This window comes from Neobacillus sp. PVCKKU3 (assembly GCF_058323225.1).
This window is the reverse complement of record NZ_JBLVQN010000015.1, coordinates 1-115343: the sequence shown is the minus strand read 5'-3', so window position 1 is coordinate 115343 and position 115343 is coordinate 1. Positions and strand designations below refer to the sequence as shown.

The 115343-nt window shown below is 44.2% G+C and carries 106 protein-coding genes and 2 riboswitches (1 of these 108 running past the window's edge); of the genes, 13 read left to right on the top strand and 93 right to left on the bottom strand.

Annotated features, from left to right (window positions below):
* Together ACNQGS_RS12400 and ACNQGS_RS12395 are read left to right on the top strand one after the other, a co-directional pair.
* A protein-coding gene (locus tag ACNQGS_RS12400; protein WP_491487560.1) for a cell wall anchor protein crosses the window boundary here: on the top strand, window positions 1-535 show its 3' portion. It extends 176 nt beyond the left edge of the window; only the last 535 of its 711 coding nucleotides appear in the window; the start codon falls outside the window, past its left edge; its stop codon occupies window positions 533-535.
* 3 nt (window positions 536-538) lie between these two features.
* Entirely contained in the window at window positions 539-1174 is a 636-nt protein-coding gene (locus ACNQGS_RS12395; RefSeq protein ID WP_491487559.1) for a class D sortase, read from the top strand.
* Between the two features lie 64 nt (window positions 1175-1238).
* On the opposite strand, the gene pgaD is transcribed toward ACNQGS_RS12395, so the two are convergent.
* The 29 genes from pgaD to ACNQGS_RS12250 form a co-directional block, all read right to left on the bottom strand.
* Entirely contained in the window at window positions 1239-1607 is a 369-nt protein-coding gene (gene pgaD, locus ACNQGS_RS12390) for a poly-beta-1,6-N-acetyl-D-glucosamine biosynthesis protein PgaD (RefSeq protein ID WP_491487558.1), read from the bottom strand.
* A gap of 18 nt (window positions 1608-1625) precedes the next feature.
* Window positions 1626-2864, bottom strand: coding sequence for a poly-beta-1,6-N-acetyl-D-glucosamine synthase (gene pgaC, locus ACNQGS_RS12385; protein WP_491487557.1), 1239 nt, complete (start codon window positions 2862-2864; stop codon window positions 1626-1628).
* Between the two features lie 238 nt (window positions 2865-3102).
* Complete coding sequence (locus ACNQGS_RS12380; protein WP_491487556.1) at window positions 3103-3441, bottom strand: PilZ domain-containing protein; 339 nt, start codon at window positions 3439-3441, stop codon at window positions 3103-3105.
* A 163-nt stretch (window positions 3442-3604) separates the two neighbouring features.
* The gene (locus ACNQGS_RS12375; protein ID WP_491487555.1) at window positions 3605-4315 is read right to left on the bottom strand and encodes a FliA/WhiG family RNA polymerase sigma factor; all 711 of its coding nucleotides are present in this window, start codon (window positions 4313-4315) and stop codon (window positions 3605-3607) included.
* 30 nt (window positions 4316-4345) lie between these two features.
* Window positions 4346-5332: a MinD/ParA family protein gene (locus ACNQGS_RS12370; protein ID WP_491487554.1), complete on the bottom strand. Its 987-nt coding sequence runs from the start codon at window positions 5330-5332 to the stop codon at window positions 4346-4348.
* Window positions 5286-6428 carry a flagellar biosynthesis GTPase FlhF gene (gene flhF / locus ACNQGS_RS12365; protein WP_491487553.1) on the bottom strand — a complete coding sequence of 381 codons (1143 nt, stop codon included), beginning with the start codon at window positions 6426-6428 and terminating at the stop codon, window positions 5286-5288. The genes ACNQGS_RS12370 and flhF overlap by 47 nt, the downstream gene beginning before the upstream one ends.
* Complete coding sequence (gene flhA, locus ACNQGS_RS12360) at window positions 6428-8476, bottom strand: flagellar biosynthesis protein FlhA (RefSeq protein ID WP_491487552.1); 2049 nt, start codon at window positions 8474-8476, stop codon at window positions 6428-6430. The genes flhF and flhA overlap by 1 nt, the downstream gene beginning before the upstream one ends.
* Window positions 8477-8493: 17 nt before the next feature.
* Window positions 8494-9591, bottom strand: coding sequence for a flagellar biosynthesis protein FlhB (flhB, locus tag ACNQGS_RS12355; protein ID WP_491487550.1), 1098 nt, complete (start codon window positions 9589-9591; stop codon window positions 8494-8496).
* Entirely contained in the window at window positions 9588-10370 is a 783-nt protein-coding gene (gene fliR, locus ACNQGS_RS12350) for a flagellar biosynthetic protein FliR (protein WP_491487549.1), read from the bottom strand. Before fliR ends, flhB begins: the two co-directional genes overlap by 4 nt.
* Window positions 10371-10379: 9 nt before the next feature.
* Entirely contained in the window at window positions 10380-10649 is a 270-nt protein-coding gene (fliQ, locus tag ACNQGS_RS12345; protein ID WP_213117565.1) for a flagellar biosynthesis protein FliQ, read from the bottom strand.
* 78 nt (window positions 10650-10727) lie between these two features.
* Entirely contained in the window at window positions 10728-11480 is a 753-nt protein-coding gene (gene fliP, locus ACNQGS_RS12340; RefSeq protein ID WP_491487548.1) for a flagellar type III secretion system pore protein FliP, read from the bottom strand.
* 5 nt (window positions 11481-11485) lie between these two features.
* Window positions 11486-12118, bottom strand: a complete 633-nt coding sequence (locus ACNQGS_RS12335) for a flagellar biosynthetic protein FliO (protein ID WP_491487547.1) — start codon at window positions 12116-12118, stop codon at window positions 11486-11488.
* 2 nt (window positions 12119-12120) lie between these two features.
* Window positions 12121-12462, bottom strand: coding sequence for a flagellar motor switch protein FliN (gene fliN / locus ACNQGS_RS12330; protein ID WP_491487546.1), 342 nt, complete (start codon window positions 12460-12462; stop codon window positions 12121-12123).
* A 192-nt stretch (window positions 12463-12654) separates the two neighbouring features.
* A complete protein-coding gene (gene fliJ / locus ACNQGS_RS12325) occupies window positions 12655-13092 on the bottom strand; it encodes a flagellar export protein FliJ (RefSeq protein ID WP_491487545.1) in 438 nt (145 codons plus the stop codon).
* Entirely contained in the window at window positions 13089-14417 is a 1329-nt protein-coding gene (gene fliI, locus ACNQGS_RS12320) for a flagellar protein export ATPase FliI (RefSeq protein WP_491487544.1), read from the bottom strand. The genes fliJ and fliI overlap by 4 nt, the downstream gene beginning before the upstream one ends.
* Window positions 14418-14428: 11 nt before the next feature.
* The gene (locus tag ACNQGS_RS12315; protein WP_491487543.1) at window positions 14429-15211 is read right to left on the bottom strand and encodes a FliH/SctL family protein; all 783 of its coding nucleotides are present in this window, start codon (window positions 15209-15211) and stop codon (window positions 14429-14431) included.
* Window positions 15201-16199, bottom strand: coding sequence for a flagellar motor switch protein FliG (gene fliG / locus ACNQGS_RS12310; protein WP_378585906.1), 999 nt, complete (start codon window positions 16197-16199; stop codon window positions 15201-15203). The genes ACNQGS_RS12315 and fliG overlap by 11 nt, the downstream gene beginning before the upstream one ends.
* 1 nt (window position 16200) lies before the next feature.
* Window positions 16201-17814 (bottom strand): flagellar basal-body MS-ring/collar protein FliF, encoded by a 1614-nt coding sequence (fliF, locus tag ACNQGS_RS12305; protein ID WP_491487542.1) that lies wholly within the window; start codon window positions 17812-17814, stop codon window positions 16201-16203.
* Between the two features lie 138 nt (window positions 17815-17952).
* Window positions 17953-18252, bottom strand: coding sequence for a flagellar hook-basal body complex protein FliE (gene fliE / locus ACNQGS_RS12300; protein ID WP_491487541.1), 300 nt, complete (start codon window positions 18250-18252; stop codon window positions 17953-17955).
* Window positions 18253-18265: 13 nt separating this feature from the next.
* On the bottom strand, window positions 18266-18712 hold the full coding sequence (gene flgC, locus ACNQGS_RS12295; protein WP_491487540.1) for a flagellar basal body rod protein FlgC: 447 nt from the start codon (window positions 18710-18712) through the stop codon (window positions 18266-18268).
* Between the two features lie 10 nt (window positions 18713-18722).
* Window positions 18723-19112 (bottom strand): flagellar basal body rod protein FlgB, encoded by a 390-nt coding sequence (gene flgB, locus ACNQGS_RS12290; protein ID WP_491487539.1) that lies wholly within the window; start codon window positions 19110-19112, stop codon window positions 18723-18725.
* A gap of 102 nt (window positions 19113-19214) precedes the next feature.
* A riboswitch (cyclic di-GMP riboswitch) is annotated at window positions 19215-19302 on the bottom strand.
* 118 nt (window positions 19303-19420) lie between these two features.
* Window positions 19421-19798 (bottom strand): flagellar export chaperone FliS, encoded by a 378-nt coding sequence (gene fliS, locus ACNQGS_RS12285; protein WP_491487538.1) that lies wholly within the window; start codon window positions 19796-19798, stop codon window positions 19421-19423.
* Between the two features lie 17 nt (window positions 19799-19815).
* A complete protein-coding gene (fliT, locus tag ACNQGS_RS12280) occupies window positions 19816-20169 on the bottom strand; it encodes a flagellar protein FliT (RefSeq protein ID WP_491487537.1) in 354 nt (117 codons plus the stop codon).
* Window positions 20170-20172: 3 nt separating this feature from the next.
* Window positions 20173-21726: a flagellar filament capping protein FliD gene (gene fliD / locus ACNQGS_RS12275; protein WP_491487536.1), complete on the bottom strand. Its 1554-nt coding sequence runs from the start codon at window positions 21724-21726 to the stop codon at window positions 20173-20175.
* 273 nt (window positions 21727-21999) lie between these two features.
* Entirely contained in the window at window positions 22000-22371 is a 372-nt protein-coding gene (gene fliN, locus ACNQGS_RS12270; protein ID WP_491487535.1) for a flagellar motor switch protein FliN, read from the bottom strand.
* Between the two features lies 1 nt (window position 22372).
* Window positions 22373-23290, bottom strand: coding sequence for a flagellar motor switch protein FliM (fliM, locus tag ACNQGS_RS12265; protein WP_491487534.1), 918 nt, complete (start codon window positions 23288-23290; stop codon window positions 22373-22375).
* 78 nt (window positions 23291-23368) lie between these two features.
* Complete coding sequence (locus ACNQGS_RS12260; RefSeq protein WP_423799766.1) at window positions 23369-24187, bottom strand: flagellar hook-basal body complex protein; 819 nt, start codon at window positions 24185-24187, stop codon at window positions 23369-23371.
* 21 nt (window positions 24188-24208) lie between these two features.
* Window positions 24209-24634: a flagellar hook capping FlgD N-terminal domain-containing protein gene (locus ACNQGS_RS12255; RefSeq protein ID WP_491487533.1), complete on the bottom strand. Its 426-nt coding sequence runs from the start codon at window positions 24632-24634 to the stop codon at window positions 24209-24211.
* 15 nt (window positions 24635-24649) lie between these two features.
* Entirely contained in the window at window positions 24650-25765 is a 1116-nt protein-coding gene (locus ACNQGS_RS12250) for a flagellar hook-length control protein FliK (RefSeq protein ID WP_491487532.1), read from the bottom strand.
* Window positions 25766-25913: 148 nt separating this feature from the next.
* On the opposite strand from ACNQGS_RS12250, the gene ACNQGS_RS12245 reads away from it, so the two are divergent.
* Window positions 25914-26594, top strand: coding sequence for a glucosaminidase domain-containing protein (locus ACNQGS_RS12245; RefSeq protein WP_491487531.1), 681 nt, complete (start codon window positions 25914-25916; stop codon window positions 26592-26594).
* A 51-nt stretch (window positions 26595-26645) separates the two neighbouring features.
* Here the strand turns inward: ACNQGS_RS12245 and ACNQGS_RS12240 are convergent, their stop codons facing one another.
* The 6 genes from ACNQGS_RS12240 to flgM all read right to left on the bottom strand — a co-directional run bounded on the left by ACNQGS_RS12240 (window position 26646) and on the right by flgM (window position 35577).
* A complete protein-coding gene (locus ACNQGS_RS12240) occupies window positions 26646-30602 on the bottom strand; it encodes an OmpL47-type beta-barrel domain-containing protein (RefSeq protein ID WP_491487530.1) in 3957 nt (1318 codons plus the stop codon).
* A gap of 84 nt (window positions 30603-30686) precedes the next feature.
* A complete protein-coding gene (locus ACNQGS_RS12235; protein ID WP_491487529.1) occupies window positions 30687-32318 on the bottom strand; it encodes a flagellin N-terminal helical domain-containing protein in 1632 nt (543 codons plus the stop codon).
* Between the two features lie 177 nt (window positions 32319-32495).
* Window positions 32496-33383 carry a flagellar hook-associated protein FlgL gene (gene flgL / locus ACNQGS_RS12230; RefSeq protein WP_491487528.1) on the bottom strand — a complete coding sequence of 296 codons (888 nt, stop codon included), beginning with the start codon at window positions 33381-33383 and terminating at the stop codon, window positions 32496-32498.
* Between the two features lie 12 nt (window positions 33384-33395).
* On the bottom strand, window positions 33396-34841 hold the full coding sequence (gene flgK, locus ACNQGS_RS12225) for a flagellar hook-associated protein FlgK (protein ID WP_491487527.1): 1446 nt from the start codon (window positions 34839-34841) through the stop codon (window positions 33396-33398).
* 14 nt (window positions 34842-34855) lie between these two features.
* Window positions 34856-35317, bottom strand: a complete 462-nt coding sequence (locus tag ACNQGS_RS12220) for a flagellar protein FlgN (protein ID WP_491487526.1) — start codon at window positions 35315-35317, stop codon at window positions 34856-34858.
* Entirely contained in the window at window positions 35314-35577 is a 264-nt protein-coding gene (gene flgM, locus ACNQGS_RS12215; protein WP_491487525.1) for a flagellar biosynthesis anti-sigma factor FlgM, read from the bottom strand. Before flgM ends, ACNQGS_RS12220 begins: the two co-directional genes overlap by 4 nt.
* A gap of 189 nt (window positions 35578-35766) precedes the next feature.
* Here flgM and ACNQGS_RS12210 point away from each other — a divergent pair, with 189 nt between their 5' ends.
* The gene (locus ACNQGS_RS12210; protein WP_491487524.1) at window positions 35767-36216 is read left to right on the top strand and encodes a PilZ domain-containing protein; all 450 of its coding nucleotides are present in this window, start codon (window positions 35767-35769) and stop codon (window positions 36214-36216) included.
* Window positions 36217-36259: 43 nt separating this feature from the next.
* Here ACNQGS_RS12210 and ACNQGS_RS12205 read toward each other — a convergent pair whose 3' ends face one another.
* The 4 genes from ACNQGS_RS12205 to ACNQGS_RS12190 form a co-directional block, all read right to left on the bottom strand.
* Window positions 36260-37168, bottom strand: coding sequence for a flagellar hook-basal body protein (locus tag ACNQGS_RS12205; RefSeq protein WP_491487523.1), 909 nt, complete (start codon window positions 37166-37168; stop codon window positions 36260-36262).
* A gap of 351 nt (window positions 37169-37519) precedes the next feature.
* Complete coding sequence (locus tag ACNQGS_RS12200; RefSeq protein WP_491487522.1) at window positions 37520-38371, bottom strand: flagellar hook-basal body protein; 852 nt, start codon at window positions 38369-38371, stop codon at window positions 37520-37522.
* A 25-nt stretch (window positions 38372-38396) separates the two neighbouring features.
* On the bottom strand, window positions 38397-38801 hold the full coding sequence (locus tag ACNQGS_RS12195; protein ID WP_491487521.1) for a flagellar basal body-associated FliL family protein: 405 nt from the start codon (window positions 38799-38801) through the stop codon (window positions 38397-38399).
* A 25-nt stretch (window positions 38802-38826) separates the two neighbouring features.
* A complete protein-coding gene (locus tag ACNQGS_RS12190; protein ID WP_491487520.1) occupies window positions 38827-39267 on the bottom strand; it encodes a YaaR family protein in 441 nt (146 codons plus the stop codon).
* A gap of 103 nt (window positions 39268-39370) precedes the next feature.
* Between ACNQGS_RS12190 and motA the strand changes: the two genes are divergently transcribed.
* From motA to ACNQGS_RS12175, 3 genes are all read left to right on the top strand, one after another.
* A complete protein-coding gene (motA, locus tag ACNQGS_RS12185; RefSeq protein WP_491487519.1) occupies window positions 39371-40162 on the top strand; it encodes a flagellar motor stator protein MotA in 792 nt (263 codons plus the stop codon).
* A gap of 75 nt (window positions 40163-40237) precedes the next feature.
* Window positions 40238-40963, top strand: a complete 726-nt coding sequence (locus ACNQGS_RS12180; protein ID WP_491487518.1) for an OmpA family protein — start codon at window positions 40238-40240, stop codon at window positions 40961-40963.
* A gap of 80 nt (window positions 40964-41043) precedes the next feature.
* Window positions 41044-41139: riboswitch (cyclic di-GMP riboswitch) on the top strand.
* A 331-nt stretch (window positions 41140-41470) separates the two neighbouring features.
* Window positions 41471-42409 carry a DMT family transporter gene (locus ACNQGS_RS12175; RefSeq protein ID WP_464491691.1) on the top strand — a complete coding sequence of 313 codons (939 nt, stop codon included), beginning with the start codon at window positions 41471-41473 and terminating at the stop codon, window positions 42407-42409.
* Between the two features lie 315 nt (window positions 42410-42724).
* Here the strand turns inward: ACNQGS_RS12175 and ACNQGS_RS12170 are convergent, their stop codons facing one another.
* The 8 genes from ACNQGS_RS12170 to ACNQGS_RS12135 form a co-directional block, all read right to left on the bottom strand.
* Window positions 42725-43660 carry an aminopeptidase gene (locus tag ACNQGS_RS12170; protein ID WP_491487517.1) on the bottom strand — a complete coding sequence of 312 codons (936 nt, stop codon included), beginning with the start codon at window positions 43658-43660 and terminating at the stop codon, window positions 42725-42727.
* 15 nt (window positions 43661-43675) lie between these two features.
* A complete protein-coding gene (locus tag ACNQGS_RS12165) occupies window positions 43676-44437 on the bottom strand; it encodes an IclR family transcriptional regulator (protein WP_491487516.1) in 762 nt (253 codons plus the stop codon).
* Between the two features lie 198 nt (window positions 44438-44635).
* On the bottom strand, window positions 44636-45904 hold the full coding sequence (locus tag ACNQGS_RS12160; RefSeq protein ID WP_491487515.1) for a M20 family metallopeptidase: 1269 nt from the start codon (window positions 45902-45904) through the stop codon (window positions 44636-44638).
* Entirely contained in the window at window positions 45901-46851 is a 951-nt protein-coding gene (locus ACNQGS_RS12155) for a DUF1177 domain-containing protein (protein ID WP_491487514.1), read from the bottom strand. Before ACNQGS_RS12155 ends, ACNQGS_RS12160 begins: the two co-directional genes overlap by 4 nt.
* 124 nt (window positions 46852-46975) lie before the next feature.
* On the bottom strand, window positions 46976-47944 hold the full coding sequence (locus ACNQGS_RS12150; RefSeq protein ID WP_491487513.1) for an ABC transporter ATP-binding protein: 969 nt from the start codon (window positions 47942-47944) through the stop codon (window positions 46976-46978).
* The gene (locus tag ACNQGS_RS12145) at window positions 47937-48950 is read right to left on the bottom strand and encodes an ABC transporter ATP-binding protein (protein ID WP_491487512.1); all 1014 of its coding nucleotides are present in this window, start codon (window positions 48948-48950) and stop codon (window positions 47937-47939) included. Before ACNQGS_RS12145 ends, ACNQGS_RS12150 begins: the two co-directional genes overlap by 8 nt.
* 17 nt (window positions 48951-48967) lie before the next feature.
* Window positions 48968-49861, bottom strand: a complete 894-nt coding sequence (locus ACNQGS_RS12140) for an ABC transporter permease (protein WP_491487511.1) — start codon at window positions 49859-49861, stop codon at window positions 48968-48970.
* On the bottom strand, window positions 49861-50826 hold the full coding sequence (locus ACNQGS_RS12135; RefSeq protein ID WP_491487510.1) for an ABC transporter permease: 966 nt from the start codon (window positions 50824-50826) through the stop codon (window positions 49861-49863). The genes ACNQGS_RS12140 and ACNQGS_RS12135 overlap by 1 nt, the downstream gene beginning before the upstream one ends.
* Window positions 50827-51055: 229 nt before the next feature.
* Between ACNQGS_RS12135 and ACNQGS_RS12130 the strand changes: the two genes are divergently transcribed.
* The 4 genes from ACNQGS_RS12130 to ACNQGS_RS12115 all read left to right on the top strand — a co-directional run bounded on the left by ACNQGS_RS12130 (window position 51056) and on the right by ACNQGS_RS12115 (window position 55759).
* A complete protein-coding gene (locus ACNQGS_RS12130; RefSeq protein ID WP_491487509.1) occupies window positions 51056-52681 on the top strand; it encodes an ABC transporter substrate-binding protein in 1626 nt (541 codons plus the stop codon).
* 92 nt (window positions 52682-52773) lie between these two features.
* Window positions 52774-53871, top strand: a complete 1098-nt coding sequence (locus ACNQGS_RS12125; protein WP_491487508.1) for an amidohydrolase family protein — start codon at window positions 52774-52776, stop codon at window positions 53869-53871.
* On the top strand, window positions 53862-55022 hold the full coding sequence (locus tag ACNQGS_RS12120; protein ID WP_491487507.1) for an amidohydrolase family protein: 1161 nt from the start codon (window positions 53862-53864) through the stop codon (window positions 55020-55022). Before ACNQGS_RS12125 ends, ACNQGS_RS12120 begins: the two co-directional genes overlap by 10 nt.
* A 65-nt stretch (window positions 55023-55087) precedes the next feature.
* Window positions 55088-55759: an AroM family protein gene (locus ACNQGS_RS12115; protein WP_491487506.1), complete on the top strand. Its 672-nt coding sequence runs from the start codon at window positions 55088-55090 to the stop codon at window positions 55757-55759.
* Window positions 55760-56159: 400 nt separating this feature from the next.
* On the opposite strand, the gene ACNQGS_RS12110 is transcribed toward ACNQGS_RS12115, so the two are convergent.
* The 17 genes from ACNQGS_RS12110 to ACNQGS_RS12030 form a co-directional block, all read right to left on the bottom strand.
* Window positions 56160-56990 (bottom strand): sulfite exporter TauE/SafE family protein, encoded by an 831-nt coding sequence (locus ACNQGS_RS12110; RefSeq protein WP_491487505.1) that lies wholly within the window; start codon window positions 56988-56990, stop codon window positions 56160-56162.
* A 23-nt stretch (window positions 56991-57013) separates the two neighbouring features.
* Entirely contained in the window at window positions 57014-58270 is a 1257-nt protein-coding gene (locus tag ACNQGS_RS12105) for an anaerobic sulfatase maturase (RefSeq protein WP_491487504.1), read from the bottom strand.
* A gap of 40 nt (window positions 58271-58310) precedes the next feature.
* Window positions 58311-59819, bottom strand: coding sequence for a sulfatase family protein (locus ACNQGS_RS12100; protein WP_491487503.1), 1509 nt, complete (start codon window positions 59817-59819; stop codon window positions 58311-58313).
* A gap of 212 nt (window positions 59820-60031) precedes the next feature.
* The gene (locus ACNQGS_RS12095; RefSeq protein WP_491487502.1) at window positions 60032-62656 is read right to left on the bottom strand and encodes a polysaccharide lyase 8 family protein; all 2625 of its coding nucleotides are present in this window, start codon (window positions 62654-62656) and stop codon (window positions 60032-60034) included.
* A 68-nt stretch (window positions 62657-62724) separates the two neighbouring features.
* The gene (gene kduD / locus ACNQGS_RS12090) at window positions 62725-63501 is read right to left on the bottom strand and encodes a 2-dehydro-3-deoxy-D-gluconate 5-dehydrogenase KduD (protein ID WP_491487501.1); all 777 of its coding nucleotides are present in this window, start codon (window positions 63499-63501) and stop codon (window positions 62725-62727) included.
* Between the two features lie 101 nt (window positions 63502-63602).
* On the bottom strand, window positions 63603-64433 hold the full coding sequence (gene kduI / locus ACNQGS_RS12085) for a 5-dehydro-4-deoxy-D-glucuronate isomerase (protein ID WP_378586029.1): 831 nt from the start codon (window positions 64431-64433) through the stop codon (window positions 63603-63605).
* A gap of 154 nt (window positions 64434-64587) precedes the next feature.
* Complete coding sequence (locus tag ACNQGS_RS12080; protein ID WP_491487500.1) at window positions 64588-65601, bottom strand: PfkB family carbohydrate kinase; 1014 nt, start codon at window positions 65599-65601, stop codon at window positions 64588-64590.
* Window positions 65598-66251 (bottom strand): bifunctional 4-hydroxy-2-oxoglutarate aldolase/2-dehydro-3-deoxy-phosphogluconate aldolase, encoded by a 654-nt coding sequence (locus tag ACNQGS_RS12075; RefSeq protein WP_491487499.1) that lies wholly within the window; start codon window positions 66249-66251, stop codon window positions 65598-65600. The genes ACNQGS_RS12080 and ACNQGS_RS12075 overlap by 4 nt, the downstream gene beginning before the upstream one ends.
* 12 nt (window positions 66252-66263) lie before the next feature.
* Window positions 66264-68084 (bottom strand): alginate lyase family protein, encoded by a 1821-nt coding sequence (locus ACNQGS_RS12070; RefSeq protein WP_491487498.1) that lies wholly within the window; start codon window positions 68082-68084, stop codon window positions 66264-66266.
* A gap of 1 nt (window position 68085) precedes the next feature.
* Window positions 68086-68502 carry a PTS sugar transporter subunit IIA gene (locus ACNQGS_RS12065; RefSeq protein WP_491487497.1) on the bottom strand — a complete coding sequence of 139 codons (417 nt, stop codon included), beginning with the start codon at window positions 68500-68502 and terminating at the stop codon, window positions 68086-68088.
* Window positions 68503-68535: 33 nt separating this feature from the next.
* Window positions 68536-69147: a YesL family protein gene (locus ACNQGS_RS12060; protein ID WP_491487496.1), complete on the bottom strand. Its 612-nt coding sequence runs from the start codon at window positions 69145-69147 to the stop codon at window positions 68536-68538.
* A gap of 31 nt (window positions 69148-69178) precedes the next feature.
* Window positions 69179-70378, bottom strand: a complete 1200-nt coding sequence (locus ACNQGS_RS12055) for a glycoside hydrolase family 88 protein (protein ID WP_491487495.1) — start codon at window positions 70376-70378, stop codon at window positions 69179-69181.
* Window positions 70375-71808 carry a sulfatase family protein gene (locus ACNQGS_RS12050; protein WP_491487494.1) on the bottom strand — a complete coding sequence of 478 codons (1434 nt, stop codon included), beginning with the start codon at window positions 71806-71808 and terminating at the stop codon, window positions 70375-70377. Before ACNQGS_RS12050 ends, ACNQGS_RS12055 begins: the two co-directional genes overlap by 4 nt.
* Before the next feature lie 24 nt (window positions 71809-71832).
* Window positions 71833-75246 (bottom strand): polysaccharide lyase family 8 super-sandwich domain-containing protein, encoded by a 3414-nt coding sequence (locus ACNQGS_RS12045; RefSeq protein WP_491487493.1) that lies wholly within the window; start codon window positions 75244-75246, stop codon window positions 71833-71835.
* A 12-nt stretch (window positions 75247-75258) separates the two neighbouring features.
* Entirely contained in the window at window positions 75259-76131 is an 873-nt protein-coding gene (locus tag ACNQGS_RS12040; RefSeq protein WP_491487492.1) for a carbohydrate ABC transporter permease, read from the bottom strand.
* A gap of 38 nt (window positions 76132-76169) precedes the next feature.
* The gene (locus ACNQGS_RS12035; RefSeq protein WP_213144019.1) at window positions 76170-77069 is read right to left on the bottom strand and encodes a carbohydrate ABC transporter permease; all 900 of its coding nucleotides are present in this window, start codon (window positions 77067-77069) and stop codon (window positions 76170-76172) included.
* 76 nt (window positions 77070-77145) lie between these two features.
* Window positions 77146-78447 carry an ABC transporter substrate-binding protein gene (locus ACNQGS_RS12030; RefSeq protein WP_491487491.1) on the bottom strand — a complete coding sequence of 434 codons (1302 nt, stop codon included), beginning with the start codon at window positions 78445-78447 and terminating at the stop codon, window positions 77146-77148.
* A gap of 278 nt (window positions 78448-78725) precedes the next feature.
* Here ACNQGS_RS12030 and ACNQGS_RS12025 point away from each other — a divergent pair, with 278 nt between their 5' ends.
* Together ACNQGS_RS12025 and ACNQGS_RS12020 are read left to right on the top strand one after the other, a co-directional pair.
* Window positions 78726-80066 carry a sensor histidine kinase gene (locus ACNQGS_RS12025; protein WP_491487490.1) on the top strand — a complete coding sequence of 447 codons (1341 nt, stop codon included), beginning with the start codon at window positions 78726-78728 and terminating at the stop codon, window positions 80064-80066.
* A 32-nt stretch (window positions 80067-80098) separates the two neighbouring features.
* On the top strand, window positions 80099-80782 hold the full coding sequence (locus tag ACNQGS_RS12020; RefSeq protein WP_491487489.1) for a response regulator: 684 nt from the start codon (window positions 80099-80101) through the stop codon (window positions 80780-80782).
* A gap of 51 nt (window positions 80783-80833) precedes the next feature.
* On the opposite strand, the gene ACNQGS_RS12015 is transcribed toward ACNQGS_RS12020, so the two are convergent.
* The 29 genes from ACNQGS_RS12015 to ACNQGS_RS11875 form a co-directional block, all read right to left on the bottom strand.
* On the bottom strand, window positions 80834-84067 hold the full coding sequence (locus ACNQGS_RS12015) for a chondroitinase family polysaccharide lyase (protein ID WP_491487488.1): 3234 nt from the start codon (window positions 84065-84067) through the stop codon (window positions 80834-80836).
* 268 nt (window positions 84068-84335) lie between these two features.
* Window positions 84336-85754 (bottom strand): MFS transporter, encoded by a 1419-nt coding sequence (locus tag ACNQGS_RS12010; protein WP_491487487.1) that lies wholly within the window; start codon window positions 85752-85754, stop codon window positions 84336-84338.
* Window positions 85755-85837: 83 nt separating this feature from the next.
* Entirely contained in the window at window positions 85838-87310 is a 1473-nt protein-coding gene (locus ACNQGS_RS12005; RefSeq protein ID WP_491487486.1) for an aldehyde dehydrogenase family protein, read from the bottom strand.
* Between the two features lie 36 nt (window positions 87311-87346).
* Window positions 87347-88480 (bottom strand): acyl-CoA dehydrogenase family protein, encoded by a 1134-nt coding sequence (locus tag ACNQGS_RS12000; protein WP_491487485.1) that lies wholly within the window; start codon window positions 88478-88480, stop codon window positions 87347-87349.
* Window positions 88481-88501: 21 nt separating this feature from the next.
* Window positions 88502-89698, bottom strand: a complete 1197-nt coding sequence (locus ACNQGS_RS11995) for an acyl-CoA dehydrogenase family protein (protein ID WP_491487484.1) — start codon at window positions 89696-89698, stop codon at window positions 88502-88504.
* 39 nt (window positions 89699-89737) lie between these two features.
* Window positions 89738-90154 (bottom strand): Zn-ribbon domain-containing OB-fold protein, encoded by a 417-nt coding sequence (locus ACNQGS_RS11990; RefSeq protein WP_491487483.1) that lies wholly within the window; start codon window positions 90152-90154, stop codon window positions 89738-89740.
* 12 nt (window positions 90155-90166) lie between these two features.
* Window positions 90167-91330: a thiolase C-terminal domain-containing protein gene (locus ACNQGS_RS11985; protein WP_491487482.1), complete on the bottom strand. Its 1164-nt coding sequence runs from the start codon at window positions 91328-91330 to the stop codon at window positions 90167-90169.
* Window positions 91331-91351: 21 nt separating this feature from the next.
* Window positions 91352-91768 (bottom strand): MaoC/PaaZ C-terminal domain-containing protein, encoded by a 417-nt coding sequence (locus ACNQGS_RS11980; RefSeq protein WP_491487481.1) that lies wholly within the window; start codon window positions 91766-91768, stop codon window positions 91352-91354.
* 66 nt (window positions 91769-91834) lie between these two features.
* Window positions 91835-92284 (bottom strand): MaoC family dehydratase N-terminal domain-containing protein, encoded by a 450-nt coding sequence (locus ACNQGS_RS11975; RefSeq protein WP_491487480.1) that lies wholly within the window; start codon window positions 92282-92284, stop codon window positions 91835-91837.
* Between the two features lie 4 nt (window positions 92285-92288).
* The gene (locus ACNQGS_RS11970) at window positions 92289-94472 is read right to left on the bottom strand and encodes an acetate--CoA ligase family protein (protein WP_491487479.1); all 2184 of its coding nucleotides are present in this window, start codon (window positions 94470-94472) and stop codon (window positions 92289-92291) included.
* A gap of 296 nt (window positions 94473-94768) precedes the next feature.
* A complete protein-coding gene (locus ACNQGS_RS11965) occupies window positions 94769-96820 on the bottom strand; it encodes a helix-turn-helix domain-containing protein (protein WP_491487478.1) in 2052 nt (683 codons plus the stop codon).
* A gap of 273 nt (window positions 96821-97093) precedes the next feature.
* Complete coding sequence (locus ACNQGS_RS11960) at window positions 97094-97903, bottom strand: SDR family NAD(P)-dependent oxidoreductase (protein WP_423799812.1); 810 nt, start codon at window positions 97901-97903, stop codon at window positions 97094-97096.
* 43 nt (window positions 97904-97946) lie between these two features.
* Window positions 97947-98375: a MarR family winged helix-turn-helix transcriptional regulator gene (locus ACNQGS_RS11955; protein WP_423799813.1), complete on the bottom strand. Its 429-nt coding sequence runs from the start codon at window positions 98373-98375 to the stop codon at window positions 97947-97949.
* 9 nt (window positions 98376-98384) lie between these two features.
* Complete coding sequence (locus ACNQGS_RS11950) at window positions 98385-99143, bottom strand: SDR family NAD(P)-dependent oxidoreductase (RefSeq protein WP_491487477.1); 759 nt, start codon at window positions 99141-99143, stop codon at window positions 98385-98387.
* A 216-nt stretch (window positions 99144-99359) separates the two neighbouring features.
* Window positions 99360-100361, bottom strand: a complete 1002-nt coding sequence (lacD, locus tag ACNQGS_RS11945; protein WP_491487476.1) for a tagatose-bisphosphate aldolase — start codon at window positions 100359-100361, stop codon at window positions 99360-99362.
* A 12-nt stretch (window positions 100362-100373) separates the two neighbouring features.
* Complete coding sequence (gene lacC, locus ACNQGS_RS11940; RefSeq protein ID WP_491487475.1) at window positions 100374-101312, bottom strand: tagatose-6-phosphate kinase; 939 nt, start codon at window positions 101310-101312, stop codon at window positions 100374-100376.
* Window positions 101309-102487: an N-acetylglucosamine-6-phosphate deacetylase gene (gene nagA / locus ACNQGS_RS11935; RefSeq protein WP_491487474.1), complete on the bottom strand. Its 1179-nt coding sequence runs from the start codon at window positions 102485-102487 to the stop codon at window positions 101309-101311. The genes lacC and nagA overlap by 4 nt, the downstream gene beginning before the upstream one ends.
* Before the next feature lie 265 nt (window positions 102488-102752).
* Window positions 102753-103922 (bottom strand): SIS domain-containing protein, encoded by a 1170-nt coding sequence (locus ACNQGS_RS11930; RefSeq protein WP_491487473.1) that lies wholly within the window; start codon window positions 103920-103922, stop codon window positions 102753-102755.
* Between the two features lie 13 nt (window positions 103923-103935).
* Window positions 103936-104838: an ROK family protein gene (locus ACNQGS_RS11925; protein ID WP_491487472.1), complete on the bottom strand. Its 903-nt coding sequence runs from the start codon at window positions 104836-104838 to the stop codon at window positions 103936-103938.
* A 184-nt stretch (window positions 104839-105022) separates the two neighbouring features.
* Window positions 105023-105787 carry a carbohydrate ABC transporter permease gene (locus ACNQGS_RS11920; RefSeq protein WP_491487562.1) on the bottom strand — a complete coding sequence of 255 codons (765 nt, stop codon included), beginning with the start codon at window positions 105785-105787 and terminating at the stop codon, window positions 105023-105025.
* A gap of 83 nt (window positions 105788-105870) precedes the next feature.
* A complete protein-coding gene (locus ACNQGS_RS11915) occupies window positions 105871-106809 on the bottom strand; it encodes a carbohydrate ABC transporter permease (RefSeq protein WP_491487561.1) in 939 nt (312 codons plus the stop codon).
* A gap of 70 nt (window positions 106810-106879) precedes the next feature.
* Window positions 106880-108130 (bottom strand): ABC transporter substrate-binding protein, encoded by a 1251-nt coding sequence (locus ACNQGS_RS11910; protein ID WP_491487471.1) that lies wholly within the window; start codon window positions 108128-108130, stop codon window positions 106880-106882.
* A 255-nt stretch (window positions 108131-108385) separates the two neighbouring features.
* On the bottom strand, window positions 108386-109660 hold the full coding sequence (locus ACNQGS_RS11905) for a Gfo/Idh/MocA family protein (RefSeq protein ID WP_491487470.1): 1275 nt from the start codon (window positions 109658-109660) through the stop codon (window positions 108386-108388).
* 88 nt (window positions 109661-109748) lie between these two features.
* Entirely contained in the window at window positions 109749-110798 is a 1050-nt protein-coding gene (locus ACNQGS_RS11900; protein ID WP_491487469.1) for a LacI family DNA-binding transcriptional regulator, read from the bottom strand.
* Between the two features lie 212 nt (window positions 110799-111010).
* On the bottom strand, window positions 111011-111745 hold the full coding sequence (locus ACNQGS_RS11895; RefSeq protein WP_491487468.1) for a GntR family transcriptional regulator: 735 nt from the start codon (window positions 111743-111745) through the stop codon (window positions 111011-111013).
* Window positions 111746-111892: 147 nt separating this feature from the next.
* On the bottom strand, window positions 111893-112810 hold the full coding sequence (locus ACNQGS_RS11890; RefSeq protein WP_491487467.1) for a DMT family transporter: 918 nt from the start codon (window positions 112808-112810) through the stop codon (window positions 111893-111895).
* 151 nt (window positions 112811-112961) lie between these two features.
* A complete protein-coding gene (locus ACNQGS_RS11885) occupies window positions 112962-113729 on the bottom strand; it encodes an SDR family oxidoreductase (RefSeq protein WP_491487466.1) in 768 nt (255 codons plus the stop codon).
* A 397-nt stretch (window positions 113730-114126) separates the two neighbouring features.
* Window positions 114127-114513: an FxsA family protein gene (locus tag ACNQGS_RS11880; RefSeq protein ID WP_491487465.1), complete on the bottom strand. Its 387-nt coding sequence runs from the start codon at window positions 114511-114513 to the stop codon at window positions 114127-114129.
* Between the two features lie 22 nt (window positions 114514-114535).
* Window positions 114536-115039, bottom strand: coding sequence for an SRPBCC family protein (locus ACNQGS_RS11875; RefSeq protein ID WP_491487464.1), 504 nt, complete (start codon window positions 115037-115039; stop codon window positions 114536-114538).
* Window positions 115040-115343 lie beyond the last annotated feature (304 nt).

Sequence of the window (115343 nt, the reverse complement as noted above, 5' to 3'; positions counted from 1 at the left end):
TCTACAATCTGTTAATCTTACAGACAGCGAATTCAATGATATTGTGAAGAATGCTGAGGACGCGGCTGGAATCTTAAAAACTGTCTCTTCACCAGAACTTCTTAAAGATTCAGAACGCGCAACAATTGGCCGGCTATTTTTAGACAGCGCCCAAAAAGCTCATTTACAGGTGGCATTTGTTGATAAAAGCGGCAACGCCATTGACTTAAGCACTCTTAAGTTGGAAGATGCCAAGACATTGAATATTCAGGTTAAAGACGTGAACGGCAACCTTTTAGCCGTGATTGATCCAAAACTATCTGATTTCACTGCATCTGCTTTAAATACCAAGCTGACTGCACTGAAAACAGCGGTTGAAGCGAAAAAGAATCTTGAAGCATCTGGAAAGTTTGTTCCAATGCCGGCTTCACAATTACCAGAAACAGCTACAGATCTTCCACTTGGCATGGCGATTGGCGGTCTCTTAATTGTTTTAGGCGGAATTGCTTTTGTACCTGCTATGAGAACGATCCGCAGAATGGAGAGTCAAGCTTAAGCCATGAAACCTTCCAGGAAAAAAAAGAAAAATAGAGTGAAATGGATTTTACTTGGAATTCCCGCATTACTCATCATCGCAGGGGCAGCAACGATTGGATTTTTCGGCTGGGAAATGACAAAGGAAACGGCTCTATTAGCGAAAACCGTCATCAAGCCTTACAAGCCTGAGCAAAGCGCCAGGAAATTTAACACGGAGGCATGGCCAACCCTGCCGGAACCGGGCTCAAAATTAGGAGAACTATCCATTTCTTCTCTTAATTTAAGTTATCCTGTTGTTCAAGGAACACATGACAACGAGCTGAAAATGGGGGTTGGTCATATGGCGGGGAGTACGCTTCCTGGTCAGGGAGGCCACGTGATTTTAAGCGGCCACCGGGACACAGTTTTTAGAAAACTGGAAAACTTAAAGGTCGGGGATGACATTACCTTCACGACCCCATACGGCGATTTTATCTACGAAACGACCGAGTTTAAAATCGTCGACGCGGCAGATGAAACCATAGCGGTTCCAACCGATTACGAAACACTAACGTTAACGACGTGCTATCCATTTCATTTTATCGGAAACGCACCACAGCGCTTCATCGTTTTTACGAAACTGAAGACGAATCCACTTGTACAAAGTGCGCATTCATAAAGAAAAGGACCGTTACAGCATTGAACGGTCCTTTTCTCCAGTTTAACACTCTATGAAACTAAAATTAACGAACCTCAACATACTTATCATTTTGAACTCGTTCAATCTCTTCCTCTGTTAATTGAAAATAGGAAGCAATCTCATGATTACGGGTGGGCTGGGGAAAAGTCCTTCTTCTTAATGAACCATATTTCCGTTTATTATAGGTACTCCACCATAATAATGACAGCGTAATTAATCCACTGTACAAAATGGTAAAGTTCACAATAGCATTAGCATTAGTAATACTCAGGCGATAAAATCTTAAACTAAATTCTGATCCAAGATGGATCACAAAATAATAAAAAAATAATAAAAGAAAAAGCCAGCCAAAAATGGTTAATAGAATATCAAAGCACTTTCTTACTTTAGACCTATTTAAATGAATAATCATGGGCTTCTCCTTTCTTCTTTATAAGTGAAGTCCGCGATCTGGACTTTCCCAGGTAGCAAATTCACTTTTACTCTCTTTTAAAATTTTAATTCCTTTAGGCAGTGCCATGATCACTAACAATGCATTGATATGCCAATAAATAATCGGGTACCAAATACCCCACAACAAATAGGTTAAAATCCCTTTCTCGTACCTGCTTTCAATAAAGAGAGCAACCAGAAATTGCAGCAAACAAATAATGGAGAGATAATTTCCAATCCACATGATAGGAATTAAATTATTTTGATGAAAAATAGCTCGGTATAAAAAAATAAGAGCCGAAATAAACCAAATAACGGACCATAGGATACTTAACACTTGTTCAATATAGATTGGATAAAGCCTTCTCTGCCGCCAGTCTAAAAAGATGTCCCGATGACGCAAAATAACTTCAATCCCACCCTGTGTCCATCTCAGACGCTGTTTACATATTCCCTTGATTGTCTCGGGGACCAGCATCCAACAAAGTGCCCTTGGTTCATAGCGCACATCCCAAAACCTTCTTTGCAGCTTCCAGGTTACGCCTATATCATCAGTAATTAAATCGGTATCCCACATTCCAGAGTCCAACAATGCTTTTTTGCGAAAAACAACGAAAACACCGGACACGGTCATCACTTTCCCAATTATTCTTTGGGTTCTTTTAATCAACCCAATAATACTGGAATATTCAACTAGTTGAATTTTAGAAAGCAAGCTTGTCCGATTTCTGATTCGAGGATTACCGGTTACAGCACCGACCCTCTCACCATTATGCGGGGTGATAAAATGAGGGATAATATATCTTAGGGAATCCTTATCCAGGATGGCATCACTATCAATGGTTGCAATGAACTCCCCTTTCGAAGCTAGAACGCCCTGTTTTAAGGCATTAGCCTTTCCTTTATTGTCGACAACATTTACGACACGTAGTTTTGGATTCATATGCAATAATGATTTTAAAATTTCAAGTGTTCGATCTTTACTGCCATCATTGATGACGATTACCTCATAATGGGGATAATTCAAATGTGAAGCATAGTTTATGGTTTCTTCAATTGTTTTTTCCTCGTTATAAGCAGGGATTAATAAAGACACAAATGGTAATTCCTCATCACGATAATTTGGAAAATCCTGATTTCGCTCTTTTTTTACAAAATATATTAAACTGCCAATAATCCACACTACTCCCATAGCTAATGGATAATAAAATAGGAAAAGAACTAGTACTGTTTTCAACGTATCACGCCCTAATAGTAGGTAATATTTAATAGATATAGTACCATGGATATGGATAAAGACCCTTTCGTGTAGTTCTATCGACATGTTTCTACTTATTATTATAGAAAATTACCTATATAAGAGCAATTCACAACTTTCGACACTTTTCTACGCCATCTCTTATTTTTTATCAAGTTTAACGCAATAAAGCGCCGGGTTCCTGACCCGGCGCTTTATTGCGTTAATGGCGTGAGAGTTATGCCCCTAACAGTTTGTTCAGGTAGGAACGTGTGGTTTCAGGCGTGTTGAAGTGGACGCCGTATTGGTATAGCTCGTTTGACATTTCTTCTTTCCAGATGACAGTTCCCGGGAGGAGGATTTTGTCTTCTAATACATCTGAGTTAAGGGAGTAAATGACTTCTTGGTCATTCCTTAAGTGTAAGTTTGAAATAAATCTTAACCCTCCTGGGCCTACGTTCTCGACGATGACGATGACATTTTCCAAATTTGCTTCAACATTAATTAGAGTCAGTTCAGATTCCAACGGAAAATGGATGTTGACCCTGAAATCCTTCTCTTTCGTTTTTAAAGCCATTGTAACCTAATCCCCTTACTTACGATTTTTATATGAAATGAATAATACTATTAACGACCGTTTTTCATCCGGCGTTGAGTCTTTTATCCTATTTTTTATATAAAAATCGATGCATGGGGACGGTTCTTGTGCCTCACTGAGGCACAAGAACCGTCCCCATGCATCAGTTATACTCCTTTTCAAAAGCTAGTTTTAGCTTTTTTATGATTCTTAAGTGGATTTGGGAGATTCGCGATTTATGTAAGTCTAGGATTCTGCCAACTTCGCTCATGCTTAAGTTTTCTTCGTAAATAAGGGACAGGATTATTTTTTCCTTTTCTGGCAGCTCATCGATGAGGGAGGAGAGGATTTGGCTGCGCTCTTTCTCTTCGACCTGCTTTGCCTGGTCCACAACGGAATCATCGGAAAGAAAATCCCTTTTGAGAACAGTTTCCTCCCCGCTCTCGACCGGCTCATCCAAAGAGGTTTGTTTTTCAAAGGAGGCCTTTGTAAGGATATCCTTGCATTCTTTCTCGCTCATCTTTAGATATTCGCTGACTTCTTTTAGGGTTGGCTGCCTGAACAGCGTTTGTTCAAGTACTTCAAAGGCCTTCATGACTTCTTTCTCTTTTTTTCTTAACGTTCGCGACAGCGGGTCATTCCGGCGGAGACCGTCATAGATTTCGCCGCGAATCCGCTGGGTCGCATAGGTTTCAAACTTGATATTGTCACGCTGGCTGTATTTCCGGAAAGCATCTAATAGACCCATCATTCCAAACGAAACAAGCTCGTCTTCCTCAACATGGCGGGGCAGGCTTCTTTTCATAGCTTTGACGATTTTATAAACTAATGGCAGATAGCGATTAAATAACTCTTCTTCATGCTGCTGCTTCAACGGTACCTCCTCCTCTCCCCAAGATACTGTTTATTTTTTTACCACAAATTGAGACATCCTTTGGATAAACCCTTTGATTCCGGCGGCACCCTGGCATTTGCCTGCGTCTCCATGCAAATAAATATTTACCATGTCCTTCATCCACTTAGCCGCTTGGGACTTCGGATAGTTCAAGTAAAATGGCGTCTGCTCAAGAACGGATTGAAATACAAGGGAATCATTCGGCATAAACCCAAGAATCTCAATCTCTTTATTTAAAAATCGTTTCGTCACCGTCCGTACCCTGCCGGCAATCGCGATTCCTTCCTTGGAATTGGCGACACGGTTGACCACTAACCGAACGTTGAGACTTGCGTCCTGGTGATGCAGAATTTTAATCACTGAATAAGCGTCTGTAATGGCAGTAGGTTCCGGAGTGGTCACTAGGATAATTTCATCCGCCGCCAGATGGCAGCGCTGCGACTCCTTGGAAATGCCCGCTCCTGTATCAAACAGGATAATGTCGGCATACCCCTGCAGCTTTCCAAGTTCGGCAAATAAATAATCGGCATTATCATGGCTTAAATCCAAAATTTCCTCAAAACCGCTTCCGCCGGAAATCAGTTCTAGTCCGTTCGGGCCTTTTTCAAGGACATCCCAGATGCTTTTTTTCTCCTTCACCATATCGATGAGATGGTGCCTTGGGTTCATTCCCAGTAAAATTTCAAGATTCGCCATGCCAATATCGAAATCAATAAGGACCACCTTTTGTCCAGATTCGCTCAGACTGAGGGCAAAGTTCAATGCAAAATTAGATTTGCCGACCCCGCCCTTGCCGCTGGTGACGGATATGACCTTTGTTGCTTTTTCGTGTTGTGGAACTGCCTCTGTTATTGGTGTTATTTCGCGCCGGGCAAGAATTGCTGCTTCGGATGCTGCTCCACTACGGGCCTTTATCGCCGCTTCAGCAGCTGATTCCTGCTCCCTGCCATTAAAACGCTGATACAATTCTCTCAGTCTCTGCGCCTGATCCTGCACGTTCATCTACTCCCATTATCTTTTTCGCCATATATTGCGCCTCTGCCAGCATGATGTCCTCGGGAACCCCCTGACCCAAACAAAGGAAAGATAAAGGGTAGGGGTAGTGATAAACCAAATTTAAGGCCGCCCCGAAACAGGTGCTTTCATCCCACTTCGTCAGGATCACCTTATCGATTTGCAGCGATTTCATCTTTTCCACAATCTGCTTCATATCTTTCCACCTAGAGGTCATGCTGAGCACAAGATGATTTTCCTGCTTTGATGCATAGGAGAGAAGCTCATTCATTTCCTCGATATATTGCTTCTCCAGATAATTTCTGCCTGCTGAGTCCATAAAAATCATCTGGCAATGCTCTAGGCGCTCCATTGCAAGCTTCACGTGTTCTGGACTATCAGCGACCTCAATCGGCACATTTAAGATATTTGCGTAGGTCCGCAGCTGCTCCACTGCTGCAATCCGAAACGTATCTGCGGTTAAAAGGCCGACTTTTTTGCGCTGGTATAACACCTGCCTGGAAGCGAGCTTCGCAATCGTTGTAGTTTTGCCAACCCCTGTCGGGCCGATCAGCGTAATCATGTTGACCTCAGAATCCAACCCTTCCAATGCGATACCGTCCTGAAACAGTCCCGTTATGGCATCTTGGACCATTTCCCCCACTTGTTGTTCGGTTAGTTCCTCTAACGAAGAGGATTGTGTGATGATTTTCTTTTCAATAAAACGGATGACTTCCTCGTCAACCTCCTGCTCCTCTAACTTGGCAAGCCATTTCTGAAGCTTTTGGCCCGATTGTTTAGACTCCACAAGTGCTTCATTTTTCGAAAAATTCTCCAGCAGCTTCTCCACATTCTCCAACCGTTTCAGCACTTCCGATTCTTCCGCTAGCGGCTGTTTTGGCACCGGCAGCTCCTCAGCCTTCTTCTCTGCCACCTCCGAAGCCGCAATCACTTCTAACTGCTTTCGTTGAAAAAGACCGAAAAACCCGCCCGTTTTGATTTCCTTTGTGTTTAGAATGACGGCATTCTCGCCCAGCTCCTGGCGAATCAGCTGGATCGCCTGCGGCAGGGAATCGACTAGATATCTCTTAATCTTCATTAGGCAACCACTCCAGCATGTTGAAAATGAACGACACCAATATTTTGCACTTCAACATCAGATTCCAGCTCGTTAAACGATATAACGGGCATATCGGCATTAATCCGCTCGACAATTTGTTTGAGATACATCCGGATCGCCGGGGAAGTCAAGATGATTGGCTGAATTCCCACGTTAACCACCTGTTGTACAGTATCATTAATTGCATGAACAAGCTGCTGAATCGTTTGTGGGTCCAGCGTCAAATACACGCCTTGCTCCGTTTCCTGAACATTCTCGGAAATCACCTTTTCCACATTGGCATTCACCGTAATTACTTGAATCATTTTATTGACGGCCAATTGGCTGGTAATTTGCCGTGCGAGTCCTTGTCTCACATATTCGGCCAAATAGTCCGGATTTTTTGTGAAAACGGCCCAGTCGGCAAGCGTCTCAAGAATAACCGGCAGGTTCCGGATGGAGATTTTTTCTTTTAACAGCTTTTGCAAAACCTTTTGAACTTGCCCGACCGATAACAGCTGCGGGACCAATTCCTCCACCAAGGATGGGTAATGTTCCTTCGCCTTATCAAGCAACTGCTTTGTCTCTTCTCTTCCCAAAATTTCATGGGCATACCGCTTGATCGTTTCCGCAAGATGGGTAGTAATTACGGATAAAGCATCGACAACAGTAAATCCGAAAATTTCCGCCTTCTTCTTCATCTCTTCCTGAATCCACAGAGCTGGAAGCCCAAACGTCGGCTCGGTCGTTTCAATGCCCATAATGTCATGGTCCTCATCCTCCGGCGCCAGCATTAGGTAATGGTTTAGAAAAATTTCCCCTCTAGCAATCTCGTTTCCTTTTAATTTGATGACATATGCATTGGACTCCAAATTGACATTATCGCGAATCCGAATAATCGGAATGACCAGCCCCAATTCCAACGCGACCTGCTTACGAATCGCAATCACGCGATCCAAAATGTCCCCGCCCTGGGAGCTGTCGGCTAATGGAATCAATCCTAAGCCAAACTCAAATTCAAGTGAATCGACATGAAGAAGGTTAAGCACATTCTCCGGACTATTTTCTTCCACAGGAGGAGTATCACTGACCTCCTCCTGCGCTTCTTCCTCTTTTTCCTTCGCTTTTTGCATTTTATAAGCAGCAAACGCAAGCAAACCGGCAATGCTCCAGGTCAACAAGATGCCGATTGGCGTCACCAGTCCGAATAAAGCGATACAGCCGGCTACCACATAAATCAGCTTCGGATAAGCAAATAGCTGGCGGGTCAAGTCGTCGCCAAGGTTTCCATCAGAGGCTGCGCGGGTCACGATAATACCGGTTGCGGTTGAAATGAGCAGGGCCGGAATTTGGCTGACAAGACCGTCCCCGACAGAAAGCAGGGTAAATGTGCTTGCGGCCTGAGCAAAATCCATCCCCATCATCGTCATCCCGATGATGAAGCCACCAATAACGTTGATAAACAGAATAATGATACCGGCGATCGCATCGCCTTTGACGAATTTACTGGCACCGTCCATGGCCCCGTAGAAATCCGCTTCCTGCCCGACCTTTTCCCGTCTCGCCCGGGCATCCTTCTCGCTGATGAGTCCGGCGTTTAAATCGGCATCAATGCTCATCTGTTTTCCCGGCATTGCGTCCAAGGTAAAGCGCGCCGCTACCTCTGCGACCCTCTCGGAGCCTTTCGTAATAACGAGGAACTGGATAATAATCAGAATTAAAAAGATGATAAAACCGATCACAGGATTCCCGCCGATGACGAACTCCCCGAAGGTAGCCACAACTTGGCCTGCATGCCCATGTGACAAAATAGCCCTGGTTGTCGATACATTCAACGCCAAGCGAAAAAGAGTCGTGATTAGTAAGAGAGAAGGAAAAATAGAGAAATCTAAAGTCTCTTTGGTATTCATTCCTACTAATAAAATCGTGATCGATAACGAGATATTGATAATAAGCAAAATATCTAAGAGAAATGGCGGCAATGGAATGACCATCATAACGACAATCAGCAATACCGCAAGCAGCACAGAAATATCTTTAAATTTCATCTCTTCACCTTCTTTCTTCAGAATTTTCTTTTTAACCGATACACATAGGCGAGAATCTCCGCCACCGCTTTAAATAAGTCCTCCGGGATTTCCTCGCCGATTTCCACGTTTGCATATAACGCCCGCGCCAACGGCCTGTTCTCTGTCATGATAACGCCATTTTCTTTAGCGATGTCTTTAATTTTATGCGCCATGAAATCGACACCCTTGGCCACGACTATCGGGGCCGATGCTTTCGCAGCATCATAGGAAATCGCAATCGCATAATGAGTCGGGTTGGTGATGACGACATCCGCAGTTGGTACGTCTTGAATCATCCGATTCATCGACATCTCCCGCTGCAACTCTCTGATTTTCCCTTTTACTAACGGGTCCCCTTCACTCTTTTTATGCTCATCCTTGATTTCCTTGATCGACATTCGCAGCTTCTTTTCATGGTCATATTTTTGAAAAATAAAATCGGCCACTCCGATGACGACATATAAAATGGAAGTAATCAGCCCTAGTTTGATGATGAAGGTAAACAGAAAGGAAATCATTTGTGCGGCTCCCATTTGCGAAAGCTGCAGGATGGTTCCTATTTCTTTTTTTAAAAGCCTGTAGGAAACGCCACCAATCAAGGTGATTTTCAGGATATTTTTCAGCAGCTCCACCAACGAGCGCATCGAAAAAATGCGTTTCGCCCCTTCGACGGGGTTTAATTTTTTCAAATTGAATTTAAGGTTTTCCATTGTAAACAAAAAGCCGATTTGGATGTAGTTTGAAAATAACGCCGCTACGAACGAGACGAGCAACACCGGCAAGACGATTTTAAAACAAAGCATGGTCAGGTCTGCGAATAGCTTATGGATGCCAGCCGGTGACAGCTCTCCTATTAAATAGGAAGAAAAAAGTTCGCGGAACAGAAAAAGCAGCTGAGTCCCTAGATATTTTCCGTAAATAAGAAGAAATAAGAAAAAGGCAGCAAGCATCAAAGACGAAGAAAGCTCCATACTTTTGGCCACTTGACCTTTATTTCTCGCTTCCCTTCTTTTTTGCGGGGTCGCTTTTTCCGTTTTTTCCTCTGAGAAAAATTGCAAATCTATTGTCAGGTAAAATGAACCCTTGGCCTTCATGATGACGCCCCCATGATGCGAATCATCTGGCTGAGTGATTCCACCATTTCTGAAAACAACGTATTTAATAATAAGAAAAAGCTCGGCAATGCGATAAGCAGAACAAGAAAATGAACCCCTATTTTCACGGAAAATCCGACCACCATTAGATTGATTTGCGGGGACGTTTTCCCGATGATCCCTAACACCAAATCCACCAAAAATAACGTAAACACGATGGGCGCAGCCAGTAAAAAGGCAATCAAAAACGAGCTTTTGAAAGTTTCCAGCATAAACGTTGAGATTCTTCCGTCCGTAAAGGCAGGCACAAGCACATCAATCGGAATCCAGCGGTAGCTTTCCAATACTCCTTGAAGCAGTAAATGATGGCCATTCATCGATAGAAGGAACAGGGTCGCCAGCACATTTTTCAGCCTGCCCGTTAAGTTGGCATTGGTACCCGATTGCGGATCAAAGACCGCGCCCATTGAAAAGCCCGCCTGCAGGTCAATCAGGGTGCCTGCCAATTGGATGGCGTAAAAGAGAATCGATGCGATGAAGCCGAGTCCCAAACCTACTAAACTTTCTTTTATAAGCAGCACGATATAGCCGCCTGAAAAAGCCAGTGGTGCATGTAACGGTTCCACGGAAATGAATACAATGACGGCCATGAAAAACGACAGTCCAATCTTAAAGGGTGCCGGAATTGTTCTCATCATAAACACCGGTACAGTGATGAAAAAACAGCTAATCCGCGCCAAGATAAGCAGGAAGCCGGGAATTTGATTCAACCATTCCATGCTGCTGCACTACCCTGTAAAATGTGACAGATTGCCCAAGATATTTTGCGTAAAGTCCAATAGATGCTGGAGCATCCACGGACCGAACAGCAGCAACCCGACAAACACTGCGATGATTTTTGGAACAAACACTAGAGTTTGCTCCTGTATCTGGGTTACCGACTGAAAAATGCTGATGACAAGGCCGACCACCAACGCGATTCCTAAAACGGGTGCAGCAACTAATAGAGTGGTATAAACGCTTTGCCTGGATACTTCGAAGACCATTTCCGGTGTCATGATGATGAAAACCTCCGTTACTTGAGGGGGTCAGACCCCCGGTACTTTAATGCGGTGAACCAGCGGGGGTCTGACCCCCTAAAAGCTAGTAAGCAAGGATTTGACGATCAGATGCCAGCCGTCGACCAAGATGAATAACAGGATTTTAAATGGCAGTGAGATCAGGACGGGCGGGAGCATCATCATGCCCATCGCCATTAAAATACTGGAAACAATCATATCAATGATTAAAAAAGGCAGAAAGATCATGAAGCCCATTTGAAAGGCAGTTTTTAACTCGCTGATGGCGAACGCCGGCACTAGGACGTGCAAAGGAATATCCTGAATCGTTTTCGGTTTTTCCGATTTTGTATAATCCAAAAAGAGATTCAAATCCTTTTCTCTCGTTTGTTTTGCCATAAATTCCTTTAGCGGTTTGCTGGCGGTATCAAATGCCTGCTCCTGTGTGATTTTTCCATCCATCAACGGCTGCAAAGCATGCTGGTTGATATCCGAAAAAATCGGTCCCATCACAAACATCGTCAGAAACAGTGCCAGACCAACTATGACTTGATTGGGCGGCATTTGCTGCGTTCCCAAGGAGGTCCGGACAAATGACAGCACAATCACAATCCTCGTGAACGACGTCATCAGCAGCAAAATGGCCGGAGCCACCGAAAGAACCGTTAATAAGAGAATTATTTTAATCGACGAGTCCACTGCCTGGGGTTCGGATGATGTATTAATCCCAGGAATAGGGGAATTGAGAGCAGCAAAGCTGACATCTTGAAAAAGAAATAAGAAAATTGGTATGAAAATGAGAATTTTTTTTGCCAACTGAATCTCCGCCATTTTGTCTAGTCTTTTAGTTTGTTAATTGGAATACTCGTTTGGTTAACTTGATTGATTTGGGACAGCAGGGTTTGCTCCCAGTCTTCCGTCTGTTGGGATTGTTTCTCAGCCCCTTTTTTAAAAAACTTTCTAAGGTTAATGGGCTGATTTTTTTGCTCAGTCTGTTCTGCAAGTGATTGCATGATAAGATCCTGTTCCTCTCCCGGTTCAATTGTCTGAAGGAGACGGACCTCGTTTCCAATCCCTAAAATGTACAAGGTTTTGCCAATCATGACCATTTGCAGGGACTTGCTGCCGCCTAATGGGTATCCGCCCAGCGAATGGATGGGACCTTGCGAAAGAATCGGTTTCGATTTCGATTTTAAAAATTTCAAGCATAACAGCAGCAAAATGATGATGGCTGCAAACGATAAAATAAATTTGATAAAGGATGGGACAAGGGATGGCTGCTGCGGCATTGCGGCCGAAGGGTTCCCATGTGCGGTTTTAGTTTGCTTATCCTTGGAATAGGCATCATAAACGGTGCCGCTTCCTGCTCCGAACGCGACTTGATGACTATTAAATGAAAAAAAGAGGAACACCACTGCAAAGGCAAGGCTGATTTTTTTTAAAAAGGAAACAATCTGCAACGTAGCCACCTCTAATCGTGCATTCTTTCTTCACGTTCCTGCTTGGAAACGATATCGGTAATTCGGATGGCAAACTTCTCATCGACGACCACTACCTCGGCCTCAGCAACTGCGGATCCGTTAATCACGACATCCACATGTTCTCCGGCCAGCTTGTCTACCGGAATAATCACGCCTGGTTTAATCTTGAGGATGTCCTTCACCTTCATATGGGTCTTGCCTAGTTCAACGATGAGCTGTAGGTTTACATCTTCAATCGAATTTAATTCATTTCCTGCTCCGGAGGACTTTGCTTCATCAAAAAGAGGGGCAAATTGGACTGTTTTGATTTGTTTGATTTGTTTTTCGTTCATTTGGTTGCACTCCCTCTTGTTTCTTTCGTTGTTTAATAGAGCTGAAACTCTTAATAAGGATCTATTCGCATGTAAAATTTACACTCTATTGGCGAATTTCCGCTTTCTATTGGCGGATTGAACGGTTCTATTGGCGAATCATCGCTTTCTATTGGCGAATTTAACAGTTCTATTGGCGAATCCAAAAGTTGCTCACACTCTGTTGTGAAAATACCGAATAACCGCCATCTCATCTAACATATTTTGCTCGTCCCGTTTGACTTTCTCAGAATATTCATCAAAGGACTTTTCCCGCCAGGTTGACCAAACCTTTTCTTCCTGATTTTTCGATAGCAGCAGCTGGTTTTTCAGATTGAAATCCCTCGTCAAATCCGCTGCCTTTCTCTTAACCCGCTCGATTTGCTTGTCCAAGAAATAAAGGTATTGGTCTCTTTCCAGCATTTCCGTCACTCGAAGTGAAGTTTTTTGCTCGAAATCTCGTAAATAACTTTCTTTCCGTTCCACAAGCTCAAGCAGTTCCCCCTCGGCTACTTCCTTCTTTTTCCGTGCAACATTCATCTCATTTAGAGCCGATTCTTTTTCCTTTTCCTTCATATTTAATATCTTTTCAAACCGGAACTGAAAACTCATCTAGCCATTCCTCCAAATTGTTGAATCATCGCTGCAACCGCATCATCTAAATGAGAGGTTTCATTGACGCCCTGCTTCAAAAAGCTGTCTATCCAAACCTTGTACTTAATGGACAAATCAATTTCGGCATTCGTTCCTTGTTTATAGGCACCAATTTTAATTAGATCCTCTGCTTCTTTGTAAATAGCCATCTGCTGCTTCAGAATTTCCGCGCTCCGAAGATGCTCCGGGTCCCCGATATCCTTCATCACCCGGCTGACACTGTTTAGCACATTAATCGACGGGAAATGCCCCTGCTGCGCCAGCTTCCGGTCCAGCACAATATGTCCGTCCAAGATTCCTCTGGCCGTATCAGCAATCGGTTCATTCATGTCATCGCCATCCACCAGCACTGTGTAAAAAGCGGTAATTTCCCCGCGGGGTCCGGTTCCAGCGCGTTCCAAAAGCTTCGGCAGCATCGCAAAAACAGACGGAGTATATCCTTTTGTTGTCGGCGGTTCCCCGATAGCCAGCCCGATTTCCCGCTGCGCCATCGCATAACGGGTAACCGAGTCAAGCATCAAGTTGACACTTAAGCCCTGGTCCCGGAAAAATTCTGCAATCGTTGTGGCGATGATGGCGCCCTTTATTCTCACCAAGGCAGGCTGGTCACTCGTGGCCACAACCACGACTGATTTTTCCAAACCTTCCTTACCAAGGTCCCGTTCGATAAAATCAAGTACTTCCCGGCCGCGTTCGCCGATTAGGCCGATGACATTGACATCTGCACTGGTGTTCCGCGCAATCATCCCGAGTAACGTACTTTTTCCAACGCCGCTCCCGGCAAAAATGCCGACCCGCTGGCCTTTTCCAATTGTGAGCAATCCATCAATCGCGCGGACCCCGACACTCAAAGGCGTATGTATTCTCGGCCGCTTTAACGGATTTGGAGGATTATTGTTGGTGTCGACCTCGACCAAACCGGACGGAAGCGGACTTTCATCCATCGGCTTGCCTAAACCGTCCAACACCTTGCCCAATAATTCCATGCCCACTTTGACGGTAAGGGGCTTTCCGGTCGAGACCACCTCACAGCCGGGACCGATGGAAACAAGTTCACCCAAAGGCATCAGCAGAACTCGGTTACCTTTGAAACCGACTACCTCGGCTTCTAACGGCTTCTCCGAGGAAGAAGGATAAATAAGGCAGACATCGCCAAGTTTCACATCTGGTCCCTGGGATTCAATCGTCAAGCCGATGACCTGGGTGACTTTTCCATTAAACTTGATTGGGTTGATGGTCTGCAGCGTTTGCAGATATTTTTCAATTTTCAAGAGCTTGTTCATGCGAATCATCCCTAAATGTGATCTGCAGAAGCCTGTTCATACGTATCATCCCTCAGCGTTTTTAGCAGTGCCTGTTTGATTTCCTTCAGCTGGACATCAATCCGGGCATCGATGCTTCCGTATGATGTCCGGATGACACAGCCGCCTTCTTCAATGGAATGCTCCGGCAGGATTTTCACCTCTACCTGCCCTTCCACAGATTCGAGAATTTGATTGCGCTGGTTTTGTACAAACTCATAATCATCCGGGCTGACACAAATCGAAATCGACGATCGTTCGTTCGAATACAGTAAGCTCTGCTTAATCAGGTGCAGGAGCACCTCCGGGTTTGCGGCCAATTCTTTTTGGATTACCTTGGCCGCAGTTTGAATGGTTAAATCAATGACAAACGGCTCGGACTCCTTAATAATGGCCTTTTTCTCTTCATACGCTTTTTCGAGAACTTCCTGGGCCAGCTCGATTCTACCGGCATAGTCGTGATGAGCTTGCTGTAAGCCTTCTTCATAGCCCTGCTGGTATCCCTGCTGCTTGATTTCCTCCAGCTGTGCCATCACTTTTTCCCGTTCTAACAGCTTCCACTTCTCCAGCTCTTCGGCCGCTTGTTCTTTTTCCATTGCCGCCTTCATTTGGGCTTGGAGGACGATTTCCGCCGCCTGCTGTTCTGCTTCCTGCAGGACTTCCTCGGCGCTTTGGTCCGAATGTGGAAAATAAGAATCCTTCCCTTTATGTAAAGATAAGTATTTCGTTTCAATGACGGGCGAGATGAATGTAGCTTTAAAAAGATTAGATGACAATTTCCTCCACCCCTCGCTCTATGATGATGGAACCTTCTTCTTCGAGCCTGCGAATGATACGGACAATCCGTCCCTGCGCTTCCTCCGCTTCCTTTAAGCGGACAGGACGGTCGAATTGGCTTTGTTCCTCGAGCGCTTCGGCACGTCGTTTGGAGATATTTTTAAAAATAGCTTCTTTGAGGTCTTCGCTGGCAATTTTCAATGCCAAGTATAAGTCTTCACCGTCCACATCCCGTAAAATCCGTTGAATCGAATGATTGTCGAGTAAGGCGATATCTTCAAAGACGAACATTTTGCCTTTGATTTCTTCGGCGAGGCCCGCATTTTGCCTGCTCAACGATTCTAAAATATGTTTTTCCGTGCTTCGGTCCACCCCGGTCAGGATATTGACAATATTGTCAATCCCGTTATTGACTGAATAATCCTGCGAGGTCGTAGTGGACAGCTTTTCCTGCAGCACTTCCTCCACTTGTCTGACCACTTCAGGCGAAACTGTGTCCATCAAAGCAATTTTTGTGGCGATTTCCGCCTGCTTTTCCGGTGAAAAAGAAGACAGAATCGCTGAGGCCTTTTTCGGCTCCAAATAAGAAAGAACGAGTGCGATGGTTTGGGAATTTTCATATTGCAAAAGGTTGAGGATTTGAACTGGCTCCGCCTTTTGCGCAAAGTAAAAAGGCTTCTTTCGATTCTTTTCTGAGGAGCGGTTCAGCATCTCCTTCGCCTTTTCTTCGCCAAAGGAGAGTGCGAGTACATCCTTGGCAAAGTGCTCACCGCCTGTCGAAACGACCTTCCGCTCAGATGCCATTTGGTAAAATTCTCTGAGCACATCTTCCTTCACCTTGGCATCGATCCATTGAAGATGGGCAATCTCCTTTGTAATCAATTCCACTTCGTCTTCCTTCAGCTGTTTCAAAATCGCTGAAGACCCCTCTTTCCCCAAAGCAACCAAAAGGATCGCAACTTTTTGAATTCCCGTTAACTTCCGCATGTTATCCCTCCTTTTCTTCCTTTAACCAGTACCGTAACAGGTCGACAAATTCATCCGTATTTTTACCAGCCAATTGATTTAATTCGTTTTGCACTGATTCCTTTTTGTTAATGATAGGCTCAAATTCGGTCAGCTTTTTCATTTCTAAAAATTCTGAGGCTGACTCCATGTCCTCTTTCTTTCTCCTTCTAAGCAGGGCGGCGAGAATCAAACCACCGACTAAAAGGAGACCTAATGCTGCTGCTCCAATCCAGATATAATTCATATAAGTTTCCTTTTGACTTAAATCCGTCTTGGCAGGCGTCAAAACCTTTTTACCGGCAAATTCTCTTGGGAATACGGTGATGCGGTTGTTGATATCGGCATCCGTTAGCCCCTTATTGTCCTTAATCGCTGTCCGTACTACGTTGGCAATAATATTTCGGATATTATCCTGCGTATCCGCTGTTAAGGATGACGCATTTTTCGGATTCGGCGGTTCCACTCCGACGTTAATGGTCAAATCGTCAATCGTATACGGGCTTTCTACCATTTCCTTTGTAATCCGGTTGAATTCATAGTTGACGCGATTAACTTTTTCCTGGTAGTCATTTTTTCCGCCGCTGCCTTCAGCCGCATAGGCAGGCACATCGCCTTCACCGGTGCCGTCCACTCCGCTTGGAACGGCTCCCGATCCGCTGTAGGATTTCGTGACCTCTTCAACACTAACAGCCATTCCTTTATCGGAATCCGGAAGCGGTTCGACTAAATTCTGCTGCGTCCTCACCTGGTCGAAATTCAGCTTCACAAAGGTCTGGACCAGCACCTTATCCTGTCCGAGCATCGTGCCGAGCATCTGCTGGATGCTGCGCTGAATGTCCGCCTCTACCTTTTGCTTGATCTCTCGTTGGCTTTCATAGCTGTCTACCCCGGCAAAGGCATTATCGCCCGACTGCGGCAAAGACAGAAGCTGGCCATTTTCATCAGTGATGACGATGTTTTCTTCTGGCAGATTAGGAATACTCTTCGATGCTAGATGGTAAAGAGCTTTAATCTGTTGTTTTTCCAATTCGTAACCAGGCTCGAGATCAACAATAATCGATGCGCTCGCTTTCCCTTCCTCCTCCGGCCGAATAAACACGCTGTCCTTCGGAAGAGTAATCATGACCTCCGCATTTTTGACGCCGTTGATTTTCGTCATTAAATTGGCCAGCTGCCCTTGAATGACTTCCCTCTCGATGGCATCAAGCTCGCGGTCGGTTACGCCAAATTTCAAATCCTTTGTCTGCTCCGAAAAACTAATCGGACCGTTCTTTGGATACCCTTCTGCCGCCAGGTTGACGATCAGGTCTGCTGCCTGCTCTTTCGGAACGAGGATTTGTGTGCCATTATTGGACACTTCTATGTCCGTAACCCCCTGCTTTTCCAAGACGGCCTTAATCTCGCCAATTTCCTTTTGACTCAAGCTATTGGCATACAAAGGCACGAGGCTGGGCTTGGAAAAATAAAAAATACCAACGCTGAGAAGGGCCACTACTAAAATAAACGTACCAATATACAATGTTTTATTTTTCTTGCTCGCGTTTTTCCAAAACTGCGAGAGTTTTTCCTTGAAATCATTAAATTTCTGATTCATAAGCCCTCCGCTATGCTAGCCAAAAATCGGCTGCACCTTTAAAACCTGCATTCTTTACATGACTTCCTGATAAGGTGATGCACAAGAACCGTCCCTATGCCTCAGTGAAAAATGATGCACAAGAACCGTCCCCATGCCTCAAACTTGCATTCTCATGATTTCTTGGTAGGCTTCGACTACTTTGTCCCTTACTTGGGTTGTCAGCTGCAGGGCGATTTGTGCTTTTTGTGCAGCTATGGTGACGTCATGGATATTTTTTATTTCACCTGTGGCTATTTTTTCGGACATGTTTTCCGATTGGACAATTGTTTCATTTGCTTTCTGTAAGGCCTCGCTTAACGAGTTCGAAAAAGAGGTGCCTGACACGGAAGCGGGCTGTGCATTTTGAGTTTTTCCCACGATCGATGCTTGCGCCGGAAACAGCTGATCAATTCTCATTCTTTAACACTCCTTATCTGCCAATATCTAAGGCTTTCAGCGACATATTTTTTCCAACATTAAAGGCTGTGATGTTCGCTTCATAGGTACGGGAGGCTGTCATCAGATCGACCATTTCTTTTGTAATGTCCACGTTTGGCATCATCACGTAGCCTTCATTATTGGCATCGGGATGGGTCGGGTCATAAACCGGCCGAAACGGAGTCTTGTCTTCTACGATTCTTGTAACCTTGACCCCATTTGAATTCATTTCATTTTGCAAGAATTGGCTGAATGGGGTCCCTCCCGTCCCATTCGCTTGCACCTCGACCATCTTCCGCCGGTAAGGCATCCAGACCCCATCCACCAATTGGCCCCGGGTGGTCGTAGCATTGGCGATGTTGGAGGAGATTGTATCCATTTTTAAGCGCTGGGCAGTTAGGGCTGAAGAACTAATATTTAAGGGTTGGAACATCGACATTATGAATCACCTACCTGCTCTTAATTGCTGTTTTGAGTAAATTGAATTCTTCGCTTATCTGGTATGATAATGTTTGGTACCAAATCGAGTTTTTGGTCAACTCCGTCATCTCACTATCCATATCCACCCCATTGCCGCTATTTTGCATGATAGTAGGTTCCTGGGTCACCAAAGGCTTGCTTGAAGCAGCTATGCCGATTGGGATATGCTTGGCATTGGTTCTCTTCCCGTCAAAGCCAGCACCGGAAAGTTCTTGTTTTAAAATGTCTTCAAAAATAACCTTTTGGGGTTTATAGTTTGGGGTGTTCACATTGGCGATATTATTGGAAATGGCATTATGTCTTAACACAGAGGCATCTAAAGCACGTTGGACGAGATTAATATTTTGAAGCATCGACATGGATCAGCTCTCCTATCAAATATTCAGAATACTCAAATTTTAGTTTTTGGGACATAAAAAAGACCATTCCGAAGAATAGTCTAATAGGGTAAACTATGACTCTTCGGCAACTGGCTGGCGTAATCCCTTCGGATCCTTAGCCCCTATAGCTTTGCGTCGCTGGGTTTCCCCAGGTTTGCTATTATCGGATTGTATTTGTCGATTTTTGGAAATTATATTGTCGAATTTTTCCTACAAAAATAATAATACAATGGTTTTAGTAATCTGACAACAAAATTAATTAAAAAGGCCTACTTAACTTAAATTAGTTAAGCAGGCCGTACTATTTTCAGTGCTTCTTTCCAGGTATCCTGCAGTTCTGTTAACATTTTTTCCACTTCAACTAACAGTTGCTCTTCCTTTTTGATATTCGCCTCTATTAACTTTTCCTTCATGTAATCATAAAGTACTATGAAAGATTTTGAGATTTCGATATCCATATTCAGGGTAACCATTAATTCAGTGACAATTTTTTGAGCCCGCTGGATACGGTCATTAGCCCTTTGCCAGTCTTTTTTCTCCATTGCCATTCTGGCCTGAAGGATAAATTTAATCGCCCCGGTATATAACAAAAGGGGCAGCTCTTCTTTTTTCGCATATAGTACTTGATTATTTTCGTAGGATTGATAGGCATTATTCAGAGCCATCATCTCACACCTTTCCCTTATTTTCGCTTGTCGTAAAAAATTCCGCTTACCGCTGCCGCAGTTGGTTCCCCGTACTGCTGTTTGATTGTTTTCTCTTTTTGTAGAGAACCAATCGCCGCAAGAATCTTTTGCTTGGCCCTAGTTAATTTTTCCTGAAGCTTTCGTTCTAACGGGTGAATGCGCCGGAGCTCTTCCTTGATGGCTTCGCTCATGAGGATGGCGCCGTTACGTTGATCTAGCTCGTTTACTTTCTCAATGCACTGGTCTCGTTCTTGGAGCAGCTGTTCTATAAGTTCTACTTCATTCGTTTCTAGTAGATTGCTTGTCAGCTGATAGTAATCTTTTAAAAACTGCTCTTTTTGTTTCTCCATCGATTACATTCCACCACCCATTTGCTGCATCAGCCAGCTGCTTTGCGTATTCGATTTCTGGATGGCCTGCTCCATCGCCGTGAACTGCTTCCAGTAATAGCTTTCCTTTGTCTGCAGGCGTTTCTCCCAGGAATCAATTTGTTCATCCAGCCTCTTTAACGCTTTGGAAAGATAAGTGTCACTCGAATACCCAGCCGTTTTCGTAATATCCTTCATCGTTTCGTTGAGCTGGTCGTACAATCGCCAGGCGATACCGCTGTTTTGAAACTCATCGGCATTGTTAACTGTGTTGTTGGAGGAAGCCCCCATATCGTATTTTTTTGAAAAAAGCTGAGCGACTTGGTCTAGATTATTTTCCAGTGCAGCTTTTAATTTTATTTCATCGATGACGAGCTTGCCATTATCCCGGTAGTTAGTACTTGAGGTGATGCCGATTTCCGCCAGCGTATCGAAGTCACTGTGCATTATGGCAGGGTCCTTGTCACTGACTTTGGAATAGAGGATGGACCGCATTTTGTCGAGAGCGGAGGCAATCATCTGGTCATTTGAGAGTAGGCCGCTCTTTGCTTTTTCCTCCCACAGCTCGATTTCTTTGTCCTTCATATCCTTCTTTTGGTCATCTAATAGAGGGGTGTAATCCTTATAGCGCTTTTCGCCCAATTTGTCGTGAAGGGTTTTGATTGTTTCGTTGTATTTGTCAACAAAGCCTTTGATCGTGTCAAAAATCGCATCGACATCCGGTTTCTTCGTAATCGTGACATTGCTTCCGGCCGGCAGTTCGGTTTTTAGGTTAAACTGGATGCCGTCGTAAGTAAATTGGTTGCTTTTGATGGTGATTGTGGTTCCATTGATGGTGACCTCGCCTGGCGTTGATGGAACAGGTGAGGTACCGACGGCCCCGCTGGCGTTTCCTGCTGGGAAGTCATTCTGCTGGCTGCCCACCGTACCCGCTGCAATCTTAAGCACGTTTGAGCTATCGGATACATTGGCAATGCTGATACCCGTCTGGTCATCCTTTGAGGTAAAAATAATCGCGTTATCGCCGCTGGAATACGTGGCCGTCACCCCTGTTTTCGCGGATAAGGCATTGATTTTTGTAATCGAGCTTTGGATTGTATCCTGTGCAATAAGGCTGATAGGTTCGTTGTTTAGGGTAAAACTAAATCCCGATCCTAGTTCGGCTTTATCATTGGCTACTCCTGCCTGTGCGAATTTGACAGAGGAAGGCGTACCCGGCTGATAGAGTTTGGCAGAGGAAATCACGTATTCACTTCTGCTTGGGGTGCCTGTAAGTGAAGCATCGACCTTGGCGGCATCCGAGGACGACAACTTGCTTTTTTGAAAAGTGGACTCCAGCCTGAGCGCTTCCATCGAAGACCGCAAATCGAGAAATTTGGTATTCACATCACGGTACGCATCCATTTTCCATTCCGTCATCGTCTTATTTTGAATTACCTTGTTTAAGGGGATTTTTTCCGCGTTCATTAATTTGGTCACAAGCGCCTCAGTATCCATCCCCGACGCCAGACCGGATAAGCGAAAATCATTTGATATCATTTGGAAATCCTCCGTACCATCGTTTCATTGCTTTTAATAAAAATAACGGCAGGTTTTGGGGGAACGTTTAGTTCTTTTTGAAAACTTTGGGGAGTGGAGGGCCCGGATATAGGATTCGCGGATAAATTTTAGAATTCGCCGATATATTCGGAAATCCGCTGATATATTTAAAAATTCGCTGATATATTCGGAAATTCGCAGATATTGGTAAAAAATCCGCGGATATATTTAGAATACAGAAAAAAAGAAAGGCCGCGACAGCCTTTCTGGAGGTTAATTGATTGTTTTATTTAAAATTTCCGTAATTCGAATCCCAAAATAGTCATCAATCACGACAACTTCTCCCTTGGCAACAATTTTCCCGTTGATCAGGACATCGACCGGCTCGCCGGAGACACGGTCCAGTTCGATAATCGAGCCTTGTGTGAGTTCGAGAATTTCGTTAATTTTCTTTTTCGTCCGGCCCAGCTCCACAACCAGCTCCAACGAAATATCCATGAGCAAATCCAAATTAACGGAGTCGTCCGTTTCCTTCTTTTGCGGCTCATCCGGCAAGTCTTGAAAAATAAACGGCTTCGTTTCCTTTTCGGTATCACCTAATAGGGCTTCCAGTTCTTCTCTTGAAATTTTCCCCTCGTTACTCATCTTATTTTCCCTCTTTTTCTAAAACAGTTTCGATTTCTGCTGCCAGCCGTGTCTTCTTCACACCTGGTTTGACAAAGAATTTCACTTCTTTTCCGACCTTCGCCTTTAACGGTTCATCATACAACTGATTCAACTGGATGACATCCCCGGCGTTTAACGATAAAAACTCTTCAATCGAAATCTTCGAGCGCCCCAGTTCAACGCTTAACGGGATTTCCAGTTCTTCAATTTTGGACTTTAACATCTTGGATTCCTGCGTGCTTTTGGCGTGGCTTCGGGTCGAGAACAATTGATAGGATGATAGCTTTGGCAAAAACGGCTCCAAAATGATGTACGGAATGCAAATGTGCATTTTTTCCGTCACATCCCCGATTTTAATCGTAAAGGCAATCACAATCACGGTTTCATTCGGGATGGCGACCTGTAAAAACTGGGGATTCGTTTCTATCTCAATTACCTTCATATCGACGTTCATGAGGTCCTTCCACGATTTCCGTAAATTCTCTACAAAGCCCTCGAACAGCTTATGAAGAATTTTATTCTCAATTTGCGTTAACGTTGTTTTATCCTCGGAGGCTGCCGAAAGCTCCCGGCCGCCGAGCAGACGATTAAGGATGGCATACGCCATTTGGGGCTTTAACTCCATAATCATGCGCCCTTTTTCGGACGTTTCAAAAACGTTTAAAATTGTATAAGCCGGCAGTTCCTTGATGAATTCCTCGTAAAGCATTTGATTGACCGACACCACATCCACTTGCACGATCGTTCTTAATTGCGTCGAAATCGAGGAGGCCAGTTGATAAGCGAAATTATCATGGATTCTTGTTAGCACGCGAACCTGCTCCATCGATAAGCGGAGCGCTTTTTTAAAATCATAGACTTTGACGTCTTGGCTGTTTTGAATGATTTTTTCTTTCATTGCGTAGGTTCCACCACCATAAAATGATGCGAAGGGAAAGCAGTAATACTTTCCCTCCCTTATAAAAATTCGAAACTATTAACGCTTTAAATTTACTAATTCTTCCAAAATCGAATCGGACACAGTAATTACCTTCGCATTCGCCTGGAAACCGCGTTGCGCGGTGATCATTTCGGTAATCTCTTCGGATAGGTCAACATTCGACATTTCCAGCTGGCCGGAAACAATTTGCCCAGCATGGTTATCTGAACGCTTCGCAATTAGATTATCAATATTGGTTTCTGTATCGGAATTTCCTGTTAATTCATACAGGGAACCGCCCACTTTTTTCAAGCCGCCTGGATTGGAAACAACAACCGTACCTAAAGTGGCAATCTCATCGGCGGTGCCAGCAGGAGTGACCCCTTTAATAACCCCATTATAATCAATGGTATAGGAAACATAAACATCTGAATCAACTTGGATAGGATTTCCATCAGAATCTAGAACTTTATATCCTTGTGGATTCACGAGGTTGCCGGCGCCATCCCGGTCAAAGTTGCCGGCACGTGTTAAGTACTTTGCCCCGCTGTCGCTTTGCACCACGAAAAATCCGTCCCCATCCATGTATAAATCCGATGATAGATTCGTAGTCGTCGGACTTCCGGCCATGTGAATCGTATCAATCGACGCCGTTTTCACGCCTAACCCGATTTGCACCGGATTCGTTCCGCCCGACCCTCCGACCGGATCCGGTGATGAACTGCCGCGGACGGTTTGGCTTAACACATCCTGAAACATGATACGGCTTTTCTTATAACCAACCGTATTCACGTTGGCGATATTGTTACCAATGACATCTAATTTGTTTTGGAACGCCTTCATACCAGATACACTTGAATTTAAAGAACGAAGCATGTTACCTACCTCCAGAGTTTGTTAGTTTTGGTTTTTTGCAGAAATGATTGATTCGATCGGAATCTCTTGGTCATTTATTTTATAAAAAAATTGATTATCTTTTTTGATGACCCCATTAATGACACCGCTTGCCTGAAGACTTGTTTCGGTATCCAGCCAGGACGCTTCCTTGCTGATCATATGGGAATAGTAGCTGATATCTTTCGTGTTTGAGTTAGCGAATTGGGCAAAGGCCTGATTTAAGTTGGACATCTGTTCAAGGGTGCTAAATTGGGCCAGCTGGGAAATAAATTCCCGGTCCTCCATTGGCTGGGTCGGGTCCTGATTCCGCAATTGGGTAGTCAGCAGTTTCAGAAAAGCATCCTTGCCTAATGAATTTGTGGCTTGGTTTGTCTGTTTCGTACTGAGCGTATTCGAGAATGGTGTGGTTGTATTTACCGATGTCATGTTCTTCATCTCCTTTTATGCAAGAATATTTATCGTCGTATCGGACTCTCTATGCATATATGTGTCAATCGTGTTATGGCTTTGATAAAACTCATCACGATTCACTTTCTTTTTGGGCTGGCGCTGCTGCGATTGGTCCTGCTGCGACCGACTCTCCTGCTGGGAAAAATTATGTAACATTTGCCCGCTTTGCGCGACTTCGATTTTATCCACTTGAAAGCCTTGCTGCTGCAAGGAAGCCTTCAAAAGTGACATTTGCGAATCTAGCATTTCTTTTCCATGGGCGGTATCTGCCAGAAATTGCGCCGTTACCTGCCCCTTTTGAATGACAATTTTTATATCAATCTCCCCAAGGTGCTCCGGCGTCAGTGAAAATTTCGCTTCGATGATGTCAGAGCTCTTATGTAGAGTGGCATGGTTCTTTAATAAGCCTATCACCTCTGCTGCCAGTTGTTCCTTAGAAACCTTTGTTAGTTGGGTAGGTTCATTCTTAGCAGCTGGCTGGTCTGCACCTCCCGGGCGAGTTAGGGATTGAAAAATAACTTCTTTTCCGTCGAATTGCTGCTGTTTGAAATCAGAATCGGGTTCAAGTTTAGAAACAGGTAGATTTTTCTGTATCTCGACCGCATTCTCTGGCTGGTAAACTTGCTCCCGCACTAATTGGATTGGCTGTTGAAGCGGGTTCTGTACCTGAACTTTGTTTTGATTCGATTTAAGCTGCTCCTGAAATGACTTTATTAATTCTTGAGCTTGCTTCTGGCCCAATATTCCTTCTAGCTCAGTCTGCAACGCCGGCAATGCTTGCTTCCCTTCGTTTTGGGCTGCCTCCGCAATCGTCGTTTGAAGAGGAGCAAGTGCAGGATTCGTCTTTTCAAAAAATGAACTGATAAAAGCAAGTAAATCATCTCGAGTTTGTTGCTCGCTGTCTTGGTCCTGTTCCTGATTTGATGCGTCAGACTGCTCTAAGACCTGGTCAACCATCGAAATAAGATTCTGAGGTGAACCTGTCCCATTTTTCAATGCATTCAACAGCTCCATAAACGAACCTGGCTGTTGATTTTCCGGCTTACTGCTGCTAGTTTTATCTGATAATTTGTGGCTTGCGGAACTCATCGAAGTGGATGGAATCACAAATTATTCTCCTTTCCCGCGAAAGTAGTTTAATCATAAACAAAAAAATTTGTATTTTCTATCATTTAAATTTTTAAAAAAATAGAGTAATATATATTAAAAACGGTTATTGTTTCCAATTACCAAATTACTTACAGAGGTATAAATCATGAGTTACAGTCCAGTTTCTTCCGAATGGTTTAAAAACATGGCCCTGCTTTCGATTTCAAAAAGTCTTGCCGGTAAGAGCATCAACGCTGAAGCGAGCCTTTTTCCGACAGGTGATATTTTTACGAATTTGCTGCAGGCTGTTTTGAGTGGGCAAGACCAGCAAAATACGTATGTCCCTGAGAATTCGAGTGGGTCCTTTATTACGAACAACTCTCCTATTCTGAATGGGATGAAAGATTACTCACATTTACTTGATGATAATATGACATTAGGTTTTACTGATGTTTCAACTGATAAATTAAATAGTGCCCTTAAAGGCAAATTGAGCAATATGGGTGAATTTTTTGTTGAAGCAGGACGAAGATATAATATCAACCCTAATCTGCTGGCATCCATCGCCGTTCATGAATCTGGCAACGGCAAGTCCCATGCGGCCAATGTAAAAAATAATATCGCCGGCATGATGGGCAGAAATGGCCTGCGCCAATACGAATCCGTTGCGGACAGCATTGCTGACATGGCCCGAAACCTAAGGCAAAATTATTTAGACAAAGGCTACGACACGATTGCCAAAATCGGTGCCAAATACGCTCCCGTCGGTGCCGCCAACGACCCAACTGGGTTGAATAACAACTGGGTCAAGGGTGTAAACAACTTTTTCTATTCATTTACAGCGTAATCTATAAAGAGGCTGCCCCCTTTTTAGGCTTTGGGGCAGCCTCTTTTTTAATTATTTAATAACCTTTACAGTCGTGCTGCCAACAACTAGATAGCCGTCAACCATCGCACGGAATTCTAAAAATTCTTCTTTGTCATCCCAAACAAAATCTTCACGATTAAATTTGAATTGACCTTTTTTGGCTTGGTTTTCTAAGCCTTTGCTGTCGTTATTAGCTTGAACGCCATTCAGATTTGCTGTTGATAAATTAACATTTGCGAAGCTATATGGCTTCGGCAGTGACACCTGAACCGTGAACGCGCCTTTGTTGCCGTTCATGACTTTTGGTAGAACTTCAATCGTTGCCGGGATATAAACGGAAACCGTCTTTGTAACAGTCGTTTTTAGGCCGGCATTATCAACGGCAGTGATTTTAAGCGTATAAGTGCCCGGTTTATCAAGTGTAACTTTGCCAGTCGTATTCACTACACCATTGACTTCCACAGATGTCTCTTTTATGCCAGATAGATTGTCTGTTGTTTGGTAATTTAAGTCTAAGACTGTTCCAAGGGCATATTCCTTTTCAAAATCAGCTATAATCGTTGGTGCTGTTTTATCGATTTTAACCGCTGCTGTCTTCGTTTCTTCAACATTGCCTGCTTGATCGACGCTGTAGAAGGAAACCGTATGGAGGCCTTCGTTTGCAACAGAGAAACTAGTGCCCTCAGTGATTTCAGATCCATCGATAGAATAGTAGGTTGACTTGACGCCGCTTAGATTGTCGGTTGCAGTTAACCCTACATTCACTGTGTCTGTATACCATTTATCCTCAATATTGCTTACAGTTGTTGGAGCAGTTTTATCTGTTTTCACTTCAACCGTCTTACTATCCTCAACGTTTCCAGCATTATCCACGCTGTAGAAGGAAATTGTGTTGATTCCTTCTTGATCAAGAACAAAGCTAGTGCCTTCTGTAAAATCTGAGCCGTTGATTGAATAGTAGGTTGCTTTCACGCCGCTTAGGTCGTCGGTTGCTGTTAGCTCGACATTTACTCCGTCTGTGTACCACTTGTCCTCTACATTGCTTACTGTTGTTGGAGCGGTTTTATCCACCTTAACCTCAACAGTTTGTTTTTCCTCGACGTTACCTGCGTTATCCACGCTGTAGAAAGTAATCTTGTTCACGCCTTCTTTGTCGACCACAAAGCCTGTACCTTCTGTAAACTTAGAACCGTTGATAGAGTAATAGGTGGCCTTTACGCCGCTTAAATCATCGGTCGCTGTTAACTCTACATTCACAGTATCTGTGTACCACTTGTCCTCGACATTGCTTACTGTCGTTGGAGCGGTTTTATCCACTTTAACCTCGACTGTTTGTTTTTCCTCGATGTTTCCGGCATTGTCGACACTGTAATAAGTAACTGTGTTTACGCCTTCGTTATCGAGCACGAAATCAGTACCTTCGGTAAACTCAGATCCATTGATAGAGTAATAAGTAGCTTTTACGCCGCTTAAATCATCGGTCGCGGTAAGGGCGACATTCACTGCCTCTTTATACCATTTATCCTCAACATTACCCACTGTTGTTGGAGCGATTTTATCCACTTTAACTTCAATGGTTTGTTTTTCCTCAATATTTCCAGCGTTGTCCATACTGTAAAAAGTAATCTTGTTGACGCCTTCTTTATCGAGCACAATGCTGGTGCCTTCCTGGAAGTCGGAACCATTCACGGAATAGTAGGTAGAATGAACGCCTGATAGATTGTCAACTGCCGTTAATTCAATAGTGACACCCTGGTTGTACCAGTCGCCAGTTGTATTGGCAGTAGTTTCAGGTGCTGTTTTGTCGATTTTCACTTCGACTGTCCTTACTGCCTCAACGTTGCCCACATTGTCAACGCTGTAAAAAGAAACAGTGTGGACGCCTTCTGTTTCAAGAGGGAAGCTTGTTCCTTCCGTAAATTCAGAGCCGTCAACAGAATAATAGGTTGCTTGCACGCCGGACAGATTATCGGTCGCAGTTAGTTCGGCTTGTACGTCTTGGTTATACCAATAAGCACTAGTATTGATAACGGTCTGTGGTGCCTCTTTATCGACCTTTACCTCGACCGTTTTCACTTCCTCAACATTGCCGGCATTGTCCACGCTAAAGAAAGAGACTGTGTGGACACCTTCTTTATCAAGAACAGCGGAAGTACCTTCTACAAATTCTCCAAGATCAACAGAATAGAAGGTGGTTTTGACACCGCTTAGGTCATCTGTTGCAGTCAAGGTGACGCCGACATCATCTTTTGACCATTCTAAGTTGGTATCAGCGGTCGTTACAGGCGGTGTGACATCGGAAGGTTTATAGATGTCTACTGTAACGGTTGCGTAGTCGATAGATTCTGTGCCGTCTGCTGTTACTGGGACAATTTGGTACTCGTGTGTGCCTTGTTCTTCAGGAGTCGGCAAAGTGTAGTTTGGATCGGTTGTTGTGCCTACAAGGACACGTTCACCATTAACTTCCTTATAAATGTTATAGGATGCTGCATTTTCCACGGGTTCCCAAGTAAGGGTCAACGAGTCCTCTTTTATCTCTGGTTTGCTGGCTTCAGGTGCCGGTAAAACAGGTGCAATTGCCACCGAAACAATATTTGAAAAAGGAGATTGCCCGAAACGATCTGATTTTGCAACTACAGTATACTCGTGTTTACCTTGTTCTAAATTGGAAACATACCTCGAAAAATTTGGTGTTGTTTTGATTAATACCGGCTTGCCATCTTTTAGTTCATAAACATCATACTCTGTCGCATATTGAACATACCCCCATCTAATAATCGCACTATCGGATTTATCCATTTCGATAGTAGCCACGGGGGCATCTATATCTGGGAATATAACCGTGACGTTGTAAGTTTTTGGTGCTGATTCACCAAAACGATCACTAACAGAAACGATTTCAAACGTATAATCCCCTTCTGGAAGGTTAGAAAAATAATAGGAACGATCAGTTGTGGTAGTGATTAATACTTTTTCTCCATCTACAATTTGATAAAGATTATAACGATCTGCATAATCCGCAGTAGACCATAATAAATGAACATCATTTCCTTTGTAAAAATAAGCTGTTACCGTTCCCGGAGGAAGCATATTTGGATAAACAATAGGAACAATAGCTTGGCTACCTTCCTTTGATTCACCAAATCTTGTACTACTAGAAGTAACTTCATAAACATTTTCCCCATTTGCTACATTCGGGAAATAAGCACTTGTATTTGTTGTTGATAGTTGAAACTTTCTTTTCCCATCAATCAATTGATAGACATTATAAGAAGTTGCGTAAGTTGCATCTTTCCAGCGCAACTGAACATTATTGGCATCAGAAACATAGTACGTTAACTCGCCAGGTGGTTGCATTTCTGGAAAAATAACGTTAACAATCTGAGAACTGGCAGATGACTCTCCAAATTTATCATTATAAGACGTAACTTCATAAATATGTTCTCCAGCTGATACATTCGTGAAATATCTTGTTAATTGGGTGGTATTTGTAGCAAGTAATTTTCTTTCACCATTTATAACTTCATAAATTCGATAGTTAGTTGCGAATTCAACTTGGTTCCATTGCAACCTGACATCATTAACATTTTCAATACTTGAAGTAAATCCATTCGGCGGCTGCATATCAGGGAAATCAATTACAATATCTAAAATTGCTGAAAACTGAGATTCACCAGAAGGATTAACGGCTGTAACAGTATACGAGTGAGTACCTTCTGATAATCCTGGCAAATAGCGATTAAGATTAGAGGCTTGCCCAATTAAGACTTTTTCTTCACCTTTTATTTCATAAACTCGATAAGCACTTGCTCCAGTTACTGCATCCCATCTTAGCATGACATTATTAATACTACTTATGGAGTATCTGAAATTTGTCGGTGCTTGGAGATTGCTTGCTGCCAATACAGGAGCAAGCGGCGAAATGATTTGAAAAAGCATCATGATTAATACAACCAAAGAAAGCTTTTTCATTTCCGCATGCATCATACCTTTTCCTCCTTTACATCGTAGCTTAAAAAGAAGTCCCTTATTAAAAGAGACTTCTTTTAAGTTAGAAGAAATTAATAGTAATTATCCACGAAGAAGCTGTAATACTCCTTGAGGCTGTTGATTTGCCTGTGCAAGCATTGATTGTGCTGCTTGAGAAAGGATATTATTTTTCGTAAATTGCATCATTTCATTCGCCATATCTACATCTCTTAAACGAGATTCAGCAGCTGTTAAATTTTCAGAAGATGTACCAAGGCTGTTAATGGTGTGCTCTAAACGGTTTTGAATAGCTCCTAATTTAGAACGCTCAGTTGATACCGTGCTGATTGCCGTATCTAATACTTTAATTGCCTTTTCAGCACCAACCTCACTCATTAGTGAAATGTTTACACCGTCTTTTTTAAGACCTAAAGCAACTGAATCCATGGAATTAATACCAATTTCTAGAGTTTGTCCCTCGTTTGCCCCTACATGGATGGAAACCGTATTATTTGCGGAACCGACTGTGATAGTAGATGTACCGCCTTTAATATCATCTGTGAATGTCAATTGAAGATTTGAAACCTGGACAACTGAATTGGAACGCACTGCTATTCTACCATCTCCAGGACCATCACCTGCTGGTCCAACATCAACTTGGGCAATAAAGTCACCAGTATTTCCAGCAACCTGAATTTGTTGGAGTCCACCATTATGACCTTGAGTCATTTGTCCATTAAATGCAGTACGTTCAATTCCTTCTGATGACTTTGCTGAAATAGAAATGGAACTAATATCGTTAGCAGCACCGTCCTGACCCTTAATGACAAGGGAGTCTTTAGCAGTTTCACCAGTACCCGAAGAAGGCATATCAAGACCAAAAGCATCCCCGTCAGCTGTAAATAGTTTTCCCGCTGTATCGATTGCAACAGTATCAGCTCCTAAAGTATTTTTTATAGAAGCCGTAAGATCCGCTACTGTGCTTTCAGCTGTAACCACATATACAGAATTTTTTACTTCTCCGCCAACAACTGCAGAAAGAGTGATTTCATCTCCAACTTGTAGCCCGAAGTTACTCCCAGTCCCACCGTTCGTTCCAGAACCAAGATTTGTTAATTTCGTAGTATTCGATACTCCTTTTGCAGCTGTCGGATCGTTTACATCTAACAATTGTCCAGTTTGCCAAATGGAAGCAGTATCTTGAGTTAACGCACTTGTTGTTGTAACAGTTGTTGTTCCAGCAGCAGCAGTAGAAGAAGCAACAACACCTGTAACATCTCCATTTGTTGATTGAGCGAATTTAGCAGTTTTGGAAATATCACCATTTAAAATTTTGAAGCTGTTGAATTCAGTATTATTCGCAATACGATCAATTTCATCGATTAATTGGTTAACTTCAGTTTGGATATTTTGTTTATCTTGAGTTGTAGAAGTTCCGTTAGCCGCTTGGTTTGAAAGCTCTCGCACACGTTGCAGAATGCTATGTGTTTCATTCAATGCACCTTCAGCTGTCTGAATTAAAGAAATACCGTCTTGAGCATTTTTTTGAGCCTGGTCCAACCCACGAATCTGTGCTCTCATTTTTTCCGAGATTGCAAGACCAGTTGCATCGTCTGCCGCACGGTTAATACGTAAACCAGAAGATAATTTTTCTAAGTTCTTTGATGAAGCTGCTGAGTTTGCACTTAATTGATGATAAGCGTTAAGAGCAGAAATGTTATGGTTAATTCTCATCTCTTTTTTCCTCCTAGTGTTAGGTAAATTGGTTTATTGCCTTTCTACTATTCTTTAACGACATTTTTTGCGGAGTGGAGAGAGGATGGAGATTATTTTTTATTATTTTTTTACTAATTTGGGTAAATTTTTCGCAAAAAAAAGATGCCCCCTGCCCGGGAAACACCTCTAAAAATATTATCTTAAAAAATCCACCAGCGTAGGCTGAATCGCCTTCGCACCAGATGACAGTGCTGCGTTTAGAATCGTTTGCTGGTTGGTCAAATCGGTTATCACCTTCGCCATGTCGGCATCTTCATTTTTCGAAAGAATGCTCTTGGTGGTGATTTCCGTTTCATCCAAACGGTTCACCATCATTTCCAAACGGTTAACATTGGTCCCGACTACAGAACGATGCGCCAAAAGGTTGTTCAGCTGTTTATCTAGAGTGCCCATTAATTGTTCCGGATTGTTGCCCAGCTCCAGTTCGCCGGCAATTTTTTCAATAGTTTCGGATAAATTAAGTCCATCGGCTTGAAAATTAAAAATTTCCGTCCCGTTGACATTGACGTTCATATAGATGCCTTGGCCAACATTCCATGATAGGGAGTTCTGATTGGTATTCACAAACTTGCCATCCTGAAACGGGGCTGTATCGGTATCGGTTCCGGAAAATAAAAAGCGGTCGCCGATTTTCGCATTGGCGATATCGCCGATTTCACCGATGAGTTCCTTTAAACCTATGGCGATGGATTGTCTGGCTTCCTGGTTATTGACGCCATTTGCGCCTTGGACCGTCAACTCGCGCGCTTTTTGCATCACCTGCGTCAAGTCGTCCAAGGATTTATCCGTGGCCTCCAGCCAGTCCAGCCCGTCTTCAGCATTCCGTTTAAACTGTCCCGTTTCCACCAGCGCCGAGCGATAGGACATGATTTGAATTGATTTCACCGGATCATCTGAAGTCTTGTTGACCGCCTTGCCCGAAGCAATCTGCTCCTGATACTGACTCAAGGAGCGGTAATTCTGTTGAATATTCCGGATCATTTGCGTACTTAACATTTTTTGCGTAACACGCACTTTACTCACCTCCGCCTATGACTAAACCCCTACACGACCCGTTCCGTTTATTAATTTATCTAATACCTCGTCCATGACCGATATGTATCGCGATGCCGCATTATAGGATTGCTGGAACCGGACCATGTTTGTCATTTCTTCATCAATAGAAACGCCTGATACTGACTGACGGCGGTTTTCTGCCTGCTGCACTAACAAGTCTGCGTTATTTTCCATCTGCAGTGCCTCTTGCGTTTTAATGCCAATCTCTCCTGCCAACGTCCGGTAAAATTGATTCAAAGTAGTAGACTGATTGGAAAAAGAAAGAACCTTAAATTTTAAGTCATTTAACTGATTGGCGTTTTGCGCGTCCCCTGCGCTGGCCTCTTGGGCCGCCGCGATTTTATTCAAGGAAGCTGTAATCAGTGGGTTAACCATGATGTCGCCAGCTGTTGTTGGGGCGGAGCCATTTTTTGATACAAAAAACGGAATCTTCTCCAAAGCAGCGTTAGGATCGATTTTTCGATTATCGATATCATCCAGATTCATGGCATTGGTACCGGCATGAATGCTGTTTACTTCCGAACTGAATACTGTTACCATTTCATTGATTTTTTCCATATAAGAAGGAATATCCTTAGTTAAAGAATCCACCATGCCGGCCAGCTCGCCAGATTTCAAGGAAATGTTCTGCCCGTTCAGCAATGGCTGATTATTCGAGCTGTCATAGGATAATGTGCTGCTTTGGTCACCATTGACCAAATACTCTTGGCCTATAAAAATATCAACCATTCCGCCCGCCGCAGGCTTCACTTCAATGTCAGCCAATTTCGAAAGCTGGTCAATTATCAAATCGCGTTTGTCCATTAAATCGTTAGGCTCTTGTCCGGAAGCGACCATTTTTGCAATTTGCGTATTAAGTCCGCTGACCTGTTTGGACAAATTATTCACTTCGGTCATTTTCGTTGAGATGTTATTTTTTAAATCTTGGCTTAAATGATCGATAGAATTGGAGATTTGATTGAAACGGTCCGCCAGCGCGGTGCCGTTGGAAAGAACCACAGCGCGTGCTGATAAGCTATCCGGTTCCTTCGACAAATCCTCCCATGATTGCCAAAAGCGATCGAAGACCGCCTGCAGTCCATTATCGGAAGGTTCGTTTAAGGTCTGTTCGATTTTCGACAGGGTGTCCTGCTTTACATTCCAATAGCCGAGCTGCTCATTTTGCGTCCGGAACTGCCCGTCCAAAAAAGAATCCCGGATGCGGGTGATTTCTGTCGTATCCACGCCTGTTCCCAATTGATAAGGGCCTTTTCCCGCACTCATGGCCGGATAGGTAAGCGGATTGGAGGCTGCGGTGACGGCCTTTTGCCTGGTGTAACCCTCTGTATTAGCATTGGCGATATTGTGGCCGGTTACGCTGAGGGCTGTGGATGAAGCAAAAATGGCCCGCTTGCCGATTTCAATTCCATGAAATGTTGAACTCATCTCGCACCCTCCCCTTACACTTTTGCATCGAAAAAGCTTCTCGATGTGTTCGCCTGCATGTAATTTTTCGCCGAATAAGTCAGTGGCTGTTCTTGTTTTTGTGTAAATAATGACAGCATGCTGTTGATGTATTCTAATGAAGACTCTACTAGCTGGCGATTCAGTTCATGTTGCTTCTCTAATTCTTTTAATTTAGCTTTTAGTTCGGTTTGATAGGTTGAAAGATCCGCAGACGGATGGTCTGCGATTAACTCACTTAAAGTCTGTGACTGAAGAGAAATCGTGTCTTGCTGACGACGCTCCTCAAGGTTGCTGATTTCTTTGATTAAAGCTGATTCCTTTGGAAAAATAGCAAGCAGCGGCTCCGGGTCACCTTTAATCAGAGCCGCCTGCTTTTCCTTCCCAACCGTAAGCAGATTTTCATAGACAGTAATCATTTCTTGCAAGATAGATTTTAACTGTTGGACCGATTTCATCGATCAGTCCCTCTGTCCCAGGAATCCAGTAATTTCTCAGCAATCTTCTTGCTATCCACCTTGTAGGTGCCGCTTTCAATTTGCTTTTTTAATTCTTCAATTCTCTTTTCTCGTTCCGCGCTTATTTTTTCCTGTGCAGCAGGTGAAAACTCCACCTTATCTACCTGAACCTTCTTATCCACATCCTGCTGCGGCGTCTTATTAACCTGATTTTTATACGACTGATAAGCCTGCAAACGGCTAAAATCATTAATCTTCATACGACCGGCTCCTTTCCGGGTGAAGCATGGGGACGGTTCTCGTGCATCATTGAGGCACGAGAACCGTCCCCATGCCTCATTCTTTATAATTTATTAACGGCCATTTCTTCAAAAGTGTTTAGCCCCTTTTCAGATTTGGTTTTGAATGGTAAATTTTTATTATTGAGAAAATATTAAGGGGAATCATAGTTGGGTACGACACATATTATCCTTAGCCTAAGTATAGTGGTATTGATTATTATTTTATATGCAGGGAGAACCTTTTTTCAAAAAGAAAAACATGTTGTTCCGAAAAAACCGAATCGCCGGACGGCGTTCCGGCTTAGCCTGCTGGATCAGGATTGCTGGTTCTATCCCGCTTCTTCAGGTGAACCGGAATACAAAGGGCTGATTCGCGATATTAGCATCACCGGCATGAAGCTGCATTCTTTGGTCGATATAGGTAAAATTGATGAAATAACAGTCGAGTTTGCCTTCTTGCGGGAATCCTTCACGCTGACCGGTCAGATCCGCAGAAGAAAGATTTTGGATAATGATTTGTATGAATACGGGGTTCATTTTCATCCGCTAGATGAAAAAACTGAACAAAAGCTATTTAAGGTCCTCTGGGAGAAAAGTAAAGAGAAAATCGTGATTTAACTCGAAAAGAGCCGCGGAAAACGGCTCTTTTTTTTTGTAAAGATTAACTTCTAATAATCCCATTAGCGATCCCCATCATTTGGTCGGCAAAGGAAATCGACCGGGAATTAAACTGGAAACCGCGCTGTGTTGTCAGCATGTCCGTAATTTCTTTGCTCAAGTCGACATTGGACGCTTCAAGATAGCCCTGACGAATTTGCGCAGCCGGATTACCTAGCACTTCATTCGCTCCACCTGTAAACCGATAGACATTTCCACCTTGTTGGATTAATTGCTGAGGATTCACAAAGTCCACAAGCGCGATTTGCTGGTTCGTTGGTGAAATGACGCCATTTTCATTAACGGCAAACGCCGCTCCTTCTGGGATTTCCACCGGGGCCCCGTTTCTGTCCATAAGGTAACAGCCGTCTGCGTTTACCAACCGGTATGTGCCATTGCCTGCCGGGCTCTGCTGGAATGATCCGTTACGGGTATAGAACACATCGTTCCCTTTCCCCACTTGAAAAAATCCTTTTCCATCGATCATAAAATCCAAAGGGTTGTTGGTGGCTTTGGCTGCCCCCTGTTCCAAATTCAACTGTGCTGCAGTGATGTGCACCCCAAAGCCTGTACGGATCCCGTTTGGGGTCAATCTGCCGACTTCGCGATTGGCAGCCTTCTGATTATCGATGGAAATCGCCAAGTTTTCTTCGAAGGATGCCTCTCTTCTTTTGAATCCGGTAGTTTCGGCATTGGCCATATTATTGGCGATCGTATCTAACTTTTTCTGATAGGCATTTAAGCCGCTTGTGGCGATATATAGCGATGTATTCATGAGATTCATCTCCTTTGCTTGTGTGTCCATGAGGGGCAAGGATGAAGGACATTTTCTTGCCTGCCACGACTCGTTTTGTCCTTCATAGCCTCGATGAAGGACATTTCCCCACTTGCCACGACTCGTTTTGTCCTTCATAAGCCCGATGAAGGACATTTCCCCACTTGCCACGACTCGTTTTGGCCTTCATAAGCCCGATGAAGGACATTTCCCCACTTGCGACGACTCGTTTTGTCCTTCATAAGCCCGATGAAGGACATTTCCCCACTTGCCACGACTCGTTTTGGCCTTCATAAGCCCGATGAAGGACATTTCCCCACTTGCCACGACTCGTTTTGGCCTTCATAAGCCCGATGAAGGACATTTCCCCACTTGCCACGACTAGTCTTGGCCTTCATAAGCCCGATGAAGGACATTTCCCCGCTTACCCCAACATGCTCTGTCCTTGATAAAAAGATCCCCGTAAAACTGGTAAGAATCCAGTGTAAATTACACTCTACCAATCGAATTCAACAGCTCCAAAGACTTATCATAAGCCTGCAAAACCTTCTGATTCGCTTCGTAAATACGGACGTTTTCCATCATGTTCGTCATTGTCATTGTCGGGTCGACATTCGATTTTTCAATCATCTTATGGCGCAGTTGCACACCGGCCGGCAATTCGGTCAATAACGGCGGCGGGTTTCCGCCTCCCTCCAGCTTGAACAGTCCGTTCCCGTCTTTAATCAGGTCGTTCGGATTTTGAATCAACACAAGTCCAATCCGATCCAGAACCGTCCTCCTAGAAAGATCATCCGGATAAAGAATAATCTCCCCGTCCGCACTAATAGAAACATCGCCGCCGGCCAATTCCGCACTCGTCCGAACCGGCTGGCCATTAGGGTTTAGCACCGCATATCCCTCCGTCGTGCGAAGCTGCCCCGCCTCGTCGATCGTGAATCTGCCGTTCCGGGTATAGCGGACTTCACCAGCACCGTTCTCCACAGCGAAAAACGCACCAGGCTTTTGCCCATTTTGCACCGTCAAAGCTCGGTCATCAATGGCCACGTCTAAAGGATTGTCTGTGCTCACAAGGTCCCCCTGCATAAAGCTCGAGATATTTTCCTGTGCATAGACCCCCTGCTGCAGCGACCCAATCAAGGAGAAGCCTTTCGGATTCGAGCCATTGCCATTCCCAGAGTCATGAATCCGCTCAAGCAAAACCCCCGGGAAAGAACGTAAGGTTGTATCCACTTTTTTATAGCCAGGCGTTTCAATATTGGCTAAATTATTCGTCAACGCCTCCTGCCTTCTTTGCAAGGCAATCATGCCGGACGCCGCTGTGTCGATCCCTCTAAGCATCGTTATTCTCCCTTTTTTTAAAAATTTACTGGATTAATAGTTCCGTTGTATAAACGTTCATAATTTTTCCATCAGAGAACCGCTCGTTAAGCTTGTCTTTGATTTTTCCTTCGAAGGCAGTAATATCCTTAAAATCGTCTTTATTTGATTTAGACAGAATCTTGATAATGTCGCTTTCGATGATTGGCTTTATTTTTTCTGATTGCTTCAACGTTTTCTTGGAATCCATTTCAATCGAAAACTGAACTTGAATTAAGTTTTCCGAATTGAGGTTGGTGCTGATTTGCTTCGTTTGAATGGTCTGATTAGCGAGCTGATCAAGCGTCTTATCCTGTGAGCTTACAGGGTTATTTTTTTGATATTGATAGTAAAAAAGACCGCCCGCGATGATTAACACAAGAACTACACTTAGCGTTAGGATTTTTTTCATCATTTTCATCCTTTTGGTGTCAAAATTACAGATAGAGGTCGATTAATAGGCCTTTGATTTCCCCTATCTTATCAAGCAATTGAATATTTGCATCCTCTTTTTCTAAAATTTTCTTCGACAGCTCCAACAGATTTTTATCAATCTCTTTAATAATTTTTAGCCTCCTCCCCCTATTCATTGACGTGAAAGAATCCGTTATTTCTAAAGAGAGGCCATTTTTTACAACTTCCTGCAAAAAGGATTGAATTAATTTTTTATATTTTTGAAGATCAGCAGCCGTTCGTGACTGAACCAATCGCTCCCCTTGCTTTTGAATCCCGTCTAAAAGGGAGCTTAGCTGCTCTTTTACCAAATTGGTTTTTGAATCTGTCAATATCTGTTGAAATGAGGATGATTCAGCTTGCTTCGTTTCTTTTTGAAAAAACATTTTATCGTTTGTGACACCAAATCCGTGACTGACTTTCAAGAGAAAACACCTTCCAAACGCTTAAGTTTGTGATTGTCGATATTTGTAAAACTAAATTACAATAAATTATTAATTTTAGCAATCATTAGAAAAGGAGAAATTTATGACGACATTTATCGGTTTGATTCTGGCTATCGTTTCTATCGGTGTAGGGATGGTATTAAAAGGCGCATCGTTTGAAGCGTTGGCGAACCCTGCTGCCTTTTTAATTATTTTTGGCGGAACGATCTCTGCCTTGTTTATCGCCTTTCCCATGAGTGAAATAAAAAAAATTCCGATGCTGCTGAAAATTGCTTTTGTCGAACCAAAGCAGCCCAGCCAAGATGAAGTCATCAAGATGATGGTGGAGTGGTCGATGGTGGCGAGGCGCGAAGGCGTACTTGCATTAGAGGAAATTTCCGAGTCCGTCGAGGATCCTTTTTTAAAAAATGGCCTTGAAATGATTATTGACGGCAGTGACCGGGACCAAATGGAGGAAATTTTGTTTAGCGAGCTAGAAGCAGCGGCAGACCGGCACAAGGCCGGCAGCCTCGTCTTCAGCCAGGCGGGGACGTATGCGCCGACACTAGGCGTTTTGGGTGCTGTGGTTGGTTTAATTGCGGCGCTCGGAAATCTTCAGGACATGGACAAACTCGGACACTCGATTGCCGCCGCCTTTATCGCGACCTTGTTAGGGATTTTTTCCGGATATGTCCTGTGGCATCCAATTTCCAATAAACTGAAGCGCATTGCGAAAAAAGAGCAGGACCTGAAACTGATGATGATGGAGGGACTTCTTGCCATCCAGGAAGGGTTAACACCTAAATTGATTGAACGAAAGCTGGCTGTTTATTTGCCAACAAAGGCACGTTTGAAACAGGAGGAAATGGTCGTGAAAGAGGTCGAGAGTCTGTAAGACTGTGAGTTCAAGCTGGAAAAATAGAGGCTGCGTTTTGACTAGGACATCTTGTAAGAAAGGAGGAATAGAACGGTGAGGAGGCGGAGACTGCAAGATAATGATGAGCATATGGACGAAAGCTGGTTAATTCCTTACGCGGACCTTTTGACCCTGCTGCTTGCTTTGTTTATCGTCCTGTTTGCTTCGAGCAGTATCAATTCGGAAAAGCTGCAGCAAATCATGGTTTCGATGAATTCAGCTTTGAGCGGCAAAGGAAGCAGTTTGATTTTAAAAGAAAATGCCAGCTCTCCTGTGGTGAAGCCGCTCGAAAAAACTGCCGGCAAGGTAGAGAAACAGGAAGAGAATGAAAAATTGCACAGCCTGATGGAGAATATTCAAAGCTATATAGAGGCACGCGGCTTGGAAAAGGTCATCACCGTTCAGGACGAGCCTAAGGGAATCAAGCTTTCCCTAAAGGATGTCATTTTGTTTGAGTCCGGCAGCGCCGAATTGAAGGGAAATTCCCCTGCAATTTTGGGTGACTTGCTGGATTTGATTAAAGGAGTGCAAAACCCTATCAGCATTGAGGGCCACACGGATAATGTCCCGATTACCGGGGGCAGATTCAGGTCGAACTGGGAATTGTCGTCTGCCCGTGCTTTGTCCGTTCTTTACTTTTTTGAGCAAAATGGCATCTCTTCTGATAAATTGCAATTTGCCGGCTTTGGCGAGCAAAAGCCGCTGTATCCGAATGACACAGTAGAGCACCGGCAGGCCAACCGGCGGGTAGATATCATGATTCTAAAAGTCCAAGAATAATTTTTTCCCAATATAAAAAACGGGAAAACACTTGCTGAGACAAGTTGTTCATCGTCAAAATAGTAGTAATTCCATAAATCGTACGATAAAGGCAAACCCATTGAAAAATGGCGACGCAAAGCTACAGGGGCTAAGGTCATTGGTCATTCCGATCATCATGCTAGCCAGCTTCCGAATACGGACTCCTGCGATTTATGACAATAGAAGAGGAGTGGAAATGGAATGAATACATTATTAGCTAAATTCAAAAAAGAGTGGCACTTGTTTAGGGTGAATTACCATGAGCTGTTGCTTGCAGACTGTCTTGACTATGAGTTGCAGTGCAAGCTCGAACAAAAGATTACTTACCATAAAATGAGATTAAATAGTTATTGTTGAGAATTAATTCCTCCCTTGATTGGTTTTGGACATGGAAAATAAAGGTCTACGAATTTCTAACAATATCTGCGATAATAGTAATAGATTTGTGAGAGTTCATTCAAAACACCATCAAGGAAGGAAGCAGCAATGAAACAATCTATAAGTTCAAAATCCATCAGCCTGGCGCTCACTATATCCATTATTGCCATATCGTTTTCGGCTATCTTTGTGAAATGGTCCGACGCGCCGGCTTCTATTTTAAGTATGTACCGAATGTTGTTTGCCAGTTTGTTATTGGCCCCGATGGTCTGGGTGAAGCGCAAGGAGTTTAAAAAAGTGAGTCCAAAAAATGGCGCCATGCTCTTTTTCTCCGGAGTTTTTCTGGCCCTGCATTTTGTTCTTTGGTTCGGCTCCTTAAAGTTAACCACGGTTGCAAGCTCGACCATCATTCTCGCCCTGCAGCCGATTATTTCGCTGGTAGGCGGATTTTTTCTTTTTAAAGAAAGAACGACTGCTTCCGCACTGGCTACTATGGGGATTGCAATCATCGGAGCGATGATGATTGGCTGGGGAGACTTCGGCTTAAGCGCTGATGCCATCCGTGGCGATCTTCTCTCCTTTTTCAGCGTTATCGCGGTGGTCGGTTATTTATTTATCGGGCAAACCGTCGTGAAAAATGTATCCCACTGGATATACAGCTTTAGCGTGTTCCTCTGTGCGGGGATTGTGCTTGTTGTTTATAATCTATGGGCCGGAGTGCCTTTTCTCGATTATCCGCCTAAAGAATGGGGGATTTTCCTACTGCTAGCCATCGTTCCGAGCCTTAGCCATGTGATTAATAACTGGCTATTAAACTATGTGAACGCGACAACCATTTCGATGAGTATTCTCGGCGAACCAGTCGGCAGCACGATTTTAGCTGTCATTTTACTCGGGGAGCGATTATCAGGCTGGCAAATCGCCGGCGGCCTCCTCGTCTTGCTCGGCGTCTTCTTCTTCATGAGCAAAAAACAAAAAGCCGCCCCGCCAATGCAGAAAGCAGCTGAAAACGAAAACTTCCACATAAACGAAACCCCCGGGGCCTAAGCTCACGGGGTTTTTGATGCATGAGAACCGTCCGAGACAACTGAAAAATCGACTTTTTACTAACACTTTTTTAACCGGTCATGCATGTTTTGTTAAAAATCGGTAGATATCTCTATTTTCTTCAATAATGAATAGATGCTAAATTGCATATTTTTGTCTTTAAGCATGGATAATCCCCCTCTTGGTAATGGTTTCTCGACAATTCCATTACACCCAAATGGGGGATTTTTCTTTTTATTCGTAGAAATTATTTATCCTGAAAAACTTCCAATTATTTGCAAGTGTTTTTCAGTGGTCTCGAACCGTCCCTCTGCCTCAAAATGAGACACGAGAACCGTCCCCATGCATCATTGTGACTGCGGGGTTTTTAATGACGCAGTCGATGTGTACGCCGGCTTCGTTGGTGCCGCCGAATGGTTTGTTGCTGCCGAAGGCGATGTGGACGGTTCCGAATACTTTTTCGTCTTCTAGGACGTTACCGGTCAGGCGGGCTTTTTTGTTGGTGCCGATGCCAAATTCGGCGATGATTCTGCCATTGCCGTCACCTAGGATTTCCAGCAATCGATTTCCGTCTTCACCGCTGGCATCTACCAAACGGCCTTTTTCAAGAGTCAAGGTAATAGGTTCCTTCAAGACGCCGATTCCTGCAATAGATCCGTCTACAATGATACTGCCATTAGCGGAATCTTCAAGAGGGGCGATATAGCTTTCACCAGAAGGCAGGTTGCCGGATTCTCCTTTCTCACGAAACACGCCTGTGCTCGGAATCCCCCGTCTTCCTTTAATAGAGAAGGTCAATTTTGTATGGTCCTTTTCAATCGTAACAGCTTCGCCCTTATCTAAAAGTTCGCAATAATAGGCGGTTAGCTCCTCAACTTCCGCATAATCGGCCGTAATGGCTCCTTCCTGCAGCATGTCCATGGTGACGCCAGGCATGGTTGCCACCCGCGCTCCTTGTGCAGAGGCTTCTTTTCTAGCACGAGTATGTGTCAGCGAATGGTGGGTGATACAAAGAACCACCTCAGCCGCCTTCATCGCTTCCGCAACCGCCCGCGGTGGTTCTTCGCCGGACTTGGTCCGAGTTTTCATCTTCATAACCTGAGTTTCATTCCCTAATACAATCCCCGCTTGATAAAAAATATCAGCGATTTCGTGGGATTCTTGGTCCGTCACGACCAAAATATGCTCGTTTTCTTTCACGTTTAAATTATGGATAAGGATTGATGTCGCCACCCCAATTAATGCTTGCATGCCATTCCCTCCAAGCTAGACTCTCAATTTCAATTGATATCTTTTAATAACCCCCTCGATCTCATCCCTTGCTGCCATCAAAAGAGGAAGGTATTCCTGTATTTTTTCTTCGGCCATTCGAAAAATAGGACCGGATACAGTAACTGAACCGACAATCTCCTCGCCATCAAACAGCGGAACGGCAATCGCTCTGACCTCCGCCGTGTATTCTCCCTGGCTATGGCCCCAACCCTTCTCTCTGATGCTTTCTAGCTCTCTTCGAAGTTCATCGGGGTCTGTCATCGTTGTCCTCGTATATTTTACCAGCCCATTTTCGATAATGGACTCAACATATTCATCCGGTAAATAGGCCAAAATTGTTCGATAGGAAGCGCCGACATATAAAGGGGCCCTGCTCCCTGCTGAAACGGAGAACTTCACTTTATTTTCTGGTTCCACAACATCAAGCGTAACCGCCTCATGTCCATCCAAGACTGTTAGAAAAATAGACTCTCCCGTTTCATCCTTTAGACGGTTTAGAATCGGACGGATTAATTTCGTGACATTCAAGCTTTCATACATAATCATGCCCAATTCCCAGGTGGCATACCCTAAGGAGTACTTTTTAGTCACTTTATCCTTTGATACAAATCTATTTTTTTCTAAAGTTTCGAGAATCCGGTATATATTTGTATGATTCAAACCCAGTTCGTTGGCTAATTCACGTCCGCCCCAAACTGGCTTTTCCTTCGTAAACATCATAAGCACCTTTAGCGATAAATCTAAAGTTTTTAACATGAGGAAGTAAGTCCCCCTTTTCCAATACAAATGGTTGCTATAATTATAGCATAATTAATAGGTGTAAAAATAAAGAAGATTTTTTTGACAATAATAAGCAGTTACCCCCTCTAAACCACAAAGGGAGAAAAGGGTTTAGAGGAAGTAACTGCATCAAAAGCCTGGGCAGCGTGTAGTAAGGCGCTGCCTTTATCTGAATTATTTCTGATAAAGGAAATCGATAACCGCCGCGACATAGACCTTTGTACAGCGGACGATATCTTCCACTTGAACCCTTTCATTGTACCCATGAATAGTTGGCAAATAAGCAGGTCCGTATTGTAAAACCGGGATATTATAATCTCTGAAATGACGAGCATCACTGCTTGCCCACTGCATAACACCGTAAGCTTCCTCTTCGGTCACGAAGGAAATGTTATCAACAATCGCCTTACATACCGGGTCATCAGCAGATGTATAGTTTGCATGGCTGCGGAAGCCAAACGGGCGGATTTCATAACGAATGCCCAGTTCATCTAGATTCTTAGTTAAATAGGCTGTGACTTCATCACGTGTAACTCCAAAAGGCAAGCGGCAGTCTACCTGAACCTTGCAACTTTCAGGAATGACATTGGATTTCGTCCCGCCTTGAATCGTCCCAATATTAACAGTAATTCTTTCTAAAACCGGCTGGAACTTTTCTCGTTCCTTTTCAATCTCGCGCATATATTTCTTAGAGACTTCAATTAAACCTTGTACCTCTTCAGGAATGGTAATTTTCAGATCCCATAGTGTCCGGATTCTTTCAATCGCCGCAATGGCATCTGTGATGGCATTATTCCCTGCCAGCGGTGAAAGGCTTCCGTGGCCCGGTTCGCCAAATACTTCCAGTTCAAACCAATAAGAGCCTTTTTGACCAATTGTCGGATTTAAGCGGGAGGATGGCTCAGCGATTAACGCGCCGTCCCCTTTAATCAGGCCTTTTTCAAGCAGCCAAGGGACCCCAAACTCCCCGCCCGTTTCCTCATCCGGAACGATGGCAAGAGTCAGTTTTCCAGGAAGCTCAACGTCTAACCGTTTCAAAAGGGCGTAGGCAAAAATAATCCCGCCAAGTCCAGCTTTCATGTCGCTCGCTCCCCTGCCCAAAAGCCAGCCGTCCTTCACCTCGCCGGAAAAAGGATCGAAATCCCATTTGGATAGGTCGCCAGCAGGCACGACATCTGTATGCCCGCAATAAATCAAATGCTTCCCTTCTTCCCCGCCGATGCTGGAAATCAAATTAAACATTTTGTCGCTCGATTCATGCCATGCTGTTTCCAGTCCATATTGGCTAAGGTAGTTAGCAATAAACTCAGAGATTTCGGTGGAATCTCCCGGCGGATTTTCGCTCGGAATTTTGATCAGCGAGCTGCAAAGCTCAATCAATTCCTCCTTTCGTGCTTCTACTTCATCGATTAATCTTTGTTTTAATGCAGTAACGTCTGTCATCCTGCAGTCACCTGATTTCCTTTTGTTTGTAGATGAGTCATTTTTCCGTAAAGCTGCTCTAAGCGGTCAAATTCTTCAGCATCATAGAAAGAACATTTATTTTCGCCATAAAGTTTGGCTACTTCTATCACATAACGGACAACCTGCTCGACATCGGTCGGATGGGTAGCGCCTGTTCCGCAGCCAGCTACGGCTGTTTCCGTCGTAATCGCCACACCTACAACCGGGCTCTTAGTCGCCACTGCCGGCTGGAGAATACTGTTGACATGGTAAACGCCATTTCCGTAAGGAGTGATATCCTGTGTAGTGATTGGCAGCGTTACAGGCAAAATGCCCGCTGATTGGGTGTAAATATGCAATAAGTCCGTGCTGATTTTTAAAACATAGCCTTCCTTGACAGTTGGCGTGATGGCAAAGCCTTTATGGTTGGTTATCATATTTCCTTTTGTGGTATCGATTGATAAAATAGCATCCATTTCTTCTGTTACTTCATGTTGGTTCATCGTCAAGATATCAACCGGTGAATTCATGAACGGCACGGGATCATGCGGCAAGGTTGGTGCAGTTGGACAAATATGGGTGGTGAGGATCACATCCCCTTTTAGGCGGTCGCCCTTCCCTGACATATCCAATAATTTAGCTGCTGCAGCCACACAGGATAAAGCTCCGTCTCCGTCGGATACGAATCCTTTTACCTCTGGGCGGGCCCCGACTCCGCCTAATCGGCCGATAATGCCAAGCGTAGGAGCATTTCCGCCTTTCGACTTGCCCTCTTCACCTGGAATGACAATTTTGATAAAGTCAGTGGAACCTTGATTGCCTTCAACCGTTTTAACGGTAACTTCCCCAACATTAGAGATGGCTTCCAGGTAATTCTTCACATCATGTCCAGTTACATGAATACTATCCAAAACCTCTATTAACTCCATTACATGTTTTAATGACATCAAAAAAACCTCCAGATTTAATATATTTTAAAGGCGGTCCGCACGAATAAAACAAACCACCCTTTTATATTTGACATTTTTCGAGCGGTGACAGGCACCCGTCCAGACTTCGTTACAGGCTTTCCTAATAAAGATGGCACGCCACCCGCTGCTCGTCTCCATTCTGTTTCAACTCTGGAACAACTGACTTGCAGCTTTCTACCGCGTACGGGCATCTTAGGTGGAAATGGCAGCCGGACGGTGGATTGACGGGACTTGGCACATCCCCTTTTAATAGAATCCGCTCTTTTTTGTCATACGGACTTTCCTTTGGAACCGCCGAAAGCAGGGCCCTCGTATAAGGGTGAAGCGGGTTTTGATAGATTTCTTCGTAAGTACCAATCTCCACGATTTTCCCTAAATACATCACGGCAATCCGGTCACACATATAGCGGACCACATTTAAATCGTGCGAGATAAAGATATAAGTAAGTTGGAATTTCTTCTGCAGGTCTTTTAATAGATTAATAACCTGGGCCTGCACTGATACGTCCAAGGCCGATACCGGTTCGTCGCAAATGATCACATCCGGGTTTAACGCCAAGGCACGGGCGATATTGATCCGCTGCCGCTGGCCGCCCGAGAATTCGTGCGGATAGCGGTCGGCATGATAGCTGCTAAGGCCGACAACCTCCAGCAATTCACGAACACGTTCTAACCGGGACACTTTATCGCCTACTTTGTGGATTTCCAATGGTTCGACAATGAGCTGCTTTATCGTTTTTCTTGGATCCAGGGAGGCATACGGATTTTGGAACACCATTTGAATGGATTTCCGCGAGTCGCGGATTTCCTTCGGCCCCATTGCAGCCAGATCCTGCCCTTTAAATAAAACCTTTCCCTCAGTGGGGCGGATTAATTGGTTGACGAGCCTGGCCATTGTCGACTTACCGCAGCCGGATTCACCAACAATCCCCAGCGTCTCACCGCGAAATACATCAAAGCTGACGCCATCGACGGCCTTGACACTCTGCGTTGATTTTTTAAAAGGAAGCGGATCCTGGATAGGGAAATGCTTTCTTAAGTTTTCCACCTTAATAATGGCTTCAGCCATGATGCGCCCTCTCCTTTCTTTCCAGACGCTGATTCTTAGATTGGAAATGGCAGGAGGCAAAATGTCCTTCTTCTACCTCAATAAGCTCCGGCTTTTTGGAAAAACAAATATCTTGTACATATGGACAGCGGTCCGCAAAGTGGCACCCTCGAATTTCCTGACGCAAATCCGGCGGCGTGCCCGGTATCGCAGATAGCTTTTCCTCATTTCCGATGTCACTTGTAATCTGGGAGTCTAATAATCCCCACGTATACGGATGCAGCGGATTATCAAATATCGCCTTCACACTGCCGGATTCGACCGTATTCCCTGCATACATAACAATTACCTTGTCACACATTTCCCAGACGACCCCTAAATCATGTGTAATCATAATAATCGAAGTGTTAACGGTATCCTGCAGATGCCTCATTAAATCCAGGATTTGCGCCTGAACAGTCACATCCAGGGCAGTCGTCGGTTCATCGGCAATCAATAGCTTCGGGTTACATGCCAAGGCAATGGCAATCATCACCCGCTGCCGCATCCCCCCGGAAAATTCATGGGGATACATATCAATCCGCTTTTCCGCCTCCGGAATGCCTACGAGCTTCAACATATCAATGGCTGCTTTTTTCGCTTCTTTTTTGGAAACCTTCTGGTGCGTACGAATGGATTCCATGATTTGATTTCCAACCGTAAATACTGGGTTCAAGCTGGTCATCGGATCCTGGAAAATCATCGAAATCTCATTGCCCCTTATTGAGCGCATTTCTTTATCCGATAAGGCTAAAAGGTCTTTCCCATCAAACGAAATCTTCCCGCCGGCAATTTTTCCCGGCGGATTTGGAATAAGGCGAAGCAGCGCGGTCGCAGTCACACTTTTTCCAGAACCTGACTCGCCGACAATCCCCAGCGTTTCTTTCTTATTTAATGTAAAACTGACACCATTAACAGCCTTTACGACTGAAGATGAAGAACGGAAATGCACTTCCAAATCTTCTACCTTTAATAAAAAATCTGACATGCCAATCCCCCCATCTTCTAAACTTTCATTTTTGGATCGAGGGCATCCCTCAAACCATCACCGAATAAGTTAATCCCAAGAACCGTCAGCAAAATCGCCAGCCCTGAGAATGTTGCCATATGCGGACTCATGACCAAGAAGTCCTTGCCGTCTTTCAGAATGCTTCCCCAAGAAGCTGTTGGCGGCTGTACACCCAAACCTAGGAAGCTTAATGCCGCTTCCGAAATAATCGCACCGGCGACACTCATCGTTCCATACACAATCAATGGCGCCATACAGTTCGGCAGGATATGTTGAAAAATAATTCTTCCATTTGTTGCCCCTAATGATCGGGTTACTTCAATAAATTCTTCTTCCTTAACACTCAATACCTGTCCGCGGACAATCCGGGCAAATCCTGGAATATTGGCGACACCAATCGCAATAATAACGTTTACCAGCCCTTGTCCTAAAACAGTCATCAACGTAATCGCTAATAAGATGAACGGGAAGGCGAACAGGCCGTCCATCGTCCTCATGATAATTGCATCAAGGCGCCCGCCGAAATAGCCGGAAACAAGCCCCAGCAATGTTCCAAAAAACGCTCCGAAAACAACCGCTGCAACACCGACAATCAAGGAAATCCGCGCCCCATACACAAGACGGCTGAACAAGTCTCTTCCATAGTTGTCTGTTCCTAAAATATGACCGGCAGTACCTGGCACGGCCAAGGAATTGGCGACATCCATATCATTAGGCGAATGTGTCGCAATCAGCGGCGCAAATATGGCAATAACCGCCATAATAACCGTAATCGATAAACCAACCGCTGCGAGCCGGTTGCGAATCAGCTTTTTAAATAAGCCTGCTTCTTTTTTAACCTTCTTTTTTTGCGGTTCAGCCTGTGAAATTGAACTTTGAACGGAAGCCATTATTTTGCCCCTCCCTTACCCGAAGATAAATTCACGCGTGGGTTGACTACTTTATACATCACATCAACCAAGAGATTGACCAGCACGAAAATCACTGCAATAAACAGGACCGTTCCCTGAACAACGACAAAATCCCGTTTATCAATGGCATCGACTATCAACCGTCCCATACCCGGCCAGCTGAAGATGGTTTTCGTTAAAACAGCTCCGCCAAGCATCATCGAAATCTGCATACCAAGAACAGTTAAGAGCGGTGTTAGGGCATTTTTAAAAGCATGCTTACAAATAACCCAGAATTCACTTAACCCTTTCGAACGTGCCGTTTTGATATAATCCTGCGAAATGACTTCCAGCATACTGGACCTTGTAATCCGGGCGAAGGTCGCCATTGGAATAGTAGCAAGCGTAATACTTGGAAGCACAAGGTGTTTCAAATAAGGGATTAACCCTTCTTCCATCGAGCCCATCCCCGTTGCAGGGAACCAGCCAAGATTGACACTAAAGTAAAGAACCAGCATAACCCCAAGCCAGAAGATCGGCATCGAGACACCTACTAAAGAAACGAGCATAACAGAATAGTCTAATAGAGAGTTTTGTTTAGATGCTGAAATAATTCCCGCCGGAACACCAATGGCAAAGGCGATTATCAAAGCACTTACGGCTAAAATTAATGTATTTGGGAAACGTTCTAGAATTAATTGAACAATTGGTTGATTATAGGTAAGCGAAACACCAAAATTCCCCTGAAGTAAATCCCCTATATAATGAAGGAATTGTAAATATAATGGATCATTTAATCCCAACTTATCCCTTAATGCTTGGATATCTTCTACACTCGCCTGAGGCCCAAGCATAACGGCAGCGGGATCCCCAGGAATGAGCCTGGTAATAATAAAGACAATGACCGCAACGACGGCAATAGTAGGCAGAAGATCAAACAGCCTTCTTATAATGTACTTTCCCATAAGCTACCTCCCTTTTTGTATCACAATTCGGAACACTGATTCAGTATGTGAATTACGAATAAGTTTATCACCGTGAAAAAAAGTTGTAAATAAGGAATAATCAAAAAGTAAAATATTTTACAAAAATTTTAAAAACTTATTTACTCTTTGTTTTTTATATGATAAATTTTATTCAAGTTTCAATATTAGAATTAATGGTTCACAATGTGAATCAAAAGGAGGAGAAAATATGAAAGGTAAACGTTTAAGCCGTTGGTGGTTATTGGTTGTTGCCTCCCTTGTATTGGCATTAACCGCTTGTTCTTCGGGTTCGAATTCGAATTCCTCTTCATCATCTTCTAAGGAAGGAAAAACAGAATCCGCTTCCGCCGGCAAGCCGCAAGACGGCGGGACATTAAAGGTAGGTCTTTCGGCAAACCCAAAAACAATGGATCCTATTAAATATACCGGGGTCTATGAATCTCAAGTTATGCGTTCAGTTGCCGATACACTGATCGTTTATAACAAAGATCTGTCTGACTTTCTTCCGGCTCTTGCCACAGAATGGAAAGTATCTGATGACATGAAGGTTTACACCTTCAAATTACGTGATGATGTTTACTTCCAGCCAGGGAAATTTCAAGATGGCCGGAAAATGACAGCTGAGGACGTAAAATACAGTCTTGAGCGTTCCGCAAAACAATCTGCAATGAACCGTTTACGCGGTGTTGATAAAGTGGAAGTAACGGGCGAAAATGAAGTAGCTATTTACCTTACTGAACCGAATGCAGCATTAATGCCAATGTTAACAGACGCCGGTAACGTCATTGTTCCGAAAGAAGAGGTTGAAGGCTGGGGTGACCAATTCGGCAGTCATCTAGTCGGAACTGGTCCGTTCAAAATCGAAAGCTGGGAACAGGATTCTCAGGTTAAAGTAGTCCGCCATGATAAATATTGGGGAGAAAAGCCTCATCTAGACAGCGTTGTTTTCAAAATCATTCCTGATCCAAACATGATGGTCAACTCTTTGCGTTCCGGTGATATCGATGTTGGTATGGACGTAAAAGGCCAAAACCGTGAGCTTGTGAAGCAAGATTCTAAGCTTGAACTATTATCAAAACCTGCTCTTTCTTTAACCTATCTTGATCTTAATAACAAAAAAGGTCCAACTGCTGATAAAAAAGTACGTGAAGCGATTTATAAAGCAACAAATGTTGAAGAGATTGTCAAAGGTGTTAACAAGTGGGGCGGTGCAGAGAAATCCTTTATGGCACTTCCTAAAGGATCTTGGGGCTACAGCAAAGACTTAGAAAAACTAACACCGACGTATGATCCAAAAGAAGCGAAAAAACTTCTTGCGGAAGCAGGATATCCAGACGGCTTCAAAACGGAGCTATATCTTGCGGAATCCCGCGTTCCATACGGTACGATTTTCCAAAACCAAATGAAGAAAAACCTAAATATTGATGTTGAACTGAAAGTTGTTGAATGGGGAACATACAGTGATACAGTAGCAAAAGGAAATGCACCAATGTCAATCGGCGGCTGGACTTGGTATCCAGACCCTTACTTCTTCCTATTCCAATTGTTCCATACAAAACAAATCGGTGCACTTGGAAACGGTAAAGGCTACGAAAATCCTGAAGTGGACAAGCTTCTCGATAGAGCTGTCACAGAAACCGTTGATCAGAAAGAAAGAGCAAAACTGTACCAGCAAGCACTTGAGATTATCTTAAAAGACGTGCCACGAATTGAGCTTGATACAGTGGATGCCTCTGCAGGTATCACTAAATCTGTCCAAGGTTTCGACGTATCTCCAGACTACTCCTTGCAAATTGTGAATCCAAACGGAACTAACGTTTGGCTTAAAAAATAATTTGCTTACCTGAAGATTTCTTAGCACATGTAGAAAAGTAGAGATGCCTATCTCTACTTTTCTTCTATTATATATGAAAGAAGGTAGTGATATTGGCAGCAACCGCGATCATAAACGCTCAAGTATACCAGGATAGCACCGGTGATTTTTCTCGGCAAACGATTTTGCTTGAAGATGGATACATATCAGATATCCTCTCCCCTTCTGCGGATTTGGATTTACCTGAATCCTCGATTATTGATGCGGACGGGCTTTATTTGACCCCGGGGCTTATTGATACATGCTCGCAAATTGGGTTAAAGGAAGTCGGCATCCGCTGGGAAGGTCATGACGGCTACGAGCCCGATTCCGAAGACGGCTTCGAATTCCAAGTAATTGACGGCATTTACCCCTTTGACAAGGCTTTTCAAGATGCGGTGGCCTTTGGGGTGACCACGGCACACATCGTGTCTTCGCCGGAATCAGTTGTCGGGGCGAGAACCGCAGTCATTCATACAACCGGAAAAACAGTGGATGAGATGGCCGTGGTCCCGAGTTTCGGGTTTAGTTTTTCCATGGGGGATGTTCCGAAAAATGCTTATTGGGAGAAAACAAAGACTCCGCTTACGCGCATGGGTATTGCGCTAAGAATCAGGACTGCCTTAAAGAAACTGCAAAGCACAGGATCTTTGGGGGATGCGCCGATTTTCATCCGTTCTCACCGGGCCGATGACATTGCCACTGCCTTCCGCATCGCTGGCGAATTCAAGCTTCCATTTGTTCTCGTTCATGGAACTGAATATCCATTAGCGTGGAATCTTCCAACAGGCGAAGTGTCTTTTTCTGTGGCTGCGGGTCCAGTTTTTCAAGCGATGGAACGAGGCGAGCTAAAACATTTAAATCCGTCCCTTTACTATGCACTGTATAGCGGGCAAATTTCATTTACTTTTGCCACTGACCATCCAGTAAGCTCGGTGACCCATCTGCAAAAGGAAGGCGCGTTGGCTCTGAAAGCCGGTGTCCCGGAAAAGGTGATTTTGAACGGATTAACCCGCGATGCGGCAAGGCTTTTAAAAATCGATCACTTGACCGGAAGAGTAGATAAAGGACTGTTTGCGGATCTAGTTTTGTGGAATAAGAGCCCGCTTGATTTAACGGCTCGGGCTGTAAGGACGTTTATTAAAGGAAAAGAAGTATATAGATGGGAGTGAGTCAACTGATGCTGACAGTATTTCGCGGAGCAACGATATATACGATGGATGAAAGGAACACTGTATTGCACAAAGCGGACCTATGGGTACAGGACGGAAAGGTCGTGAGGGCAGGAGTTGATACGGATATTCCTGCTGATGCGGAGCTGATCTTTGTCGACGGGCTGGTCATCACTCCTGGGCTGATTGATATCCATACCCACGTGGGGATTTGGGGAGAAATCAATGAACGAATTAATGATGCCTGCGAGTATTCCAGCCCCTTTACCCCGCTGATGTCTGCAATTGACGGTATCGATATCCGCCATTTTTCATTCGAGCTGGCGCGAAAAGGCGGCGTGACAACCATACAAACGGGTACCGGCAGCGCCAACCCCATCGGCGGCGTTTGGACTATTTTAAAAACGGGTGGAAACTCCCTTAATGAAATGATTGTTGTTGAAAAAAGCGGCTTAAAGGGAGCATTAGGCGAAAATCCGAAAAATGTGTTTGGACAGTCGTATAAAAAATCGCCGGTAACAAGAATGGCGGTGGCTCAGATGATTCGCCAAGGTTTTCAGCAGGCTCTAGCATTGTCTGATGCCGGGCGGCTGGCTGCTTTAGAGGGTCAAACGGAACTAGCCCCATTTATCGAGGTGTTGGAAGGAAAAATGCCGATGCATCTGCACTGCCACCGGGCTGATGATATTGCTACAGCAATTCGGATTGCGAAGGAGTTTGCGATTAAGCTTTCTCTGGAGCACTGCACTGAAGGCCACCTGATACTAGAGGCGATCAAAGAAAGCGGCGCAAGCGTGACCTTGGGTCCGTTTATGCTCCCAGCAACAAAATACGAAACCCGAAACGGCACACCGGAAGCACCAAAGCTGTACCATGAAGCCGGAATTCCATTCGCTATCATGACCGACCACCCGTTCATCCCGATTCACTATTTAGTGCTGTGTGCAGCTGAGGCTGTCAGGTACGGACTGGATGAAGTGACAGCACTAAGAAGCATTACGAGCACGGCAGCCAAACTGACGGGCATCGACGACCGAGTCGGTTCATTAGAACCCGGCAAAGACGCCGACTTCGTCATCTGGACCCACCACCCATTCAACAGCCGCGCCAACGTGCTTGGCACTTATATTAATGGGGTGAAGTATGGGTGAGTTGTAGGCTGAGGTGAGGCATGGGGACGGTTCTCGTGCATCAAAATAGAAAGGAGTGAATTAGGATGGGCCAATCTATAGGCGTGATTACAATTGGCCAAACGCCAAGAGTCGATATGATTCCCGCCATCAGAAGCTTTTTGCCGAAGGATATTGCTATAATTGAAAAAGGTGTGCTTGACGGCAGGTCGGAGGAGGAAATTCTCGCCCTTGCTCCTGAACATGGGCAGACAAAGCTAATCTCCCGGTTACGGGACGGCGGCAGTGCCGTGATGGCGAAGGAAAAAATCCTCCCTGTTGTTCAGGAACTCATTGATGATTTGAACGCGGCGAACGTATCCTTAATCATTATTGCCTGTACAGGGAAATTTCCGCTTTTTAAAAGTAAGGTAACAATCGTTTATCCGGATCATCTGCTCAACCATGTGGCAAAAGGACTATTACATGATGGATTAATTGGAGTCGTCGTTCCCCTTCCGGAACAAGCCGACCAAATCATATATAAATGGAAGGATGCCGACTTCTTAGCCATCCCAGCAGCGAGTTCACCTTATTCCTATCAGGAGGAGACATTAATCGAGGCAGTAAAGCAGCTTGACCAATTCCCGATCAAAGCCATCATCCTCGATTGTATGGGGTATACAGAAGAAATGAAAAAACTTGTTCAAGAACATACATCAAAACCTGTGATACTGTCTCGGAATATTATTTATGGGGTTACGGGGGAGATTTTGTAATTTGTGGGTGAGGCATGGGGACGGTTCTCGTGCATCAAATTGGGCGAAGCAAAGAGAAATGATGCATGAATCGAGTAGCGGGGTCTCGCGACCCCAAGCCCTCACAGAACCGGACTTGCCCTATTAAGGCATCCGGCTCTTCACTTCATCATTCACTTTATGTAGCTTTTACCCACCCTAAGTTCAAATATGTTTACATATATTTGCGGTCTTGGTAATGGATACTTTCGGAGAAATAGGTTAAATGCTTTCGGCCTACTATCTTGCTGTCTACGCTTAACAACACAGGTTACCCTGTGTTGTCCAAGACTCGCTATAAGTGATTTGCTAAATCTTACTTAGTGGGAGCCCCACCCTCTATATGATATGCCCTTCGTGGCGCACGAACCGTCCCCACGTCTCAGGAAAAATACATCCGAACCCCAATAAATATCAATAATACGGACAGCATTTGGATGATGACTTTGCCGGGGATTTTTTGCGAAAGCAGCACCCCGATTTGTGAGCCGACGATCACACCGATGCCGCCAAAGATGACAGCCGGCCAATCGACATGGCCATAGAAGAGCTGTGCAATCACACCGATTGTTGAATAAAGGCAAAGTGAAAAAATGGACGTGGCAGCCGCATTGTGTGTCGGTACTTTAAATACATAGATTAAGATGGGAACAAGAAGCCAGCCGCCGCCAATCCCGAGGTAACTGGATAAAATACCGATCACTACCCCAAGCGGAATCAGCCATTTTTCGAACGAACGGCTATCTTCTTTATCTACCGTATGAAGGGTATCCCCATTACCGCTAGAATCACTTGCCGCTATGTATGCATACCCTTCAGAAGGGTGGTGTCTTTTTAATTTATCCGGGAGATTTTTGGTAAATAAAAAGATTCCCAAACCAACCAACAAGGTAGCAAATATCACATAAAAATAACTAGATGAATAGAGTTGGAGCAGCCAAACCCCAAGAAAGGATCCAGGCAGGGCACCAATAGCGAGCGTAAGCCCCGTTCGATATTGAATCTTCTCCTGCTTTGCGTAACCAACCACACCAGACAAAGAATTAATTAACACGATAATAAGTCCTGATCCTGCAGCAATCGCAGGCTCCATTTTAAAAAGAAGCAGCAGTGCCGGCACGAAAATAAAACCGCCGCCAGCACCGACAATCGTTCCATAACCTCCAGCCAGGATCCCAATCAGTAAAAGCAAGAAGCCAGTTGTTAGATCCATTTTCATTCCCCCATTAAGGAAAGTTAAACCATTTGAATATACTTTTCACAGCATTTTTTGAACTTCTTCCCGCTCCCGCATAAGCATAAATCATTTCTTTCAGGCTTTGGACGGCCAGCTTTAAGATGATTTTGTAACCATTGAAGTTTTATACTTTCAGCCAATCTTTCCATTCGTTCATGTCCATGCTTATAAACCTGCATATAGCTTTCACAGAAATAATCTGGATTCACCGTCTCATCTGCTTGGTTCCAGGCTCGATTTCTTGGACAGCCGCCGTGGCATAGCTTTAAGAACTCACAGCTTGTGCACTTATCGGGCAAAGTAGGCTTCAATCCAAGAAAATCATCATATTTTGGACTATTTAGGATATCTTCTAGCGAATCCCGGCCAACATTCCCAAGCTTATAATCATCATTAATATAAAAATCGCACGGATAAGCGTCGCCATTTTGTTCTAGAATCAACGTTTTCGGGCAGGTCTGACGGTGGATACATAATTCCGCCTCCTGATGCAGGTAGGCACTCAGAATGTTATCGAAGAAACGGACAGACCTCTTCGGGTTGCCGTCGTTATACCAGATGTCAAACGCCTCGCATAAAAACTGGCCATATTGTTTGGGAGTAATCAGATATTGCCCCGGTTTATTCGGCTCCTGCGCGCGAAAATCCATGCATGGGATAAACTGCACATGGGAAAAGCCCTCTTGCTGATAGAACTCCATCAGCTCTTTTGCCCGCCCCACATTGTCTTGATGAATGACTGTTAGGATATTAAAATCGACATGATGTTTTCTCAAGTAATCAATTCCACGCATCACCCGGTCAAAGCTTCCCTTCCCATGCCCGGTTACCCTTCTTGCATCATTGATTTCTTTTGGGCCATCAAGGCTGACACCGATGAGGAAATTGTATTGTTTAAAAAAACGTGCCCAATCCTCGGTAATCAGCGTAGCATTCGTTTGTAGCGAGTTGCTGATGATGGTATTTTTTGGGGCGTACTTTGCCTGCAAATAAACAACTTGTTTAAAAAAATCTAATCCGGCTAAGAGCGGCTCTCCTCCTTGCCAGGCAAAGGATGCCACCCCGTTAGTAAGTGCCATATATTCCTTGATAAATTTTTCAAGGATAGCAGAATCGATTTTGTCAATTTTCCCCGGCTGACCGCCGCAGCCGCTATAATAGCAATAATCACAAGCAAGATTGCACGCTTCCGAAACGGTTTTCCACATGACACCGATATGCGAATGTTTTTGGGAAGTTAAACAGGCCTGTGCCATTTTGTCAGTCTCCTTCGTGTTGAAAATGTGGTCTTAGTCCCTAGGCGTGTGAAATTCTTGGCATCGGCATCTGCTCTTTATGCAGCTCTGCCCAGGCATATTTTAATAGAAGCTCTTTTTTCAATTCTTGATAGTCAGTATGGTCCCATAAATTGTTTAATTCCTTTGGGTCCTCCTGCAGGTCAAACATTTCTCCATAGGTTTGCCGATAGTAGATCGTTATTTTGTATCGTTCATTCACGTATGTTTTTTGATGGATAGTAGTCGGTTCGTGGCGGAACTCACACAGAATGTGATCTCTTGCGTTTTCCTGGCAGCCCATCCAGACATCCTTTTGGTTTTCGCCTGACATAATTGGCGGGACAGGGATGCCGGCTAGGCTTAAAAAGGTTGGCGCTAAATCCACCAGCGATTGCAGGGCATGAGATTCTTTTTGTGCTGGTACTTGCCCCGGATAGCGGACAATAAACGGTAGTTTGATTAAATCCTCGTAGTGGAAACCGCCTTTGTACTGCAAGCCATGCTGGCCGAAGAAATGGCCGTGATCCGTTGTAAAAACAACAATCGTTTCATCGGCGATTCCGATTTCATCTAGTTTGTCTAGAATCTTACCAATATACTTATCCATAAAACTAATCATACCATAGTAGTTGGCCACTAATTTTTTCCGGTCGTCTTCCGGCAGCAGATGAGAGTGATACCCGTGAATGCCAAAGCCTGTTTCCGCTAGGTAGGAAAAATCGGGGTTCTCCTCCTGCGTCATTTGAAAATGCGGCGGGTTCTTCTCATGTTCTCCCGGGCATAGTTCCGGAATCGTCAACTGATTAGGGTCATACATCGAAGCCCACGGTTCAGGAACCAAATAAGGCGGATGCGGATCGGGAAAACTCGCCCATAGGAAGAAATTTTCGTCCTGCTCTTGGTAGGTTTCGAGAAGCTCATTTGTTTTTTCCGCAATAAAACTATTATAGTGATATTCTTCCGGAATTCCCCACTTATATGTGATCGAGGGGTCCATCGTTCCAGTTGGCGGCATATAATACTGCTTCCAGTCATGATAGCCCTTCTCCTCCAGCCATGCCACATAATGCTGCCCAACTAAATATTCGTTTGTGTGGTTGCGGAGGAGTTCGATTTTTTCAAAGCCATAGAATGGCTGATTGTAAGATTTCCAGAATTCAATATCCTGAAGAAGCGGCAGCGATTCCAAGGATGGATATTCATCCGTTGTGCGTGTCGGCTGGAAATGGGCTTTTCCAACGAGTGCGCTCCGATAGCCATTTTCAACAAAAACGTCACCGACGGTCAGGTGATCCTCGCTTAGTTTTGTCCCCAACGTCCAGGCACCGTGCTGGCTTGGATAGGTGCCGGTAATAATGGAGGACCTTGCCGGAGTACAGGTAGGATTCGGACAATAGGCGCGTTGAAATGTCGTCCCTTCCTTTGCCAGACGGTCGAGGTTGGGAGTTGAAATCTCCGGGTTAAAGGCACCGATGGTATCGTAGTGCTGTTGGTCGCTGGTGATTAGTAAGATATTTGGCTTTTTCATGACGTGTGCTCCTCAATTGTTTTGAAAAACTACTATTCTATTAAGTGACAATAAGGCCTACGGACAGTTTGAACTTTTTTTAGGGGCGTTTTGTCCGTAGGACCACCATCTTCGGACAACTCCAGCTTTTTTCGTGGCCAGTTTGTCCGAACAACCACGAACTTCGGACAGTTCCTTCGCTTTTCGCGGCCGTGTTGGCCGAAGAACCAATATTACTCTTTAATCTTCAACTTAATTTCAAAGCTCTTCCCATTAGAATTCTTGGAGTCAATATGAATCAAAGCTTTTTTACTAGATACAGATGTTTTCACACCCTTGCTGGCCTCTACAACTACCGGCCTCGATAGGTCAACTTCCAACTTCATTTTTTCCAAGCTGAGCGTCGGGTCGGAGACCGCTACGGTTACCGTATCGCCATCCTTCTTTACAAGAATCGATGCTGGATTATAGGATGTTACATTACTAACTGTTCTCTTTTTATCACCAAAAAAGTTAAATCCTTTTAGCCCAAGCTTCGTCTGCTCAACAGCATGAACATCCTCGGTGTTAGCTAAAATTTCCACACCTGGATTATTTGCATACTGTTCCGTTTCGTTTTCACCAAAGTTCGGCAAAATTACATAAGCATATTTAGCATTTTGGGGATTTTCTCCATGATCCATTCCTAAGGTAAAGAAGTTTTTAGTAATCTTGGTGTCTAGATTGCTGGTACGGATTTTTCTTAGGCTTTCCGTTACCGTGTTTGTGGAAACCCGGATATTGGAAAGCTCAGGGAAGTAATAACCTACCTTTGTTCCTTCTCCATTCGTATTGAAATGAATCCATTTTAAGTCGTATTGACCATTAGCTGGATTCTCTAGTTTTTGATTTTCATAGGTTTCTCCAGCCACGGAACTCGTTTCATTTTTATCGAACATACGGTTATCAATAGTAGAAATAACCTCTCTTCCCAGCTGATCCTGAATACCAGAACCTAACAGGACGATTTCGTCATCAAACATAAAGGCTGATTTATTGGCATTGGCATTTTTATATGCGACAAAGTCTTCAGGGAGCAGCCCTGCCTGTTTATCCCGATAGCCAATCTCATCGCCAAGCTGGATACCGGAAACTCCATATTTCCCAAGCTTGACTCCACCAGAGTAATGATTTGTTCCTACTGGAAAATAAACATAATCATTTTGCGACACAGAGGATGCATAGAAATTTAGCGGATGATTTGTATTTTCATAGAAAAGCTTTCCATCATACAGCTCAGGAATGGTTTTTCTCTCCTCTACAGGGACAGTGGTCCCTGGGAGTTTATAAGGATCGATGGCTGCCAAATAATCGGCCCCAAATGACTTCGTCTGATCTCTTCCTGATAAATATAAGTAATACGCGCCATCACCTTGGAACCATGGCTTTAAGTTCTCGCCGCTCATATATTCATACTTGCTGATTCGGTCGGAGCTTCTTGAAAAAGCAAACGCATAGGAATCCCGCAAATGGACCGTTTTATCCATTAAATTAAACGCATAATGATTTTCTTCGGCAATCGCGTCTTTAGCCTCAATTTGGCTATCTGCCATGATGTTGTTAAAGGTAATAATGGCATTATAGGAGGTGAAAGAGTTTGGATTAATCCCTCCTTTGGACGTTTGCGCAATATATTTGATGTAGGATTTTAAACGCTTACTATCTTCCTTATTTAATTTGTTCGATAAATCTAGCATTGCCTCCACGATGCTTGTTACATCCTGATACCCTGTCCCCGTTCTTGATACTGCTCGACCTTTGACGATTTCCATCATATACCCTTCAAAAATAACGGGGGAGAACCCTTGATATAACCAATTCTGAACGGTTGGAACCAATATTTCTTCCGGATTGTAAGAACTGCCGTTTAAAATATTCATGGTTTGCATAATCCGATTTAAGAGAACTTTTCCATAAGAACCGGTATAAGCAACTCGGTGGTGCTGGATAAATGAGCCGTCCTCATAAAATCCATCCGTATTTCCATTCACAATATGATTAGGGTCGATTGTTTGAAAGACGGTCAGGATATTGGCTACTGCCTTTGAAACCCGCTGTCCATCCCCTGTAAGTGCCCCTTGGATGATTCGGTTGGTGGCGATATCGGCAAGGTTGGCGCCTGTGTGTTGACGGGCGGTTAAATCAATATCCCCGTCTTTTCCATTTCTTAAATAAAGGTCCATGGACTTAACATAGTTATCGATTAATTCCGGTTTAGATGCTTTAATCTCATCCTCTAACAAAAGCAGGATTTTCGTAACATTGATCGGGGCGCCTATTTCCCATTCATACCAGTTCCCGTAGTAACCCTTTTCCTGGTCGGCAAAGTGATTGGCATACAGCCAATCCAACCCATCAATGACCTTATTGATCAGTTCCTTATTTTCGTAAAAATTATTCCCAGCTTGGCTAGGGTCTTTATAGGTCTTGGCAGCCAGCGCCATTTGGTATAAATATAAAAAGGAGTTGCTTAAATTTTTGGGATCTTCTCCAAGAACGACGCCTTTGAACAGACCTTGTGCCCTTCCCTCTATTGGAAGGAAATCCCCGAGTCTAGTATTGGCTGTATTGTGGACAGAATTGATTTTACTGACTAGCGATGGGTTCGTATTCAAACTTTCATTGCCAACCAGATACTCTTTAAAGTTTACCTTTAATTGATTAAGGTCGTTTACAGTCTCTGCTGGGTTTGTCTCGGTGACAGCAGATGCCGACGGTTCAGAAGCCTGAACGGAGTTGTTGGAATCTATCGCCGGAACTGTTAAAAAGGTCGTTAATGTCACGGATGTCGCTAAAATTTTCTTTAGATTTTTCCCCATAAATACACCATCCTATAAAGAAATTTTTTGAGACACAGATCTTCTAACCAAAGTGGACAAATAGAGTTTTACCTTGCCAGCCAGCCCCCATCTACCGCTAGAACATGCCCATTCATATAATCAGAGGCTTTGCTGGCCAAAAAGACAACCGTGCCCATCAGGTCGGACGGGTCGGCCCAGCGTGCTGCCGGAATACGCGACAGAATCTCAGCGTTTCGCTTTTCATCGGCACGAATTGGGGCAGTATTGTCTGTCGCAATATAGCCTGGTGCAATCGCATTGATTTGAATATTATGTTCGGCCAATTCATTCGCAAAGGCCTTTGTCAATCCAGCAACCGCGTGTTTGCTGGCTGTATACGGAGGGACAAACTTGCCGCCCTGGAACGAAAGCATCGAGGCGATATTGATGATTTTTCCGCTCTTTTGCTCCACCATCACTTTCGCTGCCTCCTGGCTTAACAGGTACAACGAATTCAAATTGACCTCCATGACGGTATCCCAATCTTCCTCCTTGTACTCGACTAACGGTGAACGAAGGATGGTGCCGGCATTGTTGACCAAAATATCTACTTTCCCATATACCTTCAGACACTCAGGCACGACTTGCTTGACCGCTGCCCGGTCACTTAAATCTGCTTGAAAAAACTCAGCCCTGCGGCCCGTTTCTTCAATTAAGGCCCGAGTTTCTTCACAATCTCCGCTTCTCGCGACAACAAATAGATCGGCACCGGCCTTGGCAAGCGCCACAGCATATGCCTGCCCCAACCCTTTATTGGCCCCTGTAACAATCGCTACTTTCCCAGCAAGACTAAAGTAATCCAGTGAAAATGATGTAAGAGTCATTCTATTTACCTCCAAAATGATATTTTTCTAGAATTTAACGTCTAAGCCCCGCAAAGCTAGTGCGCTTGTCGGGGCTCATGATGCATCTCTCTGTGTTTGAATTAGCGCAAATCTTCCATTTTTACATGGTCCATATCACTATAAGTGATGTTTTCACCGCACATGCCCCAAATAAAGGTATAGTTGCTTGTTGCGGTACCGGTATGGATGGACCAGCTTGGTGAAATCGTAGCCTGTTCGTTTTTCATGACTATGTGTCTTGTTTCATCCGGTTTCCCCATGAAATGGAAGACGCGGGTTTCCGGTTCCATATCAAAGTATAAATACACTTCCATGCGGCGCTCATGGGTATGGCATGGCATCGTATTCCACACGCTTCCCGGTGCAAGCATCGTCAGACCCATTTGCAGCTGGCAGCTCTGACATACATTAGGGTGCACATACTGATAAATTTTTCGCTCGTTTAATGTTTCTGGAGCTCCCATTTGCAGCGGATCAATTTTGTTAATATCGATTTTTACAGTCGGGTACGTATGGTGAGCTGGTGCAGAGTTGATATAAAACTTCGCCGGATTAGCAGCATCCTTGGAACGGAATAACACTTCCTTTGTTCCTTTACCGACATAAAGACCGTCACGCTGCTGCATTTCATATTCAGTTCCGTCTAGGACAACGGACCCTTCACCGCCGATATTAATGATTCCAAGCTCGCGGCGCTCTAAGAAATACTCTACTCCCAATTCTTTGTCGAGCTTAATCGTTAATTCCTGATCAGCCGGAGTAACCCCGCCAAAAATCATCCGGTCCACATGGGTATAGGTTAAATGGACCTGACCTGGTTCAAATAATGTTTCGACAAGGAATTCTCTTCTTAATTCCTCGGTTGTGTATTTTTTCATATCCTCCGGATGGTGGGCATAACGTGTTTCCATGATTCATATCTCCTTTTTTTGTGATTTTTTTAGATGATTACTGCGAATCGCCGATAGAACATCGAAATTCGCCGATACAACATCGAAATTCGCCGATAGGACCTCAAAATCCGCCGATAGAGTGTAAAATTACAACCTCAAAAGCTAAAGAATCTTACCTCTTAATTGCTCCTGATTCCGCAGCGGCAAACTGAAGGACTTCTTCCCTAGAAAACGGATTACAGTCCCCTTGAACAGTGTGCTTTAATGCAGAGGCAGCTGTTCCGAATGAAATGATTTGCTGTGCAGGCAGTTCTTCCAAAATGCCCGCCAAAATTCCTGCTGCAAACGAATCACCCCCTCCAACGCGGTCAACTATCGGGTCAATCCGATGCACTTTCGATTGAAACAGCTCCCCATTAACAAACATGTTTCCTTGCAATCGATTGCTCGACGCCGAAAGCACTGTGCGGGATGTAGAACTCAAATATTCAAGATTCGGATAAAGTTGTTTTATCCTCTGATAATAGACTTTCAGCCGTTCCTGCGGAGGTACCTCCGTATCAACTTGTGGAAGCCCAAGCAAATGCACAGCGTCCAATTCGCCACAGAAACAAATGTCGATATACGGCATCAGCTGTTTAAATGCTTCAGCTGCCTCCCGCTGCGACCACAGCTTAGAACGATAGTTAAAATCAAAACTGACTTTAATCCCCATTTCCTTTGCTTTTTGAAAAATACTCAGGACAAGCTGGCGTAAAGAGGCAGACAGGGCCAGGGTGATTCCCGTAATATGGATTAAAGAAGCTCCAGCCAGGATCCTCTCAATCTCTACCTCTTCGGCTTCAAGCCCCGAAAAACTCGAGTACTTACGGTCATAGGTCACCTGTGCACTTCGTTCACCTGCCCCGGCTTCGATATAGTAGGCTCCCAGCCGTTCTCCGCCTTTGATGAGGTAATCGGTTTGGACTCCATGGGATTTCAGATGCCGTTCAACCGCCATGCCTAACGGGTTGGAAGGAATCTTGCTTACAAAATAGGCCTGATAACCAAAATTGGCTAAAGAAACAGCAACATTTGCCTCTGCTCCCCCATAATGCACGCTCAGTTGATCTGCCTGTTTTAGAAGAACTCCCTCCCGTGTCGATAAACGGAGCATGATCTCTCCCAGTGTGACAACCATTTTCATCCCAATCCCCCGCGTGCTCGCTGGACTCTCGCTACATATTGACTGGCAATCTCCGTAATCTTTTCATAATCTCCCGTTTTTGCCGGTGCAATCAGATTCCCACCTACACCAACAGCGGCACAGCCATTTTGAATCCATTGTTCTACATTATCGAGATTGACTCCGCCGGTCGGCATGATATTTACTTGTGGAAGCGGTGCTTTGACAGCTTTCACAAAGCCCGGCCCCAACGTATCACCCGGGAATAATTTAATCAGGTCCACCCCATGCTCCAGCGCATTCTTTATTTCTGTAATCGTCATGCAGCCCGGCATATAGGGAACTTGATATAAATGACAAAGCTTGGCTGTCCGTTCATCAAAGCAGGGGCTGACGACAAATTGGGCGCCCGCCATAATCGCAATTCTTGCGGTAACCTCATCCAATACCGTCCCCGCCCCGATGATGACTTCCGGACGCTCCGCAAAATAAGAAGCCAATTCCTTAATGACCGACTCGGCATCTTGGATGGTAAATGTAATTTCAATAGAGTTTATTCCACCTGCTACACAAGCCTCCGAAATGGCAATCGCCTCTTCTTTGCTATCCGCTCTAACAACAGCAACGACACCAGACTCGATTACGCCGCTTAACACCTTATACTTTTTCATGGTCGCCCCTCCTTAAAAAAACGTCACTTTCTTGCCATCATTCAAAATGGTCAGTTTATGATATAGGTGCACATCATTGTGCTTGTAAACCCGTTCCCCTTTTACCGTGTCATTAGCTGCAAAATAAACATCATAGACTGCGGAATCTGACTCAAGCTGGAACCCTAGAAACTGTTCATCAGCCGGCTGCTCATCACTCGCGCATTTCTCAATATAATGCTTTTTCACCACGAGCGGCTTTCCGGAAAAAATCGCTGTGCTGATGCCGCGATGCTCAAAATTCTTTTCCTCTATAAATGTCGTACGATTGCCAAGCCGGTTATAGATGTCCGAAAAAATGCTGTCCTGGGAGTACGTATCGGCATTTTCCAAAAAATATGTATAAGCTTTATTCCGTTTGCCGCTTAACTCCCAGCAGCCATCCTGTTTGCTTGCCCTCATCTCCGGATTTAGGTGAAAGTATCGTTTCATCGTGTGGGGGCCATCGCTGTCAACATGATCGATGACAATCGCAATCCCTTCTTTTTTGATAAAAACAACCGTCCGCTGCACCATATAGGTTGTATGGGAAAAAGTACTTTCCATCACGATCAAATCAGCTGTTTCCTTAATACGGTTCCCCAGAGCTTTCCCGACATAGTGGTAGGACCAAGAGTCTTTGACGGACATGAAGGGAACATCATCAACTAATACGGTACTGTGGCTTTGGGCTGATTTTAAGAAGTTTCGGACAGGTCCTTCCTGATAAGTGAATCTTCCCGAATCACACAGGACTCTCTCCCCGTTCAAGAACAGATTCAGATGACCTAAACTCGCATGCGCATGCCCGCTGCCATGGCGCCCATTCCAGACACTGACAAAATCTTTTTCCGTTTTATAGACAAAATTGCCGCTATCCTCGCCGATAAACAGCTCAGGCAAGTTCGCCTGCAAAAACTCCTTTAATCTATCAAACACATCTGAAACAAACACATAATCGCTGTCATGCTGCGGAACAACATAGCCATTCGGATAAATCATGTAATAGGCAGCATGAACGGCCTGCTCGATGAAGCTTTTTAAATCAAAGGAAATCTGGATACCTAACGCTCGAGCAGTCCTGTAAATATCAACTAAAGCAAACAAAACCTCGAAGTGATACAGCGGTGACTGCTCCCAGTGGACACCGTCCCCATGAAACTGGATATCGCATTGGCGTTCAAGCTCTTCCCATGCCCACTTCACGATTTCCTCCGAGACCAAGTCTTCGCAAAGCATAACTGCCTGTAATATGCCGGAAATCTGTAAAGTGCCCCAGTTGCTCAACGTATATCGATCAAGGTATTGATTTTTCAAAAAGAGCACTTGCTGCTTAAGGGATTCAAAAATGAGTTGCAGCTCCTCATCCTGCAATTCCCCATAGATGAATTGGAGGCTTTTCACCCAGCTTGTGCAGCGGATGCCGGTGTCAATTGTCCGCCATGAGGTCCGGAGCTTCTCCTCGGAGAATGGATTTCGCTCAATCCAGTCAAAAACAAGCCGTTTCCAGCATGCCAGGTATTTCTCGTCCTTTGAATCGGAGTAAACCTTTGCTAAGTCAATCAGATATTCATGTCGGTTTAACATGAAAATCCATTCCTCATCTGCATTCATCGCTCGGTTCCAGTCAATCTCTTGAAAGGAGTAGGGAATATAGCAGGCCTCCATATCCAATGGCTTTTTAAAAACAAAAATGTTGGCACACAAAAGATTGCTATTTAAATAAGAAGCTTTTCGTTCACGCTCGTTCAGAAAGGGCATTTGCTGATTAGATGAGTATGTTGCAAGGTTTGCTTTTAATCGAGTAAGATCCAACTCAAACGCCTCCTGCCAATGAAAGATAATGAATCATGTCTTTGCACTCAGCTAAGGTCTGTTGAATGACTGCCGGAGCATCCTCTACTGCGACTTCTTGAAATTGAAACTTCATCGTTAACTCGGTCACCACACTTAACGGCATGCCTGAAATAAGGAATTGTTCGGGTGAAAAATGGTGTTCAAGTAGGACCCTTGCGGCAATCTGGTGCGGGGCGCCACCTGTTAAATCTACAAAGACTAGCACCTGGGGGTGATTTTTCAAAAACTCGGTTAACTCTGCTTCATACTGTTCGTGAGTCATCCCTTCAGAAAGCTCTAAGATAGATAGATTCGGATTGTCCCCCATTAAATAGCAGAGAGCAGATTGGACACCAGACGGGAAACCGCCATGTCCCGTCACTAAAATCTGATACATGATTGCCCCTTCTTTCATGATGAAATCAAAATGTTAAACAGCAGCTGTCTGGCCATTGGTTTGAACCTTTTTCTTGTTATGAAACCCCTTTGCTACCAGGGCATAAATCAAGTAGGCGGCAACGCTAAAAACTAACATTGAAGCTGCCGGAAAATAAAAAACAATCCCCACTGCCCCGGCGATGATCACAAGGGAAAGAAGCGTGAAATGAAGCTTGCCAATCGAAAGCAGCATGGCATTCTTGATCGCATCTTTCCAAGATACCCGGTAATGAACGAGAACTGGAAAAATCGTAATCGATGCAAACAGGTAAACCATGGTTAATAGGAAGAAAAACGCAAATAGTGCGTATTTCAGGTTCGAATTCAGCTGGTTCGTGATGATAAAATCACCGATTAGCACACCCGTAAAGACGATCCATAAAATGCCAAGAAGGAAGCTTTGTTTAAAGTTTCCTTTAAAGTGGCGTAAATAAGCAGAAATGACGCGAATGTCCTTGTGCTTCTGCCATTCCCTGACCACCCCAAACATAGCCGTTGTGGCGGGGAAAATGGTCAGGATGGGCAGGCACATCACCAGCCAAAGTGCATTCAGCAAAAACGCGTTCATGATAAACTCCATTGTTTTATAAAGCTTGCCATCCATCCTAACATTTCCCCTTTCAAATCATTAAGATTTACCAGTACATCTTCCAATCTTTCACAAGTCTGATTAATGCTTCGAAATAGTAATAGTCGCCCCAGATGCAGCTTTCATCCACGCCGCGGCCGCCGGCTTTGTAGTAGACCGCATGCTTGAGGATTCCATTGGCTTCACTGTCGATCTCGGTCCGATAGTTTTCATATAGGGACTGCACCATCATTAATGCGGCATTTTCATAGATATGTTTTTCCGGGTCGGTTAACGGCATGTGCTTTGCCATCTCGAGCAGGCCGCAGATTGTAATTGCTGCCGCTGAGCTGTCCCGCTCCTCGTCACCCTCTGTAAAAATTAAATCCCAGTAGCAAATCTCATCTTCCGGCAAACGGTTTAAATAATAGTTTGTCAGTTTCTTCGCTAACTCAACTAAACTCCAATCACTTGTATAGTGGTAGCTGAGCGGAAACCCATAGATACCCCAAGCTTGCCCGCGCGCCCAGCACGAATCATCCGCAAAACCTTGGTGAGTATTGCCGTACAATGGGTCGCCTGTTTCCGGATCCATGTAATACGTATGGAAAGTGGAGGCGTCTTCACGGACAATATATTTGGCTGCCTGCTTGACATGCGACTGGGCCATTTCCCGATAATGTGGCTTTCCAGTTACCTCCGATGCCCAATAAAGCAACGGCAGGTTCAGGTTGCAGTCAATGATCATCCGGCCGCGCTGCTTCGGATCGTTCAAGTCTCCCCAGGCCTGGATAATTCCGGCTTTATCGTAATAGCGGGTAATTAGCAAATCTGCTGCTTTTAATGCGATTTCCTTTGCTTCTTCATTTCCAGTCAATTTATAGGCACTGACACAGCTTAATGTGTAAAGGAAGCCCAGGTCATGATGGTCAACTTCAATTCGTTTTTCGAGCCGTTCTTTAAAACTCTGAATCTGCTTTTCGGCCACTTTCCGGTATTTCTCTTCCCCGGTATACTCATAAGCGAGCCATAGCATCCCGGTCCAGAAGCTCGTTGTCCATTCCACGTTTTCAATCGGTTTGTAGACAAGATTCTCACTGTTAGAATCGGGAAACTTATCTGTGAATACATCTAAGCTCTGGTCAATTTTGGCCAAAACATGCTGAATAGCTTTTTCCACAAAAGCGCGGTCAACAGCCGGAGTTTTCGTAAAACGTTCGATATCTTTAATGTCTTCTTTGCGTACCTCTGCAGCATATACGGTCATTTCATAACACCTCTAAGTTTGTTGTAAAAAGGATCATTTAAGTCTTTCAGCCAGCGGCACAGCTTTCCTTCAAGCTCCAAAGCGGCCGGATGTGCGGATGGGTCTTCAATCAGCTCCGGGTGAAGCTGGTATTGATCGTTTTTCAAATCGTAAAGCAAACGGACCAATTCATCATCAGGGGCATAGCCCTGGTGAATCGCATAGGTAAAATTATGGGTTCGAACCGCTCTCCAGCCAAATTCCCGATTATCCAGTCCTGCTTCACGAAACGCTTCAATCGCTTCCTTCCGGCCCGGATAGGCGCTAATATATGCTTCCCCCGGTCCGCCGCTCTGGCGGTTCAGGATATACCCGGATAAATCCGCCCCCTCTACCGAACTAGGAATCTCTAAATCCAGCAAGCTCAAAAGGGTCGGCATAATATCGACGGTGTTCAGCAGGAGATTCGTTCTTGTTTGCGGAATCACCCCTGGCCAGCGAACGCAAAACGGAACCCCGATTGATTCCTCATACCACACATGCTTTGCCATCAAGCCATGGGAGCCCATCATTTCACCATGGTCCGATGTCAACACAACAATCGTGTTTTCTTCCAAATTTTCTTCCTTTAAAAATTGCAAAATTCTTCGGAACTGGTCATCTATACCTGAGATGGCAGCGAAATAGTTTAATTGCTTATCTTTTAATTCCTCGATGCCGCCATCCACTGGTTCTCCGGTATGCACCAAAAATGTGGACTGGTTCACGTTTTCCCTAAAGGTAATTTGCTCCCTGTCGTACAGCTTCCGATATTTTTCCGGCACCTGATCGAACGGGCTGTGCGGCGGATTCCACGATAAGAATAAAGCAAACGGCTGCTCTTTATCCCGGTGTTGAAGATACTTAAGGGTCTGGTCCGTTTCATGCTCAACCGACCATTGACTGACTTTAATTTTTTCCGGACTGTCCTGCCAGTAATGCGGGGCAAGATGCTCATCCCATGCCCCGTAGGAATACCAATATTGGAAGCCATGCCGTTTCGGTCCCGGCGGAGTATAGGCATCCCAGCCGGAGGCCCCAGATTCCGGCTTGTCGGTGACGTTTAATTCGGGCAAATCGAGATGCCACTTGCCAATATAGGCCGTCTGGTAGCCGTTCTCCGAGAGCACATCGCTGATACAAGTTTCATCCGGACTCAACATAACGTCGGCGCCGACCTTACAATTGGTATAGACCCCCGTGCTGTTTGGGTACCTGCCCGTCAGCAGGGAGGCCCGATGAGGAGAGCACAATGGAGAGCAGGTGACGGCATGGGAAAAGATCGTTCCCTCCTGCGCAAAAGCATCGATATTTGGCGTAATCACCTGGTCCTCCTCTTCATAGCCGACAGCCTGACGGCGCCATTGATCGGCAAAAATATAGATGAGATTCGGTCTTTGTTGACTCTCCATTTGTCTCGCTCCTTTTTCTTACGTTTATCTAATCGAATGTGGACTGTTTCCTTTTACACTTGGAATCATTTTTAATTTGACAGTGAAGGACTTTCCATGTGCTTGGTTGACGTTCACTTTCAATTTAATGGAAGGCTTCGTTTCTAGAACCTGTACCTGTTCGTCTGCTTCGAGTACCTCAAAGGCTTTGCCATCAAAATCAATGTCAATCGTGCCGGTATTTTGCATCGTTGGGTCGGAAACCGCCAGTGTCAGCACGCCATCCTTCTCCTGCATCGTAACCGACGCCTTTTGATAAACGGTTAACGGTCCAACTGTTTGTTTTTCATCGAGCCAGAAGTTCGCCCCGATGATATTTACCTTCAGCTCCTGCACCGCTTGAACGCTTGTGTCATTTCGTAAAATTGAAATTTCCGGCTTGGCGGCATATTCGCTTGTTTGTTCAGATGTTAAGCCTGGCAACAGCACGTATGAGTACGTGTCGTTTGCCGGATTGACACCGTGATCAAACCACATTGTTGCGTAAGAACGCGTAATTGGATTCGCCGGTTCAGTATAATTGATATCCTTCCAGGCACCAGTCCGCTGTTCTTTTTTCAAGGTAAGAGTTTTTCCATCCGGGAAGTAATAGCCGATATCAGACCCTGGCACATTTCCTTCGAGGAACGCCCAGTTGGCTTCAGCGGTATGGTTTTGTCCATCGGCTAAGTCCTGTTTTTCCCCATTAATAATCAATTCGTTTGAGCCGTTATCACGGATTTTTCGATTTTCAACAATCGTCTCGATCGTTCTGTTATCCCCGCTTGTGATTCCTGCACCAAGCGCGACAATTTCGTTATCGAACATAAACCATGATTTTTTGGCTGTTAACGAACTATTCCAAGCTTTGTAAGACATGCCCGCTGTACCAAACCGGTCCAGCGTCGATCCTCCAACCCAAGACTCAGGTGAATTATGTTCCCCGCTGCCGTCTGCCCGCCTCATCGTATCAACCGTCGTCCCAGGCATCCGATAAGGATCAACCGTAGGCCAGAAATCATCGCTGTACTGGGCGAGATCGGCATTGTACAAATAGGTCATCCCTTCGCCTGTGTACCAGCCTTTGCGGTTTTCATCATTCATATCTTCATAGTTTTGGATCCGGTTTGAATACATGCTGATGCCAAAAGCATAGCCAGGTTTTCTGTTCACAACACGGTCCATCGACGCGAAGGTCTTATGGTAATCAAGCTCGCCCCTTGGCTTAACGTCTTGATTGTCCAACAGCTGCTTAGCCAGGACCATGTCCTTGAAATTGCTGGAGCTTGAAAGATAATCTAGGTACGTATCTTCTTGGAGCCACGATTTGGCCATACTCTTATATTTCGCAACATACGGTTCTGGTGCAAATTGCGCCAGCTGGATCACTACTTTGGTAATCGTTTGCCCGGCCTGATGGTCCTGAAGGAAACTGCGGGAAATCGCTCTTCCTCTGACCATATCCATCAACGTACCTTTATACATGAATGGTTCAAAGGCATTTTCAATCCAGTCATAAACATTGGACACTTTAGGGTCCGTTACAGCCCAGGTCGAACCGCTTAATAAATCAAGCAGATCGGTCAACCCGTCGATTAACACATTTCCATAAGAACCGGTGTAGGCAACGTCCTCATGCTGAACAAACGAACCATCTTCATAAAAACCATCGCCTGATGTCACGTTTTCAAAGGTTTGGCTTAGTGCATCGCGAGCTGCTGCGATTTTCGCGCCATCCTTCACAAGAACGCCGCGCACGCCAACTACCTTACTGACATCTATACGGTTGGCGCCGACTGCTTCGCGGTAATTACTAGGAGTTGTCGCACCTGATTTAGTCGGATCGGGCTGAAAATGATCAATCACATTCAGATAACGGTGAATCGTTTCCTGATCTAAATAATCATATAAAAGCACCATAATGCTGTTTAGTTCATTCGGCACTCCGATTTCCCAGTGCCACCAGTTGCTATACTGCTGAATATTCTCGTTATAGCGGTTTTGATAAAGCCATTCTAAGGCATCCTCAATATCCTTTAACAATTGCGTGTTGCGATAAAGGGCCGAATTTTCATTAGCAAATGCCTTGGCCATGGTCGTCAGATTCCGGTAGTTGTCGCGAATATCGGCTGAATTATCAGTGCTTCTGTACTCATACCAGAGGAAAGAACGATCTTTGTTTTTGACCATCGTCCTCCATAAGGACTGCGCCGATTTCGTTTGGCTGGCCAACATTTTATTCATTCGTTCATTCGAAGCATCGTAGTAGTCGAGACTGGTCATTTGGTTTTCCCACTTATGACGAAGCTGATCGTACTCGTCGAAGGCAGCGGCTGTAACAGTGACCTGACTTTCACTTTTAATCTGCCCATCAGTTGTCGCAACAGAAATGACCGCTGTTCCCGGAGCTTTCGCTTCGACAAGACCGTTCTTTACTGAAGCGACCTCTTCATTGGAAGATGTCCAGACAAGCTGACCGGTGTCTGCCGTTTCCGGAGTAACAGCCGCTTGCAGCAGGCGGAGCTGGCCAGCCGTTAATGAAAGTTCTTTTGGACTCAGTTCCAATTTTTCAATTGCCGGCCGTTCAAGGGCATCATTTCTTAAAACCTTGACCGTACTAGTGGCAGTCAAGCCATTATCCGTTACTGCCATAATCACGGCTTCACCGGCTTTTACTCCTGTTACCATGCCGTTGTTATCCACTGTGGCAACAGAATTGTTGCTTGAAAACCATGAAATCTTTGAGCTGGCGTCAGCGGGTTCCATTTTGGCATTCAAAACAGCTGTCTCCTGCTCTTTAATCGTTACGTCCTTATTTTCAATCGAAATGGACGTGGCCGGATCGGTCAATTTCAACGAAACATCATCAAACATGGCCGTTCCTGTTCCCGTTTCAAAGAAAAGCTGTACCCGGATGCTATCACAATTTTCCGGAGTCTTTACTTCCATTTTGATTTGCGACCAATCATTGGTTCCAGTCAATCGGGATGAGTAAAGAAGACCAAGCTGTGTCTTTCCCTCATAGGTAACGACTCTCATTCTCGCACCCTGGCTGCTGACAATATTGTTGGTCTTTAGCCACGTGCTTAATTGATATGTTTTCCCCCCCATTACGGGGACATCCTGGGAAACCGCCGCTCTGGCAGATTGTGCCGCTGAAATTTTCAACCCGTACTTGCTATTGCGGCCAGCATCTTCAGAAATTGCCACCAGCGGACTGCCTGTCGGCTTCCACACGCTCCAGTTGGCTGCGCCTAATTGGTCCCAACCGGACGCAGCCTTCTGCGTTTCTTCAAATCCTGTGTTTACTAAACGAACAGCGGTATCATCAGCAAAAATCAATGGTACATTGACGGACATGGTAATGAGTAAAGACAGTATGATCAGAACAGACAATCCTTTTGCAGGCTTTTTGTTCATCAGTTCGCTCCTTTATCCTTTGATTCCCGTGTTGGCAACTCCCTTGATGAAATGATCCTGTGCTAAGAAATAAACAATGATGGTTGGCACAACAGCCGATACCGCTGCCGCCATTAGCAGGGAATACTCGGTGTTATACTCAGTGATAAAATGCTGGATGCCCAGCTGCAATGTGTATAAATGATCCGATGTCAGATAGATTAACGGTCCCAAGAAATCATTCCAGGAATGCATGAATGAGAAAATGACGAGTGTCGCGATGGCCGGTTTGGATAATGGCAGGATAATCCGCCAGTAGATGCCAAACTCACTCAAGCCGTCGATTCTTGCTGCTTCCAGCAATTCATCCGGGATTGATAGGAAGAACTGGCGGAACAGGAACACGCCAAATGGATTAAAGGCGCCAAGAATAATCAGTGCCCAGTGCGAATTCACAAGTCCAAGCTGCTTCATCAGCATAAATTGCGGAATCATCATGACCTGATAAGGAATCATCATTGTAGCCACATAGATAAAAAATAACCGGTTGCTTTCTGGAAATTTAATTTTGGCAAACGCATAGCCGGCCAGTGAACTGTTGATAATCACCAAAATGGTCGTGATGACGGCAATTTTCAACGTATTTAAGTAATAGAGATGGAAGGGAACAGCGGTCCAAACTTCCTTGTAATTTTCCCAACGGAAGGTTTCCGGGATCCACTTGATGGGAAATCCGAAAATCTCCGTTTCCAGTTTCAAAGAAGCAGACAGCATCCAAACAAACGGAAGGACCATCGTCAAGGAAACTAAAATCACCACAATGTACTTGATGGCTTGGCCAACCGCAAATTTTTTCTTCTTTTTTACTTCTGGTGTATAGACTTGAGCTTCAGTGGCAATATTCATACAATACTTCCGCTCCTTTCTGTCGGTTTAGTCATAGGTTAATAGTTCACCCATTTTTTCTGTCCACTAAATTGGATGATCGAGATGATTAGAATCACCAAGAACAATACATAAGCCATCGCTGAGGCGTACCCGTACTCAAATTGTTTAAAGGCTGTATTGTAAATGTCGTAGACGAGCACATGGGTCGACCGGCCCGGTCCTCCCCCTGTCAGCACATAGATTAAATCAAATACTTTAAAGGAGTTAATCACACCAATTATCGTGGTAAAGAACAATACAGGAGATAACGATGGCAGCGTGATATGGAAAAACTTCGTAATCGGTCCCGCGCCGTCCAATTCGGCTGCTTCATAAAGATAATCTGGGATGTTTTGCAGTCCCGCTAAAAATAGAATCATATAATAGCCAACTGAATGCCAAATATAGACAATCGATACGGATATTAACGCCCAGGATGGCGATGATAGCCAGCCGGGAGGTGAGTCAATCCCCAGCTTCATTAATGTTCCGTTAATCGGACCCATTGATGGGTTAAAGATAAGCTGCCAGACAGCTGCAACAGCAATTGTCGCTGTGACATACGGCAGGAAAACGGCCGTCCGGAACACTTTGACAAAGCGGATACCCCGGTTTAAGGCAATCGCGATCAACACCGAAATAAATAGCGTAATCGGGACAGAGATTAACATGAACAGGATGCTATTAATAAATGAAATTTTGAAATTAGCATCCTTCAACAGCTGTTTATAGTTATCTAGTCCAATAAATTCGATATTCCCAAAGCCATTCCAAGAGGTGAAACTCATAAAGAAGGAGGCAATCACGGGAACGAAGATAAATACAAGGAAGCCAATAATATTTGGCAGAAGAAAGGTATAAGCGGTGATTCGATTTCGCCTAATCGCTTTCGATTTTACAGCTTTACCAGGCTTCATACTGTTTCATCCTTTCTTTTAAAAAAATTGGCACTGCTGTATGAAGACCTTAGAGCAGTGCCAAGTTCGATGCTAATTACTTTTCTCCATACTTACTTGCCCATTCGTCTTTTACGCGTTTCGTGATGTCTTTGATGGTGTCATCAACTGATTTTTGGCCAATTAATGCAAGCTCTCCCTCTTGCTTGAAGATTTGTTCAACGACAACGTTTTTCACACCTGGTAACATTGGGTATTCTGGATATTCTTTTGTTTCCAAGAAATAATGAAGGTTCTTTGGCTTTTGTGAACCGTCGCCAAGATAAGCCGCTTCCACATCCTTGTCCATATATCCAGTTAAATAGCCTGCTCCAGCAAGAAGCTCTGCCCCTTCTTTACCTGTCATGTACTTCAGGAATTCAAATGCTTCTTTCGGATGCTTCGTATTTTTGTTCATCATGATCGAAACTGGCAATGCCAATGAAGTATTCTTGGCAACGCCTTCTGGATGCGGAATTGGCACAACATCCCAATCAAACTTTAAGGTTCCTTCTTTTTCCCCCTGACGAAGCTGAGCAACATGCCAATCGCCAATGATGTTCATCGCAATATTCCCTTTTTGGAAGGCGGCATTATAATGTGCTCCTGTTGATACCTGTTCAGACCATTTCATGATCGAACCGTCCTTTTCAAGGTCAACCCTTGTTTGCAAGGCATCCTTAAATGGTTTCAGGTCTTTATCAATAATCGATGCTCCCTTTTGAACAGCACCCATGTACCAAGTTTGCGGCCATTGCTGCAGGTATGCGCCGTATACTTTGTTTTCTCCGCTGCCGCTTGTCATCTTCTTGGCTAATTCCCGGAACTCATCCCATGTCATATCATCGCTTGGATATGGAACGCCTTTTTGATCGAATAAAGTCTTGTTATAGTAGAGCATCCAATTGGACTTACGGTAAGGAAGACTTAATACTTTTCCTTCATATTTATACGTGTCATACATCGACCCGTATCCGGAAACATCGACGCCGCTGTCTTTAATGTACTTATCTAGCGGTGCCAGAATTCCTGTGTCTACCATGTTATCCATTTGACCAGTAAATAGGTCATAGCCTTCTCCGCCAGAAAGCTGCATGCGGATTTTTTCATAATATTGCTGCTGCGGGAAGGTTTCGAATGTAATGTCGACATTCGGATGATCCTTTTTGAAATTTTCATAGCCTTGTTTAAAAATAGCTTCATCTGCAGGGAAAACAGCCATTTTCAAACTTACTTTTTCATTGGAACTCTTCTCTTCTTTTGGTTTTGAGCTGCTCTTTTCTGTTTCCCCATTGGAACAGCCAACAATCAAACTAAAACATAAAAGCAATAACGCCACTAAACTAAAACGTTTTTTCATACATTGCCCCCCTTAAAATTTTTAATAGTTTGTTATATACTCAGTGTAAGGGTTTCCACTTTTCGAAATAAGTCGAAAATTTTCTTCCCCCTTTTTTGCAGCCGGGAGTGACGATCGTGATTTTTCTATGCTTGATTTTTATGGTTTTTTTAATCTTTTTTATCTATAAATACCTTAGCAGCAGATCCATATTCTTTTTATGTACGTTGACCATCGGGTGGATTTTGGCCTATATTTCATTCACCCTTTATCTATCAAAATTTAATTATTATAATATTGTGAACCAGTTTATTGATTTTGGCCCGGGAACCTGGAATCGTCTTGTCCTGGGAAACTTTGATGTTCATACGTTAATTCGGCTGTTTAACCTGGGGATTATCTTGTTTTATTTTTCCTTCCTTAGTTTTTCTATTTCGTTTATCAGCAGTCTCAGGAGTCACCCTAGATTGCGTTTCATTTACCTGGGACTCGGGATTGTCGGGATCATTCAGTTTCTTTTCTACGATCCAAGCCTAAATCTAATGCTTCAGGATTTGGCCTTTAACGCAGGTAAAATGGATCTTTATGAGCAATGGAGTCATACGGGCGATATTGTCTTTCAAGTGATGAATGATACGTATCTGGTTCTTAGCCTTTCCTTATTTTTGTACCACTACATCCGTTATTACCAATTAAGGTCGATTCGGGACCATACATTCTATATCACTATTAGTTTGCTCCCATTAACCTTTGTACACCTGTTCATTTTTTACTGGGCACCTGCCAACTTTGTCAGAATTACCTTCAGTAAAAGCTTTATCAATTATGTCCAGCCTTCGATTAACTTGTTTTTAATGGAATATCGCTTTTTCCCGCTGCTGGCAATTGGAGCAATCGGCATCATGCTCTATAATATTTACAAATTCAAAGCAAACGAAGCGCGCTATTCCAACATCAATATCATTACCAAAAAGAAAATTGACACCGCCTCACTTGGGATTCGAGCCTTCACCCATGCCATCAAAAATCATCTGCTGGCGATCCGCTCCGAGGCTGAATATTTACAGGAGAAATTCGCCGATGATGAAGATGCGCTGTACAGCCTGAAACTCATTACAGAATCGTGCGAGCAGTCGTTTCAAAGCATTAATCAAGCGAATGATAAGCTGAAGCAAATTACTTTAAACATTAAGGCCGTTCCACTGGATGTCCCCATCGAAAGGGCCATTCAACGGTTTCGTTCCAATTTGACAAACGTTGAGATCCATTTTGAAAAAACAAATTCCAACATCCTTGTCTACATGGATGAAGATTACATCAATGAAGTGCTCATTAATATCCTTAAAAATTCAGTGGAGGCACTGTCAAATGCCGGCGGGTTCATTTGGGTCAGCTTAAACTATGTGGATCAGTGGGGCACCATTTCGATTCGGGACAACGGCCCGGGAATCGAAGCCGAACACGTAGAAGAAATTTTCACCCCTTTCTTCTCTACAAAACCGAGCATCACCAATTGGGGAATCGGCCTATCATTCTGCCACAAGGTAATTACTGCACATGGCGGCAAGATTGAGGTTAAAAGTGAAATAGGTAAATATACACAGTTTGATATTCTATTGCCACTGGTAAAAAGGGTATAAAATATACCCCGTATCTGGGGGGAGGTATTTTCGTGGAAAATATTCATATTTTAATAGCAGACGACATGGAGGCCCATCGCAGAAGGCTTGAAAGAATCATCAACAGCGTGGACAACCTTTCAATCGCTGCCTCTGCCAAAAGCGGCTATGAAGCTGTGGCCTATGCAGCGATTAAGAAGCCGGATATTGTCTTAATGGACATTGAAATGGAAAGTCAAATGGCGGGGATTAAGGCAGCTTCAGAGATTCATAAGATTTTACCCGCAACAAAAATCATTATGCTGACGGTTCACCAGGATAATAATATCGTCTTTGCCGCCTTTCAAACTGGCATTGTCGACTATTTAATGAAAGCGGCTCCAAAGGAAGAAATCATAGAAGCGATTTATTCGGCTTACAACAACCAATCGCCCATCCGGCCGATCATCGCTGAAAAAATTCGTACGGAGTTTGCCCGCATCAAAAAATCAGAAGATCAATTAACGTACTTTTTTAAAATCATTGCCAACCTAACTCAATCCGAACTCGAGATATTAAAGCTGCTTTGCAGCGGTTTAAAGCGTAAGGAAATTGCTGACATCCGCGCCGTCGAAGTCGAAACCATCAAAAAGCAAATCAGCAGCCTGTTAAAAAAGTTCGACAAAAACAGCACCAAAGAAATCATCACCGAAGTCAACGAACTACGACTGTTTGATTTGATTAAGGAAATATCATGATGCATGGGGACGGTTCTTCTGCTTCAGAAGCAAAAGAACCGTCCCCTCGTTTTATTTTGGCTGCAGGACAACTTCTAGTGGCTCTGCATCTTTGCAATCAAATTCTATTAAGGTGCGGCCGTTCTCTGATGAAAGGATTCTGATGCGGGAATCTGTTGAAGCAAGTGTCCATTCCCCTTCAATGGTCAGTTTCATCGGGCGCATAATGCTTTCTGAGTGGCGCCATGTACGGGAATAAATGCTGACTTCCTTTTGTACCCCATTCTCATCATATTGGTCCGCTTCGGTGCCCTCGTATAAGCGTAAATCAGGGTCTACTGCGCTAAGGACTAACTTCTCTCCGTCCATCTTCGTCATCACCATCGATGGTGTATCGACGCCTCGCACGATTCCTTGGTTGATAGAGTCGTTTGCTTCAAATAAGGCATAGCCTGTAATCCCAGTTAGACGGTCTTGAACGATATGGGCCAACCGATTCTGCTGGAGGACCGTGTAAGGGGCCATGCCGGGATCTTTCATGGAGGCAGCAAACTCGGCCATTTTGTTTTCATTCGTATTCACTAAAACGGCATACTGGTACTTTCCGTCCTTTGGTGCTTTTCCATGATCTATCCAAGCAGTTAAAAAATCCCCTGACGTGTCTGATCCGTCCTTCTGGTTTTTGGACTGCTGCAAAGACCTTGAAATCGATACGGTTTGTCCAGACGGCACATAAAACCCATTATGCTTATTGTCAACCAGCCAGGCGTCCTCTGTCAGAGCGAGCTGATTTTGATAAGGGAATGCGGAAATTGCACCCGTTCTGGACATCCACACCGGTTCCGCTTCTGTTTCCATATAGTTTTGGAACAGTGTCGTTTCCGTTGGATACTCACTGTTATTATTTTCAATATCTGAACCTAGTGCCACAATCCGATTATCAAAGAAGAAATAGGATTTCCGCGCTCGGTGGGATCCATCATATTTTGGATGCTCATGAAGCTTCATGGCGAACATCCCATTTTGTCCTTGGAGACTCAAGCTTCCAGAATACGTCTCATCGGAAATCAGCATTTCTTCGATGCCGCTAAAACGGTCGACGTTTCGGACATCAGAACACAATTTGTCAAACGGCAGATGAATCGTCGTTGTCCCCGGCCAGCGGTTCCAATCCCAGCCTTCCTGCACATAGCCGCTGTCCCGGTGATTAGAGGCACCCATAATTTGCATTTGGCCATAGGACATATAGCGTCCATATAAATTGGCATCCTGATAGGTTTCATTCCCCCACAAATAACGGCTAAAGCCCTTTACACCGACAAGCCAGTTGTCCCGTCTTTGAATGCCAAGATTGGCGTAATTCATCGACCAAAATCCGGTTGGTGCTGCCTCTGCCGTAATACCCTGCTGCTTGAACTGCTTAGACCATGTATCATCCTTGTCGATGAGCCTTAAATAAGCGGCCGCCACTTCATGGTCAATCGGCTCTTTCCCATCTGGGGATCCCGCCAACGCCATATACCGGAATGGAGGCAGTGCCAACGCACCTTTTCCGTCCGGATGGCGACCGGCTACACTGATTAGCCATTGGGTTTTGTTTGAATACAGGCGCATCGACATCAATGCTTTTTTCAATGTTTCATGAGCATCCTCGGTAACTCTAAAAGGACCTCCTGATAATACATACATAATCGGTGTAACCCCGGTGAAGGCATCCTTTGCATACGCTGGGTAATGATTGTCATGGTGATAGGCAGAACCGTCCTTCTTAAAGGCAGGGTCTAAACCTTTCGCCGGAACAAGTCCTTGCGACAGCCAAGAGGTGAAGCTTTCCATATCTCTTATTTTTTCCTTCGAATCCTCCTGGACAAGGATACTGGCCAGCATTCCATTTAAGGTGGTGTTTAGGATGTCGATATTGCTGACAACCTCTTCTTTAGGTGTATAAATTTTTCCTGCACCACTTAACCAAAACAGAGCTTTTTGAGTCCGCTCCAGAAGACCGGCTTCTTTTAAAACATCCCGCATCAGGAAGGCGGATGAATAAAACCCGCGGATATTATAGCCGAGATGGTGCATCGTTCCTTGCCCGCTTCCGTCTGCCCAGCCTTGGTCAGCCAGATGGTCGGCTAGGTCGATATACATCTGTTTCAGTTCGTTTTTGGTTGTCTCATCCGTAGCAGACAGATACGTGTTCGCGACTAAATCCATGAAGTCAGTGAAAGCCCTAAGATCGGCTGTATTGCTAAGCTCTTTAAAATTCGGTTTTATGGCCGCCGGAGCCTGGTCAAAGTGCGGCATAAACAGGGAAGCACCGTGTATTCCATATTCATCACGGGATATTCCGAATGACTTATTGCGGCTGCGAATGTCAGCTAGCAGTGTATCTGTTACCTTTTGCTTTTTAAAAAGTAACTCTGTGAATTTTGTTTCGATTTGGCGAATACCGGCTAAGCTCTCTTCGGTTACTTCGGTTTGAGGTTCTGGAGGTGTAAGCTTGGAATAGTTTAAGAGACCAAGCCAATGGGCGTTTGCTGCTTCCATTACGTCCGGATTTACAAAAGGAACCTGAGCATCCGGTGTGTGGTGCCGCGGGTCAATTGGGGTTGATAGCATCATGGAGTCAAAATACAATGTGCCGGATTCGGATTTAGGTGCAACAACGGTCATACGATTCATATGCGGATGCGGTGTTCCCTGCATATCACGTTCAAAGGAAACCCAAACGGTCCGCCATCCTGTAAAGTTCAGGTTCATGTCAAACCAGCTGTCGACGTTATTGCCTCGGCCAAATTGAAAGGTAGCTGTGTCGTTGACGGGCTTTTCATTGTAGACCCAGACAACAAACGATTTGATTGATTGGTCTTGATTGTTGGGGACAAATGGTGTAAATCCTATTTTCTCATTTACAATTAATTTGGAGCCATTCGTGTAGTTCCATTTCAGCGATTGTTTGCCGTCCTTTGAGTGGTGGCCATCTAGTTCGAGAGCTGCACCCTTATCTGTTTTAAATGTCTTCGGGATGCCGTTTTCGAACAGGAAGAGCGGGATCCCTATGGCTCGCGCGTCACTCTCTAGATGTGCGGCACGAGTTGACAGGTCCTCCTCACCTGCAGAAGTGGCCGTACTAGAGGCGGCCAATGCCGTTTTTGGGCTGATTGTTTCAGGCGGTACAATGGTTAATGGGATTGTCAAGGCCGCTGTTAACGTCAAGGCGGTGAGCCGTTTTCCATAACGCTTGTCCTCTTTTTTTGGATACTGTTTCCCGTGTTGAAGATCTTGCTGCTTGTGTTTTGAATCTCTCATCTACTTCCATCTCCTTCCCCTTCTATAAGCTAAAACGCTTACAATTACCATTCTAGGGAGAAACAGAGAGATGACGTAAGGTGAAAACTTTATACCCCCAGATTCGCTTTCCTTATTTATTTACTGTATATTAGGCCCCAAGTGATAATCAGGTCATTGAAAAAAGGCTTAATAAAAAAGCTGTCTTAATTGATTAAGACAGCCCCTGCAACCTATATATAGATACCAATCTTTACTCTTGGAGACAATTATTTTACATTAGTCAAGATTATACAGAAATAGTTTCAGTTCCTTCAGCATTACCCTCCAACGCCTCTGTTTTCTGCTGATTTCCTGCAATTTTTTTAGGTATAAAGACGAGGAAAAGTAAAGAGGCAGCTGTAAAAATGGTCAATAACAAAGCCGTACTAGACAGAGCACCTACCGCGTGTCCTCCAGCTGAAAAAAGAGCAAAGGTAACCAAGGCAAAAGAGGCACCGACACGTGAAGCAACATTTTCTATTGTAATATAAGTAAAAGATACGACCCCAAGTCGGGATGGACTTGCTTTTGAAACAATCACAGATTTAACGACAGGGCCTACCGTACCAATAGAGGTACCAATTAAACTCATAGAAATGAATAGATAGAGGAACGAGGTATCCACCTTAGCTATTGATAACATGCCGACACCGGCTACCAGCACTACAATGCTTGAACCAATTAACCTGCGGGTTGAAATTTTACTGATTAACCGTCCGCTCACGATATTAGCTAATGCCATTGTTAAAAAAAGCGGGAATTGCAGCATGCCGACAACCATCGAAGACTTCCCTTGTACACTCTGTACGAAGAAGGTTAAAACATACATCACACTGCTGAAGGACATGTACATAATAACAGCAATAACGGAGGGAGCCCAAAAGTTTCTGGTCTTTGCATATTGAATATCGAGCAGCGGCTTCTTCTGTCTTTTCTCAACAACAAGCAATAAAATGAACGACACGACCGAAACAGCAAGGGCAGGGACCCACATCCACGAGGAAATTCCATAATTATTAATAAAGGTTGGTACGGTCAGAAGACCTCCTAATAACAAAAAGACGAACAATACTCCTAAAAAATCAAAAGAGGCAGATTTGTTTCCTTTTACATCCGGCACTCCAAAAGCAAACAGTAATAAGGTAATGACGCCCAATAGACTGCAAAGGAAAAAGATCGAGTTCCAGCCAAGCTGATCAACAAAGATTCCGCTTAACAGCGGTCCTGCCAGCCCTCCGAGAACCGTATAAAATCCATAAATCCCCATCGTTTTTCCGCGCTGCTCATGGTTGAAGTATTTTCCTACGCAGAAAACACCAGCGGGAATCACGGCCGCTCCCGAAAACCCCTTCAAAAACAACCCTACGACCAAAACCCAGAACGCGGGAGCAGCGGCAATTAACAGGGAACCTATCGCAAGTAAAGATGCTCCTAACAAAATAACAATTTTCTGCCCAAATGTGTCAGACAGCCATCCCATTAACGGCTGAAATCCCGTTAAACCTAAAGCAAACCCAAGCTGCATATATACGGAATATCCCGCTCCCAATTCGAAGTGTTCCAACATTTTAGGATAGGCTGGTATATGTGTCGCTTCCGCAAATACGACAAGCAGAATTCCCAGACATAAGAAATGAAAAGACCTGCGCACTGATTTTTCCCCCATTATTTACCCCTCCGTATATAGAAAAACTGGAATTTATCCTGACCAAACCGGGTAAAAGAGACGGCAAAAGCCGCCCCTCATGATTACCCCAGCTGAATGATACATGTTTTTTCCCTTGTGTTTTCAAGAATGGAATCAGTTCCAAAGCCGCTGTCTTTTACTCCCCCAAATGGCAATTCCGGCCCAACATGGCGATACGTATTTACCCATACATTCCCTGATTCTAATTTTCTAATCATCCTGTGTGCACGATCTAAATTTGACGTCCAAACGCCCGCTCCTAAACCATAATTGGTATCATTGGCAATCGCCAAAGCTTCCTCCTCTGTTTCAAAAGTCATAACGGTTGCAACCGGGCCAAAAATCTCTTCTTGGCAAATGCGTAGAGAATTCCTCCCGACACGAATCAAAGTGGGCTCTATCCAATACCCGTTAGCAAATTGGGGATCATTCGGCAAAATGGTCCCACCGCCTGAGTGCCCGCCGAAGATGATTTCTCCACCTTCTTGTTTTCCTAATTCAATAAAGCTCCTTACCTTGTTATATTGAGCTTCATTGGCGATTGGCCCCATGGTTGTAAGTGGATCCATTGGATCTCCAAGTACAGTATTTTTCTTTACCACTTCTGTCATTAATGAAATCATTTCCTCAAATACCGACTTCTGAATCAGAATTCGCGATCCGCCCACACAAAGCTGGCCCGCGTTCCCGGTGAAAATTCCATTAATGGTTACACCCTCAGCCGCTTTTTTCAAATCTGCATCTGCAAAAACAATATTAGGTGACTTGCCGCCTAATTCAAATGTAAGCGGCTTGGGTGCCTGAGCGGTTGAGCGGACAATGGCCTTCGCTGTGTTTCCTGATCCTGTAAGAGTGACGCGATTGACATCAGGATGGCTGACCAGTGCTTCCCCTATTGACCCATCGCCTGAAACCACATTTAAGACCCCGGCAGGAAGAATTTCATTCAGTATCTCTCCATATCGCAGGCAGGACACCGAGGCAAATTCAGATGGTTTGATAATCACGGCATTTCCAGCTGCAAGTGCATAAGCCGCTTTGATGGTAAAGGTGAACAGTGGTGAGTTCCAGGGCAGAATTCCAACAACAATGCCTAATGGCTCCCTTAGTGTATAGCCAAAAGTTTGCGGGCTTAATGGAATGGTCTCGCCCCGGCTTGCAATCGAAGCAGACTTTGCGGCATCATACCATATACTCCTTAACACCGGAATTAATCCATAGCTAGTTTCGCGGATTACCCAGCCGCTGTCTTTCGTTTCAAGCATGGCTAACTCCTCTGCATGGCTCAAAAGACAATCACCGATTTGTCTAAGGAAGGCGGCTCGTTCCATTGCGGAAAACAAAGCCCACTCCCCGAAAGCCTTTCTAGCGGCCGAAACAGCTTCCTTTACATCTTCCACCGTGCTCAAGGGAATTCTTGCCCATACCCTGCCATCGGCGGGATTTATACTATCCAGTGTTTTTCCTAAAGAAGCCGGTTGCAGCTTTCCGTTTATGAGATTGTGAAATTCCCGAATCATATTGGCTGTCTCCAAATTGGTTCACCCCTTTTAAACTACTAATATTCGCTTTTACCACCCTAACGCGGCTGCAGCCTTCTCATAGTAATACTGAGTGCCGCCAAGGTAATGTTCATAAAAACGGGCCCGCTTGACATATAAATGACAATCTATTTCTTCTGTAAATCCAATTCCCCCGTGAATCTGCACATTTTGCCCAGCGGCCCGATTAAATGCTTCTGCCGCAAAGAGACGGGCACCAGCAATAGCTTGGACACGATCTTCAGCATGATTCTCCAGTGCCCAGTTGGCATAATACGCTAATGACCTTGCAGTCTCAAGATCGACTTTCATATCCGCAATTCGATGCTTGATAGCCTGGAAGCGGCCAATCGGCTGACCAAATTGAACCCTGATTTTTGCGTATTCGGCAGCCATTTCCACTACCTTCTCCATTCCTCCGACCATCACAGAGGTTAGTGCCGCATTAATAGCCAGCAATCCTTCCTCTAGAACATCCCAGCCCTGATCAAGCGGTCCTAGAAGCTGTTCTCTCCCTGCCCTTATATTTTCAAACTTTATTTCTCCGAGCTGGCGTGTCTCATCCATATTCTTCTGTCTGCGAATTTCGAACTGCTCAGTACGATCAAGGATGACAAGTGAGATTCCGTCCTTGCCTCCTTCGTTTCCAGTTCGGACAATGAGAATGAAGCTGTCTGCAAGCTCAGCATCTGGTATTAAAGTCTTCATTCCATTTAAAACGATATCTTCACCTTCTAAAGCAGCCGTCATCCTGATTTCCGAGGGATGCCAGCTGCTTTCCGGTTCAAGCCAAGCAATCGAAAAGGTATGGGAGCCTTCAGCAATCGCTGGAAGGTATCGATTCTTCTGTTCTTCTGTCCCATACTTTTCAAGGATCGGCACCGCAAATGCATTGGTTTCCAGGTATAGGCCAGGCATGACACTGCGTCCCCACTCCTCAAGGACAGGAACAAGATCCAATGCCCCAAGGCCCATACCGCCATACTCTTCAGAAATATTAATGGACGCACATCCTAATTCAACTAAGCCTGAAAAGATAGATTGATAGTAATCCACATCACCCTTTATAAACTGGCGGGCAATTTTTGTTTGTCCTTTATCAGCTAAATACTTTCGCACATAGGTGCCGAATACTTCCTGTTCCTCATTTAATGAAAAGTCCATTCATCTTCACCTCCATAATCACTAACGTCCCATATCTTTTGGCAATCCAAGTATCCGTTCTGCAATGGTGTTTCGTTGAACCTCGCTTGTTCCGCCGCCGATGGTCATTCCGAACGAATATAGATAGGTTTCCTGCCAATAAGAATTTCCGTAAACAGCATCCTCTTTCCATAAGATTCCCCGGTGCCCTTGAATGGATATAGCCTGGGCAAACAGTTCCTTTGTCAATTCACTGACCTGAAGCTTATCCATCGACCCTTCCGGACCAGGATGGCCGTTTTTGATGGTTTTCGTTAAGTTACGATAATAATTTAATAGCGAACCTCGCGAACGGGTATACAAATCTACCATCGTCTTCCTGGTAAACTGATTTTTGATTAATGGACGGCCTTCTTCCTGTAACTCTTTTGTTAAGGTGACTAAATCTTGAAATTGCTGCTCAAGTGTAAATACCTGCGCCCCAATCCCCGTCCTTTCATGCATGAGCAAGGCAATCATGACCTTCCAGCCCTCATCGACTTCCCCGACAATATCGGCATCATAGGCAACGGCGTCATTTAAATACACTTCATTAAAATCGTGTTTCCCATCCATCTGGATAATCGGCCGTGTCTCGACTCCTGGCTGATGCATATCTAAAAGGAAAACGGTAATCCCTTTGTGCTTCTTTTCTCCTTTGCTTGTTCGGGCCAGAAGAAAACAGCGGTCGGCTAAATGTCCAAAGCTGGTCCAGACCTTTTGGCCGTTAATGATCCATTTGTCCCCTTCTTTTACAGCCGTGGTTTGAATGGCCGTTAAGTCAGACCCCGCATTAGGCTCTGAATAGCCCTGACACCATACCTCTTCACCCGTAAGGATTTTCGGGATGTAGGCTTCTCTTTGTTCTTCTGTCCCTATCTGCATTAAGGTTGGCGCAACCATGTGAATTCCAACATAATTAACGAGCGGCGGGGCTTTCACCCGAACCATTTCCTGCTGATAAATAATCTCTTCTATTAAATTTGCATCTCTTCCCCCATATTTTTCCGGCCAGGCAATGGCAGCCCATCCGCCTTCGTATAATTTTTTCTGCCAATTTCTGAGAAACTTAGAGTATTCACCTAATTCCTCAGGCAGTTCCCTATTCCCCTCCAGCCAGCCATCCGGTAAATTCTCCTCAAGCCATGTTCTTAGTTCCATGCGAAATGCTTCTTCCCGTTCTGTAAAAGAAAAATCCATTCCCTTTCTCCTCCCTTCAACTCTATTAAACGTCCCTTATCATGCGAGAATCCATTGCGGCAAGGCACGCTCATTTGTGATGTCCTGCCAGGTCATATTGACACTCATTCCAATTCGGACATCTTCTGGATTACACTCCAGGACGTTTCCGATAATCTTTACAGCTGGCGCCTTGTCAAGCTCAACAATCGCAATGACAAGCGGCAGGGAATCTTGAAATCCCGGCAGGAACGGCCGGTAAGAGATGACATACGAGTAAACCGTTCCTTTTACATCACTTCCAAAGTTTTCCCAGCTAAGTTCAGTGCTACCGCATTTTGCACACGCTGGACCAGGTGGATGTGAATAATTCTGGCAGCTTTCGCATTTTTGGATGAGTAACTCATGCCGATCCGCACCATCCCAATAGGGCTGATTATCCTGATTTTTAAGTGGAATTGGTTTTTGATAATCCATCATTTTTCCCTCCTAGTTTCTTAGAATCATAGCACCTGCGATATCAGGCCCCGCCCAGCCGGTGCATAGCCCAATTTCGCAATTTTCTACTTGGCGATCCGTTCCCTTATATTCGTGACGGATTTGACGGACAATTTCCAACACATTATTCATCCCATGTGTATATCCTTCCGAAAGCATGCCTCCGGCAGTATTACTCGGCAGCTTGCCTCCCATTCTTAGGTTTCCCTCTGCTACAAAGTCACCCACTTCTCCGCGGGGAGCGATCCCGTAAGCCTCCAGCTGCCGCAGCACCACCCAGCTATAACAATCATAAATAGAGGCAACATGCAGGTCTTCCGGCTTTACACCGGCCATTTTGAACACTTCAGGGGCGACATAATCAGCAGCTACCTCCGACAAATTGGTCCAGTAATGAGCATGTGACACACATTGTCTTGCCGCAATCCCCATAATATAAACAGGCCTGGATTTACAGCTTTTCGCCCGATCAGCCGTGGTCACGATAATAGCGTTTGCCTCATCTGATTCCAAACAAAAATCATGTTTGTTAAATGGATAACTGAGAGGCGGAGTCTGTTTATATTCCTCCATCGTCAATGGTTTCCCATAGAAAAAGGCCTTCGGATTTCGCTGCGCATGCTCATAAAAACTTACACACACATGACCTAGATGTTCCTTTGTAAGACCGGTTTCATACATATGGCGGGTCGCAAATAATCCAAACCATTGACTAGGACTTCCTGCACCATAAGGAATGATAAAGCTGCCTCCGTCAATAGCATGTTGGAGCATATTTACATCCCAGCCGCCGCCCCCCATTCTGACGCCAGAGCGGCCGTTCATGGAGCGATAAATGAGGACTGTATTGGCCTGCCCTGTTTCAATTAAACCGATGGCATCTGCAATCAGCATTTCCGTACTGCTTCCACCGCCCATAATGTCCTTTACATATTTTGGCCGGACTCCTAAATAAGTAGCTAATTGATGGGAGGTACAAGAGTCGTTTTCACTGTAGCTCATAAACCCATCGATATCTTTAGCCGTAAGACCGGCATCATTAATGGCTGCCCTTGCTGCATCCAAAGCCAGATGCAAGGGAGTGGTTCCGGAATTTTTTGATCTCTCACTCTCTCCTACCCCCACAATGGCATAGCGTTCTTTAATACTTGCCACGATAAAACACCCCTTTTCTTTTTAAAAAAACTGTAAAATAGCCTGTCCTGAACCAACGACTTGCTGAGCACCTTTTTGTGCTTTTAGCTCCAGGTTTGCAAACTGTTTCCCGTCTTTTTCATAGAGCTCTTGAACGACTGCCGAACAAGTAATTTTGTCACCTGGTCGTGTTATGCTGCCAAATCTCATTCGTAAATTGCTTAATTCTGCAGTAACACCGGCCAGACTGTTTACATATTCACCTAAAAACCCCATGATGAGCATACCGTGGGCAATCACTCCCGGCATTCCGATACTTTGGGCAAATTCATCATCCGTATGAAGTGGGTTAAAGTCCCCTGAAGCCCCAGCATATTTCACTAACTGCACCTTGGTAACAGGCGGTTTAACCAATGGCTGAAGCTCCTGTCCCTGCTGCAAATCTTCGTATTTTAACAACTTCTTCTCCTCCTCCCTGATAAACAGACTGTTGAACTATCCCTTTTGCTCAAGAGCACAGCTTTTTTAGGCTTGCTGCAATTTGGGACGATAAATAATATTCATCCGGCTAACGACAACCATATTTCCGCTTTCATCGGCAATTTCCGTGTCCAGGACTAAAAACTGCATTTTGCCGCTTTTCCCTTCCCTTTCATATAAATCTGCCACCTTCATCTGACAAATCAGCCGGTCTCCGGGACGAATCGGCCGATGATATATGAATTCCTGCTCACCATGCAGCATTCTTTTTGGATCCAAATCTAGAGAAATTCCCTCTCCCTCAGCTCCGATGACAATCGGAAAAGTAGGGGGAGCAATAATTCCTCGATAAGGGGTTTTGGCTGCATACTCCTCGTCTGTATAAAGCGGATGATTGTCGCCAATTGCTCGAGCAAATTGACCTATATGTCTTTTCTCGACCTCAAATACAAATGCTGGACCTGTTAATCCGATAATGCTGTTATCTAATTCCATCATTTCACCCCATAACCTCTGATTGTTCCAAAACTGGATGACTTGCGATGATTAAAGCATCCGCTGCTTTTAGGCCGTTTTCATAGACAATGATTGGATTAATATCCAATTCCTCGATTAAACCATTGGCATCCATAATTAAATCGGAGATATTCAATAGCACATCCATAATGGCATCCAGATCTGCTGGAGACTGGCCCCGCACTCCCTTAAGAATTGCCCTTGCCTTTATCTCCTCAATCATTTCGGCTGCATCCTGTCTGGTGATAGGTGCAACCCGGAAAGATATGTCTTTAAATGTCTCTACAAAAATGCCGCCTAATCCAAACATGATGACCGGTCCAAAGGCAGGATCCTTTGTAACGCCGACAATGACTTCAATGCCTTTTGGCAGCATTTCGTGAACGGATACCCCGTTTATTACAGCGTCTGATTTATACAGTTTGGCTGAGCGCAGAATATCAGCATAGGCGCTTTGCAGCTCCCGCTCGTTTTCAATATTTAACCGGATACCATTTGCCTCCGTTTTGTGCGGGATGTCTTTTGAATCAATCTTTAGGACGACCGGATAACCGATTGTATCAGCATGCTGAACCGCTTCTTCTAAGGTTTGCGCCAATGCCTTTTTCGCAGTTGGAATGTCGTATTGCGCTAACAATTTACTGGCTTCAAATTCACTTAGAGCGGCACCCGGCTTTAGCAGATGATGCAATAATTGTTTGGCATCCTGCCTCTCTTGTTTAAAAGCTTTCTCCTGGGTATTGGCCAGCTGATTCTTCCGGTATTTGTCACTGTATCCGACAAGTTTGGCGAGAGAACTAATCGGATTCAAATCACCTGGTATCACAGGAATGCCATTTCTCTCTAGTTCTGGTGCAGCTTTTGGAATGGACATTCCTTGTAACGGGAAGGTCGTCACGAGCACGAATTTATCGGATTGTTTGCAGGTTTGGATAAATTCCTTTAGCAGTGGATGATCTGCCTTCCAAAACATTGGGAATTCGGTGAAAATAATATTATCTACCTCCGGGTCCTCCACAAGTGCTTTTAGTGGTGCAGTAAATAACTCAGGGTTTGTTACCGAAGCTGCGGCAGTCAAATCAATCGGGTTAGACGCACTTGCAAACGACGGGAGACACTGTTTAATTTTCGTCCTTGTTTCTTCGCAAAGCGGGATGATTTGGAGCCCATTAGCTTCACAGCGGTCGGCTTCATTGATGCCTCTTCCCCCTGAACTGGAAATAATGACGGTATTGCGTCCCGTTGGAAGTTTCCCTGATAAGAAGAGCTTGGAAAACGAAATGATTTCTTCATAGTCATTCGCTCTGACTATTCCTGTTTGTTTAAAAAAGGCATCATAGATTTGATCGGAGCCGGCAAGAGAACCGGTATGGGAAGCTGCCGCCCGGCTTCCCGCGTTACTGCGCCCTGTTTTCATCACGATTATCGGCTTATTACAATTAAGTGCTTCTTTTGCTAAGCGCCGCAATTTAGCTGGATCCTTCGCTCCTTCAAGATAACCGCTGATCACCTTAGTCTTCGGATCATGAATCATGTATTCGACGACATCCGCAAATTCTATATCCATTTCATTCCCCACGCTCACAAAATAATTAAAGGTTAGTCCATGCTGCGCTGCTGCCATATACGTAAGAACGCCAAAGGCGCCGCTTTGTGAAACGTAACCTACAGCCCGCTCCTCCTGTAAGGGGTGGCTCATAACCCCTGGAGAAAAAGTCCCGACTAGTCCGTTAATGGTGTTGACCAAGCCCACGCAGTTAGGGCCAATGAAGCGGATACCGTTTTTGCGGGCCATCTCCGCCATTATTGCTTGCTGCCTTTTTCCCTCTTCCCCCGTTTCTGAATATCCTGAGGCAAAGATGATGCCGGCCTTTACTCTTTTCTTGGCGCAATCCTCCAGGCTTTGTTGAACTTGATTGGCACTAACGCAGAAGATCGCTAAATCAACCGATCCAGGGACCTCTGTTAAAGATGGGTAACATGTCAAGCCAGCTATCTCTGATGACCTCGGGTTAATCGGATAAATTTCCCCTGTAAAATTACCATCTAGTAGAGCCTTTACTTGGATATGACCAAGCTTATTAGGATTTTCTGATGCGCCTAATACGGCGACAGAACGGGGAAAAAATAATGGCTCCAAGCTTTCATAGGAAGCGTTTTCATTCATTGTGTTTACCACCCCAATCTCAAAATTGAAAACTTGTTTCTTATCATAAATGATTGATTTTAAAAATTCAGAAAATAAACCATCTTATATTATTTAATTATTAGGCGAAATAAAAATGGAAAAAAGCTAAGGAAGGTAGACCTGACAGGCTTGAGAAAATAAGAATATTTTTTTATGTACGCAATGATCACGACAACCGTTCACAACTACCACGACATTGGTAAGAGATAAACCTTTTTGAACAAAAAAAAAGAACCTGATGCACATTTTCTATGCATAAGGTCCTTCCTGGCTTACTAAAATCGCTCCAGCCAATTCAACAGTTTTGTTTGTATTTTTTTAGATGGAATCTTTTTTCCTCGTTCAATATTACTTAAATAGGAAGTTGAAATTTCCAGCTCCTCAGATACAACTGCCAATGGCAGATTATATTTTTCTCGGGTCTCCCTGAAACGCTCTCCGATTATTTCATCCACTTCCCCGATCAACTCTTTCGATGGATGCTTCATACTCTTTCCTTGCTGACTTCTCTTGATTGGACGGTATTGCTCCTTAATAAATTTAGGTGGATCTATTAGAATCATTGCGTTCATCCAGATCCGGCCCCAGCCTTTTTGTTCTGCTATTGCCTCATCCCATTTTTCATAATACCATGCTCCAATTAAACCATCCTGCTGCAAAGTGTCCAATGCTTTTTCGAATCGTTCCCTTGTCCGTGATGGCGTCCGCTCATTTATTCTCACACCGATCGCCTCTAGCAATGTGCTTATCTTATTCGGTTGTAGAAAATGACCCTTCCTTGCCTGAATTCGCCACCGCCAGCTTAAATATCTTAATAGCCGCTTTTCCCAAGTTTTTCGATATGGATCATAATGCAATACTTTTAATGGGAGAAGTGCAACTTGGCGTCCAGAACCAAACAGGTACTTTGCAAAAACTTGATCCACTTTATATCTAATCTTTCTTTCTATAGATTCTTCTGTTATTGGAAATTCCTTGTGATTTTGATCAACAAAAACAAACGCCCTTCCCTGCAGCTTTGTCTCAACAGGCTTCCCTTTTTCATAAACGATCGTCTTCTCCAATTCAATCCAAAGCTTTTGAATAATTGAGAGCGATTTCAAAACTTGTCGTCTCTGTTTTTCCTCGTACCCTCCGCGGCGGCCTTCACCACCTAATTTGGGTTTTAAACCTCTAATCGCTAACAGGTCATCTAATTGAATTTCCACTATGTCGTCAGTATGCTTTGCGATAGATAAGAAAAATGTGCATAGTGCGTCAAATATATCAGCTTCCAAGTCGGATAAAACTTGGATATCATTCCAAGTATCTTTGACAATAGAGTGGTTTTTGTTAAACGGATAATGGTCTTTTTTAAATGGTTTGATTTGGAGAATTCCTTCTAAACTGCCTTTTACTAAAGTAGTTGTAGGCCATAAATTAGATTCATTTTGTTTTTGTTGAAAACACATTTTATAAAATGCTTCGCGGACAGATTGGTATGGTGAATTGTTCATGACGTATATATAATCATGAATCGCTAAATTAAAGGTTAATTCGTTGATCGGAGAAGTCATCGGGAACTCAAAATGTGACGTGTCTTCCTTTAAATAAAGCATTGCTTCAATTTGCTGGACAGAGTAATTTTCTAAATTTAAAAAGTCGATAATCTTCTGAACCCAGTCAAATGTATAAGCATTAACAATATCAGTAAATCGCAAGAGGAATTGTTTATTACTAGATAAATTCTTGGAAATATATTCATAGAAAAGTTCATTTAATTCTTTTTTATCGAGTGTAACTAACTTGTTTTTCCCTAGTGAATGTTCCATGTCCTCCAATACCCATTCAGTCAAATGAACTCTGAACCATTGACAGAAATTTTGCCATGCCTGATCATTCACTAAAAAAGTGTCTCTCTTTAAGATATCTTCAATATATTGAATGGATCTATTTTTCAATCTCTTATCATTAAGAATATTGGTGAAAACAGGAGATAACTTTTTGTACTTCGTTAACAGGAATGTCACTATATTTTCCGCAATTAATCGTATTAATCGATTTCTTGCTAATAACCGCAGGCTATTAAAGACATGTGCGCTCTCTTGATATACTCGATCCCAAATAATAAATGACCTGCTTCCATTAACATTAGTAAAAAGCGGAATCTCCATAAGCGATCCGTTTAATTGATTCACTTCTCCCCACTCGTCTTCTTCCAATTTATGCTCCTGCTCATAGACACAAAGAATAAGAAAATTATCGATCTTCGCTGATAGCTGTTCGGCAAGTCGACTGGCGCCCTTGCCATCCTTCTGGTTTTGATTGGCAATATTATGATTTAACATCATTACCTCCTCGACTTTAAAAATAAAGTGCAAAAGGTGGAGAAAAAGTCTTGGTGCTTTATTAACAAATTTAGTTATTTTTTAGTGTACCATCGGATTTTATATTATTCAATATTTTCAGAAATCAGATCCTATGACTTGGGCTTATAGATCTTATAGAGACCGAAATGCTTAGGAAACTAATTTAAACACAGGTTAATGAAACTTAATGAAACATCCACTATTGTATTGAAAAAAAGGACCTCCACAGGTCCTTAAGATTTCGTCACAAACCTATTGATTACGTGCCTTCTCCAAAAATTGATTAAAATCAGCAATGCTTGGATTGGCCATATAGTGCCCGCCTTCCACTTGAATCGTTTGTCCGGTAATAAATTTAGATTCATCTGAAGCAAGAAACACTACCGTGTAACCAATATCATCCGCTTCACCATGGTACGGCAGTGCGTTAAATTTCGCAAAAATATCAAGCACTTCCTGCGGCATATTATTCTTTGCGGCAGGTGTCAGAATTAACCCTGGTGCTACTGCATTGCAACGTATCCCATCTTTTCCGTATTGGGCTGCAATATAGCGAGTCAGGTTGGCAACTGCTGCCTTTGAGGCACCGTAAGCCGAACGGGTGGAGTCACCGGCAAATGCGGCCATTGATGTTGTGTTAATAATCGACCCGCCCCCTGCTTTAATCATATGCGGTATCGCAAATCGACTGCCCAAAAGAACACTTTTGGCATTCACATTCATCAGCCGGTCCCATTCATCCAAGTCAATATTGACAACATCAAGATCTTTATGCAGATTTGTCAGGCCAACATTATTAAATAAAACGGTTATTGTTCCGTAATGTTCTACCGTAAAATCAACCGCAGCCTTAATCGATTCCTCGTTCCCCGCATCAAGAAAAATACCAGCTGCTTCCCCGCCTTGCTGCTTAATTTTTGCGGCTGCCTCTTTCGCACCTTCAACATTAAAGTCAGCGATTACTACCTTTGCCCCTTCTCTTGCAAGCAAAGTGGCGGCTGACAGCCCAATTCCGGAAGCCCCGCCTGTCACTAACGCAACTTTTCCTTCCACTCTTCTCATCTTCTCGTCCCCTTTGTACATAAAGATTTAAAAAATAACGCTGTTAAATATGTTCGAAGTTTTTCAGCAATTTTTCATGAATAGATAAAAATTGCTGTACCTCTTCTTCAGTTAATACCTGAAATAATTGAGTTCTTAATTCCTGCCCCTTTTTCTGCGCCTCACGGAGAACAGCAGTACCTTCCTTTGTAATCGATAAGAACACAGTACGCCGGTCCTCTTCATTGTATTTCCGTTCCGCAAAACCGAGCTTGATTAGTCGATTGGCAATGTTGGTCATTGCCCCGGGTGTATAGCCTAGCTTTTCTGCCAATACCGTCTGTTTTTGGGGCCCTTTCACTTTTAGTTCAGCCAATACGAGAATGGGGGATATACCGATATTATGCTGAAAAGCTTTGTTCCAGCGTATAATTGCCTCATTTGTAAATAGTTCAACTGTATGAATAAGTTTAAAAATATTATCTTTTTCCAAAGGATCCTCCTAGACGAGTTTAATTGCCCCGCCGTCTACCATAATGGTCTGTCCGGTAATATAATTTGCATCCTCGCTAGCTAAAAAGACAGCGACTCTGCCAATGTCACTTTCAACTTCCCCTAATCTTCTCATTGGTATTCTTGAAAGCATACCCTGGTAATAATCAGGATGTTCCTTCGCCCATTGTTGGACACCAGGCGAGTTGGCAATCGGTGAGATGATGTTGACGTTGATGCCAAACGGACCAAATTCATTTGCGGCAACCCGGGAAATCGCACGGATGGCTTCCTTTGCGGCTGCATAAGATGCTTGAGTCGCATCCCCATTAATTCCCGCACCAGACGCAAAGTTAATGATTTTTCCCTTTGTTTCTTTTAAATATGGCAAAGCAGCCTGCATCAGGTAAAAGGTTGGATAAAATCCTGTGTTAAAAGAAAGATCCAGCATTTCTTTGGTTGTTTGTTCAAATGGTGCCTGCCTTGAAGCATGGGCATTGTTCACCAAAATATCAAGCTTTCCAAAGTGGTCGACAGCCTGCTTAATGATGCCTCCAAGCTTATCATGTTCAGCAAGATTGGCTTCAATAAAAATCGATTCAGGCTGATACTCACGTAATTCTTGAATGGCTTGCTGACCTAATTCCCCATTTAGGTCTACGATTGCAACTTTCGCGCCTTCTTTCACGAACGCCTTTGCCATCCCTTTGCCTATACCTCCTGCGCCTCCAGTGATGAGAGCCACTTTACCTTCTAATCTATTAGACATTGTCATCCATCTCCTCTCAAAATTTATTTTAACATTAAAATATTTAATAGTAAAATATTTAATAGTAAAGTAAATGGCGGTATGGCTTTAAAGGAAACGAAAGGCAGTATTAGGACCTTTGGAAAAAATTAAGTTTGTGGCTAAACATGCCGACCATAGACAAAAAGCCGGAATTCATGACGAACCCGGCTTTAAGAATGTGAAATATTATGAATACTAGCGATAGATTCCTAGAGCGGTCTTTTCAAACCAAGAGCTGGCCGTTTCTTTCAAGACTGCGTTCAGTTCCAGGATATTTCTACTGCCAGTGCCCTGGAGCCAAGCACGGCCTGCGTCTTCACCTTGTTCGGCAAATGGAGCAACACCGTTCTTCCAGGTAGCCCGGCCGCATAAGACACCGTTAAAGGTGGACCCGGATGCCTTTGCAAATTTCAATGTTTCCTGGAACAATTGGGCACTTACACCGGCGCTTAAGAAGATAAACGGAAGGTCCGTTGCTTCGCTTTGCTCCTTGAAATAGCCAGCTGCTTCTTCCTTCGAGTAAGCGACTTCCTCGTCCGTGTACCCTTCAACAAAGTTCATATCAACAGGCACTTCTACTTTCAAAACGTCCACCTGGTACTGCGGCTTGGAGAATTCTCTCATCGCCTCAATCACCTTATGCGGCTTCACTTTCGCATACTCCAAGCTTTTCACATCATCGTTTTGGGCATCGTAGGTAACAATCTCAAGGAAAAACGGAATATCCTCCGCCGCACACTCAGAGCCTACGCGCTCCATGTACACATGCTTATATTCATTAATTTTTTCATCTTCATCGACATCATAATACAGCAAAAATTTCACTGCATCGGCGCCCGCTTCCTTTAAGCGCCGTACTGACCATTCAGTCAGTAAATCAGGCAACCGGCCAACCGCGGTGGCATCATAGCCAGTTTTTTCATAGGCCACTAATAAGCCCGCTTCTGGATGACGGACTTTTGAGGCAGGCAGACCATATTCCGGATCTAATAGAATCGAAGTTGCATAGGGTGTCAGTTCTTCAGAGACCAATTGTTTAAAGCGGACAATACCCTCATCGCCAACAGGACTTTTGCTGCCGGAGGCAATCATTTTCTTTAAGGAACCGCGCTGGTCAATCGCCAATGCACCAATGATTCCATTTTCATCGGACAAACGTTTAAGGGCTTCTAGTTTATTTTTCGTTAGCTTTAACATAGACATTCACCTCTAGTAATCTATTTTTTCCACTTGAACACACTCGAAAAATTCAGCAAATTTTGCAGTATTAATATGGCCAGTTGTAGCTTCCATCGTATTCAGCATCCCCGTGGTCATCGCCGTTTTCAGCACAACCGGGACAGGCTGCTGGTGTTTCAAAGCGACTGCAAGCCCGGCTACCGTCGCATCCCCGGAACCAACAGGATTCACCACATCAATCGAAGGGATGGTAACCCGGTAAAAATCTGAACCCTGCTTAACAAAGGCACCTTCCCCGCCCATGGATACGACAATCCACTCAATTCCCTGAAACATTTCGTCTTCTAACGCCTCCGACAGGCTGCTAATGCTTTGTTCCACTTCCCTGTCGAGCAGCTGCGTTAGCTCCGTGATATTGGGCTTAATGGCAAATGGCTTTACGTTATATAACAGAACTTGCCGCAGCGACTCCCCTGATGTATCCACAATCACAGGAATACCCTTTTCCCGACCCATCTCGACCATCTGCCGGTAAAAGCTAGAAGGCAGACCTTTCGGTAAACTGCCCGAGATGGTTACCAAAGATACATTAGACAGAAGAGTTTCGTATTTTGCTAGAAAGGCAGAACCGTCTTCATTCGTCAAGGTTGGTCCCGATTCCAAAATTTCCGTCTGCTTGCCGTCATGGAGAATCGCGATGCAGTTTCTTGATTCTTGGTTTATCTTTAAAAAATTATTTTCAATCTCGGCTTTCGTCAATTCCTGAATGATGTAGTCGCCAATCGTTCCGCCCAGGACGCCGGTCGCCAGAACGTTCTCGCCCAGCTGTTTGATGACACGGGCGACGTTTAAACCCTTGCCGCCTGCCGTTTTTCTAACGGCAGCGACCCGGTTTACATCATCAAGCTTAAATTCAGGAATCGGGTAAGAAATATCCACGGACGGGTTCATCGTGACCGTTAAAATCATCGGACTCCCTCTTTCTGCGTGAAGTTTTCTGCCTTGTACCGGCAAACACCGTCGAGATACGTCGCCGCAAGCTCCAGGTCCGGTGTCAGCACAATAAAATCGGCTGCAAGACCATTGGCGATTTTGCCGCATTCCTCGTCCAGTTGAATGCTTTTCGCAGGTGCGGTGCTGGCCATATAGATGGCTTCCTCCGGGGTTGCAATCCCCCAATCCACTACATTTTTAACAGCTTCGATTAATTGCAAAATACTCCCCGCCAGGCTTCCGCTCTCCAAACGGGCAGCCCCGCCTTTCACTACAACTGGAAATTCACCTAGCTGATAACGGCCATCCGGCATCCCGCCTGCCATCATGCAATCAGTAACGAGAACCGTTTCCTTTCTGCCCCGGGCATTCATTAAAATATGGGCGGCTGCAGGATGGACATGGTGACCGTCACAAATAACTTCCGCAAACACATTTGGCAGACTTATGGCTGCGCCTGCCATCCCCGGCTCGCGATGATGCAGTCCGCTCATGCCGTTGAAGGTATGAACAAAGATCGATGCGCCCTTCTCAACCGCCTCTTTTGCCTCTGCATAGGTGGCATCACTATGGGCTAACGCCACCGTTACCTGAGCCTTCACAGCATGTTCGATAAATTCCAGTGCCCCATTCCGTTCTGGAGCAAGGGCAATTTTTCTGATGAAACGATTTGATTTTTCTTGCCAGGTTTCCAGCTTTTCCACTGATGGGTCACAGAAATATTTGGTGTTTTGAGCGCCTTTATGTTTTTCTGTAAAAAATGGACCTTCTAAAAAGATTCCTCGGATTTTCGCTCCTGGAACGCTCGAATAATGTTCGCCAATCATCGTCACCACATCGTTCAATGCCTCCGTAGAGGAGGTCAGAGTGGTTGGCAAAAACGAAGTCACACCACACGAGAGCAGCCCCTCGGAAATTGCCTTTAACCCCTCTGGGTCATTGTCCATGACATCGTGGTTTTGGAAGCCATGAATATGCGTGTCAACCAAACCTGGAGCGATCCAATAGCCGGAATAATCGATAACTGTCCCAGACGGATTCGGCAGTTGATGATGGTAATAGGAAAATTTACCCTCTTTAATTTCCAGATAACCAGGTCCTGCCACCCCATCCTCAAGAAAAAACTGATCTGCATAAATAAATAGCTTCATACCTGCACCTCTATGAAAAATGGATGCGGATGACATCCTTGTTAATTTTTTGTCCCTATTCTAAGAGATTTTGCTAATAAGGTTTCGCAAATAAAAATTGCAAAATCGCAAATAAAAGGGTTGAATTCGCAAATAAAACTCGTAAAATCGCAAATAAAAGTGCTGGATTCACAAATAAAGCCTGAAAACACCTCAAAAAAGTGTCAATATTACGCTTTATTGCTTCAATTCTATAGAAAGAAGCAACAATATTTACGTTAACAGCTTAACTTTTATATTCGTGAATCGTTACCCCTTTAACCACCCGATTGACAGTTCCGCTCGGTGATGGCGTATCCGGTGTATTCCCTACTTTTATGGAAGAAAGCAGAGCGATAGTCTGCCCAACCATCACAAATGGCAGTGACAGGTAAGCATCCGGTACAGTCCCTGCCTCACGGTCAAATAAGAATGTATCACCAGTATAATTGCTGTCCCCGTCAACAGAGATTGCACAAATGAGGCTCGCTACCTGGTCCTGCTTCAATTCATTTAACATATCCAAATCGTACTGGCGGGTATAAGGCTGGTTGGACACAAACGTGAATATGACAGCTTTATCATTCACAAATGACTTCGGACCGTGACGGAATCCAAGCGATGAATCAAAAGCGGTAGCAATTTTTCCCGCAGTCAGTTCAAGAATTTTCAACTGTGCTTCCCTCGCCAAGCCTTCAAAGCCGCCGGAACCAAGATAAATAATCCGTTCAAAATCAACTGCAAGCATTTCTGAGATTTCCGCTTCTCTACTGATGACACTTTCCCCCATAGTGCGGATGGTTTTAACAATCTGTCCCTTTTCTTCATCTGACAATGTATCGAAAATAAGCAGGGCAGTTAGCGCCATACAGGTGTAGCTTCCGGTCATCGCAAAGCCTTGGTCATTGGATTTCTCCGGCATTAATAATAGAAGATTCTCGTCATCTCCTGCTGCCCGCTGCGCCAACTGACCTTCCTTTGAACAGGTAATCGTGATTTGATAGAGATTCGTAACGATTTGCTGTGCAAGCTCAACGGTCGCCACACTTTCCGGACTGTTGCCGCTTCTCGCAAAAGAAACCAGCAAAGTCGGGATATCGGCTTTCAAAAATTGATAAGGGTTGGACACAATCGCTGTCGTTGGAACACTCTGCACATCCCACTGTTTTTCATCGACTTTTCCTTTTAAATATGGAGTAACGGTGTCGCCGACATAAGCAGAAGTTCCAGCCCCTGTAAAAATGACGCGAACCCGTCCATGCTTTTCTGTTATGTTCTGCAAAAACGATTGGATTTTTTCAATTTTCTCATTATAAAGTGTAAACGTTTCTGCCCATAATTCAGGCTGCTGTTTAATTTCCGCTGTGGTAATCTCCGCACCTAACGGCTTTAATTTTTCCAAACTTAACGTAAACATTCACGACACTCCCCTAATTTTCTTCAAATACCTTGAGGCCCGCTCCGACGATGCCGTTATCCTGCTTGATGGTGCTGACGGACATCCGCTTTAATACATGCTGCTGTTCAGGAATTTGATAGGATTTTAGTTTTTCTTTTATGATTTCAAGTAAAAAAGGATTATTGGCGATCACGCTGCCGCCAAATACGATTTGATGCGGATCTAATAGACAGGAAATCGAATAAAGGCCCTGTGCCCAATGATTCGTCACTTCATCGATAATTGGTTGGTACTCGGCCGCGCCCGCTTGATAACGTTTAAAAACTTCCTTAGTCGATAGAGTCCCCGACAGTACCTTTTCGGCCAATTTTGCAATGGCTGGCCCGGCTGCCGCTTTTTCCAGGCGCTCTAATTTCGGACCAGCTACATTTGCTAGAATTGGAATTAATCCAAACTCACCGGCAAACCCTGCCCCTCTGAAAAAGGAACCTTGATGGATAATGGCGCAGGAGATGCCCGTGCTGACGGTTACATAGACAAACGTTTCATTTCTGTTTCCACCAGCCGCCATCCACTCGGCAAAGGCGGCCGTATAGACATCATTGTCAATTTCAATACGCTCGAGTCCAAATTGTTCCCTAAGGCGGTCAGCGACCGGAAATTGGGCCCAAGGCAGATTATTTTGAAAAACAGCGATTCCGGTCTCCCGGTCCACCTTGCCCGGTACGCCGACACCAATGCCTTCTATGTCAGTAATCAAAAAAGAAGAACCGTTCAGAACCTGCTCGACTGCTTCAACAACTCTAGTAAACATGTGCTCTCGATCTGAAGGATCACTTTTCACTTCGGCGCGCTTTAGCAATTTACCGTTTTCTGAGATGATTCCCGCGGCAATCTTGGTCCCGCCGATATCAAGGCCAATGGCTTTTTTCATACTTAGCACCTCGACTGTAAAAAAATTTATGTAAGGATGGGTTGTTGGTACAAGTTGATTTGAAGAAAAACTCATAGACACTGAAGCTATGAGTTCATTTACATTGTAATTTTATTATAACATCCTTACTTGTAGGGTCAACCCAACAGACAAAAAAACTTCCTAAACGGTTCCGAGCAAATCCTTATTTTCCACCGGTAACGGCAATTCCTTCAATGAACTGTCTTTGCAGGAAGATAAATAGGATCAGCATTGGCAGAATTGCCAAGAAAGAGCCTGCCATGAGAATCGGATAATTGGTCAAATATTGGCCTTGCAGGGAGGATAAGCCGACTGATAATGTCATCGATTCCGGCGAACTATTAACAATCATTGGCCACATCAATTCGTTCCAGCTCCAAAGCGTCGTGAAAATCCCCAGTGCAATTAACCCCGGTTTGGCGAGTGGCAGCATGATTTTCCAATAGATTTGGAAATGGTTGCAGCCATCAAGCCGGGCCGCCTCCTCCAACTCTTTTGGAAGCCCCATAAAGAACTGACGCAACAGGAAGGTTCCGAAAGCGCTAAACAATCCCGGCACAACAACAGCCGACAGGGTATTGAGCCAGCCTAACTTTACCATAATCATATATTGCGGCAGCAAAAACACTTGACCCGGTACCATTAACACGGTCAGCGCTAACAAAAATAGGGCATTTCTGCCGGGAAATTCAATCCGGGCAAACGCATAGGCTGCAAGCGAACACAAAAACAGCTGGCCGGCAGTCCGAAGCAGTGTGATGATGACCGTATTGTACATAAATTTGAAAAAAGGCAGGAGCCCAAACACCTCTTTGTAGTTCCCCCATTGGAACTCCTCAGGAATGAAAACGGGAGGCACATGAATGGACTCTTGGTACGTTTTTAGCGAGGTGAGAATCATCCATAAGAAAGGCAATACCATTGCCATCGCTCCCACAATCAGGATGAAATGGATAAGGAATGTTTTACTTGTAACAAGCTGCTTTGTTCTTTGCAATGGTACCACTTCCTTTAATCATAATGAACCCACTTTTTCTGTAACACCATTTGAATCGCGGTAATAATTAGGATGACCGCTAACAGCAGCACTGCAATCGCGGCCGCATATCCCTTGTCATTTAATACGAAGGCATGCTGGTAGAACAAATACACAATCGACTGCGTACTTTCTAATGCCGTACTTCCCTTTCCAATCATCATAAAGATCAAGTCAAACACCTGGAACGCCCCGATGAGAGACATGATAGTCACAAAGAAAATAACCGGTGACAGAAGGGGCAGGGTGATTTTAAAGAATACCGTAATTGGGCCGGCACCATCGATTTCGGCTGCTTCATAGTACATTTTCGGAATTCCCTGCAGCCCGGAAAGGAAGATAACCATGTTATAGCCAATCCCACTCCAAATCGCGACGGCAATGACCGAATATAAAGCAATATGCGGGTCGGTGACCCATTGCGGCCCTTTGATTCCGATTAATGATAACAGATAGTTGAGCAGCCCATAATCCGCGTTATACAGCCATTTCCAAACCATTGCGATGGCTGCCGGCATGGTAATCACGGGTAAAAAATACAACGTCCGATAAACCGATTTCCCCTTAATATTTTGGTTTAACAGAACGGCTATAATAATAGATAGGAAGATTCCAATCGGCACAGTAAAGATTATATAGATGCTCGTGTTTTTAAAGGATTGCAGGAGCGTGGCATCCTCAAGCATCCGCTTGTAGTTAGCGAGCCCAGTCCACTCATATTGGCCAAAAGAGCCCCATTCCGTAAAACTAAAGTAAAAATTTTGGATGATCGGCCACAGGTAAAAAATAGCCAGCCCCAGCATCGTCGGGGCAATCATCAGATACGCCCAAAAGTAATCTGAACGCTTTCTGGTCTTTGCAAGGCTCACAGCCTTTAATTTTTTTGCTGGCTTGACTTCGGTCTGAAGAGGAATTTCTTTCACATGATTCCCTCCCTTTAAGGAAATGGAAGAGAAGAAATCAATTCTCCTCTTCTTTTTTTTACTACTTAGATAAAGCCTCATTTGCTTTTTTCGTTAATTCTTTTGCGGCATCTTCAATGCTTTCTTCTTGGCTCCATGCCTTTTTCAGGATATCGACCTCGTATTGCCAAATTTTCCCTGTGCTTTTCGCATTCGGCAGCGGCACAGAATATTCGCTTGCATCAATAAAGGCTTGAAGATTAAGGCTTGGAACAGATTTCACCCAAGTATCCTGCGCGCCGTTAAACGCTGGAATGACCGTTCCCGTTTTCGCATAAATCTCGGCAGCTTCCTTAGAGCCCAAGAACTGGACAAATTTCCATGCTGCATCTTTATGCTTTGTATTGGCCGCAATCACATTGGATAATCCATGAATCGCTGTCGCGCGGGTTTCACCTTTTGGTAGAACGGTTACATTTAAATCAGGGTTCTTCTTATATTCCGGTACCATCCAAGGGCCATCAAGCATCATCGCTACTTTTCCAGAAGAGAAAAGCTCGGAAGCTGCCGTTTCGGTCATTTGCGCCTGTGTTGGTGATAAACCTTCTTTTATGAAACTGGTATAGAATTTAAGGGCTTCGACTGTTTTCGGGTCATCAAATCCCGCTTTTTTGCCATCCTTAGAAATAACATAGCCGCCATTTTGCCAAATGAAATTATAATAGCCTTCTTGGTTAGCAATGGTTGAAGCAAAGCCCCAAACCCCTTTATCTTTGTTTGTCAGCTGTTTCGCCACATCTTTTAATTTATTCCAATCCCAGGTTTCATCCGGATACGGTACACCTGCATCGTCAAAAATCTTTTTATTGTACCAAAAACCGATTGTATCGTAGTCTTTTGGAATTCCGTAAACTTTTCCGTCAACGGTATAAAGGTCGATTAATGACTTCGGATAATTATCTAGACTATAGTTATCCTTTTTTGCCATATCGCTTATTGGAAGGATTACTTTTCCCTCTGCATATTGAGTAACATGAGCTCCGTTCATCCACAGAACATCAGGCAAAGCGCCGCCCGTTGCTGCTGTTTCAAGCTTTTGAAAGTACTGTCCATAAGGAGTAATCTCCGTTTTTACCTTGATGTTTGGATTTTTTTCGTTAAATTTCTTGATAATATCTTCAATGGCTGGAAGCTGTTTTTTATCCCATATGCCATAGGTTATTTCCACTTTCCCGTCCTTCGCATCACTAGAAGCTTTGTCATTATCACTGCAGCCTGCAAGCCCCAATAACCCTAGAACCACTGTTAGAAGCATGATTAGCCATTTTCTCATCCTTTTGCCCTTCTTTCAAAAATAGTTTAGTAGTTTTTCAATTCATTACTGTTTTTACACATAAGGGTTTTTCTAGATGATAAAAAATCTTCATGTTGATCCATTTAGGTTTCTCTTAACAATTTAGATAACGCTTACCACCTCCGTATCCAAACGTTTTCCTAATGGAGTTAATTATTCCATTCCTTCTTCTTGCTCTTAATTTATTATTGCATCACCACGAAAACGTGGTGTGACAATCCAATTTTTTCAACTTTAAGCTTTAATGGTTTCTTGTAAACTTTGATAATAGTCATCGATATTAATAGATTGTCCCTCATGCAAGCGGGATTCTTCAGCAGCAAATGCCATTAGGTGGCTTCTAACGGAAGCAGAAGCAGAAGAAACCCCGCCCTCGTTTTTGCCAATCTGGATTTCCCGAAGGAATGTTCTCATGATTCCATGATCACCGCCGCCATGTCCGCCCATAGGCCGATCGAAATGGATGACGGTTTCTTGCTTGGTCAGGAAGTCAAAGATAGAAATCTTATTTTCTTCCATATTTCCGCGGATTTCTCCTTTTGTTCCCATAATCTGGACGATTCGCGTCTGCTCTCTTGTAAAACCGCACATGCTGAAGGTGGCGGTGGCACCGTCCTCGAACTCCATATTTACCACCTGATGGTCAACAACATTATTGTCGGAGCGGTACACGCATTTTCCATAAGGGGTTTTGTTTAAAGCTTTAATAATCCCTTCGTTTGTATGGTCCTCGGTGAATTTCTTTGCCCAGCCCTTTCCTTCGCCAAGATAATATCTACCAGCATGGAATGGGCACTCAAGCTCGGCAGGACAGCCATCCAAACATCGGAGCGGCGCACCAGCTGGGGCATTTTCCTCTTTAAAATGCAGCAACGAGCCATAGGAACTCACGCGTTTACACTCTTTACCCATCACAAACGAGATAATATCCATGTCATGGCAGGATTTCTGAAGGATCATGGGACTCGATTTTTCTTTATTGTTCCAATTCCCTCTGACAAAGCTGTGGGACATATGCATGACTTCGACATTTTCATTCAGCTGCAGAGAGACCACTTCACCAATATCCCCACTCGTAATCACCTTTTTAATCGTGGACCAGAAATCGGTATATCTCAAGACGTGGCAGATGGTCAGCTGCCGGTTATATTTTTTCGCCTGTTGTTCCATCAAAATACATTCCAATGGGTCAGGAGACATTGGTTTTTCCAACAGAACATGATAGCCAAGCTCTAACGCTCTCATCGTTACCTTGAAATGATCTCTGTCGAGAGTACAAATGATGGCAATATCGGCAATCGGCTGCTCCTGTTGTAGTGCCTCTTCCCACGATCCATAACAATTTCCCTCCGGAATCTGATGGGCTTCTTGCACTTTTGTTCTTCTTTCGGCCCACGGCTCCGCGACACCGACAATCTTCAATTCAGTTGGATAAGCCGCAGCATATGGCGCATAGGCCCTTGCCCCTCTGTCCCCCGCCCCTATCAGGAGTGCTGTCATCGTTTTCATAATCCTTCTCCTCTCATTTCGTTTTCTTCGGAAAATTTTCCCCATGTTATCCAAACGTTTTCCAAAAGCTTTTAAAAAAAGGAACCGGTTAGGTCCGTTTTATAGCAGATGACTCACGAACGACCAATTCAAATGGTAAAATCAGCTTGATGGAAAGCGTTACTTTTTCTTCTACCATTTCCATGATCGTCTTCGCTGCCATTTTTCCCATTTCATATTTAGGGATATCAACAGTTGAAAGCGGTGGTGAAGAATATTTCCCCATTTCGATATTATCCACACCAAAGAAGGCGATGTCTTCGGGAATTCTTAACTCATTTTCAATTGCAGCTCTCATAGCAGCTATGGCCATCATGTCACTGGCGCATACCATAGCGGTTGGCAATGATTCAGGGTTACTTTTAATCAGCTGGTTCATTCCCTCATAGCTGTTTTCCATTTTCCACTTGGTGTTGATTATCCATTCCTGCTTAACAGTAAGTCCTGCCTCGTCCATAGCAGCTTCGAAACCTTTAAACCGGGATTCATCATGCAAATCCTTATAGGTTTCATTTGCCCCGCCGCCAATAAACCCAATTTCTCGATGTCCTTGGCTAATCAAATGCTTAACGACCGTTTTAATGGCTTCCTTACGGTCATAATCGACAATGGCGATATTCTTATCCGTATAGAAAAAGTCCAGTCCTACCACAGGAATTGTTTTTCTTATGTAGTCAATCAGGCTGTCATCAATCCTGTCGATCAGCAGCAACCCTTCAATCCCCAAGTCATGAATTGTCTTAAGAAGTAGCGATTCATTTTCCAGCTCATCCTTGGTAATACTTATTAGGGTGTAATCTTGATTCGTTAATGTATCACGAATTCCGGTATAGATATCGGAAAAGTACGGGTTGATTTCCGCTTGCTTGGGATTGGCCACCCAGCCAATTTTCATCGTTCGTGTATTGCTTTTCTGTTGTTTGTTGTGAACAAGGTTACGGGCATGCTGGTTCGGTGTATAACCTAACTCCTTAACCGCCTGCCAAATCTTATTCTTCGTTTCCTGATTCACATTTCGTGTTTGGTCGTTTTGAATGACCCGCGAAACCGTAGAGATGGAAACGCCTACATGTTCCGCAATATCTTTTAATCTTACCACTAGTAAAACACCTCGAGGTCAAAGCTTACAACGGCAATTGCTTAAATTTTTTGAATTAATAAGAATATAGCACCATTCGTAATTTTAAGTCAATAACCATTATATTAAAATCTTTTTTTAAAATATGATCATGCCACATAAGTTCAGGCAAATCATACATTTTTTAAAAAGCCTCACCTTTTGCAGCGAGACTTTTTTTGAATTAGACGAACCTACGTAAGTTCTGTATAAAACCGGCAACGGTCCCCTCGGACAATCGAACGGCAAAATTCTACCGGTTTTCCGCTTGTGTCAAAGGCGGTTCGTTCTAACAACAGTGCGGGTTTCCCAGCCTCTGTTTTTAGGAATTCACTTTCGTCCGGACGGATTAACACCGGTTCAAACGCCTCTCTTGCCCTGATGACAACGACGTTAAATTCCTCCTCAAGCAAATCATACAGGGAGGTCTCTCCCACCCTCTTCAAAGGCTCCATATTCGGTACCACTCTTTTTGGAAAGAAGGAGGATTCCAGAATATATGGATTATCATCGACACAGCGAAGGCGCTTCATTTCAATGACATGTTCCTCATTGGTTACTTGCAGTTCTTCCATAATCTCCGGGGTTGGTTTGACTTCCCGGATGTCAATGACAATGTCATTAGGGACCATCCCTTTTTCCTTGAAGCCCTTGCTAAAGCTATATAATCCCATTAAGGATTGCTGCATCAGCTTCGGCTTCGCCACAAACGTGCCTTTTCCCTGAATTCGATAAAGCAGCCCGTCCTGAACGAGTTCCTCAATTGCTTTTTTTGCGGTATTTCTACTAACATTATAATCATTCATTAATTGATGCTCGGATGGAATTTGATCCCCAGGCTTCCAGTCACCACTATCAATCGACTGTTTTAATCTTTCCTTAAGCTGATGATAAAGCGGGATCACACTATCACTTTGCAATGGTTTCATCGTAATCTACCTTCCTCACGATATGACAGGTTCAGGCTCATTATACCATCAATTGTCCCATCAATCCATCAAGTTTTATACAAAAATGATGCATGGGGACGGTTCTTATGCCTCACTATTTTGAGGCATGAGAACCGTCCCCATGCATCACAGCGGGGGCTGGACGCTTACTGGTTCGATTGCTGGTGTGTGTTTTTTGGATCCGAGTGTGTTAACGACGATAACTCCGGCAATGGCAACTGCGCCCCCGATGATGGAAATGAAGCTTGGCTGTTCATTGATCCAAATCCAGGCAATGAGGATGGCGAATACCGGTTCAAAATATATCATGCTCATAACCGACCCGGATTTTCCTAAGGAGAGGGCGATAGTCCATGTGACATAGCCAATCGCAGTTGGAAAAATCCCTAAATAAATAGCCGATAAATGGGCATCCAGGGTTGCGTGCTGCAGTTCTTGAAAATATCCCGGAAAGTAAATGAAAAAAGGAATCGTTCCAACCCAGGTAAAGTAGGCTGTTAATTCTATCGATGAATAGCGTCTCAAGAGAGGCTTTTGAAAGGCAAACATCACCGATGTCCCCAAGGCAGCGATTAATAGAAGGAACACCCCGCTGGAGATATGGAAAGACGAGCCTGCTGTTTCAAGTGCAATGATACCGATTCCTAAAAATCCCAAACCTAAGCCAATCCAGCCAAACAACCCTAGCCGTTCCCTTAATACGAATAGGGCAATTAGGGCAGTAAAAATAGGCGTTGACGAAATCAGCATCGCCGCGACTCCTGCATTTACGGTTTTCTCACCGAAAGCAACGCCGATATGATAAATACTGATCCCTACAAACCCCAGTATCACAATTTTCAGTATATCCCCTTTTTGTGGCAGACGGAATTTAACACCGGGCCATAGCGCGTAAATCGCAAATAGTGCCGACGCGATAAGGTATCGAGTGAGGATTAGATGCCCTGGAGAATAGCCTCCATGTAAAATCACACGAATGGCAGGGAAAGATGCTCCCCATATCATAACGGTAAACAACGCAATGGTTAAAGCTTTTATGTTCAAAATCCCCTCACCTCTTTTTTTCTACATAATCTCAAGGTTATCACGGTGATCACATTGTTTCAATCATAAAAATATGGAGGAAATCGTGATTAACCTTGCTGCATCACAGATATGGGGACCAGAATGTCACTCTCCATTGATTACACACCGTTCACTCCCGCCAATCCGGGTTATTTTTCAAAAATCCTTCCCATGCCTTTTGGCTTCCTTTTAAATTTTCTTCTCTTGTGGCTTTAAGCCGATTCTCGGTATCACCGTAGCCTATTTCTTGGCGGTTATTTTCGAAACCTTGGAAAATGGTGTCAGCAAAATCGTCCAAAGGTGCCCCGAAGGTATGCAGTCCCGCCCCGCCTAAATCTGTATTCACTGCTGGTGGGAAAATTTCAACCACCTCTATGCTCGTTTCCGCTAATTGCTGCCTTAAAGAAACCGTAAAGGAATGAAGGGCTGCTTTTGTCGCACTATATATTGGTACCCACACGCCCGGCATCAGCGCCAGTCCAGAGGAAACATTAATGATGGCCGCGTCCTTCAGCTTCTTTAATTGCGGGATTAAGAGCATCGAAAGATGAATGGGTCCTTCGACGTTAATGGCGATTTCATTTTGGTAATAGTCCCAATCCTTATCTGGTTTGAGGAGATTCACACGCTGCTGAATACCGGCATTGTTGACCAAGATGTTTAATGAAGGAAATTCCTTGGTAACCCATTCCGAAAGCTTGACCCGGTCCTCTAATTTAGATATATCACAAGCATGTATATGTAGTTTAGGATACTTTGCCTTTGCTTCTTCAAGCTTTTCCTGGCGCCGGCCCACTATGATGACCTCGTTCCCTCTTTCCAAAAACCGCTCCGCAAACGCCAGGCCAATACCAGAAGCACCGCCGGTTATTAAAATCGTGTTACCTGATAAATTCATCCTGCTTACCCCCTTTTATTTTTTTGGCTCTGTTATTATTCATTGTTGATTTTCGTGTAGGTATGAAAATTCATAGGCGGAGAAATTCCGGCTAATGTATATTGATGACTGGTTAAGAGCAGATATAAGCGGAGAAATTCCGATTAACTGCTCTAAATAAGACAAAATACAAAGATTTGGATCATATAAACGGAAAAACTCCCCTTATTTTTAAGGAAATATAGGTATTTCCCAATTTAAACGGAATTTTTCCGTTTATTTTTCAAACACAGTGAAATCAACATTAAGCTATAACAGAGCCATTTTTTAAAAATACCTCTATCGAATAATACAGGGGCCCCACTCCGCTGCTTTGCCGCATTAAACCTTTGCAGAAGCAGGGTTTAAGGCCCCTTGCCTATTTTATGATTCGTTTATTGCCTTTTTCTATTCGTTTTCTTAGTGCGTTAATCATAAGAAATTTAACTGGCTTTCGGGTTGGAGGGAATAGGAGCAGGAAGCCGAATATGTCACTCAAGAACCCCGGTGTTAACAGCAGGATTCCGCCGATCATGATACAAATGCCGTCCAAAACCGCTTCGCCCGGGATTTGTCCCATTTGAAGCTGCTCCTGTGCCTTCCTGATGGTTTGAAGACCCTCTCTTTTGGCTAAGTATGCACCTAACACGCCCGTCAAAATAATGAGCAGGATGGTAGGCCATACCCCAATTGTTTTTCCCGAAAGAAGCAGAAAACCAATTTCCGCTGCCGGAACGACTATGATTAATAACAGTAAATACCGCATAAAGTTCTCCTTCCAAATGTGTCTATATCCGGTCCGGTCTTTTATTCATTAGGGATACTTTCTCCACAGCTTGTTTATATTTCTCATACCACTTTTTCCATTCTTCCATCCGTTCGATGGTTTCGCCATCCATCAGGGCCTTGATCATATCAAGACATACATGCCAGCCGGCGAGGTCCTTTGGTGTGTGGGGGGTGAGTTTTTCAATCTTTTCTATTAAAAACAGCTTGCAGCCCGAGGCTTCCGTGGAAAGTTCGAATCGCACTGCCATGTCGCTTCCCCAAGTAAACTCCAATACGGATTGATCTTTGAGGTCCGTGATGGCCATCTTCTCAAAGGTTCCGTCGCCCATATCGAACTTCATAAACCCGCCTTCGCGTAGCTCACCTACACGAAGCTCGTTAAACCACTTGGCTAATTTTTCGTTGTTCGTTAACCAGGACCATACTTCCTCAACGGAGTGATCAAATTGCCGCTCGAATCGTGCGATGTAGCCATTTTCTGATTTTTCTAAGACTGCTAGCATCGGTTTCCTGCCTCCCATAAAAATATTGTTATTTCCATTATAGGAGAAACGCAGTTTAATTAAAAATAAGAACTCTATTTATTCCGATCTCTCATCTTTGGGGACCTCACGGGTAATATAGGGCCTCTATTTTTACCGTTCTCTCATTTTCGGAAACCTCACGGGTAAAATAAGGCTTCTATTTTTACCGTGACCTCATTTTTTAGAACCACATGGGTAAAATAGGGGCACTATTTTTACCGACCACCCCAGGTTTTGAACCTCACAGGCAAAATAAAGGGCAATTTTTCAAAAGGAAGCAAAA

Bases quoted from the DNA above. Each gene is read 5' to 3' on its own strand.
- ACNQGS_RS12395 (WP_491487559.1), top strand. From the start codon at position 539: ATGAAACCTTCCAGGAAAAAAAAGAAAAATAGAGTGAAATGGATTTTA.
- pgaD (WP_491487558.1), bottom strand. From the start codon at position 1,607: ATGATTATTCATTTAAATAGGTCTAAAGTAAGAAAGTGCTTTGATATT.
- ACNQGS_RS12380 (WP_491487556.1), bottom strand. From the start codon at position 3,441: ATGGCTTTAAAAACGAAAGAGAAGGATTTCAGGGTCAACATCCATTTT.
- flhF (WP_491487553.1), bottom strand. From the start codon at position 6,428: ATGAAGATTAAGAGATATCTAGTCGATTCCCTGCCGCAGGCGATCCAG.
- flhA (WP_491487552.1), bottom strand. From the start codon at position 8,476: ATGAAATTTAAAGATATTTCTGTGCTGCTTGCGGTATTGCTGATTGTC.
- flhB (WP_491487550.1), bottom strand. From the start codon at position 9,591: ATGAAGGCCAAGGGTTCATTTTACCTGACAATAGATTTGCAATTTTTC.
- fliR (WP_491487549.1), bottom strand. From the start codon at position 10,370: ATGGAATGGTTGAATCAAATTCCCGGCTTCCTGCTTATCTTGGCGCGG.
- fliQ (WP_213117565.1), bottom strand. From the start codon at position 10,649: ATGACACCGGAAATGGTCTTCGAAGTATCCAGGCAAAGCGTTTATACC.
- fliP (WP_491487548.1), bottom strand. From the start codon at position 11,480: ATGGCGGAGATTCAGTTGGCAAAAAAAATTCTCATTTTCATACCAATT.
- fliN (WP_491487546.1), bottom strand. From the start codon at position 12,462: ATGAACGAAAAACAAATCAAACAAATCAAAACAGTCCAATTTGCCCCT.
- fliJ (WP_491487545.1), bottom strand. From the start codon at position 13,092: ATGAGTTTTCAGTTCCGGTTTGAAAAGATATTAAATATGAAGGAAAAG.
- fliI (WP_491487544.1), bottom strand. From the start codon at position 14,417: ATGAACAAGCTCTTGAAAATTGAAAAATATCTGCAAACGCTGCAGACC.
- fliG (WP_378585906.1), bottom strand. From the start codon at position 16,199: ATGCGGAAGTTAACGGGAATTCAAAAAGTTGCGATCCTTTTGGTTGCT.
- fliF (WP_491487542.1), bottom strand. From the start codon at position 17,814: ATGAATCAGAAATTTAATGATTTCAAGGAAAAACTCTCGCAGTTTTGG.
- fliE (WP_491487541.1), bottom strand. From the start codon at position 18,252: ATGAGAATTGATCAGCTGTTTCCGGCGCAAGCATCGATCGTGGGAAAA.
- flgC (WP_491487540.1), bottom strand. From the start codon at position 18,712: ATGTCGATGTTCCAACCCTTAAATATTAGTTCTTCAGCCCTAACTGCC.
- flgB (WP_491487539.1), bottom strand. From the start codon at position 19,112: ATGTCGATGCTTCAAAATATTAATCTCGTCCAACGTGCTTTAGATGCC.
- fliS (WP_491487538.1), bottom strand. From the start codon at position 19,798: ATGGCTCTGAATAATGCCTATCAATCCTACGAAAATAATCAAGTACTA.
- fliT (WP_491487537.1), bottom strand. From the start codon at position 20,169: ATGGAGAAACAAAAAGAGCAGTTTTTAAAAGATTACTATCAGCTGACA.
- fliD (WP_491487536.1), bottom strand. From the start codon at position 21,726: ATGATATCAAATGATTTTCGCTTATCCGGTCTGGCGTCGGGGATGGAT.
- fliN (WP_491487535.1), bottom strand. From the start codon at position 22,371: ATGAGTAACGAGGGGAAAATTTCAAGAGAAGAACTGGAAGCCCTATTA.
- fliM (WP_491487534.1), bottom strand. From the start codon at position 23,290: ATGAAAGAAAAAATCATTCAAAACAGCCAAGACGTCAAAGTCTATGAT.
- ACNQGS_RS12260 (WP_423799766.1), bottom strand. From the start codon at position 24,187: ATGCTTCGTTCTTTAAATTCAAGTGTATCTGGTATGAAGGCGTTCCAA.
- ACNQGS_RS12255 (WP_491487533.1), bottom strand. From the start codon at position 24,634: ATGACATCGGTAAATACAACCACACCATTCTCGAATACGCTCAGTACG.
- ACNQGS_RS12245 (WP_491487531.1), top strand. From the start codon at position 25,914: ATGAGTTACAGTCCAGTTTCTTCCGAATGGTTTAAAAACATGGCCCTG.
- ACNQGS_RS12240 (WP_491487530.1), bottom strand. From the start codon at position 30,602: ATGATGCATGCGGAAATGAAAAAGCTTTCTTTGGTTGTATTAATCATG.
- ACNQGS_RS12235 (WP_491487529.1), bottom strand. From the start codon at position 32,318: ATGAGAATTAACCATAACATTTCTGCTCTTAACGCTTATCATCAATTA.
- flgK (WP_491487527.1), bottom strand. From the start codon at position 34,841: ATGAGTTCAACATTTCATGGAATTGAAATCGGCAAGCGGGCCATTTTT.
- ACNQGS_RS12220 (WP_491487526.1), bottom strand. From the start codon at position 35,317: ATGAAATCGGTCCAACAGTTAAAATCTATCTTGCAAGAAATGATTACT.
- flgM (WP_491487525.1), bottom strand. From the start codon at position 35,577: ATGAAGATTAATGATTTTAGCCGTTTGCAGGCTTATCAGTCGTATAAA.
- ACNQGS_RS12205 (WP_491487523.1), bottom strand. From the start codon at position 37,168: ATGAAGGACAAAACGAGTCGTGGCAAGTGGGGAAATGTCCTTCATCGA.
- ACNQGS_RS12200 (WP_491487522.1), bottom strand. From the start codon at position 38,371: ATGCTTAGAGGGATCGACACAGCGGCGTCCGGCATGATTGCCTTGCAA.
- ACNQGS_RS12195 (WP_491487521.1), bottom strand. From the start codon at position 38,801: ATGAAAAAAATCCTAACGCTAAGTGTAGTTCTTGTGTTAATCATCGCG.
- motA (WP_491487519.1), top strand. From the start codon at position 39,371: ATGACGACATTTATCGGTTTGATTCTGGCTATCGTTTCTATCGGTGTA.
- ACNQGS_RS12175 (WP_464491691.1), top strand. From the start codon at position 41,471: ATGAAACAATCTATAAGTTCAAAATCCATCAGCCTGGCGCTCACTATA.
- ACNQGS_RS12170 (WP_491487517.1), bottom strand. From the start codon at position 43,660: ATGCAAGCATTAATTGGGGTGGCGACATCAATCCTTATCCATAATTTA.
- ACNQGS_RS12165 (WP_491487516.1), bottom strand. From the start codon at position 44,437: ATGTTAAAAACTTTAGATTTATCGCTAAAGGTGCTTATGATGTTTACG.
- ACNQGS_RS12160 (WP_491487515.1), bottom strand. From the start codon at position 45,904: ATGACAGACGTTACTGCATTAAAACAAAGATTAATCGATGAAGTAGAA.
- ACNQGS_RS12155 (WP_491487514.1), bottom strand. From the start codon at position 46,851: ATGTCATTAAAACATGTAATGGAGTTAATAGAGGTTTTGGATAGTATT.
- ACNQGS_RS12150 (WP_491487513.1), bottom strand. From the start codon at position 47,944: ATGGCTGAAGCCATTATTAAGGTGGAAAACTTAAGAAAGCATTTCCCT.
- ACNQGS_RS12145 (WP_491487512.1), bottom strand. From the start codon at position 48,950: ATGTCAGATTTTTTATTAAAGGTAGAAGATTTGGAAGTGCATTTCCGT.
- ACNQGS_RS12140 (WP_491487511.1), bottom strand. From the start codon at position 49,861: ATGGCTTCCGTTCAAAGTTCAATTTCACAGGCTGAACCGCAAAAAAAG.
- ACNQGS_RS12135 (WP_491487510.1), bottom strand. From the start codon at position 50,826: ATGGGAAAGTACATTATAAGAAGGCTGTTTGATCTTCTGCCTACTATT.
- ACNQGS_RS12130 (WP_491487509.1), top strand. From the start codon at position 51,056: ATGAAAGGTAAACGTTTAAGCCGTTGGTGGTTATTGGTTGTTGCCTCC.
- ACNQGS_RS12120 (WP_491487507.1), top strand. From the start codon at position 53,862: ATGGGAGTGAGTCAACTGATGCTGACAGTATTTCGCGGAGCAACGATA.
- ACNQGS_RS12115 (WP_491487506.1), top strand. From the start codon at position 55,088: ATGGGCCAATCTATAGGCGTGATTACAATTGGCCAAACGCCAAGAGTC.
- ACNQGS_RS12110 (WP_491487505.1), bottom strand. From the start codon at position 56,990: ATGGATCTAACAACTGGCTTCTTGCTTTTACTGATTGGGATCCTGGCT.
- ACNQGS_RS12105 (WP_491487504.1), bottom strand. From the start codon at position 58,270: ATGGCACAGGCCTGTTTAACTTCCCAAAAACATTCGCATATCGGTGTC.
- ACNQGS_RS12100 (WP_491487503.1), bottom strand. From the start codon at position 59,819: ATGAAAAAGCCAAATATCTTACTAATCACCAGCGACCAACAGCACTAC.
- ACNQGS_RS12095 (WP_491487502.1), bottom strand. From the start codon at position 62,656: ATGGGGAAAAATCTAAAGAAAATTTTAGCGACATCCGTGACATTAACG.
- kduD (WP_491487501.1), bottom strand. From the start codon at position 63,501: ATGACTCTTACATCATTTTCACTGGATTACTTTAGTCTTGCTGGGAAA.
- kduI (WP_378586029.1), bottom strand. From the start codon at position 64,433: ATGGAAACACGTTATGCCCACCATCCGGAGGATATGAAAAAATACACA.
- ACNQGS_RS12080 (WP_491487500.1), bottom strand. From the start codon at position 65,601: ATGAAAATGGTTGTCACACTGGGAGAGATCATGCTCCGTTTATCGACA.
- ACNQGS_RS12075 (WP_491487499.1), bottom strand. From the start codon at position 66,251: ATGAAAAAGTATAAGGTGTTAAGCGGCGTAATCGAGTCTGGTGTCGTT.
- ACNQGS_RS12065 (WP_491487497.1), bottom strand. From the start codon at position 68,502: ATGTATCAGATTTTAGTGACGGGACATGGCGGTTTCCCGTCTGGTGTC.
- ACNQGS_RS12060 (WP_491487496.1), bottom strand. From the start codon at position 69,147: ATGGATGGCAAGCTTTATAAAACAATGGAGTTTATCATGAACGCGTTT.
- ACNQGS_RS12055 (WP_491487495.1), bottom strand. From the start codon at position 70,378: ATGACCGTATATGCTGCAGAGGTACGCAAAGAAGACATTAAAGATATC.
- ACNQGS_RS12050 (WP_491487494.1), bottom strand. From the start codon at position 71,808: ATGGAGAGTCAACAAAGACCGAATCTCATCTATATTTTTGCCGATCAA.
- ACNQGS_RS12045 (WP_491487493.1), bottom strand. From the start codon at position 75,246: ATGAACAAAAAGCCTGCAAAAGGATTGTCTGTTCTGATCATACTGTCT.
- ACNQGS_RS12040 (WP_491487492.1), bottom strand. From the start codon at position 76,131: ATGAATATTGCCACTGAAGCTCAAGTCTATACACCAGAAGTAAAAAAG.
- ACNQGS_RS12035 (WP_213144019.1), bottom strand. From the start codon at position 77,069: ATGAAGCCTGGTAAAGCTGTAAAATCGAAAGCGATTAGGCGAAATCGA.
- ACNQGS_RS12030 (WP_491487491.1), bottom strand. From the start codon at position 78,447: ATGAAAAAACGTTTTAGTTTAGTGGCGTTATTGCTTTTATGTTTTAGT.
- ACNQGS_RS12015 (WP_491487488.1), bottom strand. From the start codon at position 84,067: ATGAGAGATTCAAAACACAAGCAGCAAGATCTTCAACACGGGAAACAG.
- ACNQGS_RS12010 (WP_491487487.1), bottom strand. From the start codon at position 85,754: ATGGGGGAAAAATCAGTGCGCAGGTCTTTTCATTTCTTATGTCTGGGA.
- ACNQGS_RS12000 (WP_491487485.1), bottom strand. From the start codon at position 88,480: ATGGACTTTTCATTAAATGAGGAACAGGAAGTATTCGGCACCTATGTG.
- ACNQGS_RS11995 (WP_491487484.1), bottom strand. From the start codon at position 89,698: ATGGATTTTTCTTTTACAGAACGGGAAGAAGCATTTCGCATGGAACTA.
- ACNQGS_RS11990 (WP_491487483.1), bottom strand. From the start codon at position 90,154: ATGGATTATCAAAAACCAATTCCACTTAAAAATCAGGATAATCAGCCC.
- ACNQGS_RS11975 (WP_491487480.1), bottom strand. From the start codon at position 92,284: ATGGAATTAGATAACAGCATTATCGGATTAACAGGTCCAGCATTTGTA.
- ACNQGS_RS11970 (WP_491487479.1), bottom strand. From the start codon at position 94,472: ATGAATGAAAACGCTTCCTATGAAAGCTTGGAGCCATTATTTTTTCCC.
- ACNQGS_RS11965 (WP_491487478.1), bottom strand. From the start codon at position 96,820: ATGTTAAATCATAATATTGCCAATCAAAACCAGAAGGATGGCAAGGGC.
- ACNQGS_RS11960 (WP_423799812.1), bottom strand. From the start codon at position 97,903: ATGAGAAGAGTGGAAGGAAAAGTTGCGTTAGTGACAGGCGGGGCTTCC.
- ACNQGS_RS11950 (WP_491487477.1), bottom strand. From the start codon at position 99,143: ATGTCTAATAGATTAGAAGGTAAAGTGGCTCTCATCACTGGAGGCGCA.
- lacD (WP_491487476.1), bottom strand. From the start codon at position 100,361: ATGTTAAAGCTAACGAAAAATAAACTAGAAGCCCTTAAACGTTTGTCC.
- lacC (WP_491487475.1), bottom strand. From the start codon at position 101,312: ATGATTTTAACGGTCACGATGAACCCGTCCGTGGATATTTCTTACCCG.
- nagA (WP_491487474.1), bottom strand. From the start codon at position 102,487: ATGAAGCTATTTATTTATGCAGATCAGTTTTTTCTTGAGGATGGGGTG.
- ACNQGS_RS11930 (WP_491487473.1), bottom strand. From the start codon at position 103,922: ATGTTTACGTTAAGTTTGGAAAAATTAAAGCCGTTAGGTGCGGAGATT.
- ACNQGS_RS11925 (WP_491487472.1), bottom strand. From the start codon at position 104,838: ATGAAAAAAGCCATTGGCCTTGATATCGGCGGGACCAAGATTGCCGCG.
- ACNQGS_RS11920 (WP_491487562.1), bottom strand. From the start codon at position 105,787: ATGGCAATGGTATTGCCTTTCTTATGGATGATTCTCACCTCGCTAAAA.
- ACNQGS_RS11910 (WP_491487471.1), bottom strand. From the start codon at position 108,130: ATGAGAAAATGGCTAATCATGCTTCTAACAGTGGTTCTAGGGTTATTG.
- ACNQGS_RS11905 (WP_491487470.1), bottom strand. From the start codon at position 109,660: ATGAAAACGATGACAGCACTCCTGATAGGGGCGGGGGACAGAGGGGCA.
- ACNQGS_RS11895 (WP_491487468.1), bottom strand. From the start codon at position 111,745: ATGAAACCATTGCAAAGTGATAGTGTGATCCCGCTTTATCATCAGCTT.
- ACNQGS_RS11885 (WP_491487466.1), bottom strand. From the start codon at position 113,729: ATGAATTTATCAGGTAACACGATTTTAATAACCGGCGGTGCTTCTGGT.
- ACNQGS_RS11880 (WP_491487465.1), bottom strand. From the start codon at position 114,513: ATGCGGTATTTACTGTTATTAATCATAGTCGTTCCGGCAGCGGAAATT.
- ACNQGS_RS11875 (WP_491487464.1), bottom strand. From the start codon at position 115,039: ATGCTAGCAGTCTTAGAAAAATCAGAAAATGGCTACATCGCACGATTC.